The 113,627-nt window shown below is 72.8% G+C and carries 97 protein-coding genes, 4 tRNA genes and 4 pseudogenes (1 of these 105 only partly in view); 33 read left to right on the top strand and 72 right to left on the bottom strand.

From position 1 onward, the window contains the following. Positions 1-29: 29 nt before the first annotated feature. From rplK to ACTMSW_RS15785, 11 genes are all read right to left on the bottom strand, one after another. Positions 30-461, bottom strand: a complete 432-nt coding sequence (gene rplK, locus ACTMSW_RS15835; protein WP_441181361.1) for a 50S ribosomal protein L11 — start codon at positions 459-461, stop codon at positions 30-32. 191 nt (positions 462-652) lie between these two features. Continuing rightward, positions 653-1,375, bottom strand: coding sequence for a transcription termination/antitermination protein NusG (gene nusG, locus ACTMSW_RS15830; protein ID WP_357031203.1), 723 nt, complete (start codon positions 1,373-1,375; stop codon positions 653-655). A gap of 38 nt (positions 1,376-1,413) precedes the next feature. Then, positions 1,414-1,803, bottom strand: coding sequence for a preprotein translocase subunit SecE (secE, locus tag ACTMSW_RS15825; RefSeq protein ID WP_441181360.1), 390 nt, complete (start codon positions 1,801-1,803; stop codon positions 1,414-1,416). Between the two features lie 212 nt (positions 1,804-2,015). Then, positions 2,016-2,088, bottom strand: a tRNA-Trp gene (locus ACTMSW_RS15820). A gap of 128 nt (positions 2,089-2,216) precedes the next feature. Next, on the bottom strand, positions 2,217-2,609 hold the full coding sequence (locus ACTMSW_RS15815; RefSeq protein ID WP_441181359.1) for a MaoC family dehydratase: 393 nt from the start codon (positions 2,607-2,609) through the stop codon (positions 2,217-2,219). A 1-nt stretch (position 2,610) separates the two neighbouring features. Further along, a complete protein-coding gene (locus ACTMSW_RS15810) occupies positions 2,611-3,057 on the bottom strand; it encodes an FAS1-like dehydratase domain-containing protein (RefSeq protein ID WP_441181358.1) in 447 nt (148 codons plus the stop codon). Between the two features lie 127 nt (positions 3,058-3,184). Further along, positions 3,185-3,352 carry a 50S ribosomal protein L33 gene (gene rpmG / locus ACTMSW_RS15805; protein ID WP_013288652.1) on the bottom strand — a complete coding sequence of 56 codons (168 nt, stop codon included), beginning with the start codon at positions 3,350-3,352 and terminating at the stop codon, positions 3,185-3,187. A gap of 132 nt (positions 3,353-3,484) precedes the next feature. Then, positions 3,485-3,557 (bottom strand) — tRNA-Met (locus ACTMSW_RS15800). A gap of 25 nt (positions 3,558-3,582) precedes the next feature. Further along, positions 3,583-3,655 (bottom strand) — tRNA-Thr (locus ACTMSW_RS15795). 104 nt (positions 3,656-3,759) lie between these two features. After that, positions 3,760-6,219 (bottom strand): putative bifunctional diguanylate cyclase/phosphodiesterase, encoded by a 2,460-nt coding sequence (locus tag ACTMSW_RS15790; protein ID WP_441181457.1) that lies wholly within the window; start codon positions 6,217-6,219, stop codon positions 3,760-3,762. 127 nt (positions 6,220-6,346) lie between these two features. Further along, complete coding sequence (locus ACTMSW_RS15785) at positions 6,347-6,496, bottom strand: hypothetical protein (protein WP_441181357.1); 150 nt, start codon at positions 6,494-6,496, stop codon at positions 6,347-6,349. 570 nt (positions 6,497-7,066) lie between these two features. On the opposite strand from ACTMSW_RS15785, the gene ACTMSW_RS15780 reads away from it, so the two are divergent. Next, positions 7,067-7,504: a hypothetical protein gene (locus ACTMSW_RS15780; protein WP_441181356.1), complete on the top strand. Its 438-nt coding sequence runs from the start codon at positions 7,067-7,069 to the stop codon at positions 7,502-7,504. Positions 7,505-7,611: 107 nt separating this feature from the next. Here the strand turns inward: ACTMSW_RS15780 and ACTMSW_RS15775 are convergent, their stop codons facing one another. From ACTMSW_RS15775 to ACTMSW_RS15765, 3 genes are all read right to left on the bottom strand, one after another. Next, complete coding sequence (locus ACTMSW_RS15775) at positions 7,612-7,758, bottom strand: hypothetical protein (protein WP_441181355.1); 147 nt, start codon at positions 7,756-7,758, stop codon at positions 7,612-7,614. A gap of 284 nt (positions 7,759-8,042) precedes the next feature. Continuing rightward, the gene (locus tag ACTMSW_RS15770) at positions 8,043-8,210 is read right to left on the bottom strand and encodes a hypothetical protein (RefSeq protein ID WP_441181354.1); all 168 of its coding nucleotides are present in this window, start codon (positions 8,208-8,210) and stop codon (positions 8,043-8,045) included. 456 nt (positions 8,211-8,666) lie between these two features. Continuing rightward, the gene (locus ACTMSW_RS15765) at positions 8,667-10,118 is read right to left on the bottom strand and encodes a pentapeptide repeat-containing protein (protein ID WP_441181353.1); all 1,452 of its coding nucleotides are present in this window, start codon (positions 10,116-10,118) and stop codon (positions 8,667-8,669) included. Positions 10,119-10,913: 795 nt separating this feature from the next. Here ACTMSW_RS15765 and ACTMSW_RS15760 point away from each other — a divergent pair. Continuing rightward, complete coding sequence (locus tag ACTMSW_RS15760; RefSeq protein WP_441181352.1) at positions 10,914-11,522, top strand: hypothetical protein; 609 nt, start codon at positions 10,914-10,916, stop codon at positions 11,520-11,522. Between the two features lie 400 nt (positions 11,523-11,922). Here the strand turns inward: ACTMSW_RS15760 and ACTMSW_RS15755 are convergent, their stop codons facing one another. Beyond that, positions 11,923-12,543 carry a hypothetical protein gene (locus tag ACTMSW_RS15755; RefSeq protein WP_441181351.1) on the bottom strand — a complete coding sequence of 207 codons (621 nt, stop codon included), beginning with the start codon at positions 12,541-12,543 and terminating at the stop codon, positions 11,923-11,925. Positions 12,544-12,697: 154 nt separating this feature from the next. Beyond that, a tRNA-Tyr gene (locus ACTMSW_RS15750) sits at positions 12,698-12,781 on the bottom strand. Between the two features lie 148 nt (positions 12,782-12,929). On the opposite strand from ACTMSW_RS15750, the gene ACTMSW_RS15745 reads away from it, so the two are divergent. After that, positions 12,930-13,424: a YajQ family cyclic di-GMP-binding protein gene (locus ACTMSW_RS15745; protein WP_441181350.1), complete on the top strand. Its 495-nt coding sequence runs from the start codon at positions 12,930-12,932 to the stop codon at positions 13,422-13,424. A 215-nt stretch (positions 13,425-13,639) separates the two neighbouring features. Beyond that, entirely contained in the window at positions 13,640-13,990 is a 351-nt protein-coding gene (locus tag ACTMSW_RS15740) for a hypothetical protein (RefSeq protein WP_441181349.1), read from the top strand. A gap of 51 nt (positions 13,991-14,041) precedes the next feature. On the opposite strand, the gene ACTMSW_RS15735 is transcribed toward ACTMSW_RS15740, so the two are convergent. Continuing rightward, entirely contained in the window at positions 14,042-15,019 is a 978-nt protein-coding gene (locus ACTMSW_RS15735) for a helix-turn-helix transcriptional regulator (protein WP_441181348.1), read from the bottom strand. Between the two features lie 94 nt (positions 15,020-15,113). Between ACTMSW_RS15735 and ACTMSW_RS15730 the strand changes: the two genes are divergently transcribed. Then, on the top strand, positions 15,114-15,692 hold the full coding sequence (locus ACTMSW_RS15730; RefSeq protein WP_441181347.1) for a dienelactone hydrolase family protein: 579 nt from the start codon (positions 15,114-15,116) through the stop codon (positions 15,690-15,692). Positions 15,693-15,779: 87 nt separating this feature from the next. On the opposite strand, the gene ACTMSW_RS15725 is transcribed toward ACTMSW_RS15730, so the two are convergent. The 9 genes from ACTMSW_RS15725 to ACTMSW_RS15685 all read right to left on the bottom strand — a co-directional run bounded on the left by ACTMSW_RS15725 (position 15,780) and on the right by ACTMSW_RS15685 (position 25,583). Further along, positions 15,780-16,238, bottom strand: a complete 459-nt coding sequence (locus ACTMSW_RS15725; RefSeq protein ID WP_441181346.1) for a GNAT family N-acetyltransferase — start codon at positions 16,236-16,238, stop codon at positions 15,780-15,782. Positions 16,239-16,429: 191 nt separating this feature from the next. Beyond that, positions 16,430-17,689, bottom strand: a complete 1,260-nt coding sequence (locus ACTMSW_RS15720; RefSeq protein ID WP_441181345.1) for an MFS transporter — start codon at positions 17,687-17,689, stop codon at positions 16,430-16,432. 126 nt (positions 17,690-17,815) lie between these two features. Then, positions 17,816-18,691 carry a zinc metalloprotease HtpX gene (gene htpX, locus ACTMSW_RS15715; RefSeq protein ID WP_441181344.1) on the bottom strand — a complete coding sequence of 292 codons (876 nt, stop codon included), beginning with the start codon at positions 18,689-18,691 and terminating at the stop codon, positions 17,816-17,818. A 151-nt stretch (positions 18,692-18,842) separates the two neighbouring features. After that, positions 18,843-20,360, bottom strand: coding sequence for an NADH-quinone oxidoreductase subunit N (locus ACTMSW_RS15710; RefSeq protein ID WP_441181343.1), 1,518 nt, complete (start codon positions 20,358-20,360; stop codon positions 18,843-18,845). After that, positions 20,357-21,865, bottom strand: coding sequence for a complex I subunit 4 family protein (locus tag ACTMSW_RS15705; protein ID WP_441181342.1), 1,509 nt, complete (start codon positions 21,863-21,865; stop codon positions 20,357-20,359). Before ACTMSW_RS15705 ends, ACTMSW_RS15710 begins: the two co-directional genes overlap by 4 nt. Before the next feature lie 235 nt (positions 21,866-22,100). Beyond that, entirely contained in the window at positions 22,101-24,047 is a 1,947-nt protein-coding gene (locus ACTMSW_RS15700; protein ID WP_441181341.1) for an NADH-quinone oxidoreductase subunit 5 family protein, read from the bottom strand. Next, entirely contained in the window at positions 24,044-24,385 is a 342-nt protein-coding gene (gene nuoK, locus ACTMSW_RS15695) for an NADH-quinone oxidoreductase subunit NuoK (protein WP_441181340.1), read from the bottom strand. Before nuoK ends, ACTMSW_RS15700 begins: the two co-directional genes overlap by 4 nt. Then, positions 24,382-24,915 (bottom strand): NADH-quinone oxidoreductase subunit J family protein, encoded by a 534-nt coding sequence (locus ACTMSW_RS15690; protein ID WP_441181339.1) that lies wholly within the window; start codon positions 24,913-24,915, stop codon positions 24,382-24,384. The genes nuoK and ACTMSW_RS15690 overlap by 4 nt, the downstream gene beginning before the upstream one ends. Further along, on the bottom strand, positions 24,912-25,583 hold the full coding sequence (locus ACTMSW_RS15685; protein WP_441181338.1) for a NuoI/complex I 23 kDa subunit family protein: 672 nt from the start codon (positions 25,581-25,583) through the stop codon (positions 24,912-24,914). The genes ACTMSW_RS15690 and ACTMSW_RS15685 overlap by 4 nt, the downstream gene beginning before the upstream one ends. A 95-nt stretch (positions 25,584-25,678) precedes the next feature. Between ACTMSW_RS15685 and ACTMSW_RS15680 the strand changes: the two genes are divergently transcribed. Beyond that, positions 25,679-26,251 (top strand): Uma2 family endonuclease, encoded by a 573-nt coding sequence (locus ACTMSW_RS15680; RefSeq protein WP_441181337.1) that lies wholly within the window; start codon positions 25,679-25,681, stop codon positions 26,249-26,251. On the opposite strand, the gene ACTMSW_RS15675 is transcribed toward ACTMSW_RS15680, so the two are convergent. Further along, the gene (locus tag ACTMSW_RS15675) at positions 26,232-26,666 is read right to left on the bottom strand and encodes an ester cyclase (RefSeq protein ID WP_441181336.1); all 435 of its coding nucleotides are present in this window, start codon (positions 26,664-26,666) and stop codon (positions 26,232-26,234) included. The two genes, ACTMSW_RS15680 and ACTMSW_RS15675, sit on opposite strands and share 20 nt — an antisense overlap. Before the next feature lie 165 nt (positions 26,667-26,831). Between ACTMSW_RS15675 and ACTMSW_RS15670 the strand changes: the two genes are divergently transcribed. Continuing rightward, positions 26,832-27,857, top strand: coding sequence for a glutathione S-transferase family protein (locus ACTMSW_RS15670; protein WP_441181456.1), 1,026 nt, complete (start codon positions 26,832-26,834; stop codon positions 27,855-27,857). A 158-nt stretch (positions 27,858-28,015) separates the two neighbouring features. Here the strand turns inward: ACTMSW_RS15670 and nuoH are convergent, their stop codons facing one another. Together nuoH and ACTMSW_RS15660 are read right to left on the bottom strand one after the other, a co-directional pair. Then, complete coding sequence (gene nuoH / locus ACTMSW_RS15665; protein ID WP_441181335.1) at positions 28,016-28,978, bottom strand: NADH-quinone oxidoreductase subunit NuoH; 963 nt, start codon at positions 28,976-28,978, stop codon at positions 28,016-28,018. A 287-nt stretch (positions 28,979-29,265) separates the two neighbouring features. Further along, positions 29,266-29,862 (bottom strand): annotated as a pseudogene (locus ACTMSW_RS15660) (NADH-quinone oxidoreductase subunit C); the annotation flags it as partial. 107 nt (positions 29,863-29,969) lie between these two features. On the opposite strand from ACTMSW_RS15660, the gene ACTMSW_RS15655 reads away from it, so the two are divergent. Further along, entirely contained in the window at positions 29,970-31,016 is a 1,047-nt protein-coding gene (locus tag ACTMSW_RS15655) for a glucose 1-dehydrogenase (protein ID WP_441181334.1), read from the top strand. Positions 31,017-31,062: 46 nt separating this feature from the next. Here the strand turns inward: ACTMSW_RS15655 and ACTMSW_RS15650 are convergent, their stop codons facing one another. The 5 genes from ACTMSW_RS15650 to ACTMSW_RS15630 form a co-directional block, all read right to left on the bottom strand. Beyond that, on the bottom strand, positions 31,063-32,379 hold the full coding sequence (locus ACTMSW_RS15650; protein WP_441181333.1) for a DUF2252 domain-containing protein: 1,317 nt from the start codon (positions 32,377-32,379) through the stop codon (positions 31,063-31,065). Between the two features lie 102 nt (positions 32,380-32,481). Further along, the gene (locus ACTMSW_RS15645) at positions 32,482-33,057 is read right to left on the bottom strand and encodes an NADH-quinone oxidoreductase subunit B (protein ID WP_441181332.1); all 576 of its coding nucleotides are present in this window, start codon (positions 33,055-33,057) and stop codon (positions 32,482-32,484) included. 121 nt (positions 33,058-33,178) lie between these two features. After that, entirely contained in the window at positions 33,179-34,657 is a 1,479-nt protein-coding gene (locus ACTMSW_RS15640; RefSeq protein WP_441181331.1) for a pyridoxal phosphate-dependent decarboxylase family protein, read from the bottom strand. Next, complete coding sequence (locus ACTMSW_RS15635) at positions 34,654-36,072, bottom strand: MFS transporter (protein WP_441181330.1); 1,419 nt, start codon at positions 36,070-36,072, stop codon at positions 34,654-34,656. Before ACTMSW_RS15635 ends, ACTMSW_RS15640 begins: the two co-directional genes overlap by 4 nt. Before the next feature lie 32 nt (positions 36,073-36,104). Continuing rightward, positions 36,105-36,419: an MGMT family protein gene (locus tag ACTMSW_RS15630; protein WP_441181329.1), complete on the bottom strand. Its 315-nt coding sequence runs from the start codon at positions 36,417-36,419 to the stop codon at positions 36,105-36,107. 13 nt (positions 36,420-36,432) lie between these two features. Between ACTMSW_RS15630 and proB the strand changes: the two genes are divergently transcribed. Both proB and ACTMSW_RS15620 read left to right on the top strand, forming a co-directional pair. After that, complete coding sequence (gene proB, locus ACTMSW_RS15625; RefSeq protein ID WP_441181328.1) at positions 36,433-37,590, top strand: glutamate 5-kinase; 1,158 nt, start codon at positions 36,433-36,435, stop codon at positions 37,588-37,590. 67 nt (positions 37,591-37,657) lie between these two features. Next, entirely contained in the window at positions 37,658-38,902 is a 1,245-nt protein-coding gene (locus tag ACTMSW_RS15620) for a glutamate-5-semialdehyde dehydrogenase (RefSeq protein WP_441181327.1), read from the top strand. 7 nt (positions 38,903-38,909) lie between these two features. Here the strand turns inward: ACTMSW_RS15620 and ACTMSW_RS15615 are convergent, their stop codons facing one another. The 6 genes and pseudogenes from ACTMSW_RS15615 to ACTMSW_RS15590 form a co-directional block, all read right to left on the bottom strand. After that, on the bottom strand, positions 38,910-39,722 hold the full coding sequence (locus tag ACTMSW_RS15615) for a prenyltransferase/squalene oxidase repeat-containing protein (protein WP_441181455.1): 813 nt from the start codon (positions 39,720-39,722) through the stop codon (positions 38,910-38,912). A gap of 136 nt (positions 39,723-39,858) precedes the next feature. After that, the gene (gene moeZ / locus ACTMSW_RS15610) at positions 39,859-41,109 is read right to left on the bottom strand and encodes an adenylyltransferase/sulfurtransferase MoeZ (protein ID WP_441181454.1); all 1,251 of its coding nucleotides are present in this window, start codon (positions 41,107-41,109) and stop codon (positions 39,859-39,861) included. 54 nt (positions 41,110-41,163) lie between these two features. After that, positions 41,164-42,000, bottom strand: a complete 837-nt coding sequence (locus ACTMSW_RS15605; protein WP_441181326.1) for a DUF3152 domain-containing protein — start codon at positions 41,998-42,000, stop codon at positions 41,164-41,166. Positions 42,001-42,058: 58 nt separating this feature from the next. Continuing rightward, on the bottom strand, positions 42,059-43,063 hold the full coding sequence (locus ACTMSW_RS15600; protein ID WP_441181325.1) for a DUF3152 domain-containing protein: 1,005 nt from the start codon (positions 43,061-43,063) through the stop codon (positions 42,059-42,061). Between the two features lie 5 nt (positions 43,064-43,068). Next, on the bottom strand, positions 43,069-44,043 hold the full coding sequence (locus ACTMSW_RS15595; protein ID WP_441181324.1) for an alpha/beta fold hydrolase: 975 nt from the start codon (positions 44,041-44,043) through the stop codon (positions 43,069-43,071). 71 nt (positions 44,044-44,114) lie between these two features. Then, a pseudogene (locus ACTMSW_RS15590) lies at positions 44,115-45,584 on the bottom strand (hypothetical protein); the annotation flags it as partial. A 1,654-nt stretch (positions 45,585-47,238) separates the two neighbouring features. Between ACTMSW_RS15590 and ACTMSW_RS15585 the strand changes: the two are divergent. Further along, positions 47,239-47,877 (top strand): TetR/AcrR family transcriptional regulator, encoded by a 639-nt coding sequence (locus tag ACTMSW_RS15585; protein ID WP_091666336.1) that lies wholly within the window; start codon positions 47,239-47,241, stop codon positions 47,875-47,877. Positions 47,878-47,941: 64 nt separating this feature from the next. After that, positions 47,942-48,169 (top strand): DUF3107 domain-containing protein, encoded by a 228-nt coding sequence (locus tag ACTMSW_RS15580; protein WP_357039937.1) that lies wholly within the window; start codon positions 47,942-47,944, stop codon positions 48,167-48,169. A gap of 58 nt (positions 48,170-48,227) precedes the next feature. On the opposite strand, the gene ACTMSW_RS15575 is transcribed toward ACTMSW_RS15580, so the two are convergent. Beyond that, positions 48,228-48,905, bottom strand: a complete 678-nt coding sequence (locus tag ACTMSW_RS15575; RefSeq protein WP_441181323.1) for a ferritin-like fold-containing protein — start codon at positions 48,903-48,905, stop codon at positions 48,228-48,230. Positions 48,906-49,198: 293 nt separating this feature from the next. Here ACTMSW_RS15575 and ACTMSW_RS15570 point away from each other — a divergent pair, with 293 nt between their 5' ends. Together ACTMSW_RS15570 and ACTMSW_RS15565 are read left to right on the top strand one after the other, a co-directional pair. After that, entirely contained in the window at positions 49,199-50,890 is a 1,692-nt protein-coding gene (locus tag ACTMSW_RS15570) for a DEAD/DEAH box helicase (RefSeq protein ID WP_441181322.1), read from the top strand. A 180-nt stretch (positions 50,891-51,070) separates the two neighbouring features. After that, the gene (locus ACTMSW_RS15565) at positions 51,071-52,213 is read left to right on the top strand and encodes a class I SAM-dependent methyltransferase (protein ID WP_441181321.1); all 1,143 of its coding nucleotides are present in this window, start codon (positions 51,071-51,073) and stop codon (positions 52,211-52,213) included. Here the strand turns inward: ACTMSW_RS15565 and ACTMSW_RS15560 are convergent, their stop codons facing one another. After that, positions 52,214-52,624, bottom strand: a complete 411-nt coding sequence (locus ACTMSW_RS15560; RefSeq protein WP_441181320.1) for a hypothetical protein — start codon at positions 52,622-52,624, stop codon at positions 52,214-52,216. It abuts the gene before it with no gap. 163 nt (positions 52,625-52,787) lie between these two features. Between ACTMSW_RS15560 and ACTMSW_RS15555 the strand changes: the two genes are divergently transcribed. Then, positions 52,788-53,204, top strand: coding sequence for a helix-turn-helix domain-containing protein (locus tag ACTMSW_RS15555; protein ID WP_357035641.1), 417 nt, complete (start codon positions 52,788-52,790; stop codon positions 53,202-53,204). Between the two features lie 24 nt (positions 53,205-53,228). Here ACTMSW_RS15555 and ACTMSW_RS15550 read toward each other — a convergent pair whose 3' ends face one another. Both ACTMSW_RS15550 and ACTMSW_RS15545 read right to left on the bottom strand, forming a co-directional pair. Beyond that, a complete protein-coding gene (locus ACTMSW_RS15550) occupies positions 53,229-54,164 on the bottom strand; it encodes a hypothetical protein (RefSeq protein WP_441181319.1) in 936 nt (311 codons plus the stop codon). 143 nt (positions 54,165-54,307) lie between these two features. Beyond that, entirely contained in the window at positions 54,308-56,455 is a 2,148-nt protein-coding gene (locus tag ACTMSW_RS15545) for a DEAD/DEAH box helicase (protein ID WP_441181318.1), read from the bottom strand. Positions 56,456-56,652: 197 nt separating this feature from the next. Between ACTMSW_RS15545 and ACTMSW_RS15540 the strand changes: the two genes are divergently transcribed. Then, positions 56,653-57,483: a hypothetical protein gene (locus ACTMSW_RS15540; RefSeq protein WP_441181317.1), complete on the top strand. Its 831-nt coding sequence runs from the start codon at positions 56,653-56,655 to the stop codon at positions 57,481-57,483. A 78-nt stretch (positions 57,484-57,561) separates the two neighbouring features. Here the strand turns inward: ACTMSW_RS15540 and ACTMSW_RS15535 are convergent, their stop codons facing one another. The 7 genes from ACTMSW_RS15535 to ACTMSW_RS15505 form a co-directional block, all read right to left on the bottom strand. Then, on the bottom strand, positions 57,562-58,308 hold the full coding sequence (locus tag ACTMSW_RS15535; protein ID WP_441181316.1) for an SDR family NAD(P)-dependent oxidoreductase: 747 nt from the start codon (positions 58,306-58,308) through the stop codon (positions 57,562-57,564). A 98-nt stretch (positions 58,309-58,406) separates the two neighbouring features. Continuing rightward, on the bottom strand, positions 58,407-59,531 hold the full coding sequence (locus tag ACTMSW_RS15530) for a branched-chain amino acid ABC transporter permease (RefSeq protein ID WP_441181315.1): 1,125 nt from the start codon (positions 59,529-59,531) through the stop codon (positions 58,407-58,409). Then, entirely contained in the window at positions 59,528-60,418 is an 891-nt protein-coding gene (locus tag ACTMSW_RS15525) for a branched-chain amino acid ABC transporter permease (protein WP_441181314.1), read from the bottom strand. Before ACTMSW_RS15525 ends, ACTMSW_RS15530 begins: the two co-directional genes overlap by 4 nt. Next, a complete protein-coding gene (locus ACTMSW_RS15520; protein ID WP_441181313.1) occupies positions 60,419-61,147 on the bottom strand; it encodes an ABC transporter ATP-binding protein in 729 nt (242 codons plus the stop codon). Next, positions 61,144-61,887 carry an ABC transporter ATP-binding protein gene (locus ACTMSW_RS15515; protein ID WP_441181312.1) on the bottom strand — a complete coding sequence of 248 codons (744 nt, stop codon included), beginning with the start codon at positions 61,885-61,887 and terminating at the stop codon, positions 61,144-61,146. The genes ACTMSW_RS15520 and ACTMSW_RS15515 overlap by 4 nt, the downstream gene beginning before the upstream one ends. Before the next feature lie 6 nt (positions 61,888-61,893). Then, positions 61,894-63,096, bottom strand: coding sequence for a substrate-binding domain-containing protein (locus ACTMSW_RS15510; protein WP_441181311.1), 1,203 nt, complete (start codon positions 63,094-63,096; stop codon positions 61,894-61,896). Between the two features lie 388 nt (positions 63,097-63,484). Next, the gene (locus ACTMSW_RS15505) at positions 63,485-64,612 is read right to left on the bottom strand and encodes a glycerophosphodiester phosphodiesterase (RefSeq protein ID WP_441181310.1); all 1,128 of its coding nucleotides are present in this window, start codon (positions 64,610-64,612) and stop codon (positions 63,485-63,487) included. 261 nt (positions 64,613-64,873) lie between these two features. Between ACTMSW_RS15505 and ACTMSW_RS15500 the strand changes: the two genes are divergently transcribed. From ACTMSW_RS15500 to ACTMSW_RS15490, 3 genes are all read left to right on the top strand, one after another. After that, the gene (locus tag ACTMSW_RS15500; RefSeq protein ID WP_441181309.1) at positions 64,874-67,474 is read left to right on the top strand and encodes a helix-turn-helix domain-containing protein; all 2,601 of its coding nucleotides are present in this window, start codon (positions 64,874-64,876) and stop codon (positions 67,472-67,474) included. A gap of 70 nt (positions 67,475-67,544) precedes the next feature. Continuing rightward, positions 67,545-68,879 carry a TrkH family potassium uptake protein gene (locus ACTMSW_RS15495; protein WP_441181308.1) on the top strand — a complete coding sequence of 445 codons (1,335 nt, stop codon included), beginning with the start codon at positions 67,545-67,547 and terminating at the stop codon, positions 68,877-68,879. Positions 68,880-68,904: 25 nt separating this feature from the next. Further along, positions 68,905-69,537: a potassium channel family protein gene (locus tag ACTMSW_RS15490; RefSeq protein ID WP_441181453.1), complete on the top strand. Its 633-nt coding sequence runs from the start codon at positions 68,905-68,907 to the stop codon at positions 69,535-69,537. Positions 69,538-69,587: 50 nt separating this feature from the next. On the opposite strand, the gene ACTMSW_RS15485 is transcribed toward ACTMSW_RS15490, so the two are convergent. From ACTMSW_RS15485 to ACTMSW_RS15455, 7 genes are all read right to left on the bottom strand, one after another. Beyond that, the gene (locus tag ACTMSW_RS15485) at positions 69,588-71,318 is read right to left on the bottom strand and encodes a serine/threonine-protein kinase (RefSeq protein ID WP_441181306.1); all 1,731 of its coding nucleotides are present in this window, start codon (positions 71,316-71,318) and stop codon (positions 69,588-69,590) included. 71 nt (positions 71,319-71,389) lie between these two features. Beyond that, entirely contained in the window at positions 71,390-72,943 is a 1,554-nt protein-coding gene (locus tag ACTMSW_RS15480; RefSeq protein ID WP_441181305.1) for a fused MFS/spermidine synthase, read from the bottom strand. Between the two features lie 36 nt (positions 72,944-72,979). Beyond that, positions 72,980-73,990, bottom strand: coding sequence for a coiled-coil domain-containing protein (locus ACTMSW_RS15475; protein WP_441181304.1), 1,011 nt, complete (start codon positions 73,988-73,990; stop codon positions 72,980-72,982). A gap of 173 nt (positions 73,991-74,163) precedes the next feature. Next, positions 74,164-74,976 carry an inositol monophosphatase family protein gene (locus ACTMSW_RS15470; protein WP_441181303.1) on the bottom strand — a complete coding sequence of 271 codons (813 nt, stop codon included), beginning with the start codon at positions 74,974-74,976 and terminating at the stop codon, positions 74,164-74,166. Continuing rightward, positions 74,969-75,421, bottom strand: a complete 453-nt coding sequence (locus tag ACTMSW_RS15465) for a response regulator (RefSeq protein ID WP_441181302.1) — start codon at positions 75,419-75,421, stop codon at positions 74,969-74,971. Before ACTMSW_RS15465 ends, ACTMSW_RS15470 begins: the two co-directional genes overlap by 8 nt. Next, positions 75,418-77,151 (bottom strand): sensor histidine kinase, encoded by a 1,734-nt coding sequence (locus tag ACTMSW_RS15460; RefSeq protein ID WP_441181301.1) that lies wholly within the window; start codon positions 77,149-77,151, stop codon positions 75,418-75,420. The genes ACTMSW_RS15465 and ACTMSW_RS15460 overlap by 4 nt, the downstream gene beginning before the upstream one ends. Next, the gene (locus ACTMSW_RS15455; protein ID WP_441181300.1) at positions 77,148-78,356 is read right to left on the bottom strand and encodes a PP2C family protein-serine/threonine phosphatase; all 1,209 of its coding nucleotides are present in this window, start codon (positions 78,354-78,356) and stop codon (positions 77,148-77,150) included. Before ACTMSW_RS15455 ends, ACTMSW_RS15460 begins: the two co-directional genes overlap by 4 nt. Before the next feature lie 166 nt (positions 78,357-78,522). Between ACTMSW_RS15455 and ACTMSW_RS15450 the strand changes: the two genes are divergently transcribed. Beyond that, the gene (locus ACTMSW_RS15450) at positions 78,523-80,946 is read left to right on the top strand and encodes a M28 family peptidase (RefSeq protein ID WP_441181299.1); all 2,424 of its coding nucleotides are present in this window, start codon (positions 78,523-78,525) and stop codon (positions 80,944-80,946) included. 114 nt (positions 80,947-81,060) lie between these two features. Here ACTMSW_RS15450 and ACTMSW_RS15445 read toward each other — a convergent pair whose 3' ends face one another. The 4 genes from ACTMSW_RS15445 to ACTMSW_RS15430 form a co-directional block, all read right to left on the bottom strand. Then, on the bottom strand, positions 81,061-81,798 hold the full coding sequence (locus ACTMSW_RS15445; protein WP_441181298.1) for an alpha/beta fold hydrolase: 738 nt from the start codon (positions 81,796-81,798) through the stop codon (positions 81,061-81,063). 98 nt (positions 81,799-81,896) lie between these two features. Beyond that, positions 81,897-82,151 (bottom strand): Smr/MutS family protein, encoded by a 255-nt coding sequence (locus tag ACTMSW_RS15440; protein WP_007465523.1) that lies wholly within the window; start codon positions 82,149-82,151, stop codon positions 81,897-81,899. A 70-nt stretch (positions 82,152-82,221) separates the two neighbouring features. Beyond that, the gene (locus ACTMSW_RS15435; RefSeq protein WP_441181297.1) at positions 82,222-82,590 is read right to left on the bottom strand and encodes a tetratricopeptide repeat protein; all 369 of its coding nucleotides are present in this window, start codon (positions 82,588-82,590) and stop codon (positions 82,222-82,224) included. 91 nt (positions 82,591-82,681) lie between these two features. Then, a complete protein-coding gene (locus ACTMSW_RS15430; RefSeq protein ID WP_441181296.1) occupies positions 82,682-83,443 on the bottom strand; it encodes an ROK family protein in 762 nt (253 codons plus the stop codon). Between the two features lie 121 nt (positions 83,444-83,564). Here ACTMSW_RS15430 and ACTMSW_RS15425 point away from each other — a divergent pair, with 121 nt between their 5' ends. From ACTMSW_RS15425 to ACTMSW_RS15415, 3 genes and pseudogenes are all read left to right on the top strand, one after another. Beyond that, entirely contained in the window at positions 83,565-85,202 is a 1,638-nt protein-coding gene (locus ACTMSW_RS15425; protein WP_441181295.1) for an ABC-F family ATP-binding cassette domain-containing protein, read from the top strand. A 38-nt stretch (positions 85,203-85,240) separates the two neighbouring features. Then, positions 85,241-85,486 (top strand): annotated as a pseudogene (locus ACTMSW_RS15420) (hypothetical protein); the annotation flags it as partial. Positions 85,487-85,663: 177 nt separating this feature from the next. Then, entirely contained in the window at positions 85,664-86,389 is a 726-nt protein-coding gene (locus ACTMSW_RS15415) for a methyltransferase domain-containing protein (RefSeq protein ID WP_441181294.1), read from the top strand. Positions 86,390-86,584: 195 nt separating this feature from the next. Here ACTMSW_RS15415 and ACTMSW_RS15410 read toward each other — a convergent pair whose 3' ends face one another. Continuing rightward, positions 86,585-87,589 (bottom strand): LacI family DNA-binding transcriptional regulator, encoded by a 1,005-nt coding sequence (locus ACTMSW_RS15410; RefSeq protein WP_441181293.1) that lies wholly within the window; start codon positions 87,587-87,589, stop codon positions 86,585-86,587. A gap of 151 nt (positions 87,590-87,740) precedes the next feature. Here ACTMSW_RS15410 and arfA point away from each other — a divergent pair, with 151 nt between their 5' ends. From arfA to ACTMSW_RS15385, 5 genes are all read left to right on the top strand, one after another. Continuing rightward, complete coding sequence (arfA, locus tag ACTMSW_RS15405) at positions 87,741-89,255, top strand: arabinosylfuranosidase ArfA (protein WP_441181292.1); 1,515 nt, start codon at positions 87,741-87,743, stop codon at positions 89,253-89,255. 58 nt (positions 89,256-89,313) lie between these two features. Then, positions 89,314-90,639: an ABC transporter substrate-binding protein gene (locus tag ACTMSW_RS15400; RefSeq protein ID WP_441181291.1), complete on the top strand. Its 1,326-nt coding sequence runs from the start codon at positions 89,314-89,316 to the stop codon at positions 90,637-90,639. Positions 90,640-90,645: 6 nt separating this feature from the next. Beyond that, on the top strand, positions 90,646-91,611 hold the full coding sequence (locus ACTMSW_RS15395) for a carbohydrate ABC transporter permease (RefSeq protein ID WP_441181290.1): 966 nt from the start codon (positions 90,646-90,648) through the stop codon (positions 91,609-91,611). Positions 91,612-91,621: 10 nt separating this feature from the next. Continuing rightward, positions 91,622-92,515, top strand: a complete 894-nt coding sequence (locus tag ACTMSW_RS15390) for a carbohydrate ABC transporter permease (protein ID WP_441181289.1) — start codon at positions 91,622-91,624, stop codon at positions 92,513-92,515. Between the two features lie 104 nt (positions 92,516-92,619). Next, positions 92,620-93,528, top strand: a complete 909-nt coding sequence (locus tag ACTMSW_RS15385) for a glycoside hydrolase family 43 protein (RefSeq protein WP_441181288.1) — start codon at positions 92,620-92,622, stop codon at positions 93,526-93,528. Between the two features lie 114 nt (positions 93,529-93,642). On the opposite strand, the gene ACTMSW_RS15380 is transcribed toward ACTMSW_RS15385, so the two are convergent. Next, positions 93,643-95,118 (bottom strand): amino acid permease, encoded by a 1,476-nt coding sequence (locus ACTMSW_RS15380; RefSeq protein WP_441181287.1) that lies wholly within the window; start codon positions 95,116-95,118, stop codon positions 93,643-93,645. Between the two features lie 324 nt (positions 95,119-95,442). On the opposite strand from ACTMSW_RS15380, the gene ACTMSW_RS15375 reads away from it, so the two are divergent. Beyond that, positions 95,443-97,104 carry a glycoside hydrolase family 10 protein gene (locus tag ACTMSW_RS15375; protein ID WP_441181286.1) on the top strand — a complete coding sequence of 554 codons (1,662 nt, stop codon included), beginning with the start codon at positions 95,443-95,445 and terminating at the stop codon, positions 97,102-97,104. A gap of 186 nt (positions 97,105-97,290) precedes the next feature. Next, on the top strand, positions 97,291-97,830 hold the full coding sequence (locus ACTMSW_RS15370) for a phospholipase (RefSeq protein ID WP_441181285.1): 540 nt from the start codon (positions 97,291-97,293) through the stop codon (positions 97,828-97,830). Positions 97,831-97,939: 109 nt separating this feature from the next. On the opposite strand, the gene ACTMSW_RS15365 is transcribed toward ACTMSW_RS15370, so the two are convergent. Continuing rightward, positions 97,940-100,780 carry an ATP-binding protein gene (locus tag ACTMSW_RS15365; protein ID WP_441181284.1) on the bottom strand — a complete coding sequence of 947 codons (2,841 nt, stop codon included), beginning with the start codon at positions 100,778-100,780 and terminating at the stop codon, positions 97,940-97,942. 190 nt (positions 100,781-100,970) lie between these two features. Then, positions 100,971-101,195: an FmdB family zinc ribbon protein gene (locus ACTMSW_RS15360; protein ID WP_441181283.1), complete on the bottom strand. Its 225-nt coding sequence runs from the start codon at positions 101,193-101,195 to the stop codon at positions 100,971-100,973. A gap of 56 nt (positions 101,196-101,251) precedes the next feature. Between ACTMSW_RS15360 and ACTMSW_RS15355 the strand changes: the two genes are divergently transcribed. From ACTMSW_RS15355 to ACTMSW_RS15345, 3 genes and pseudogenes are all read left to right on the top strand, one after another. Next, complete coding sequence (locus ACTMSW_RS15355; RefSeq protein WP_441181452.1) at positions 101,252-102,628, top strand: lytic murein transglycosylase; 1,377 nt, start codon at positions 101,252-101,254, stop codon at positions 102,626-102,628. Between the two features lie 72 nt (positions 102,629-102,700). Continuing rightward, positions 102,701-103,717, top strand: coding sequence for a GNAT family N-acetyltransferase (locus tag ACTMSW_RS15350; protein WP_441181451.1), 1,017 nt, complete (start codon positions 102,701-102,703; stop codon positions 103,715-103,717). A 99-nt stretch (positions 103,718-103,816) separates the two neighbouring features. Beyond that, positions 103,817-107,097 (top strand): annotated as a pseudogene (locus tag ACTMSW_RS15345) (lamin tail domain-containing protein). Between the two features lie 66 nt (positions 107,098-107,163). Here the strand turns inward: ACTMSW_RS15345 and ACTMSW_RS15340 are convergent. From ACTMSW_RS15340 to ACTMSW_RS15315, 6 genes are all read right to left on the bottom strand, one after another. Continuing rightward, positions 107,164-107,763 carry a helix-turn-helix domain-containing protein gene (locus ACTMSW_RS15340; protein WP_441181282.1) on the bottom strand — a complete coding sequence of 200 codons (600 nt, stop codon included), beginning with the start codon at positions 107,761-107,763 and terminating at the stop codon, positions 107,164-107,166. Between the two features lie 524 nt (positions 107,764-108,287). After that, a complete protein-coding gene (gene hemB, locus ACTMSW_RS15335) occupies positions 108,288-109,271 on the bottom strand; it encodes a porphobilinogen synthase (RefSeq protein WP_441181281.1) in 984 nt (327 codons plus the stop codon). An 18-nt stretch (positions 109,272-109,289) separates the two neighbouring features. Next, positions 109,290-110,870, bottom strand: a complete 1,581-nt coding sequence (locus tag ACTMSW_RS15330) for a uroporphyrinogen-III synthase (RefSeq protein WP_441181280.1) — start codon at positions 110,868-110,870, stop codon at positions 109,290-109,292. After that, positions 110,867-111,835, bottom strand: coding sequence for a hydroxymethylbilane synthase (gene hemC / locus ACTMSW_RS15325; protein WP_441181279.1), 969 nt, complete (start codon positions 111,833-111,835; stop codon positions 110,867-110,869). Before hemC ends, ACTMSW_RS15330 begins: the two co-directional genes overlap by 4 nt. Further along, on the bottom strand, positions 111,832-113,235 hold the full coding sequence (locus ACTMSW_RS15320; RefSeq protein WP_441181278.1) for a glutamyl-tRNA reductase: 1,404 nt from the start codon (positions 113,233-113,235) through the stop codon (positions 111,832-111,834). The genes hemC and ACTMSW_RS15320 overlap by 4 nt, the downstream gene beginning before the upstream one ends. Further along, on the bottom strand, positions 113,232-113,627 hold the 3' portion of the coding sequence (locus ACTMSW_RS15315) for a redox-sensing transcriptional repressor Rex (RefSeq protein WP_441181277.1). It continues 375 nt past the right edge of the window; the window shows 396 of its 771 coding nt (coding positions 376-771); the start codon falls outside the window, past its right edge; it ends in the stop codon at positions 113,232-113,234. Before ACTMSW_RS15315 ends, ACTMSW_RS15320 begins: the two co-directional genes overlap by 4 nt.

Genomic DNA, 113,627 nt, shown 5'->3' with positions numbered 1-113,627 from the left:
CGAACTGATCGGGTGAGTGCTGACCGACGTCAGTCGTTGACGACGATGCCCATCGACCGGGCGGTGCCGGCGATGATCTTCGCAGCCTGGTCGATGTCGTTGGCGTTGAGGTCGACCATCTTCTTCTCGGCGATCTCACGCACCTGAGCCTGCGACACGGAGCCGACCTTGTCCTTCTGCGGGACGCCCGAGCCCTTGTCCACACCGGCGGCCTTGAGCAGCAGCCGGGCGGCGGGCGGGGTCTTCAGCACGAAGGTGAAGGACCGGTCCTCGTACACGCTGATCTCGGCGGGGACGATGTCGCCCCGCTGGGACTCGGTCTGCGCGTTGTACGTCTTGCAGAACTCCATGATGTTCACGCCGTGCTGACCGAGCGCGGGGCCGACCGGCGGCGCCGGCGTGGCCTGGCCCGCCTTCAGCTGAAGCGTGAACGTCTTGACGAGCTTCTTCTTCGGAGGCATGTCACTTCCTGGGGCTTGGAACTGGGATAGGTGCCGGCCGCGGGCGCGCACGGTCAGCGCGGTACGAGCGGCGACGTTCTAGGGTAGCGCAGTCGCGCGCCACCCCGTTCGTCGAGGTCCGTCGAGATCCGACGGCGACGGAACGGAGACGCCGGCGGCGGGCCACGGCCCACCGCCGGCGTGCCGGAGGATCAGATCTTCGCGACCTGGTTGAAGTTCAGCTCGACCGGCGTCTCCCGGCCGAAGATGGACACCAGGACCTTGAGCTTCTGCTGGTCGGCGTTGATCTCACTGATCGTCGCCGGCAGCGACGCGAAGGCACCGTCGGTCACGGTGACCGAGTCGCCGACCTCGAAGTCGAGGACCCGGACCTCGGGCTTGGCCTTCTTCTGCTCGGTCTCGACGGCCGGCGCCAGCCACTTCAGCACCTCGTCGAGGCTCAGCGGCGCCGGGCGGTCCGCCCGGTCCGTCGCGCCGACGAAGCCGGTCACGCCCGGCGTGTTGCGCACGCACGAGTAGGACTCGGCGGTCAGCTCCATCCGGACCAGGATGTAGCCCGGGAAGACCTTCGCCTGGACCTGCGACCGCTTGCCGTTCTTGACCTCGACCTCTTCCCGGGTCGGCACCTCGACCTGGTAGATGTAGTCCTCCATGTCGAGGGACGTGATCCGGGTCTCGAGGTTGGTCTTGACCTTGTTCTCGTAGCCGGCGTACGAGTGCACCACGTACCAGTCGCCCGGGGCGTAGCGCAGCTTCTGCCGCAGCTCGGCGACCGGGTCGTAGTCCTCCTCGGGCGCCGGCTCGGTGGTCGGGAATTCCGGCTCGCTGGCGGCCTCGACCGACTCGTCACCAGCCGCCGTCGCGACCGTGGACTGCTCGTCCGCGGTTCCGGCGGTCTCGTCGTACTCAGGCACGCTCGCTCACTTCCGTCACTATCGGCACAGTTGGCCGGTCAGCTGGGGTCGCCGAAGACCCACAGAACGCCCTTCGCGAACACGTAGTCGAATCCGACGACGAGGGCGGTAACCACCGTAACGAATGCGACCACCACGGCGGTGTAGGTCAGCAGCTCCTTGCGGGTCGGCCAGATGACCTTACGCAGTTCGGCGACGACCTCGCGGATGAATCGGGCGATGCGCGCGAACACCCCCACCCGGCCCGTTTCCGCTCGGGTCTTCGGTCGGTCGGCGGACTCGGCCCGGGCGCGCGACCTGGTCGCGGTGCCGCCCCGGGAGACCGGCTCGTCCGCGTCGGCGGCGTCGTCGCCGGAGGCGTCGTCGACGACCTCGTCGTCGAAACGCTCGTCGTCGGCGTCCTCGCCGCGCCGCTTGTTGTCGGCCACTTCGCCCTCCGTCGCGGGATGTCGTGTCGCACGCGGTGGGCGTGCGCGGCGCTTGGTCACGCCGGCCGGACCAACCGTCCCGGGACGGGCCGCGGCCGGCGGACCAGCCGGAGGGCCCCGATCGCCTCGGAACCACCCTGCTGATGCCACCACCACGGGCCGGACGCCGCCGGACGGCGGCGCGACCCACGGGAACGGTCAGGCCTGAGGCGCAGGGGTGACAGGACTTGAACCTGCAGCCTGCGGTTTTGGAGACCGCTGCTCTGCCAATTGAGCTACACCCCTGTGCGGCAACGCGCACCCCACACCGCCGCGAACGGCAGCGCAGGGGTCACTTGCCCCACGGCGGACCAGTGTACGGGTAGTGCCACGACTTTCCCAACCGGTCTACCCCTGGCGGGTCGAGAACCCCGTCAGCTGCGGGTACGCACCGTCGCCCGGGCCTGCGACAGCACCTTCTCCCCCAGGCAGGTCGCGGTGATGTCCAGCCTGGTCAGACCGTCCTCGGTGACCTCCCGGACCACCGCGGCGACCTCGATCTCGGTGCCCTCGTCGTCGTCCGGGACGACCACCGGCCGACTGAACCGCACCGAGTAGTCGACGACCGCGTCGGGCGACCCGGCCCACTCGGTCACCGCCCGGCCGACCAGCGCCATGGTGAACATGCCGTGGGCGATCACCCCGGGCAGACCCACCTTCGTGGCGGTGCGGTCGCTCCAGTGGATCGGGTTGAAGTCCCCCGAGGCTCCCGCGTACCGGACCAGGTCCGCACGCGTCACCCGGTACGTCCTCTTCGGCAGCTCCATCTCAGCCCTCCCCGCGTACGACGAGCTTGGACCAGACGGTGACCACCGGCTCGCCGGCGGTCGTGGTGATCTCGGTCCGGGTGGTCAGGAAGCCGTGCCCACCGCGGGTGGTGACGTCCTCGATGGCGTTGACGCACACCAGCTCGTCACCGGCGACGACCGGCCGGGTGTACGCGAAACGCTGGTCGCCGTGGACGACGCGGCTGTAGTCCACGCCCAGGTCCGGATCCTCGACGATCTGGCGGGTGGCGGCCATGGTGACCACGAACGGGAAGGTCGGCGGGGCGACCACGTCGGGGTGGCCCAGGGCGCGGGCGGCCTCCGGGTCGTGGTGGGCCGGCTCGGTGGCGCCGATCGCCGTCGCGAACTCGCGGATCTTTTCACGGCCCACCTGGTAGGGGGCGGTCGGCGGATAGGTCCGGCCGACGTAGGACGGGTCCAGGGACATGCCGCCGAACCTACACGGAAAACACGACCGCCGATCTGCCCGACCAGCGGCGGCTCAGGGCCGCGCCGGTGGAGACAGATCGGCGGTCGACGGTGTCGCGGGGCGGGCCGGCGATGCCGGCCGCAGGTCAGCGGGTCTCGCGGTGGACCGTGTGCTTACCGTCCCGGGGGCAGAACTTCTTCAGCTCGATGCGGTCCGGGTCGTTACGACGGTTCTTACGCGTGATGTAGTTGCGCTCCTTGCACTCCACACACGCCAGAGTGATCTTCGGCCGGACATCGGTCGCCTTCGCCACGGCGGAGTGCCTTCCTCGCTACGGGTAAGAACTACGGCGCACCAGCGTACGCGCTGGTTACGCGAACATGCAAAGTGGGCGCCTGTGGCGCCCATCCCACCGACCACCGGGACATGGCCCGGAGGACGAGAGTAGCGGTGGCCGGACTTGAACCGGCGACACAGCGATTATGAGCCGCTTGCTCTACCATCTGAGCTACACCGCCGTGGTGGGCCCAGCCGGACCCTCTGAGCCCCCTTACGGAATCGAACCGTAGACCTTCTCCTTACCATGGAGACGCTCTGCCGACTGAGCTAAGGGGGCCTGCGCGATCACTCCGTGTTCGCGCAGAGGTAAGAGTACACGGCCTCCTGCCGGAGGTGAAATCGGATCCCCCTCGGTGGCGTTTTCCCAGGCCAGGCGGTGGATCAGAGCACGGCACGCAGCCGCGGGAGCTCGGTGTCGGAGATCGTCTCCGGATCCACCTGCGCACCAAACCAGGCTTCCAGGCGCTCGTACGGCAGCGGCCGGCTGAACAGGAATCCTTGCCCGATCTCGCACCCGATGTCCTGGAGCAGTTCCAGGGTGAGCTCGCTCTCCACGCCCTCGGCGACCACCGCCAGCCCGAACTGCTGGGAGAGGGTGACCACCGCGTTCACGATCGCCAGATCCCCCGGGTCCGTCGCCATGCCCTGCACGAAGGACCGGTCGACCTTCACCTCGTGCACGGGCAGTCGGCGCAGGTGCGCCAGCGACGAGTCGCCGGTGCCAAAGTCGTCCACGGAGAGCCGTACGCCGAGGTCGCGCAACCGGCGCAGGGTCGGGATCGGCCGGTCGGTGCCGTCCAGCACCCCGGCCTCCTTGATCTCCAGCGTCAGCCACTGCGGCGGTACCCCGTACTCGTCCAGCAGCTCCTGGACCCGGGCCGGGAAGTGCTGGTCGGTGAGCGTACGCGCGGAGAGGTTGACCGCGACGGCGAGCGGCTGGCCGCCGTGCGTCCAGTCCCGGCTGCGCCGCAGCCCCTCCCGCAGCACGAACTCGGTGAGCCGGCCGAGCTGGCCGGTGTGCTCCGCCACCGCGACGAAGTCCTCGGGCGCGACCGTGCCGTGCGTCGGGTCCTCCCACCGGGCCAGGCACTCCACGCCGACCAGCCGGCGGTCCCGGAGGGTCATCTTCGGCTGGAAGTAGACCTCCAGGCTGCCGTCGTCGAGCGCGCGCCGCAGGTCACCGGCCAGACCGAGTCGGCGCATCGACCGGGACTCCAGTGCCGCGTTGAACAACTGGACGCTGCCCGGCACCGACTTGGCGGCCGTGGCCGCCAGGTCCACCCGTTGCAGCAGGAGGGCGGCGTCACTGCCGTGATCCGGGTACACGGCCACGCCCACCGCCGTGTCGACGTCCAGGGTGAGCGCGTCGAAGACCATCTCGTCGCGGATCTGCTCCCGCAGCTCGGCGGCCAGTTCCAGGGCCGCGTCGGCACTCTCCAACCGCAGCGTCACCAGGAACTCGTCACCGCCGGCCCGCCCGACCAGTGCCGACGACGGCGAGTGCGAGCGCAGCCGCTCCGCGACCTCCACGAGGACCTTGTCACCCGCCGAGTGCCCGAGGGACTCGTTGACCTCGCGGAGCCGGTCGACGTCGAACAGCAGCAGCGCCACGACCTCACCGGGCGCCCGGATCTTCACCGCCTCGTCCAGCGCCGCGGTGATCCGCCGACGGTTGGGCAGCTTGGTCAGCGCGTCGTGGTAGGCGTCGTGCCGCAGCCGGTCGACCAGCCGGGAGTTCTCCAGCGCCACCGCCGCGTGCGCGGCGACGGTCTCGAAGATCGGCACGTCCTCGGGCGTGAAGTGATTGGTGTCGCCGAGGCGGTTGACCACCTCCAGCGTGCCGATCACCGCCTGGCCTGAGCGCAGCGGGAGGACGATGACGTCCTTGACCGGCTGGTCCCGCAGAGCCGTACGGGTCTCGTCGTCCACAGTGAATCGCGCGCCCGCGGTCACCGCCCGCGACTCACGGCGCACGCACTCCCGCAGGGCCGCCGGTGTCATCGCCACGTCGAGTAGGCCGCGACCGTCGTCGCTAGCGGTGAGGAGCACCTCCGGGTAACGCCCCTGAGCCGGCATCCAGAGCGTCGCGTACTCCGCCTGCATGAGAGCCCGCACCCGGCCGAGCAGGGCGTCCACCAGCGTCCCGTCCTGGCCGCTCTCGGTCATCGCGCGGGTCAGCCCGTACATGTCGTTGAGGGTGCGGTGCTGCCGGAGGAACTGGGTGTACGAGCGGTACACCCAGACGAGCCCGGCGCCAAAGACCACGAAGAGCAGGACACCCCACGTGGTCGCCTCGACGGTGATGAGGATCAGGAGACCGACCGCCACGTTCACTGTCGCGGTGAGCAGGGCCGGCGGTGAGGTCCGGGCCACCTCCCAGCCCGCCTGCCAGCCCTGAACCATGGAGATCACGGCGATGACGGCGGCGAGCGTCACCAGGGTGTGCACACTGGTGGCCAGGAAAAGTGCGGCCCAGACGTCCGGCCCGATTCCCTCCAGGTCCGGAATAGCCATGAGCACCAGGCTGGCGAGGGACGTGGCCGCCGCCGCACGGAACACGTTGAACCAGAACTTGACCGGGGCAAGGCTCCGGCGCATCTGCGCGACCAGCGCGGCCAGCGTGTACGCCAGCACCACGGACAGGGGTGGCAGCAGGTAGAACGCCACGACCAACGGGATCTCGGTCAGGGTCAGGCCGAGCGCCTGCCGGCGTACCACGACGTTGATCGCCGGAAGCGCGGCAGCCACCATCACCGGCACCATGACCAGGGTGAGCGGCCACTCGTCGAGCGCGGGACGGGCGACGACGGCCAACACCGTCGTGCACACGACCGCGAGCATGGCCAGCAGGCCTGTGACCAGCCAAGCGTTCTCGGTCCGGCGGCTCAACCGGGACCGGCGTTCCGACACCCCGCCTCCTCCGATCAGCGGGCGACCGGCCGGTCACCCTTCCCAGGGGGCAGAGCGCCTACCGCACGCTCAACTGGGTGACGGCCGGCATGTGCCACTCGAAATCCTGCTGCTGGCTGTCAGCGGGAAGGCCGATGAAGGGAAGCGCGGCCAGGGTGGCAACAACGAGCAGCGAGCCGATCCGTCGGCCCAACCTTCGAGCAGACATGTGCGCTCCTGTCCGGGGGCGGGGCGGTGCACGAGGGGGGTGGAGATCCCACGATCGTGCCACAAGGCAGGTACGCAGGAAAGCCGTGCGGACACGGTCGCACCGGCCGTCGGCCATGTCCCGCCGTTCGGACCATCACCGTCGCCACAGCCGGGCCTGATCACGGGCGTACCGCTCCGCCGCCCACACCGCACGGCGCGCAATACGACCTTCTCCACAATCCACTCCGCGACGTGTAGCCGTCTCCGCCCGCGACCCACCTGAGGTCGCCCACGTCCGGTCGCACTCTGGAACATCGACCACGATACCTAAAACATGTCGATGCGCCAGCAGGCACGTGGGGCGGAGGTGCCCCGTCGGCTTCGTCGGGGCGCTTCCGGTCCGGCTACGACGAGACCCCCGGGCTGGCGTTTCCGCGGTTCGGGGCCCTGTCACCGCCGGGTGTCGCGCTTCTGTACGTTCCACGACAGAACGGCGCGCTCCACCGTTCGCACCTTCACGGTGATCCGCTGGGCCTCCTGACGGTGCCACAGGTCAGCGGAGCGGCAACCGTCGATCTAACCTCGCCGCATGAAGAAGCGCCAGTGGGTCACGCTGAGCCTCGCCGTGGCCGGCGTACTCGCCGTACCGGTCGCCGTGGTCGGGGTTCATGTCACCCATCCTCGGGACGAGGCCGGCTACCTGGCGTACCTCAAGCAGTACGGCGATCCGCAGAGCAGCCAGCCGCTACAGGTGCTGCCGCCGGCCGCGGATCTGATCGCCGAGGGTGACGCGGCATGCGACTGGATGCGTGAACAGCCGTACGCCCTGTGGCGACACGACCGGGAGTACCGCCACTCGGCGGTCTTCGACCGCCACCTCCGGCACGTCGGCGACCGCTCGCCGAGCTGGGGCGACGCCCTACCTAACTTGTTCTCGGTGACAGCGGCGGCCTGGACCTACCTCTGTCCGGCGGAGTGGGAGCTGCGGGAGCCGCGCAACCACCCCTTCGCCCCCGAGTCGGACTGAGACGACACGCCGCCCTGCCGTGCCTTCACGTGACCGATGGGCCGACAGTAGGGGCGACCGGAGGCGACGGGAGCCCGGAGACGGCGAAGGCCCTGACTCGCTCTGGCTCAACGACGAGTCTCGGCCCTGCGCCTGTCCGCATCCGCGATGGCGTGACGCACGGCCAGCCGGATCACCAGATAGAGGATCGCAAGTCCGATCGCCCAACTGACGAGCACTGCCACCAACTGCTCTGGCGAGGTATCGAGCATCATGGCTTGCAGCCTAGGCATCGCCCGCCCGCCCCGGGGTACCCTGTCGATCTCCGTGACACGCGTGTGAAACAGCCAGCCAGATCGAGCGGGCTGGAGCGGGACTCCCGAAAGAGGCCCCTGATGGCGGGATAGAGGATTCGAACCTCTGTAGCTTTCGCGACGGATTTCCAGGGCGTCCGCGCTCCCGACGATCGGGTGCGGATTGAGCTGCGGTTTCGTCTCTGCCGTCGACCCGCTGGCGCTCGACCGCCCACCCCGATTACCCACGCCTCCACAGCATCGGGTCAGTAAAAGAGCCCGCGGATCCCTAGGGTGACCACGATCCCCAGCAGGATGGCGATCCCCCAGCCGACGTTCCGGCCGGTGGCACCGAAGATCAGGTAGGCGACCTGCGCTACCAGGAAGATCGAACTCAAGACCAGGTCCACGAGGAGCAGCGCCAGCGTCAGCACCAGACGGATGTGCCGGCGAGCACCAACGTACGGGTCGCGCCGCAGGGAAGCCCTCAGAGGCAAGATCGACCTGCCCACCATCTGCCCACAACCAGTCGTGATCGGCTGGACTCAGCCGGACTCGGTTAGTTGGACGACAACGGCCCCTGATCAGCATCTCTGCTCATCAGGGGCCGCGTCTGCACCTGGTGGCGGGTAGAGGATTCGAACCTCTGTAGCTTTCGCGACGGATTTACAGAACGCCACGGTCAAGCCTTTGAGCAGCACAAGTGCTGATCAACAAGGGTGCGGCGACACAAATACGACGCAGTGGCCAGACGGAGGGGTCAGTTGGAGTGGCACCACCACGACTGAGAACCCACACACCCTCTCGCTAGATTGCTACCCCCAAGCCAGGTGAGGAAAACCGTAGCTGTGGTGAATGACCGGTCCGGCCCGTAAGCAGAGCGGACGTGATCACTCTCGCTGGCTGCCTTCCTCCGCTGGCGTGCCGCGGGGCACCTCGATGGTGTCGACGGCGGACCCTTCGCGCGTTAGTAGACCGGTCGAGGGTCCAAGTACCAGTCGCCATCCCGGCGGCCAGGCATCTTCTCGGTCATCCCGCGGGGTGACCCCCGTGTGCTCTAGGAGGGGCGGGCGCTCAAAGGTCGCCTCGTCGAACCCCGCGTCGCCGTTGAAGGTCGCCCCGTCGAACCTCGCGTCGCCGCCGAAGGTCGCCCCGTCGAACCCCGCGACGCCGCCGAAGGTCGCCCCGCAGAACCCCGCGTCGCCGCCGAAGGTCGCCCTGTAGAACCCCGCGAGGCCGCCGAAGGTCGCCCCGTCGAACCCCACGTCGCCGCCGAAGGTCGCCCCATAGAACCCTGCGAGGCCGCCGAAGGTCGCCCTGTCGAACCCTGCGAGGCCGCCGAAGGTCGCCCTGTAGAACCCCGCGAGGCCGCCGAAGGTCGCCCCGTCGAACCCCACGTCGCCGCCGAAGGTCGCCTCGCAGAACCCCGCGTCGCCGCCGAAGGTCGCCCTGTCGAACCCTGCGAGGCCGCCGATGGTCGCCCCGTCGAACCTCGCAAGGCCGCCGAAGGTCGCCCCGTCGAACCCCGCGAGGCCGCCGAAGGTCGCCCTGTAGAACCCCGCGTCGCCGCCGAAGGTCGCCCTGTCGAACCTCGCGAGGCCGAAGGTCGCCCCGTTGAACCCCGCGTCGCCGTTGAAGGTAACGCCAGCGAAGCTTACGTTGCGTATATGGCCGCGTCGTAGGCTCCAGTTGACGAGGGTAGCGCCGGTGAGATCGAGATCGATGTCAGGCCAGAAGCGCTCGTGCGGGTTAGGGGTGATCGAGGCTGCCTGCTGAGGGTCGGCCTTAGCCGGAAGGGTTAGATGGGCTGTGAGAATGCGTTGCGCGGTCAGCCTGACCTGAAGCTCTTGGTGCGGGTTCCGTTCATCAGTGGAGAGCAGCTGGCCGGAAGGTAGCGGTAAGGCAGTCAACGGCGTCGAGAGGGAGGCTGCCTCGACCTTGGGGTCCGCCGGTGGGGTGTAGGGCATCCTTAGGTAGGCGCATAGGACGTTGACGATGGTCTGCCGCTGTTTGGGATTGTTCTGTGCAACGCGTTCGAGGGCGTACAGGCCTGCGAGGCGTACTGCGGCTTCGGCATGGCCAAGCTGTTCGGCAGCCTTGGTGTAGAGATCCGTTACGCGCCGCTCGGCGGCGTCGTCCACCGTATGTTCGTGGACTTGCTCAGCGTGCCGTTGCCGCCGGACAGCGAGCAATAGGGCAGCGGCGGCGCCACCGGCGGCTATGGAGCCCAGCCCGTACTTGATAGCTTCGATCTGCAGTTTGGCGCGCTCAGCGGCGGAGCTAACGTCGGCTGCGACACCCAGCATCACCACCAGGGCGAGGATGCCGATCCCGGCCAGCACACCGGCAACGCTCAACAGGCCCCGGTCGGTCAGCAGCCACGGCCATCGCCTCCCACTGGCAGCCGATTCACCGGTGGAAACGGGCCGGTGACGGGACCGCATCACGGACCACACGAGCAACACCACGGTCGGTGGCCCGACTACCACTAGGGCCAGGTGGTCCCCAAGCGCTTGCGCGACTGACTGCGCCCACGCCCATCGCCACGCCTCTAGCTCCCACAGGGTCGCTACGGCGACCAGCCCGACGCCCGCAACTGCAGTTGTCCTGGTGCTCCGTTGGCCTGCCACATCCGCATGGTGCCTCACTCTGGCCACCACACCCTCGACCGTCGGACTGGAGTTGCAACTCAAATCTGGGCTGCGCTCTCCTAGTCGCGGTCGGACCATCGCACAGCCCTGCAGGTGCGGCATCAGCTGGACGTGTCCGTCACTAGCCCTACCGGTTTTCAAGACCATCACACGGGCGCGCCCAACCAGCGCAAACACCCGACCAGCGCGGCCGGATGCCGCTGATTTGCCGCATGCCGCTTGCTTGGAGCGCCGCCGGGTGTTCGTTGCCTCTGAGGCCGAGCCCGCGGGCCGGGCCTTGTCCGTGCCCTGCCTGGTGCCCCTGGCAGCATCGAACCTGCGCTCCCGCCTCCGGAGGGAGGTACCTCATCCGGCGGCATCTTGCCCCGGAGCTGGGCGAACCTCGGACGCGGCGGGAGAGCGAGGTCAACTTCGGCCCCTATTCGGCACCGAGCCTTTCGTCCGTCGCAGTAGCTGCCGCTTGACCGGGCTAGAGACGATGGCCGCATGTCGTCCGGAACGCCCGTGTGGGCGGTGCTCGCCGTCGCGGCGCTTGGCGTCCTCGGAACGCTGGCGGCTGCGGTCATCACACAGCTCCTAAGCGGACGGCGTGAAGCCCGGCAGTGGGAGTGGCAGCGCGACCACGAGCGGCAGCGTTGGGATCGAGAGCGCGACGAGCGGCGTGAACAGTGGGAGCGAGAAGACCACGCCAGGTGGCATCAGGAGCGGCTTCCTCTGTACACCGAACTCCTCGCGCGCATCGAGGAGTGGGACGAGGTTGTGTATCAGGTGCTGCCCCGGTCGGACCCCGGCCCAGCCACCGTCTCGGAAGAAGACCAGCACCGCCTCGGCGCGGCCCTGGCCGCAGTCGCCGTTGCCGATAAAGGGCTCAGTCTTTTCGCTTCCAAGGAAACGGACCAAGCGGCCAGTCGCTTTTTCATGGACGCGATGTTTTGCCACATGCGGATAGGCGCTGGTGGGCTACACGACCCAGAAAAGCTCAAGCAGGTGCGCTTTGAGGTGCGAGCGTTAGCAGACAGGAAAAGTGAGCTTCTGACGTCGATCCGTCGCGACCTCGGGATGCCGCCAGGACTAGAGACAAGGAAGGTCTCGTAGCGGTCGGAGCCGCCAACCGGCCAGGCTCCAAGCCGTGAGATATCGCATTGAGGTCTCGCTTTGGGTGCGCCCGACTAGGAAGGCCGCCGAGATGGCAGCTGCTAAAGCGGTCGAAGGAGGAGCGCACTCCTCAAACCCCGTGACCGGAATACCCGGTTGCGGGGTATTTGGGTTTTACTCACAGGTCGCACACCAGGACTGCTTCTACCGTCAGTGCGCCAACTGATCGTCGGCACTTCGGCGCGCTATCCTCCCCGATGGATTTACTGCTGCCTTGAATAGAGAAGAGAGATGATGCTTGCGTCCACGTCCTCATGCGGGTTTACGCCAAATACGTCTACGGCCAGGAGGAGGCCGCCCGGCTGCGGATCGAGGCGGCTTGCCAGTCGACCGACGGCTATCACCTTTGATCAGGCGCCGGCTTGAATTCGTGGTCGTTGACCTTGAGAAGCGCGTCGGTGAGCTGCGGGAGCATTTGATGGACCATGTCACGTACTTCGTCATGGGCGTTAGGAGCGACGTCGTGATGCATCGCATTCACAACCAGACGCATGACCTCGTCCACCGCAGCTTTTGAGTTCGGTCGGTCAGTCCGGTTGAGCGCGTTGACTGCTTCAACGAGGCGGGCAGCAACATGCCCCATGCTCGGTCCTGCAACCACTCTCATTTCGGCACACAGCAGCCCGAGCTCATGCCGTCCTTGCCGTAGCTCGTCTCTTGCGACGCGTATGCGTTCCTCAAGTTCGGCACGGCGGTCGCCTGTCCGACGGTCCCGCTCAAGCGCCCGCTCGGCTTGGTGCCCCTCTCGGATGATCTCGATAACGATTTCCACCTGACGCAGAAACTTTGCGTAGAGCGCCCGCTTCTCAAGCGACAACTGAAGCGTCGCCTGCATCTTCGCCTGGACCCTCAGCGCCTCAAGCTGAGACCGTTGTGCTCGGGCGCTGCTCCAAGCGGTGCCAGCGATACCTGCGACACCAACCACCGCCGTAGCCGCCGGGGCCAACCACTCCCATGCCATCCGGTCATCGTGGTGCCTCGGCGCAAGGCACGCCGGCCGCGACACGTATGCGACACAACCAATGAGATCGAGCCGGTCCCGGCGGGACTGAGCCAGACTCACCAAAGAGGCCCCTGACCGGCGTTCTCGCTGGTCAGGGGCCTCTTTCTGCACCTGGTGGCGGGTAGAGGATTCGAACCTCTGTAGCTTTCGCGACGGATTTACAGTCCGCTCCCATTGGCCGCTCGGGCAACCCGCCAGGGCACCCCACCGCGTCGCAACGCGGCGGCGGAAGCAAGGATAGCGGCTCCCCCCGGCCAGGACGCAACCGGGTACCGTCAGGGGGTCGTACCGCTGGTCAGCGGGGACGAAGGACCACAAACCGACCGCACACCAGGAGCATGCACATGGCAGCGAACCCGTCGTTCGACATCGTGAGCAAGGTCGACCGCCAGGAGGTCGACAACGCCCTCCGCCAGGCGGCGAAGGAGCTCGAGACGCGATTCGACTTCCGGGGCACCGGCGCCGAGATCTCCTGGTCGGGCGAGGAGGCGATCGCCCTCCAGGCGGAGACCGAGGAGCGGGTGCGAGCCGCGCTGGACGTCTTCAAGGAGAAGCTGGTCAAGCGGAACATCTCGCTGAAGTCGCTGGACGCCGGTGACCCCCGGTCGTCCGGCAAGGTGTTCAAGATCGACTGCAAGGTCATCCAGGGCATCGAATCGGACAAGGCCAAGGTGATCAGCAAGAAGATCCGCGACGAGGGGCCGAAGGGCGTCCAGGCGCAGATCCAGGGTGACCAGCTCCGCGTCACCGGCAAGAAGAGGGACGACCTCCAGGCCGTCATCGCCCTGCTCAAGGGCGAGGACTTCGGGGTTGCCCTCCAGTTCACCAACTACCGGTAAGGCAGCCGGCGGCTCTCTGTGTCGCCTTGCTCGGCGGTCCGCCACCTGCGCGGACGCCGTCCCCCGTGGTCGTCGTCGGTCGCGATGTCCGACCTTCGACGGCCCCGGCCGGCCAGCGCGCCGGTGATCTCGGAGCTGCGAATCGTGACGTGAGGCAACCCGCCCTTCCGTCAGGTCAGCTTGACGTCAGGGCAACCTGACGGAATGCTGGGGGCATGCCCACACCTGACGACATGGAACAGCAGTTCACCCTGCTGACGGCGGTGGCCCGCTACGACGAACTCCGCCTGCGAGACGCGTTGGCACCCCCCGCCGGGGAGCCGGCCGACGACGACGGAGACGCCCGGCCGCTGACCAGGGACGAAGCACTGGAACTGCTCGCGCTGAGCGAGGTGATCATTCGTAAGGCCAGCTACGGCCGCCAACTGGCCGTTCGCACCGCCCGGTCGGCAGGCGCCTCGTGGACGCAGGTCGGCGCCGCCCTCGCCACGAGCAAGCAGTCGGCATGGGAGACGCACATGCGTTGGCTGGAGGAGCAGGGCCTCTCGTCGACCTCGACCCGTTGACGCAGGCGACCACGGTCCGCCCAGGGGAACGCCGGGGCGGGGCGGCGGGAGTCAGTCGCCGGGCTGGTAGCGGGCGGCGGCGCGGCGGACCTCGTCGGCGACGTACCGGCGGACCTGTGGCGGCCCGACCACCTCGACGGCGCCGCCGAGGCCAAGCAGGGCCCAGCACGCCCACGACTCGCTCTCGAACGGGACCGTCACCTCGACCTCGCCGGCCGCGGTGAGGGGCCCGGAAGCCGTGACCGGCACGGACGCCTGCCCGTGCACGGGTAGCAGACGCCGCAGGCGGGGCAGCGTCTCGGGCGCCACCCGTACGGTGACCTCGACGGCGGTGCCCTCCCGCTCGAGTTCGCGACGGGACTCCGCCCAGGTGCGGGCGAGGTCGAAGTCCGCGGGCCGGCGTACGGGCGTGTCGAGCGGCTCGACCGCCGCCACCCGGGAGACCCGGTAGGTACGGCGTTCACCGTCGCGCAGGGCGACGAGGTACCAGTCTCCGGCGGCGAGCACGAGTCCCAGCGGGTCGATCTCGCGGAGGGTCTCCCGGGTTCCGCGTACGTAGCGGATGCGGGCCCGGCGGTCACGCCAGACCACTTCGGCGAGTTGGGTCAGGCACGGCACCGGCTCCGGCGTGCCGTACCAGCGGAGCGGGTCCAGGTGGAACCGCGCGGCCGTCTGCCGCGCCCGGTCGCGGGCCTCGCCGGTGAGGCCGGCCCACACCTTGATACGCGCGCCCTCCAGCAGCTCACCGAGCCCCAACTGCTGGGCGGGGCCGGCCAGTCCGAGGAACGCCAGCGCGCCCGCCTCGTCCAGACCGACACCGGTCAGCCGGGTGCGGTAGCCGCCGTCCAGGCGGTACCCACCGGCCGGCCCCCGGACCGAGCGCACCGGTACGCCGACCGAGGCCAACGCCTCGACGTCCCGTTGCACGGTGCGTTCGCTGACCTCCAGCAGGGTGGCGAGTTCCCGGCCGCTGGCCAGACCCCGTACCTGGAGGTGCAGCAGCAGGGTCATCATCCGCGAGGCACGCACCGGCCCATTTTCACGTGCGTACCGGACAGTCGCTGTCGGGTATGTGGGGCATCATCGGCCGGAGCACGGAGAGCCTGCCGAGAAGGGACATTTCATGGCCGAGGTGTTGCTGTTCCACCATGCGTACGGATTGACGCCGGGAGTCCGGGCCTTCGCCGCCCGGCTGGAAGGCGCGGGCCACACCGTGCACGTCCCCGACCTGTACGAGGGCCGCGTCTTCGACACCCTGGAGGCGGGCATCGCGAACGCGAAGGAGATCGGCTTCGGCACCGTCATGGAGCGGGGCCGGCTCGCCGCCGAGGGGCTCGCCGCCGACCTGGTCTACGCGGGGTTCTCGCTGGGCGTCCTGCCGGCCCAGATGCTCGCCCAGACCCGTCCCGGCGCCCGGGGTGCCCTGCTGTTCGACGCCTGCCTTCCGGCCGAGGAGTTCGGCGACGGCTGGCCGGCGGGCGTGCCGGTGCAGGTGCACGGCATGGACGCCGACGAGTTCTTCGCCGACTCGGGCGACCTGGACGCCGGTCGCGCGCTGGTCGCGACCACGCCGGAGGGTGAGCTGTTCCTCTATCCCGGCCGGCAGCACCTCTTCGCCGACGACAGCCTGCCCGGCCACGACAAGGAGGCGACCACGCTGCTGACCGAGCGCGTGCTCACCTTCCTCGACCGCGTCCGCTGAATACCCGCACCAGCACCAGGCACCGGCGGGATCGGGTGTTAAGAAGGGGCCCTTCCTCTACCGCAGGCGTTAAGCGGGGGCCCTTCCTTACACCTGGAGCCAGGTGTAGGGGACGGGTTGGGACTGGTTCCACTCGTCGGCCTGGTCGGCTGGAACAGGGGTGAAGCCGGCTGCCGCGTAGCAGCGCAGTGCCGGGGTGTTGTCGGGTCGTACGCGCAGGAACACCGCCGGGTGGTGGTCGCGGGCCCGCGCGACGAGCAGCGTGACCAGGCGGCGACCGGCGCCCCGCCCCCGGTGCGCCGGCGCCACGATCAGCCGGGCCAGTTCGACCTCGGCCTCGTCGTCGTCGAGCCACAGCTCGCCGTACCCGACAGGCTCGGAGTCGACGACCGCCACGTACGCGACCACGTCGGGCTCGGCGGCCCACCCGGCGACGGTTGCGGGGGTCACCTCGTCGCGGGAGCACCAACGCCGGGTCTCCTCCGCCGACGTCGCCCAGCCGGCGACGACGGTCGCGTGTGCGGGCTCGAACGCGATCAACTCCATGCACGCCTCCCACTGCTCGGCGGGCGACGTTACCGGCCGTGGCCGGCCACGGAAACCGAGTTCGGCGTCAGCGGTTGAAGATCAGCAGCAGGACCACCGTCAGGATCGCGCTGACCAGGATGGAGCCGAGGCAGCCGACGCGGTTCGAGAAGAAGAGAAACATCCCCGTGTCATACCCACGGCGGCGGGGTTCAGACAGCGACGGGTTGCTCGGCGCGTACGGCGGCGGCCTCCGCACGGGCGACGGGCCCGGTGGGCAGGCCGGCGACCACGGCTCCGACGGCGACCGCGGCCCCGGCGAAGAGGAAGGCCCACGGCACGCCACCGGCGTGGTCGACGATCAGCCCGGCCACCGCGCCACCGGCCGCGCTGGCGCCGACCGACATGGTGACCACCCAGGTGTATGCCTCGTTCAGCATGCTGGTCGGAGAGATCCGCCCGATGAGGGTGTTCTCCAGGGTGAGCGCGGGTGCGATGGTCGCGCCCCCGATGACCAGGGCGGTGCCCAGGGCCGCCGGGGTCGGCATCGCCGCGAAGACGGCGAAGGTCGCGGCCACCGCGCCGAGCAGCAGGGCGAACTGTCGGCTCATGTTCCGGGCCGGCTTGCGGACGCCGAACCACAACCCGCCGACGGCGCTGCCGATCCCCCAGACCGCCAGCAGCAGGCCGGCGAGGCTGTCCGGGTCGTCGGCGGTGTAGTCGGTGGCGAAGGCCGGCACGATGACGCCGGCCGCGCCGAAGGCGATGCCGAGGCTGGCGACGCAGACCAGCAGGGCCGGGAAACCGGCGACCCGCAGCGGACCGAGCCCCCGGGTGCGGTGCTCGCGGGAGTGCGGCTGCCAGCCGCGCATCACCCGGCCGAGGGCGACGGCCGTGGTGCCGGCGAGCGTGACCACCGCCGACCCGATCAGGGCGGCACCGGCGTCCGCGACCAGGACGAAGCCGGCGACGAGCAGCGGGCCGAGCACGAAGACGATCTCGAAGAGGGTGGTCTCCGCCGCCAGGGCGGTGTTGCGCAGGTGCCAGCGGCCGGACGCGGGCGAGGTGAGGTCGTTCCAGGCACCCCGGATCGCGGCGGTCAGCGGCGGGAACGTGGCTCCGGCCGCTCCGGCGGCCACGAAGACCAGGGCGAGGCTGCCGGCCTCGGCACGGGCGGCCCACAGCAGCCCGAGAAGGGCGAGCGGGTGCGCGACGGCGGTGCCGAGCAGCACCGGGCTGGGCCCGATCCGGTCGGCAATCCGCCCGGCGATCGGGGACAGGACGGCCCCGGCGAGGGCGTAGATGCCACCGGCGACGGCGGCGAGTGAGTACCGGCCGGTGACCTGCTCGACGACCAGCAGCAGCGCCAGCGGCGTCATGCCGATGCCCAGCCGCCCGACGATGCCGGTGACGAGCAGCATCGGTGCGCCGGGGATCCGCCAGACGCCCAGGTACTGGCGCAGACCAGCCACGGAAACCCTCCGGGGTGTAATGAGTGGAAGTCGGATCGACCCTAACGCCCACCTACGCCCGCACGAAACGGAAAATCGTCGCCCGCGCGCCCGGAGTACCGGGCGCGGGCGACGGGGGTCACACGGTCAGCGCTGGAACTGCACCGGGCCGGCGCTGGCAGCCATCTGCTCCAGGCGCGCGACCCGCTCCTCCATCTTCGGGTGGGTGGAGAAGAGCGACGCCACACCGCCACCCTTGAACGGGTTGTCGATCATCAGGTGGGCGGTGCTGGTGAGCTGACCCTGCGGCGGCAGCGGCCGGCGAAGGGTACCCATGTGGATCTTCCGCAGGGCGCTGGCCAGAGCCAGCGGGTCCCGGGTGAGCTGGGCACCGGACGCGTCGGCCTGGAACTCCCGGCTCCGGCTGATCGCCAGCTGGATGATCGACGCGGCGATCGGGCCCAGGATGATCGTGAGCAGCAGCACGGCCGGGTTCGGGGCGTCCTCGTCGTCGCCGCCACCCAACGGGATGAAGAAGGCCAGGTTGGCCAGCGCGGTGATGATGCCGGCCAGACCGGCCGCCACGCTGGAGATGAGGATGTCCCGGTTGTAGACGTGCGAAAGCTCGTGGCCGATCACGCCGCGCAGCTCGCGGTAGTCGAGGATCTCCACGATGCCCTGGGTCACGCAGACGGCCGCGTTCTGCGGGTTCCGTCCGGTGGCGAAGGCGTTGGGCTGGGCGGTCGGGCTCACGTAGAGGCGGGGCATCGGCTGGCCCGCCTCGGTGGCCAACTCGCGCACCATTCGGTACAGCTCGGGGAACTCCGCCTCGCTGACCGGTTGCGCCCGCATCGAGCGCAGCGCGAGCTTGTCCGAGTAGAAGTAGGTGATGCCGTTCATGACCAGCGACACGACGACGGCGATGATCAGGCCGCCGCTGCCACCGAACCAGTAGCCCACCGCCAGGATCAACGAGGTGAGCAGGCCGAGCAGCACGGCGGTCTTGAGACGGTTGTGGTGCACGATCACTCCTTCGGTGCACGGACCACCAGGGTCCGCTGACCGGTACAACATCCCGGTACCCGTCAACCATCCGTCGTATGGCTGAAAGTTGGCTGAGATGCCGGCATAGCGCCGGGAAGGAGGGGTAGGCGACCGGCGGGGACGCGCCGATTCAGCGCGCGGCGACGTCGAGCAGGAGCTGCGGCGCGAAGCCGATCACGACGGCCACCGCCGTCGTCGCGGCCAGCACCGCGCCGACCGTCCGGGACCGCACGACGGAACCGACGGCCGGGGAGCCGACGTCGCCGGCCCCCGCACCGACCGGGACCGCGCCGGACGGCGGAGCCCAGAGCGTGGCGGCCAGGCGCAGGTAGTACGCCAGACCGATCACCGCGTTCAGGGCGACCACCACGGCGAGCCAGCCCGCACCGCCGCCGAGCAGCGACCGGACCACGGTGATCTTGGCGAAGAGCCCGGCCAGGCCCGGCGGCAGACCGGCCAGCCCGACCAGCGCCAGCCCCAGGCCGGCCGCCCGCCACGGGTGCCGGCGGGCCACCCCGCGCAGGTCGTCGATCGTGCCGCCGTCGGCGTCGGCCGGGCGCAGCGCCACCACGCCCGCGAACGCCGCCAGCTCCAGGACCACGAAGAAGACCGCGTACGCGACGGCGGCCGCGTACGCGGCGGTGCGGGCGTCGGCCGCGCGGCCGGACGCCAGCGCCAGCGCTCCGAGCGGGGCGAGGATGTAACCCGCCTGGGCCACCGACGACCAGGCGAGCAGCCGGACGGTACGCCGCTGGCGCAGCGCCACCAGGTTGCCCACGGTCATCGTCAGCACGGCGAGTCCGGCGAGCACCGGACCGGTCACCTCGGCCGGCAGGGCCCGCTGCACGACGGCCAGCAGGGCCACCACCCCGCCCAGCTTGGAGGCGGTGGACAGGTACGCGGCCACCGGCAGCGGCGCGCCGTCGTACGTGGTCGGGGCCCAGGCGTGGAACGGGACGGCGGCCACCTTGAACGCCAGCCCGAGCACCACCAGCGCGACGGCGACGGTGGTCAGCGGCAGGTCCAGCAGGTCCGGCCGGTCGGCGAGGATCGCGCCGATCCGGTCCAGGTGCAGTCCGCCGGTCACCGCGTAGAGCAGAGCGGCGCCGAGCAGGGTCAGCGTGGTGGCGACCACGCTGACCACGAAGAAGGTCACCGCCGCCTCGGCGCTGGCCAGGCTTCCCCGGCGCAGGCCGACCAGCACGTACAGCGGCAGGGTCAGCGTCTCCACCGCCACGATCAGGGTGATCAGGTCACCGGCCGCGCCGAGCACCACGCCGCCGGTCATCGAGCAGGCCAGCAGGAAGCAGTACTCCCCCACCGGCGACCGCCCGGCCCGCAGCAGCGGCCCGGAGAGTGCCAGCACGCCCACGGTCAGCACCGCGACGACGACCGCGACCAGGGCGGCCCGCCCGCCGAAGACGTACGAGCAGTCCGCTCCGACGCAGAACGTACGCCGCTGCGCACCGGCCCCGACCAGCGCCGCGCCGGCCGCCGTGGCGACCGCGCCGAGCACCGCCGTGGCCACGGTGACCCGGGCGCGGGCCACCAGCAGGTCGGCCAGGAGCACCAGCACCGCCGTCCCGGCGGCCAGGTACGCCGGCAGCAGCGCCACGTTGTCGACGCTCTGCACCACGCTGCCGGTCATCGCAACACCTCCACCAGGGCGTCGACCGGGGCCTCCGCGACGCCGAGCACCAGGGTCGGTGCCAGGCCGACGGCCAGCGCGAGCAGCACCAGCGGCGCCCAGGCGGCCAGTTCGGCGCCGGCCAGACCGGGAGTGAGCCGGTCCACCGCCGGGCTGGGCCGCCCGTGCGTCACCTGCCGCAGCAGCCGCAGGAAGTACGCGGCGGTGAGCGCCCCGCCGATCGCCGCGAGCACCGCGAGCGTGGTCCACAGCGGTCCGCCCACCTCGACCGCGGCGACCACGGCGAACGCCTCGCCCCAGAAGCCGGCCAGGCCGGGCAGACCGAGCGAGGCGACGGCGGCGAAGCCGAGCAGGCCGGCCAGGCGGGGCGCGGTCTCCCGGAGCCCGGACAGGTCGGCCAGCTCGCCGGTGTGCGTACGGTCCTTCACCGCCCCGGCGAGGAAGAACAGCAGGCCGGTGATCACCCCGTGCGCGACGTTGCCGATCAGGGCCGCCTGGATCCCGGTGGCGGTGAGCGTGGCGACCCCGAGCAGCACGAAGCCCATGTGCCCGACGCTTGAGTACGCGATCAGCCGCTTCAGCTCCGTCTGCGCCAGGCAGACCAGCGCGCCGACGATGATCGCGGCGACGGCGAGGACACCGAGCACCGGCGCGGCCCAACGGGCCCCCTCCGGCGCGACGCCGACCGCGACCCGGATCAGCCCGTACGTGCCCATCTTCAGCAGCACACCCGCGAGCACCACACTGCCGACCGTCGGCGCCTGCGAGTGCGCGTCGGGCAGCCACGAGTGCAGCGGCCACAGCGGGCTCTTCACCGCGAACGCGAGCGCCAGCAGGGTGAACGCGACCAACTGGGTGCCTCGGGACAGCCCCGTTCCGCCGGTCAGCGCCACGATGTCGGCGGTGCCGGCGGCGGCCACGACGACGTACACCCCGACCAGCAGCAGCACCGACCCGAACAGCGTGTACAGGGCGAACTTCCGGGCCGCCCGCCGCCGGTCCGGGCCGCCCCAGCCGGCGATGACCGCGTACATCGGCAGGAGGACGACCTCGAAGAAGACGAAGAACAGCACCAGGTCGAGGGCGAGGAAGGTGCCCAGGATGCCGACCTCGACGACCAGCAGCAGCGCCACCAGGGCCCGCCCACTGCCGCCCTCGGGCACCCGCCACAGCGTGTACCCGCAGCAGAGCAGGGTGAGCAGCGCGGTCAGCACCACCAACGGCCAGGAGATGCCGTCCACTCCGAGGTGGAACCGCAGGTCCAGACCGGGCACCCAGGGCACGTCGAGCTGGTGCCAGGGCCGTACCGCCGGGGCGGTCGCGCCGTAGGAGAACCAACTGCCGTCCCGCCGGGCCACGAGCGGCAGCGTGGCGAGCAGCGTCAGCCCCGCGACGACCGTACCGACCACGCGGGCCGCCCGGTCTGGCCGGATCGCGGCCACCGCGACCGCGCCCAGCGCCGGCAGCGCCAGCACCGCGACCAGCAGGAGCTCTCCGAAATTCACAGCACCCCCTCAGTTCGCGACTGCGGGGCTCGCAACACCGGCTCACTCCTCGCGCTCACGCCGCCCCCCTCAGTTCGCGACTGCGGGGCTCGCAACACCGGCTCACTCCTCGCGCTCACGCCGCCCCCCTCAGTTCGCGACTGCGGGGCTCGCAACACCGGCTCACTCCTCGCGCTCACGCCGCCCCCCTCAGTTCGCGACTGCGGGGCTCGCAACACCGGCTCACTCCTCGCGCTCACGCCGCCACTCCGATCAGTGCGGCGGCCACGCCGATCAGCAGGGCGCCGGCCAGCACGCCGGCCGCCGCCCGGGGCAGCGCCGCCCGGTGCAGCGACGCCAGGCCGCCGCCGAGGCCGAGCGCGGCCCGGCCGCTGCCGGTCACCGTGCCGTCCACCACGACCTCGTCACCGGTACGCGCGGCGCGGGCCAGGGCGGTCGTCGGGCGTACGACCAGGGTGTGCTGGACGTCGTCGAGCCGGAACGCGCGGGCGAACAGCGGGCGCAGCGGACCCAGCGCGGTCGCCGGGTCGGCGGCCGGGTCCCGCCGCCAGCGGGCCCAGGCCAGCGCGGCCCCCGCCGCGGTGAGCGCCAGCGGCAGCAGCAGTGCCGGGTCGAGGTGGACCAGCTCCGGGGCGACCCGGCCGACGGCCGGCTCGCCCGGCCCGGGCGGCACGTCGGCCGGCAGCAGCCGGTCGGCGAACCAGCCGAGGAAGCCGGCCAGGCCGAGCAGGGCGGCCGGGACGGCGAGCAGCACCACCGGCCACCGCATGACCCCGGGCGGGTCGTGCGGGTGGACCAGCGGCAGGCGCGGCTCGCCGAAAAAGGTGCGCAGCAGCAGGCGGGTCGCGTACCAGGCGGTGAGGGCGACGCCGACCAGACCGGCCAGCCACACCAGCCAGCCCACCCAGGCCGGCGCCGGTCCGGCGCCGTGCAGGGCGGCGTCCTCGGCGGCGGCGAGCACGCCGTCCTTGCTCCAGAAGCCGGACAGCGGCGGTAGACCGGCCAGCGCGCCGAGACCGACCACCGTGCACCAGAACGTCACCGGCATGGTGTGCCGCAGCCCGCCCATCCGGGACGTCAGCGTGGTGCCCAAGGCGTGGATCACCGCGCCGGCGGCGAGGAACAGCAGCGCCTTGAACGCGGCGTGGGTGAGCAGGTGGAACAGCGCGGCCGACGGGGACCCGACGGCGAGCGCGCCGGTCATGTAGCCGATCTGGGAGACCGTCGACCAGGCCAGTACCCGCTTGAGGTCGTCCTGGGCGGTCGCCGCCAGTGCCCCCAGCAGCAGGGTGACCGACGCCATGACGCCGAGCACGGCGAGCGCGGTCGGGGCGGCCTCGAACAGCGGCCAGAGCCGGGCGACCGCGTACACGCCGGCCGCCACCATGGTCGCCGCGTGGATCAGCGCCGAGATGGGGGTCGGGCCGGCCATCGCGTCCGGCAGCCAGGTGTGCAGCGGGAACTGCGCGCTCTTGCCGGCCACCCCGGCCAGCAGCAGCAGGCACGCCGCCGTGAGCGTGCCGGTCGCGTGGTCGTACGCGAGGACGTCGGCAATCCGGAAGCTCCTCGCCGAGACGCCGAGGAGCGCGATGCCGAGCAGGAAGCCGACGTCGCCGACCCGGGTCACCAGGAACGCCTTCACCGCCGCCGCCGGCGCCTCGGGCAGCCGCCGGTCGTGGGCGATGAGCAGGTACGAGCAGAGGCCCATCACCTCCCAGCCGACCAGCAGCAGGAGCAGGTCACCGGAGACCACCACCAGCAGCATCGCGGCGGTGAAGAGGCTGATCTGCGCCGCGTACGGCGGGTAGCGGTGGTCGGTGTCGACGTCGTCGTGCGGGCCGCGCCGCAGGTAGCCGACCGAGTAGACCTGCACGGCGAGGGCCACCGTGGTCACCGCGACGGCCACCAGGGCGGCGGCACCGTCCAGCCGGACTCCGAGGGTGACCGTCAACCCGCCCAGGTCCACCCAGGTCGTGGACGATTCGGCCGGCCCGTCGAGGGTCGCCAGCAGGACGAGCGCGACCAGCAGCGCACCCGCCGCGCCGGCCACGCCGAGACCGATCGCCGCCCGCCGGGCGGACTCCCGACCGACACCCCCGTCGGGGGGCAGCAGCAGGCCGACCAGGCCGGCGGCCAGCGGTACGGCCGGCAGCAGCGCGCCGAGCAGCGTCGTCGCGCTCAAGGTGCCACCTTCGTTCGCGTTCCCGGCACCGGCCGCTCGGTCAGCGGCACCTCGTCCACCGCGACACTGGCCCGCAGCCGGTAGAGCTGGAGCACGATCGCCAGGCCCACCCCGATCTCGGCGGCGGCCAGCACGATCACGAACAGCGCGAAGACCTGCCCGCCGTGCGGAAGTTGCGCCCGCACGGTGGTGTCCGCGGTGACCAGGATCAGGTTGACCGCGTTGAGCATCAGCTCCACGGCCATCAGCACCAGCACCGCGTTGCGGCGGCGCAGCACGCCGTACACGCCGAGGCCGAACAGCAGCGCGGCCGTGACGTACGGGATGACCGGCCTCACCGGGTCGCCCCCTCGTCGTCCCGGGCGGCGTCCCGGCGACCGATGTCCGGTCGGGACAGGACGATCGCTCCGACCAGAGCGGACAGCAGCAGCACCGACAGCACCTCGAACGGCAGCACCCAGCTGCGGAAGATCTGGTCGCCCAGGCGCTCCGCGGTGCCCGCCTCCGGCAGGTCCACGGCCGTCCAGCGGTACGCGTCGGCCAGCAGCGCGGCCAGCCCCAGCCCGGTGCCGCCCCCGATCAGCGCGGCCGGCCAGCCCGGCCGGTCCAGGTCGTCGGAGGCGCCGATCGGGGCCCGGGTGAGCATCACCGCGAAGAGCAGCAGCACCACCACCGCACCGACGTAGATCAGCACCTGCACCCAGGCCACCAGCTCGGCGGTGAGCACCAGGTACATCCCGGCCAGCGCGCCCAGGCAGACCACCAGGTACAGGCCGGCCCGCACCAGGTGCCGGGTGGCCACCACCAGCACACCCGACCCGACCGCCACCGCTCCGAGCGCGAGGAGCAGCACGTCCGCACCGGTCACGGGGTAGCGCCTTCCCCGGACCCGTCACCCGGCGCGGCAGCGCCGCCGGCGGGACCGCGCTCGGGGCGTACCGGCGGGGTGGTCGGACGGGCGGCGGGGCTGGCCGGGACCGCGGCCTTGCGCGCGGCGGCGGTCTCCTCCTTCGCCGGCTCGCCGTTCGGGTCGTGCGCGGGCGGCGGCGGCACGGTGGCCATCCACTCGCCCAGGTGGTCCTTGTCGTGCAGGAGGTCCTTGATGTCGTACTCGGCGTACTCGAACTCCGGGGACCAGTAGAGCGCGTCGAACGGGCAGACCTCGACGCAGATGCCGCAGTACATGCAGAGCGAGAAGTCGATGTCGAACCGGTCGAGCACGTTGCGCTGGCGGGGGCGGGCGGCGCCGGGCACCGCCACCTCCTCCTTGTGCGAGTCGATGTAGATGCACCAGTCCGGACACTCACGCGCGCACAGCATGCAGACCGTGCAGTTCTCCTCCAGCAACGCGATCACCCCGCGCGACCGCGGCGGCAGCTCGGGAGCGACGTCCGGGTACTGCTGGGTGGTCGTGCGCTTCGTCATCGTCTTCAACGTGACGGCGAGCCCCTTCACCAGGCCCGCGCCGGGCAGGCTGCGCTCTCCGGTGCCGTCGCCCGGGTCGGTGCGCTCGCTGCGGTCGGTCATGCGGACCATCCTGCCCTGTGCCCCCCGCGCGCGCGACCACCACCCGGGCATCGCCGGGAGTACGGTGACCGTGGGGAGAACGACGCACCGGAAAGGGCTCGCGCATGACCGCCGCGCTGCACGACGACTACCCGCCGCCGGGCGAGTGGACGACGGACGATCTCGATCGCCTGCCCGACGACGGCCGCCGCCACGAACTCCTGGACGGAAACCTCATCATGTCGCCCTCCCCCACGCGACTCCACCAGTCGATCGCCGGCCGCCTCATGGCCGCACTCGAAGAGACCTGCCCCGCCGACCTCGACGTCACCCAGGGCGTCGCGGTGCGGATCTCTCGCACCCGCGCCTTCATCCCGGACCTGCTGGTGACCGAGCTCGACGCCGCCGTGCGCAACCCGTCGCACTACCGGCCCAACGAGGTGCTGCTGGTGGTCGAGATCGTCTCGGAGGGCTCCCGCAGCATCGACCGGGTGCTGAAGCCGGCGCTGTACGCCGAGGCGGACATCCCCTACTTCTGGCGGATCGAGACCGAGACCGGGATCGTCGTGCACGCCCACAAACTCGACCCGGTCAAGCAGATCTACGTCGAGACGGCCCGCATGCCCGACGGCATCCTGCTGCCCGAGCCGTGGGAGATGGACATTCCGCTGGCGCGGATCACGCCCCGGGCCCGCTGAGGCCGCCCGGCGCGGGTGGGAGCATCTCGACGCCGAGCTGCTGGAGAAGCTGGAACAGCTCGTTGCAGCTCCACACCTCCACGATCAGGCCGGCGTCGTCGAAGCGCAGGAACGTCGCCCCGGAGTAGCTCACCACCTGCCCGGTCGGCGGCACCGGGCCGAACTGCCCGACCTGGGTGCCGGCGGCCCGCCAGTGCACCGCCACCCGGTCCCCCGTCGCCACCAGGTCCACGATCTTGTAGCGCAGGTCCGGGAAGGCGGCCCGCCGTTCCCGGTGCCACGCCAGCGCCGCCTCCGGGCCGGTACCGCCGAGCCCGGGGCACTGGGGGGCGACCAGTTCGTACGCCGACTCCTCCCGCTTCGCGTTCCACACGTCGGCGATGAAGCGGCGGGCGGCGGCCTCCACGTCGGTCATCGCGGCAGCCTAACCGCGACCGCCGCGCGTCCGCCCACCACCGGGTCGACGCGCTTGACGCGCCGGGGCGCACGGGAGCGGCGATGATGTGACGAACGAGGAGACGACGCGGAGGGGGCGGGCGTGGGCGAGACGACCGGGAGCGGTACGGCCGGCGGCGATCAGGTGCAGGAAGGTACCGGCGGGAAGTACGTCGAGCCGGGCGGTGAGTTCACGCGCGACCAGCGCTACATCGCCACCCGGATCACGGCCGACGGTCGGGACGGCTGGCCGGTGGAGCCGGGGCGGTACCGGTTGGCGGTCAGCCGCGCCTGCCCGTGGGCGAACCGGCTGATCATCGTGCGCCGGCTGCTGGGCCTGGAGGACGCCATCTCGATGGCCGTGGCCGGTCCGACCCACGACAAGCGGAGCTGGACGTTCGACCTGGACCCGGACGGGCGGGACCCGGTGCTCGGCATCGAGCGGCTGGCCGACGCGTACTTCCGGCGGTTTCCCGGCTACGACCGGGGAATCACCGTGCCGGCGTTCGTGGACGTGCCGACCGGGCAGGTGGTCACCAACGACTACGCGCGGATGAGCCTGGACCTGTCGACGGAGTGGGCCGCGTACCACCGCGAGGGTGCGCCCGACCTGTATCCCGAGCGGCTGCGCGACGAGATCGACGAGGTCAACGCGGTGGTCTTCGCCGACGTGAACAACGGCGTCTACCGCTGCGGGTTCGCCGGCAGCCAGGAGGCGTACGAGAAGGCGTACCACCGGCTCTTCGACCGGCTGGACTGGTTGTCCGACCGGCTGTCCGGGCAGCGCTACCTGGTGGGCGACACGATCACCGAGGCGGACGTGCGGCTGTTCACCACGCTGGTCCGCTTCGACCCGGTCTACCACGGCCATTTCAAGTGCAACCGGCAGAAGCTGAGCGAGATGCCGGTGCTGTGGGCGTACGCGCGGGACCTCTTCACCACCCCCGGCTTCGGGGACACGATCGACTTCGACCACATCAAGCGGCACTACTACGAGGTGCACCGGGACATCAACCCGACCGGCGTGGTGCCGCTCGGCCCCGACCTGGCCACGTGGCTCACGCCGCACGGCCGGGAGGCTCTGGGCGGGCGGCCCTTCGGCGACGGCACTCCCCCGCCGCCCCCGCCACCGGCCGAGACCGTCGACCCCACCCACACCCCACCACGCTGACCACCCCACCCCACCCCACCCCCGCCCCCGCGCCGGCGCCGGCGCCCGTCGAGAGGGCGCTCTTTCACGGAAATAGTGGCTATTCCTCGCCGGATAGCCACTATTTCCGTGAAACTGCGCGCTGGGGGTGGGGTGGGGGTGGAGTGGGGGGTGGGGGGTTACAGCGCTACGCGGACGGCGGCGGTCAGGACGAGCTGGCCCAGGGCGAGGGGGACGAGGACCAGCCAGCACAGGCGCTGCAGCTGGTCCTCGCGCAGGCGGGGGTAGCTGACCCGCAGCCAGATGATCACGAAGGAGACCGCGAAGACCTTCAGCAGCGTCCACAGCCAACCGAGCTGCGCGTCGGCGAACGGACCCTGCCAGCCGCCCAGGAAGAGCACGGTGGTCAGCGCGGCGATCACCACGATGCCGACGTACTCGGCGAGCAGGAAGAACGCGAACCGCAGGCCCGTGTACTCGGTCATGTAGCCGAAGACCAGCTCCGAGTCGGCCACCGGCATGTCGAACGGTGGCCGGCGGATCTCGGCGAGCCCGGCGACGAAGAAGACGATCATCGCGGGCGCCTGCCACAGCAGCCACCACGGCTGCCACGCCTCGACGATGCCGGGAAGGCTGAGCGTGCCCGCCGCCATCGCCACCGACGCGGCGGCCAGCACCAGGGGCAGCTCGTAGCCGAGCAACTGGGCGGCGCCGCGCAGGCCGCCCAGCAGGCTGTACTTGTTGGCCGACGCCCACGCCGACATCAGCACCGCCACCACGCCGACGCCGACGACGGCGAGCACGAAGAACAGGCCGATGTCCAGCGGCTGCGCGACCAGGTCACCCGGGCCGAGCGGGATCACCAGCAGGACCAGCAGGTAGGGCACCAGCGCGACGACCGGGGCGAGCCGGAACACCGCCCGGTCCGCCTCCCGGGGCGTGATGTCCTCCTTCTGCACGAACTTCACACCGTCGGCGACGAGCTGCGCCCAGCCGTGGAAGCCGCCCGCGTACATCGGGCCCAGCCGGCCCTGCATGTGCGCCATCACCTTGTGCTCGACCTGGCCGACCACGAGCGGCAGGGTGAGGAAGGCGACCAGCACGGCACCCACCCGGAGCACCAGCTCCAACCACAGCGGCATCAGGACGTACCTCCGTCGTCGCCGGCGCGTTCGGTGGCCGCCGGGCCGTGCGGGGAGGGCCGGTCCGCGGGTGGACCGGACCGGGCCGGGCCGTCACCCGGGGCGCCGGTCGCGCCGGGCAGCGGGCCCGCGTCGGACGGCGCCTGGTCGGACGGGGCCGTCGGCGCCGGGCCGTCGGCCCCACCGGCCGGTGCGCCGGTACGCGCCGGACGGTCCCCCGGGGCCGGCCGCGCGGGCCGCTCCCGGGCCGGGCGGGCCGGCACGCCGCCGCGCGGCCCCTCCCCGACACCACCGGCGCCCGCCGGCGTCGGGGTGGTGCCCCACTCCCCCGGAGCCGGTACGCCGGGCGGCCGGATCGGGCGCCGCCCGCCCCCGGCCCCGGACTCGCCCGGTTCCTTCGCTCCCGGCCACGGCTTGGCCACCCGGGAGGCGAGTACGAACTCCTTGCGCAGCGGGTGTCCCTCGAACTCCGGCGGCAGCAGCAGGGGGCGCAGCCCGTCGTGCCCGGCGAAGTCGATGCCGAACATCTCGTGCGTCTCCCGCTCGTGCCACGCGGCGCCGGGGAACACCTCCACCACCGAGGCGACGGTGGGTGCCTCGCGGGGCACCCGGGTCCGCAGCAGGAGACCGTGCCGCCGGCTGGTGGACCAGAGGTGGACCATCACGTCGAACCCGTCGGTCAGCTCGTCGACGGCGGAGAGCCAGTCGAAGAAGTCGCAGGCCAGCTCCGCGTCGTCACGGGCGGCGCGCAGCGCGTCGGACCAGTTCGCCGCCGGTACGTCGACGGTCGCGCGGGCGTACGCCTGACCGCCGGACACCGACGGCGTCGCCTCGGCCGGTGCGAGCAGCGCGACCATCCGCTGGCCGACCTCATCCGGAGTCATGCCGCTGATCCTATGGCCGGCACCCCCGAGGTGTGTCGGGCCGCCCGCGCACCGGGCATCTGCGCGTTCCGTGGCGGACGGCGACCGGCCGGGGAAAGATGAGGATCGTGCGGGCTCTGACTGTGTCTCCTGGTGTCCCCGATTCGCTGCGTCTCGAGGAGGACTGGCCCGAGCCAGCCCCCGAGGAGGGCGCGATCCTCGTCGAGGCGCTCGCCGTGGGCATCTGCGGCACCGACGAGGAGATCGTCCAGGGGCAGTACGGCGCGGCACCGTCCGGCCAGGATCGGCTGGTCCTCGGGCACGAGTCGCTGGGCCGGGTGCTGGACGACCCCACCGGCACCTTCCGGGTCGGCGACCTGGTCTCCGGCGTGGTCCGGCACCCCGACCCGGTGCCCTGCGTGAGCTGCGCCGCCGACGAGTGGGACATGTGCCGCAACGGGCGGTACACCGAACACGGCATCAAGGAGCTGCACGGCTTCGCCCGCGAACGGTGGCGGGTGCACCCCACGTTCGCCGTCGGGCTCGACCCCGTCCTCGCCCCGGTGGGGATGCTGCTGGAACCGACCAGCGTGGTCGCCAAGGCGTGGGACCACATCGAGCGGATCAGCGCCCGCACCGCGTGGAAGCCGCAGATCGCGCTGGTCACCGGCGCCGGCCCGATCGGCCTGCTCGCCGCGCTGCTCGCCACCCAGCGCGGGCTGACCGTGCACGTGCTCGACCGGAACAAGACCGGACCCAAGCCGGAGCTGGTCCGGACGCTCGGCGCGACGTACCACACGGTGCCGGTGGGCGAGCTCGACTTCGAGCCGGACGTGGTGGTGGAGTGCACCGGCGCGCCGACGGTGGTGCTGGACGCCATGTGCAAGGTCGGGCCGACCGGCATCGTCTGCCTGACCGGCGTGTCCAGCGGAGGCCGGACCATCGACTTCGACGCCGGGGCCCTCAACCGCTCCCTCGTGCTGGAGAACAACGTGGTCTTCGGCTCGGTCAACGCCAACCGGCGGCACTGGGACCTGGCCGCCGACGCGCTCGCCCGGGCCGACCAGTCGTGGCTGGAATCGCTGATCACCCGCCGCGTGCCGATGTCCGACTTCAGCTCGGCGTACCAGCACAGCGGTACGGACATCAAGGTGATCCTCGACCTCACCGCCTGAGGCGCTCCGGCGGACCCGCATCCCACGCGGGCCCGCCGTCGACCCCTCAGATGCCCGGCAGGCGGCCGTTGCGGAAGAGGTCCACGAAGAGCTGGTGGTCGGTGCGGGCGCGGGCACCGTAGGCGTGGGCGAAGTCGACCAGATGGGCGACGAACCCCTCCTCGTCGGCGTCCACCGCCGCCACGATGGCCTCCTCGGTCGAGTAGTCGACCAGGTCGTGGCTGGACTCGTCGTCGGCGACCGAGTGCATCCGGGCGACCGCGTGGCCCAGGTGACCGACGACGCCGGTCAGCTCCTCCGGCTCGTTGACGTCGGCCCAGTCCAGGTCCGCCGCGTACGGGGAGACCTCGGCGACGAGCTGCCCGACACCGTCCAGCTCGGTGTAGCCCAGCCACGGGTCCGCGTACGCCTGGAGGGCCCGCTGCGACTCGGCGGTGCGGTGCCCCTGGTGCCGGAAGTAGCCGCGGACCGACTCGTCGGTGATGTGCCGCGCCACGGCCGGCACCTGGGCCTGCTTCATGTAGAGGACGACGTCGTTCTCCAGCGCCTGGGTGTGCCCCTCCAGCAGCAGGTTGTACGACGGCAGGCCGGCCGAGCCGATTCCCACGCCCTTGCGCAGCACGATGTCCTTGATGTGCGCGGCGACCGGACGCAGCTTGGCCGCCGACGGCGGGCGGGTGTCCAGGTACTGCTCGTACGCGGCGCAGACCGTCTCGTGGGTGTCCTTGTCGACCTCGAAGACCCCGTCGCCCAGCGAGAACCGCCGCTCGTAGTTGTCGATGGTGGTCTGCGTGGCGAGCAGGTCGACCCGCGTGTTCAGCCGGGCCTGCTGGAGCACCCGCAGCAGCACGCCGTCGGCGGTGTCCAGGGTGATCGAGCCGATGGCGTCGTCGCCGCCGGTGGCGATGGCCCGCAGCTCGGCGAGGTACGCGCGGGCGAACGTCTCGACCAGCTCCCCGATCACCGTGTCGGAGAGGGCCTTCGCGTAGCCGAGCAGGGCCACGCTGGCCGCGAAGCGTTTCAGGTCCCAGGAGAACGGCCCCACGTACGCCTCGTCGAAGTCGTTGACGTTGAACACCAGTTGCCCGGAGGCGTTCATGTACGTGCCGAAGTTCTCCGCGTGCAGGTCGCCGTGGATCCAGACCCGGCTGGTGCGCCCGTCCAGGAACGCGTCGTCGGCGAAGCCACCGCGCTGGTCGGCGTAGAAGAGGGCGGCGCTGCCCCGGTAGAAGGCGAACGGCGACGCCGCCATCTTGCGGAACTTCCGGCGGAACGCCGCCGGGTCGAGGGCCATCGACTCACCGAACTCCTCGGTGAGCACGTCGACGATGTGGGCGGAACGCCGGTCCGCGGAGTTGCTCATGCGGCGCAGGTTAACCCCCGGGCGCCACCGGCAGCCCTCGCCCGAGCGAATCGTCCGGTCCGACCTGTCGGCTCGGGGCGGCGGGCCGGTGGGCGGTGGGACTCAGGCGTTCGGCGGGCGGACCGGTGGGGCGGTCAGGGACGCCGCGCTGCGCGGGAGGGCGTCGCTCGGCGGCGCGTCGACCGGCGAGGCGAGGACGTCGGGGCGGGACACCCCACCGATGCCGGACTGCTCGGCGGCGATCTTCTCCTGCAACCGCAGGATGCCGTGCAGCAGCGCCTCCGGCCGGGGCGGGCAGCCGGGCACGTAGACGTCGACCGGGATGAGCTGGTCGACGCCCTTGGTGACCGAGTACGAGTCCCAGTACGGACCGCCGCAGTTCGAGCAGGCCCCGAACGAGATCACGTACTTCGGCTCGGGCATCTGGTCGTACAGGCGCTTGATCGCCGGTGCCATCTTGTCGGTGACGGTGCCGGAGACGACCATCAGGTCGGCCTGCCGGGGGCCGTGGGCGAACGGGATCACGCCGAGCCGGATGAAGTCGTGCCGGCCCATGCTGGTGGCGATGAACTCGATGGCGCAGCAGGCGAGCCCGAAGTTGAACACCCAGAGCGAGTAGCGGCGGCCCCAGTTCAGCACGAACCGGATCGGCTCGCCGAGCACGGCCGGTAGCTGCACCTCGGGCCTCCCTCGTGTCTCCCCCGGTCCGACAGTCAACCACAGCCTGCCGGTGTCGACCGGTGCAACCGCCTCCGGGGTCGGCACGTGTGACGGGGTTCCCGGGGCCGCACGTCGGAGGTCACCAGGCGGGGCGTTGCAGCAGGCCCACGAATTCGACGAGCATTCGTTCCCGCACCGCGGGCGGCGCGGCGTCGAGCAGCGTGTTCACCGTCGCCATCCGCTCGGGCACGCCGCTCCCGCCGGTGAGCCCCAGCCCGGCGGCCAGACCGGCGACCAGCTCGGGGGTGAGCGCCTCCGGGGTCAGGGCGGTGGCCAGGGCGAGCAGGTCCCCGGGGAGACGGACCGGGCCGGCGGACCGGGCCGCGGCCACCGCCGCGGCCAGGTCACCCGCGAACTCCGCCACCCGGGGCGCCACCGACGCGGTCACCGTCAGGTGCACGCTCGGCGGCAGGTCGGCGTACCTGAGCTGCGGTTGGGTGTGCCATCCGCGGGCGGCCAGCTCGTCGACGAGCACGAAGAGGTCCGGGCCGTCCCCGGTCGCGGTGAGGCAGACCACGGTCGACTCCGGCTCGGCCATCAGCCGCAGCCCGGCGGTCGCCCGCACGGCGTCGGCCAGCCCGGCCACCGCGTCCCGGGTCGCCGCCGCCAACCGCAGGTAGCCGTCCTCGCCGAGGTGGCGCAGGGTCGCGTACGCGGCGGCGATCGGCCCGCCGGAGCGGGTGGAGGCGATCACCGGGTTGACCATGGTGTACCCCGGCCAGTCGGCGTACGCGAAGTACTGCGGGGCGCGCAGCGCCGGATCACGGTGCAGCAGGACCGAGACGCCCTTCGGCGCGTACGCGTACTTGTGCAGGTCCACCGACATCGAGGTGACCCCGGGTACGGAGAAGTCGAACGGCGGGACCGGCTCGCCCAGCCGGCGCAGCCAGGGCAGGGCCCAGCCGCCGAAGCAGGCGTCCACGTGGCAGCGCACGCCGGCCGCGGCGGCCACCTCCGCGATCGGCGCGACGGGGTCCACGACGCCGTGCGCGTACGAGGGCGCGGAGGCGGCGACCAGCACGGTGTCCGGCCCGATCGCGGCGGCCACGTCGGCCGGGTCGGGGCGCAGCGTGTCGGCCGACACCGGCACGGTGTCCACCGCCACCCGCAGGTAGTGCCCCGCCTTGGCGAACGCCGCGTGCGCGCTGGCCGGCACGACGATCCGCGGTGCGGTGACCTCCGGGTGCGCGTCCCGGGCGGCCTTCACGGCCAGGATCAGGGATTCGGTGCCACCGCTGGTGACGCTGCCGACCACGTCCGGCGCGACGGTGCCGGGGCCGCCGCCGAGCAGCCGGGCGGCGGCGCCCACCAGCGCGTTCTCCATGGCGAGCAGGGACGGGAACGCGGTCGGGTCCAGCCCGTTGACGTGCGCGCTCTCCGCGTGCGCGGCGGCGGTGAGGTCGTCCAGCCCCGGTACCGCCGGGTCGTACACGTACGCGAACAGCCGCCCGCCGTGCGTGGGCCGGTCCCGCTCCCGCAGGGCCCGTACCTCTGCGAGCACGTCGTCGGCGGGCACCCCGTGCACGGGCAGCGCGCTCGTCTCGTCGTCGGTCGTCAAGAGGTCGTGCCCCTTCCGTGCAGGTGAGCGCCCGCCAGGCGGGCCGGGGTCAGGTCGTACGGGCGGAGCAGGAGGACCGCCGCGCCGACCAGGAGGGCGGGGAGGACGGTGAAGCCGAGGAGGATGCCGAGGCGGGCCGTTCCGGACTGGGTCGCCGCCTCGCCGGTGTCCGAGGAGACGTAGCCGGTGAGCTGGAGCATCAGCCCGAACAGACCCGGCCCGAGGGCGAGGCCGAAGGTCTCCCCCGCCGTCCAGAGGCCGGTGAAGACGCCCGCCTGCCGCCGGCCGGTGCGCGCCGTGTCGTACGCGATGCAGTCCGGCAGCATGGCCAGGGCGAAGACCTGCTGGCCGGCGTACCCGACGCCGATCAGCGCCACCAGCAGGTAGACCGCGACCGCCGGCAGGACCGGGGCGGCGACCAGGGCCAGCGCGCCCACCGCGAAGATCAGCGAGGCGGCGACCAGACCGGCGAGCTTGCCGTGGCGCCGACCGACCCGGCTCCACAACGGCATCACCAGCAGGGCCGGCGCGACGAAGCAGACGAAGAGGACGGTCGGCCCGCCGTCCGGGTTCCGGAGGATCTGGGTCGCGAAGTAGTCGACTCCGGCGAGGATGGTCGCCACCCCGGCGGACTGCACCACGAAGCACAGCAGCAGTGCCCGGAACGGCCGGTTGCGACCCGCCACCCGCAGTTGGGCGCGCAGCGTCGGCTCGCTCTCCCCCACCGTGCCGGTCGGTGCCGAGCGGGTGCCCAGGTACGCGCCGACCGCGCCGAGCACGATCAGTCCGGCCACGAAGAGTCCCATCCACCGGTGCCCCGGCACGCCCCCGCCGCCCGCGTCGCGGACCAGCGGAGCCACCGCGCCGGAGACCAGGATCGCCAGGGCCAGCACCGCGATCCGCCAGGTCATCATCCGCGTACGTTCGGCGTAGTCGCCGGTCAGCTCCGCCGGCATCGCCACGTACGGGACCTGGAAGAACGCGAACGCGGTGGCGGTGGCGAGGAAGGCCAGCGCCACGTACGCGCCGGCGGCCGGGCCGGTGCCGAACGGTGCGGCGAAGATGGCCGCGAAGAGCACGGCCAGGGCCAGGCCGGCGCCGAGCAGGTACGGCCGGCGAGCGCCCCGGCGCGACCGGGTGCGGTCGGAGATCCGTCCGGCGACCGGGTTCACCAGCACGTCCCACGCCTTGGGCAGCAGCACGAGCAGGGCGGCCACGCCGGCCGCGACGCCCAGGGTGTCGGTCAGGTACGGCAGCAGCAACAGCCCCGGCACGGTGCCGAACGCGCCGGTGGCCAGGGATCCCAGCGCGTAGCCCGCGTGGACTCCACGCGGCAGTCGGTCGGCCGTCGCACCCACCGTTGCGGGGGGCGTGCCGACGGCGGGCGAGCCGGTTCCAGCCGGCGGCGCGTCCATGGGCCCGAATGTTACTCATGTTATGGCGCCGGTCACATCCCCTCTTCGGGGAGCCAGCTCGCCCTGCGCATGTCCACCCCGGACCCGCGCAGCGGGGTGCCCTCGGCGAGCAGTCGGGCACGGGCCTCCCGCTCGTGCCCCGGCGGCAGCCGACCGGACGAGGTCACCACCCGGTGCCAGGGCACCCCGCCCCCGTGCCGCGCCATGATCGAGCCAACCAGCCGGGCGGACGCCCGCTCGGACCGGTCGGCCAGCGCGTCGGCGACCGCCCCGTACGACATCACCCGGCCCGGCGGGATCCGCTCGACCAGCTCCAGCACCGCCTCGACGTACTCCTCAGGTCCCACGACGCGCCACGATATGGGAACGCGGCCGGGCGGCGCGGTACCGACCGCGCAGAATGGGCAGGTGCGCGACATGGTCACGACGGCCCGGCGGGTCGTCGTCAAGATCGGATCCTCGTCGTTGACCACCGCCACGGGCGGGCTGGACGACGGGCGGGTCGACGCGCTCGTGGACACCCTCGGCGCGATCGCCGCCGACGGCCGGGAGGTCGTGCTGGTCTCCTCCGGCGCCATCGCCGCCGGCCTCGCCCCGCTCGGGCTCACCCGGCGCCCGCGCGACCTGGCCACTCAGCAGGCCGCCGCCAGCGTCGGGCAGGGCCTGCTGATCGGCCGGTACGCGGCCGCCTTCGCCCGGCACCGCCTCACCGTCGGGCAGGTCCTGCTCACCGTCGACGACGTGACCCGGCGGGCGCACTACCGCAACGCGTACCGGACGCTGCGCAAGCTGCTCGACCTGCGCGCGGTGCCGATCGTCAACGAGAACGACACGGTCGCCACCGAGGAGATCCGGTTCGGCGACAACGACCGGCTCGCCGCCCTGGTCGCCGCGCTGGTCGACGCCGACCTGCTGGTGCTGCTCTCCGACGTCGACGCCCTGTGGACCGGCGATCCGGCCCGGCCCGGCGCCACCCGGGTCAGCGAGGTACGCGACGCCGGCGACCTGGACGGCATCGACATCGGCGGGGCCGGGCGCGCCGGGGTCGGCACCGGCGGCATGGTGACGAAGGTGGAGGCCGCCCGGATCGCCACCGGCTTCGGCATCCCGGTGGTGCTCACCGCCGCGCCGATGGCCGCCCCGGCGCTGGCCGGCGAGCCGGTCGGCACCCTGTTCCACCCCAGCCGGCGGCGGCCGGCCGCCCGGCTCTTCTGGCTGGCCCACGCCACCTCGCCCCGGGGCCGGCTGCACCTCGACCCGGGCGCGGTCGCGGCCGTCGTGGGGCGGCGCAAGTCGCTGCTGCCGGCCGGCATCACGGCCGTGGACGGCGCGTTCACCGCCGGGGATCCGGTCGACCTGGTCGACGTCGAGGGCGCACCGGTCGCGCGTGGGCTGGTCAACTACGACGCGGTGGAGCTGCCCGGGCTGCTGGGCCGGTCCACCGGTGAACTCGCCGCGGCGCTCGGCCCGGCGTACGAGCGGGAGGTCGTCCACCGCGACGACCTGGTGTTGCTGTAAGCAAGGGCCCCTTCTTAACGCCTGGCGTTGTACAAGGGCCCCTTCCTAACACTGGAGGAGTGCGGACATGAGCGTGGGCGAGCAGGCGCGGCGGGCGCGGGTGGCGGCGGAGGCGCTGGCGGTCGCCACGCGTACGGCCAAGGACGCCGCGCTGGACGCGATGGCCGACGCGTTGGTGGCGCGTACGCCGGAGATCCTGGCCGCGAACGCGACGGACCTGGCGGCGGGCCGCGAGGCCGGGCTGAGCGCGGCCGTCCTGGACCGGCTCGCCCTCGACTCGGGGCGGGTGGCAGGCATCGCCGACGCCCTGCGGCAGATGGCCGCGCTGCCCGACCCGGTGGGCGAGGTGGTCCGGGGCTCGACGCTCCCCAACGGCCTGGAGCTTCGCCAGGTCCGGGTGCCGTTCGGCGTGGTCGGCATCATCTACGAGGCGCGGCCGAACGTGACGGTCGACGCCGCCGGCATCTGCCTGAAGTCGGGCAACGCGGCACTGCTGCGCGGCTCCTCGTCGGCCGCCCACTCCAACGCCGCGCTGGTCGCGGTGCTCCGCGACGCCGTCGCCGGCGCGGGCCTGCCGGCCGACGCCGTGCAACTCCTCGACGCCACCTCCCGCGACTCGGTGAAGGAGCTGATGCGGGCCCGGGGCCTGGTGGACGTGCTGATCCCGCGCGGCGGCGCGTCCCTGATCCGGACCGTGGTGGAGGAGTCCACCGTGCCGGTGATCGAGACCGGCGTCGGCAACTGCCACGTCTACGTCGACGCCGCCGCCGACGTGTCGAAGGCCGTCGCGATCGCGCTGAACGCCAAGACCCAGCGGCTCTCCACCTGCAACACGGCGGAGTCGCTGCTCGTGCACGCCGCGGCCGCGGACGCCTTCCTACCCCCGATGCTCGCCGCGTTCGCCGAGGCCGGGGTGACCGTGCACGGCTCGGAGGAGGTCGCCCGCTTCTCCGACGCGGTCGTGCCGGCGACCGACGAGGACTTCGCCACCGAGTACCTGTCGGCGGACATCGCGGTCGCCGTCGTGGACTCGCTGGACGCGGCGGTCGCGCACATCCGCCGGTACGGCACCGGGCACACCGAGGCGATCGTCACCGACTCGCAGGCGGCGGCGCGGGAGTTCGTGGCCCGGGTGGACGCGGCGGCCGTGATGGTGAACGCGTCGACCCGGTTCACCGACGGCGGCGAGTTCGGCTTCGGCGCGGAGATCGGCATCTCCACCCAGAAGCTGCACGCCCGGGGTCCGATGGGGCTGCCGGAACTGACCAGCACGAAGTACGTGGTCACCGGGGACGGGCACCTGCGCGGCTGAGGTGCGGTCAGCGGCAGCCGCGGATCGCCGCCAGGGTGGTGTGCACGTCGAACTGGTGCCCGTCGTCGCTCTCCCAACCGCCGTCGCTGCGCTGCGTCTCGGTGAGCCGGCGGCGGGCCCGCACCACCACCCAGTCATGCTCCTCCACCTCGACCCGGCGCAGGGTGGCGGCCAGCCAGGCCACGTCGGCCGGGGACATGTCCGCGATCCGTTCCGCCAGCGCGACCTGGATGCGGGCCGACTCCTGGAACATGTGCTGCCGGTGCAGGACCGCCGCGCTCAACCAGCCGGCGGCCAGGAACGACGGCCAACTGCCGTCCGGGTTGAGCCGGGCCACGAGGGACTGGGCGGCGGCGTGCACGACGCCCGCGTACACCCCGCCCACCCGGTGGTCCAGCGGCCCGGCGGCCCGGGCGTCGAGGCCGGCCACGGTCAGCCAGAAGCCGGCGTTGGCGGTCAGGTAGAAGCCGGCCTCCGGATCTCCCGGCCGCGCCCACTCCGGCGCGGTCTCGGCCAGCGCTTCGTCCTCGTGCCAGCCGCCGTCGGGAAGCTGCCGGGAGGCCAGCCAGTCGAGGGCCCGCCGGGCCGCGGGCCGGCTGAGGGCACCCAGGTCGTCCAGCTCCGCGAGCCGGAAACAGGTGGCGTCCACCGAGGCCACCGACCCGTCGAGGTACGCGGGCCAGCCGCCGTCCGGCGTCTGACCGCCCTCGGCCACGTCGAGCAGGTCCGGCGCGGGAGCCGTACCGCTGCGCAGTCGGGAGAGCCGGGCACGGTCCACCGCATCTCCGTGTGCCACGACGAACCCGATCGCGGCGTCCATGTCCACCACGGCGGACACGCTACCGGCGGAAACGCGATCCCGCTTCGGTGAGACGGGTAACGGACCGGCCGATGCGTCAAGAAGGGGCCCCTCCTCTACGCCAGGCGTCAAGAAGGGGCCCTTCCTTACTTACATCTCAGTACGCGGGGAGGGAGGGGTCGATCTGCTTGATCCAGGACAGCACGCCGCCCTGGACGTGCACCGCGTCCCGGAAGCCCGCGGCCTTCAGCGCGGCGAGCGCCTCGGCGGAGCGGACGCCCGACTTGCAGTGCAGCACGATCTGCTTGTCCTGCGGCAGCTTCGACAGCGCCTCGCCGGAGATGATCTCGCCCTTGGGGATCAGGGTCGAGCCGGGGATGCGGACGATCTCGTACTCGGCCGGCTCCCGCACGTCGACCAGGAAGACGTCCTTGCCGGCGTCCTGCCACTCCTTCAGCTCCAGCGCGGTGATGGTCGCGTCGACCACCGCCTCCTGGGCCTCCACCGACACCGCGCCGCAGAAGTCCTCGTAGTCCTCCAGCAGGTCGGTGACCGTCGGGTTCTCGCCGCAGAGCACGCAGTTCGGGTCCTTGCGCACCTTGATCTTGCGGTAGGACATCTCCAGGGCGTCGTAGACCATCAGCCGGCCGACCAGTGGCTCACCGATGCCGGCGAGCAGCTTGATCGCCTCGTTGACCTGGATCGAGCCGATCGAGGCGCACAGCACGCCCAGCACGCCGCCCTCGGCGCAGGACGGCACCATGCCGGGCGGCGGGGGCTCCGGGTAGAGGCAGCGGTAGCACGGGCCGTGCTCGGCCCAGAACACCGACGCCTGGCCGTCGAACCGGTAGATCGACCCCCAGACGTACGGCTTGCCGAGCAGCACCGCCGCGTCGTTCACCATGTACCGGGTGGCGAAGTTGTCGGTGCCGTCGACGATGAGGTCGTACCGGGAGAAGATGTCCCGGACGTTCTCCCGGTCCAGCGCCGTGTTGTGGATCTCCACGCTGACCAGCGGGTTGATCTCGCGGATCGAGGCGGCGGCGGACTCGGCCTTGGACCGGCCGATGTCGGAGACGCCGTGGATGATCTGGCGCTGCAGGTTGGACTCGTCGACGGTGTCGAAGTCGATGATGCCGAGGGTGCCCACCCCGGCGGCGGCGAGGTACATCAGAGCCGGCGAGCCGAGGCCGCCGGCGCCGACGCAGAGCACCCGGGCGTTCTTCAGCCGCTTCTGCCCCTCGACCCCGACATCCGGGATGATCAGGTGGCGCGAGTAGCGGCGGATCTCGTCAACGGTCAGCTCGGCGGCGGGCTCGACGAGCGGGGGCAGCGACACGGTGGACTCCCCGGGATCGGCTGATGGCGAACCGAGCCATTGTCGCTCGGTCACCACACCGGAGGCCATGAGGAGGGACACGTCGTCCGAACTCCGGGAGCGGGAATAACCCGCAGCGCGCGCCTACACGCCGTCGACCGGCTCGCCCACGTACCGGCTGCCGTCGACGAAGGGCCAGGCGTTCGCCTCGCAGCCGTCCAGGCCGTACGTCTGCTGCTGCATGACCGGCGCGGGCTCTCCCGGGCCGGGACAGGCCTCGTGACCCTGGCCGAACTCGTGCCCGACCTCGTGGTTCACCAGGTACTCCCGGTAGACCGCGAGCGGTGCCCCGTAGTCCGGTACCGCCTCCATCCACCGGTCCAGGTTGAGGACGACCCGTCCGGGAAGTCGGCAGGAGGTGTAGCCCTCGGTGCGCAACCCGCCCTCGGCGCACATCCGCTCGGAGGTGCCCGCCGTCGCGAGGTAGACGGTGAAGTCGGCGGCGTCCACGTCGGCCACGCGCCGCACCCGAAGCTCCCCGGTGGCGGTCCAGCCGCGCGGGTCGGCCAGGACGGCGTCGACGGTGGCGGCGAAGGCGCCGGCATCCTGACCGGTGCCCGCCTCCACGGCCACCCGGTAGCGCCACACCGGCCCGTCCACGCCGCGCACCGGGCCGTCCCCGGGCGCGGTGGTGAAGGTGCCGCCGCCGGCGTGCGGGTACCGGGCGGGCGCGGCGCCGTCGGCGGCCCCGCCGCCGTACCCCGTCCCATCCCGCACCTGCCCGCCGTCACCCGCCCGGGCCAGGGTGACCGCGGCGGTCGCGGCCACCGCCAGGACCAGGACGAGCCGGACCGTACGCCGGCGACGCGTGCGGTCCGCGCCCGGCGCCGGGACCACCGGGGTCCGGGACCGGGCCGGCGGACCGGCACGGGCGGGGTCGACGGACGGCTCAGGCGGGTCGCAAGGGGACGACGACGTCATGCACCCAGCGTGGCAGATCAATCGGGCATTTCCCGCTTACACCCGCAAAGTGGGTGCTTCAGAGCGGCGGACCGGCGTAGCGGCGTCCGTTCCGGTACGGCCACGGGTTGGCCAGACAGCCGTTCAGGAACAGTGTCTGCTGCATCATGACCGGTGCCGGTCGGCCCGGCCCCGGGCAGCGCTCGTGCCGGTTGCCCAACTGGTGGCCGACCTCGTGGTTCACCACGTACGTGCGGTAGACCGACAGCGGCACCTTCGCCTCGACGTAGTGCGGCACCGACCGCCGCCACCGGTCCAGGTTGATGATGACCTTGCCCGGAGCCCGGCACGACGTGTACGGCCGACCGTCGATCCGGATGTCGACACCCCCGGCCGCGCACATCCGACGCGCCGTACCGGCCGTCGCGAGGTAGACCGTGAAGTCGGCGGTCGCACCGGGCCCGACCTGCCGCAACCGCAACCGGCCGCTGTCCACCCAGCTTCCCGGCCCGGTGAGCGCCGCCGCGACGGCCGTGGCGAAACCGGCGACGTCCTCGTCCGCGCCGGCCTCGACCGCCACCCGGTACGGGCGCAGCACACCCGCCTCGCCCAGTACCGGGCCCACCCGGTCGTCGTAGGAGAACGTGCCCTTCCCCGCCGACGGCACCGGCCCGGGCATCAGCAGCACGGGCGGCGTCGACGCGGACGGGGCGGCCGTCGGTGCGGGGGCGGTCGACGGCACCACCGCCGGTGTCACCGGTGCCAGTACCGGCGCCTCCGGTCCGGACGCCGCCACCTCGGCCCCGACCTGCACACCACGCCGGTCGGCGATCACCGCGACCGCCGCACCGACGGCCAGGACCAGGACGGCCAGCTCGATGACGCGCCGTTTCCCCCGACCCGTACGCCGGTGACGTCCGCGCTCGGAACCGGCCGGCCGGCGGTCCGCCGCCGCACCGGTCGACGGGGACGTCCGTGCAGAGGGGACGAAGGGCTGCGCGCCGACCCGTCCGCTGCCGCCACCCCGACGCGCGGATCGGTGGTCGAGGGTCAGGTCGTCGGCAGGGCGGCGGTACGTGGGCATCCCGCTCAGCCTGCCATGTCAGGCCGCTTCGCGGGGTCCTCCGTTTCGGCGAGCAGGCCCAACACGGCACGGGCGACCAGGCGCGGAACCTCCAACTGGGCCACGTGGCCGACGCCGTCGAGCATCATCAGGCGGCTGTCCGGGATCACGCGGGCGGTCTGCGGCGCCACCCGGACGTCCACCAGCCGGTCGTGCCGGCCGCCCACCACGAGCGTCGGGGCCTGGATCGAGGCGGCCAGCCGCCACAGCGACCCCGAGCCGGGCAGGTACGACCGCAGGAAACTGGAGACCAGGCCCCGGAACGTCCGGACGTACGCGGCGGCGTAGTGCGCGGCCTCGTACCGCACCCGGATCTCCTCCAGCGCCTCCTGCCGGCGCTGCTCGCTGATCCGGCTGAGGTCGGCGACGCACGCCTCCATCACCTGCTGCGCCATCAGCTCCGGCTCCAGCTGGGCCAGCCGCCAGGCGGCCAACCGCTCGGCCCGGGGAATCGCCAGCAGCGGCAGCATCCGGCCCTGCAACGACCGCCGGAAGTCCAGGAACGGCAGGGCCGGCGAGACCAGGGTCAGCGTCCGGACCAGGTCCGGCCGGACGCCGGCCACGTGCACCGCGATCGACCCGCCCAGCGAGTTGCCGAACAGGTGCACCGGCCCCCGGTCGGAGTGCTCGATCCAGCGGACGACCCGCTCGGCGAAGGAGGGGATCGTGTAGCGGCGGCCCGGTTCGCTGCGGCCGAACCCCGGCAGGTCGATGGCCTGGCCGTCCAACCGGTCGGCGAGGAGGCCGGCCAGGTCGGTCCAGTTCTGCGAGGAGCCACCGAGCCCGTGCACGTAGAGCGCCGGCTCCGCGCCGGCGGCCGTGGCCGGCGTGTCCCGCACGTACGTCACCGTGCCGTCGAGACGTACCGCCCGGCCCGGCCAGGGGGGTGGGACGGAGTGCTCCGGAAGAAGGTGCTCCGGCCAGAGGGTGGCGCGCTTCATGGTTCCAGTCTGCCCAATGCGACGCGGCCCGGCAGCGCGGCGCGGGCCCCGTCCCGTGCCCGGCGCGGCCGTCAGGCCAGCAGCGCCTCCAGCCGGCGGTTGACCGCCGCGAGGGTGGCCCGCACCACGGCCTGCCGGGGGTCGCCGGCGACCAGCGCCGAGCCGACGAGCTGCTCGATCCAGCCGTCGCACACCAGCAGCACGACCACCGTGGCCACCTCGCAGTTGCCGAACGGCACCACCGCGGCGTGCTCGACGAAGCACCGGCCCCGGTCGGAGTCCGGTTCCGTTCCGCGCAGCAGCTCGTCCACGGCCGCCGCCGCGGCGACCGCGCACAGCCGCAGGACGTAACCGTCGACCGCCGGGCCGGTGGAGTGGCCGGCGGCGGTACGCCCACCGGCGATCAGGCGGATCTCCACGGTGGCGTCGAGCCCGAACGTGCTGACCTGGACGTGGTCGATCACCACCCGGGGCCCCGGGGCGCCACCGGTGTCCAGCGGGCGGGAGGGTGCGCTCTCCGTCGTGGTGACCTGCCCACCGGAGTACGACGTACCGAGCGTCACCGGGCTGCCGGGCGGCGTACCCGGAGGGGCGGTCGAGATCGAGCCCGGCTCCTCCACGCTGGCCCGGCCGCGGTGCGGGCCGGGAGCCTGGCGGCGACGACGCGGCGTCTCGGACGCGGGGACGTCCCGCTGCTCGGCCCGCGCCGGCAGGGTGTCCGGCCGACCGCCGGGCGCCCGGCTGCCCGGCACGGCGGGCGTGGCGACCTCCCGGGGCGTCGACGACCGGGCCTCGGCGGCCAGCGGGGCGGCGGAGCGTCGGCGTACCGGCGCGGTCGGCAGACCGGGCAGGTTGCGGGGCGCCGCGGCCAACCCCATCCGCTCCTGGAGCAGACGGGCGACCTGACGGCTCACCTCGGCGGGGTCCGCACCGTCGGAGAGGTCCAACCGCAGGCTGTGCGCACCGGCGGGGGTACGTCGCAGTGCCGCGTCGCGGACACCGGCCACCCCCCGTACGGCGGCGAGGATCGCGTCGACGTCGAAGCCCTCCGGGCGCTCGCGCAGCGGCGCCGGCTCGTCCTCGCGGCGCAGGTGCTTGGCGATCCGGGCGAGTTCCGGGGTTTCGGCGGGTGGCTCCACGGCTGGCGGCTCCGGCACTACGGGCACGTCCGGTTCGGCGGGGACGCGCTGCGGCAGGACCGCCGACGCAGGGTCCGGCAGGCCGTCGCCGTCGGCCGGCTCGACCGTCGGCACCGGGTCCGGGGCGGATCGGCGGGCCGCGTAGGGGGGTGCGCTCGTCGGTGCGGGCGCGAGGGGGGTGCGGTCGCGGCGACCGGCCCCGCTGGTGGCGGGTGTGGTCGTGGGACCGGTGGGGGTCGGTGGGTCGGCCGGCGGCTCGGGGGCGACGGGGGCGGGAACCTCGCTGACCGGGCGGAGCCGAAAGGGTCGGGCGGCGCCGGCCGTCGTCTCGCCCTCGGTGGGGCCGGGACCGGACGGCGGCGCCTCGGGTGTGGACTCCGCCGGTGGGGCGCTCGTCGGCCGGCCGAGGGCCCACGCGGGCCGGTCGGTCGGGAACGGTCGCTCGACGGGTGCGGCGGGCGGCTCGTACGCCGGACGGGAGGCGGGCTCCGACCGGACCGGCTCGTACGGACGGGCCGGCTCGGCGCGCAGGTCCTGGTAGGGGCGGGTCGACTCGGTGCGTACCGGCTCGTACGGCCGGCCCGGTCCGGTCGTCCACCCGGGCGTCCGCTCCTCGCGGGCGTCGCGCCCGGCGGGTGCAGCCTCCTCGCGAGCGTCACGCCCGGCGGGGCCGGGCTGGTCGCGGGCGTCACGCCCGGCGGGGCCGGGCTCGTCGCGGACGCCGCGGCCGGCCGGCTCGGGCTCGGCACGGGTGCGGCCGGGGGACTCGGGTTCGTCGCGGGCCCAGGGCGGCGCCCAGGCGTTGCCCCAGCTCGGGCGGTTCCAGTTCGGACCGGACCAGTCCGGCTCGGTCACGCCGGATCGCTCGTCGGCGGGTGGGAACGCCGGCCGGTCGGCACCGGACTCCCGGCCCGGCGTCCGACCGGGCGTGGCATCCGTGTCGTCCCGGGGCCGGCCCCGCTCGACGTTCCCCTCGGACCAGTCGCGTGCCCGCTCGACGCCGGTACCGGACCAGTCGCGTGCCCGCTGGGCGCCACCGGACCCGGCCGTCGGCTCCGGACCGGTCGCCCGATCGGCGGCACCCGGCCGGTCGAGGTCGGGCGGGAACGACCGGTCGGGAGCGAACCGGTCGGCGTAGGACCGGTCGGCACCGCCCGGGCGGTCCGTGGCCGGACGGTCGGCGGTGAAGGACTCGACGACGGGCGGGTAGGGGGCGGCGGGCGGCGGGGCGTACGGATCGGTCCACCGCCCCTCGTCACCGGCGGACGGCTCCGCGGCCAGGGACCGGTCGACCGTCGGCGCGTGGAACCCCGGCGGCACCTCGAAGCCGCTGGCGGCCGTGCCGACCGGCGGGACCTGCACCGCGGGGGGCGCGGACGTCGGCAGGCCGGGCTCGGCCCACCGGGGCCGCGACGGCCACTCGTCGGACACGTGCCGCGCCGGGCCGGGATCGGTGCCGCCACCTGCCGGGGACTGCTCGGCGTCGGGTGCGGGTCGCTGCGCCGGCACCACCAGCCGATCGCCGTCGGCGTCGCGATGCGACTCGCCGAAGGGGCCGGGTGGCGCGCTCACCGGTGCGGGCCGACCCGCCGGCACGTCGGCGCCGGGATACGAGACGCCGTTGGTGCGGTGGCCGTTGACCCGGACCGGCGACTCGGAGTCGCCCGGACCGTCGGGCAGCGGCGACGGTAGGTCACCGTGCCGTGACGAGGAGGCACCCCACCCCCCGTGCGGATCCGGCGTACGCCAGGGCGACGCCGGCTCCCGCGACGGCGGTCGGTCCCCGAGGCGGGGCCAACCGGTCGCCGGGGGCGCCCACCCGTCGCCGGAGCGGGCCAGGTCGTCCTGCGGACCCGTCCCGTCACCGTGCTCTCCCGGGGTGGCGGCTCCGGGTTGCCCTGCTTCACTCACCGCGCGCTCCTTGGTCGCCCCCGCTGAGGCTACCGTGTGGTGACAGTGGCGATAAGTTACAGCGGCGGGCCAATTCCGCGACGGGCTCCAGGCCCGACCGGTACGGGTGAAATGCCGGCTCGTACGACGAAACTCGGAGGTTCCCATGACCGCTGTGGGGAACGGTGCACAGACCGCCGGCCGGCCCACCCGCCTGCCCCGTTCCGCCCGCCGCAAGCAGTTGCTCGCAGCGGCGCAGGAGGTGTTCGTCGCGCAGGGCTACCACGCTGCCGCGATGGACGACATCGCCGAGCGGGCCGGGGTCTCCAAGCCGGTGCTCTACCAGCACTTTCCGGGCAAGATGGAGCTCTACCTGGCGCTGCTCGACACGCACTGCGACGCGATCGTGGCGAAGGTCCACGACGCGATGCGGGGGACCAACGACAACAAGGAGCGCGTCGGCGCCTCGGTGCGGGCGTACTTCGACTTCGTCGACCACGAGAGCGAGGCCTTCCGTCTCGTCTTCGAGTCCGACCTGCGCAACGACCCGGCGGTGCGGCAGCGCGTCGAGCGGGTCGAGCAGGGCTGCATCGCGGCGATAACCGACACCATCATCTCGGACACCGGCGTCAGCCGGGCGCACGCCGAGCTGCTCGCCTCCGGGCTGGTCGGCGCCGCGGAGACCGCCGCGCAGTTCTGGCTGGCCGGCGGGCGGCAAATGCCCAAGGCGGAGGCCGAGGCGCTCGTCGCGGCGCTCTCCTGGCGGGGCATCGCGAGCTTCCCGCTGCAAGGTGAGTCAGCCTGACCACCACCCCGGTGATCGGATAGCCTTCGCACGGCGGCTCATTCGCCCCAGTTGAGGAGGCACCGTGGAGGTCAAGATCGGCGTGCAGTACGCGCCGCGCGAGCTGGTCCTGGAGAGCGCGCAGTCGCCGGCCGAGATCGAGCAGGCCGTGACCGACGCCTTCGCCAACAACAGCGGGACGCTCTCCCTCACCGACGAGAAGGGTCGGCGGATCATCGTGCCGGTCGACAAGGTCGCGTACGTGGAGATCGCCGAGGCGTCCCCGCGGGCGGTCGGTTTCACCGTCCGCTGACGTTCCGCGCCCCCGGCGGCGGTCGTGGCCACAGCCACCCCCGCCGTCGGGAGCGCGGTCAGTTGTTGAGGCCGACGGCGCCCATCCGCGCGGTGTGCGCCGCGGTCAACCGTCGGAACAGCCCCGCCACGTCCGCCCGCTCGTCCCGCGCGATCAGCGCGGTGAGCGCCCCGAGGTCGGCGGAGGCCACCCGGCCGGCCTGGGACAGCGCCTCGCCGACCAGCCGCCGGGCCCACATCGAGAGCCGGTTGGCGACCCGGGGGTCCGCCTCGATGGCGATGCGGATCTCGGCGGCGGCGAAGTCGGCGTACCGGGACTCGTGCAGCACGTCGAGGACGAGCCGGCGGTCCGGTTCGGTGAGGGCTCCGGCGATCTCACGAATGAAGTCGTCGGTGATTCCGTCCCCGACGTACGCCTTGGTCACCGCCTCGGCCCAGTCCCTCGGCTCGGTCGAGTCGTGGAACGCCTGCAACGGCGCCACGTACGGCGCCATCGCGTCGTCGGGCAGCACCCCCAGCGCGCCGAGCCGGTCGGCCAGCCGTCGGTAGTTGGCGATCTCGGCGGCGGCCATCTCGCCGAGCGCGGCCCGCCGGCGCAGGTCGGGGGCGAGGCGGGCGTCGGCCGCCATCCGTTCGAAGGCCAGCAGCTCACCGAGGGCCACCAGGCCGAGCAGGTCGACGACGGCGCGTTCGGCCGGAATGTCGGCGGTGGGGTCGGACGGGACGCGGTCGGACATCTGGGCAGGTTACCGCCCGCCCCCTCGGCCCGGGCGAGTGGCCCAGATCACACCCGCCGGCCCTGGGCGCGGACCGCCGTGCGGAATCAGGACGCTGACCGGCCGGTTCAGGTAGACTGGAGCAGTTGCCGTGGCACCGACCGACGTTAGATCCGGTCGACGACACCCACGGCGCGCGTGCGGCCCGGTCCGGCTCGGCAGTCTGCCGCCCGACCGTGTGGCCCGCGCCATAGCCGAACAGCGCCCTGAGGACTCAACGGGGCGCACCCACGAGAGGGCACCCCCAAATCCACATGAGCGAACTGACTCAAGATCTCATGGACGGCCAGGAACTGGCCCCCACCGCTCCGGTACGACCGGAGGCACCTACCTTCGCCGAGCTGGGCGCGCGTCAGGAGACCGTCGACGCGCTGGCCGCGGCCGGCATCACCCGCGCCTTCGCCATCCAGGAGTACGCGCTGCCGATCGCGATGCGCGGCACCGACCTGATCGGGCAGGCGCCGACCGGCACCGGCAAGACGCTGGGCTTCGGCGTGCCGCTGTTGGAGCGCGTGTTCGCGCCCGCCGAGGGCGGCGACGGCGTCCCGCAGGCGCTCGTCGTGGTCCCGACCCGCGAGCTGGGCATCCAGGTCGCGAAGGACCTCCAGGCCGCCGGCCGCACCCGCGGCGTGCGCGTGCTGCCGATCTACGGCGGCGTGGCGTACGAGCCGCAGATCGACGCCCTGCGCAAGGGCGTGGAGATCCTGGTCGGCACCCCGGGCCGCCTGATGGACCTGCAGAAGCAGAAGCACCTGCGTCTGGACCGGGTCCGCGCGCTGGTCCTCGACGAGGCCGACCGCATGCTCGACCTGGGCTTCCTCGACGACGTCGAGAAGATCCTGGCGATGCTGCCGGAGGACCGGCAGACGATGCTCTTCTCGGCCACCATGCCGGACCCGATCGTCACGCTGTCGCGGCGCTTCCTGCGCCGTCCGGTGACCATCCACGCCGGGCACACCGCCGAGACCGGCCCGTCCCCGCAGACCGAGCAGCTCGCGTACCGCACCCACTCGATGAACAAGGTCGAGATCGTGGCGCGGATCCTCCAGGCCGAGGGTCGCGGGCTGACCATGATCTTCACCCGCACCAAGCGGGCCGCCGACCGGGTCGCCGAGGACCTCGACTTCCGCGGCTTCGCGGTCGCCGCCGTCCACGGTGACCTCGGCCAGGGCGCACGGGAGCGGGCACTGCGCGCGTTCCGGGCCGGCAAGATCGACACACTGGTCGCCACCGACGTGGCCGCCCGGGGCATCGACGTCACCGGCGTCACCCACGTCATCAACTACGACTGCCCCGAGGACCAGGACACCTACACCCACCGGATCGGTCGTACCGGCCGGGCCGGGGCGACCGGCGTCGCGGTGACCTTCGTCGACTGGGACGACATGCCCCGCTGGCGGATCATCGACAAGACGCTCGGCCTGGACATGCCGGAGCCTCCGGAGACGTACCACACGTCCGCGCACCTCTACAGCGACCTCGGCATCTCCACCGAGATCTCCGGCACCCTGCCGACCGCCGAGCGCACCCGCGCCGGCCTCGCCGCCGAGGTCGAGGAGGACCTGGGTGGACGGTCGCGGCGCGGCGAGAGCCGTGGCAGCGCCCGGCGCGGTGACGGTCGCGACGCTCGTGACGGTCGCGGCGACACCCGGGGGCGTGAGCGCCGCCGGGGCCGGGACACCGACAGCCCCGCCACCGGGCCGGACGCCGCCGAGACTCCCTCCGTCGCCGAGGGCGAGGAGGGGGCACGTACCCCGCGCCACCGCCGACGCCGTCGGGCCGGCGAGACGGTCGCCGGCGAGCCGACCGCGGTGATCACGGCCGAGGCCGGCGGCGCCCCGACCGCCGTCGAGGGCGAGGCCACGAAGCCCCGCCGCCGCCGGCGCCGTCGTGGTGGCGGTGGCTCCGCCGCCGGTACGCCGGCCGAGGCGACCACCGTCGACTGACCGACCTGTTCCGAACGTCCCCCGCCCCGGTCCCGGGGCGGGGGACGTTCGTCGCGAACGGGGCTGTCACTGAACGACCGACCGGACGAGCCGTAGCGCGTTCGGCGGGACACGTCGTCGCGCACGGACGACCACGCGGCTCGCCGTGGCGGGTGCGTGGACCAGCAGGAGGGTGGAGCGGTGCCGGAATCGTTGGAGGGTGCGCTGGCCGAGGTGCGGGCGTTGCTGCTCGATCCCGCGCTGACGCGGGCGGTGGGTGCGGGGCGACGGCGGGGACAGCGTCCCTCGGTGGTCCGGGCCGAACTGCGACCGGTCACCCTCAAGGCCGGCCCCCGGTTGCAAATTTCCACCTCCGACGGCGCCCGGCCGTACACCCGCAACGTCGCACCCGGCCCTGACGCGGGCGCCGCCGTGGACGCGCTGCTGGCCGAGCCGTTCGGCAACTGGCACGTGGAGACCGCCGACGCCACCCTCCAGCTCCGGGTCACCAAGTCCGGCGAGGCGCAGGTGCACCGCGCCGCCGTGAGCCGTCCCGCGCCGGAGCCCACCGGGCACGACCGCGCCAAGGACTGGCTGCTCGATCCCGGCGACCCGATCTTCGCCGAGATCGGCGGGTCGGCGGCGAAACGGCGGCAGGTCGACGCGTTCCTGCGCGCGCTCGCGGCCACCCTCCCCGAGGAGCTGACCGGCCCGCTACGGGTGGTGGATCTGGGCTGCGGGAACGCGTACCTGACGTTCGCCGCGTACCGGTGGCTGGCGCAGCGTGGGCTCGACGTCGAGCTGGTCGGTGTGGACGTCCGGGAGGACCAGCGGCAGCGCAACACCGAGCTGGCCGAACACCTCGGCTGGGGCGACCGGGTGCGCTTCGTGGCCGGCACGATCGCCGAGGCGGTCGTCGAGCCCGCCCCCGACCTGGTGCTGGCGCTGCACGCCTGCGACACGGCCACCGACGAGGCCCTGGCCCGGGCGGTGCGCTGGCAGGCGCGCTGGGTGCTGGCCGCACCGTGCTGCCACCACGACGTCGCGGCCCAGCTCCGGGCCCGACCGGCCCCGGCGCCGTACGAGCTGCTGACCCGGCAGGGCATCCTGCGGGAGCGCTTCGCGGACGTCCTCACCGACGCGCTGCGGGCCGGGCAGCTCCGGCTGCACGGCTACCGGGCCGAGGTGGTCGAGTTCGTCGACTCGCGGCACACGCCGCGCAACCTGCTGATCCGGGCCCGACGCACCGGCGCGGAGCCGACGCCCGCGCAGCGGTCGGAGTACGCGGACCTGGTCGACCAGTGGCACGTCAACCCGCGCCTGCAGGCGCTGCTGACCGCCTGATCAGCGGCGCCGATCGCCGTTGTTCCGGGTGCGCTCGCCGCTGAGTCCGCTCAGCGACCGCTCGGAGTCCGACGGCGCGGACGGGAACGGCACCACCTTTCCGGTGCTCTCCGCGTCACCGGCGGCGGCGAAGGCGTTCCAGGAGATGTCCACGAGCATCCGCTTGAACTCGGCGTGCCGCTCGGCCGCGTTGCGTTGCAGGGCCATCCGCGCACCGAGCACCACGGCGACGAGCGTGGTGGTGATCGCGCCGGTGGCGGCCAGCAGGTGCAGGCCGGTGGCCCCGTCGCCGCGGATCGCCAGGACCAGCAGCCAGATCCAGAAGCCCGCGGCGAAGACGCCGGCCTTCGCCACGAAGAAGAGACTCACCGCACCCGGGCGGTGCGGCATCGGACGGTCGGGGGCGGCCATGCTGCTCCTCGTCAGGGTTCCCGTACCGCTTCGCGGCATTGATCCGTTGCGCCGTCCCGCGAACGGGACGATCTGGTCGATCAGTCAATTACCCACGTGGTGCCCCGTACTACCCTCGACATGCGCACCACCGGGTGCCGGTCGGGAGGGACGACCCGCTGGAATGGCTTCGTCAGAGGTATCGCCGCAGGTGGCGTTCGCCCGCTTCGTGCGCCGCGCGATCGATGACGCCCGCGAGGAGCGCGGCTGGACGGTCACTGACCTGGCGTCCCACACCGGGGTCGGTCGCTCCACCGTGTTCCGCTGGCTCGCCGGCGACTGGCAGGACTACCCGGAACTCGCCAAGGTGCGCGGCTTCTGCGCCGCGCTGGACCTGCCGGTCGCGGCCGCGTTCCGCGCGCTCGGTCTGCCCGACGCCGGTCCTGCGCCACGTCGCCGCGCCGACGACGGCCCGGTCGAGGCCGACGTCCGGGTGATCCTGCAACGGCTCGCCGACCCGACCGTGCCCGCCGAGGAGAAGCATCACATCCGTGACCTGCTGCGCTACCTGGCCCGCCGGCCGATCCGTCGCGTGGGCTGAGCCGCCCGGTGGGGTCCGTCCCGGTCAGGGCACGTCGACGGTGAACTCGGCGGTCCGCACCACCCCACCGACCTTGAAGTCCAGGTAGAGCCGGTACCGGCCGGGGGCGGGCGTGGTCACCCAGAACGTCGGCGCACCGTCCACCAGCTCCGGCTCGGGGTGGACGTGCAGGTAACCCAGGTCCCCGTCGCGCAGCGCGACGAGGTGCCCGTACGCGCCGAGGTGCCGCTCCAGCACCGCCGCGCCGCCGTCGGGCGTGGTGAACCGGAAGGTCAGCGGCGCCGACACGCCGACCGCCGGCTCGCCCCGGCGGGCGACGGCGAACCCGTCGACCGTCGTGGAGGTGGCCGCCGCCGGGAGCGGCCGGGGCGCGTACCCGCCGGGCACGACCAGGTCCACCCCGAGGGTGGCGGCCGTCTGCCGACCGTCGTCGGCCAGGGCGGTGAAGTCCGCGTACGCCCGCCACACGCCGGCCTCCGCCAGGGTCAGCGGCACCGACCAGGTGCCGTCGGCCGCCATGGTCGGGTGCAGGTGCTGGTAGCCGGTCAGGTCGCGGCGGACCACGATGAGGTGCATCGGCTTGTCGTGCACGACGGCGAATCGGGTGACCGGCCGGCGCTGGGCGTCCCGCACCTGGAAGCGCAGCTCGCCGGGCCGCCCGGCGGCGAACTCCACGCCGGCCGGCACCAGTGTGTAACCCGCCGAGCTGGCCGAGAGTCCCTGCGTCTGGGCCGCCCCTCCCTGGTCGGCACCGTGCTCGTGAGCGCCCGTGCCGGCCGGGTGGCTGTGGTCGGCCAGGACGCTCGCGGAGCCGACGGCGTCGGACGGACCCCCGTTGATGCGGCCGAGGCCGAAGCCGAGCAGGACGGCGAGCACCAGCCCACCGACGACCAGCGCCAGACGCAGGGTGCTCCGGTCCGGCACGGCGGAGACCTGCTCAGCGGGCTGCCGGTCGGTCATGGCGTCCACGCTACCGGCGGGTTGGGGCGCTCCGGCCCGACGGCGACGCGGCGTGGCGACCGTCGCAGTCCGGCCCGGCCGGGAACTTTCCGGCCCCGCCGGACGACGGAAAGGGCCGCCCGGCCCGAACGCCGGCGTCCCACTCAGCCCGCGACCGCGAGGGCGAGCGGCAGCACGTCCGGCGCACCGGCCCGGCGCAGCTCCCGCGCGACCATCGTCATGGTCCATCCCGAGTCGACCAGGTCGTCGACGAGCAGCACCGGCCCGGCCAGCCCGCCGAGGGCCTCGGCCAGGTCGTCGGGCACGGTGAAGGCGCCGTGCAGCGCGCGTACCCGCTGGGCGCTGTTGCCCCGCGGGCCTCCGGCGCCGGGCGGGCCCACCGGGGTCACGTGGCCGAGCAGCGGCAGCCGCCCGACCGTGGCGATGCGCTCGGCGAGCGACCCGACCAGCCGGGGCCGGCGCCGCGACCCGACCGCCACCACGCCGACGGGGCGGCGCGGCCACGGGTCGTCGCCGTGCGCCCACGCCTTCAGCACCTCGACCACGGCGGCGGTCACGTCGTCGGGCACGGCCGCGTCCGCCGCGTCCGGCCCGACGAGGGTACGCAGCCGGCCACCCCAGCCGAGGTCGGACAGGCGGCCCACCGCCCGCCCGGGCAGCGCCTGCTCCGTCGGGGGGATGCGGCCCTTCAGGGGTACGCCGACCGCGTCCAACCCGGTCGGCCAGAGCTTCTTCGGTGCGACCTCGACACCCGGCCGACCCAGGAAGGTCTGCGCGGCGGTCAACGCGGCGTCGGACACCGCGGCCGGGAAGAGCGGGCCGGCGCAGCGGTCGCACCGGCCGCAGTCGGCCGCCCCGGTGTCGTCCAGGCACTCGCGCAGGTAGCGCAGCCGGCAGCCGGGCGTGGTCGCGTACTCCCGCATGGCCTGCTGCTCGGCGGCGCGCGCGGCGGCGACGCGGCGCAACCGGGCCTCGTCGTAGGCCCACGGCTCGCCGGTGGCGAGCCAACCACCGCGCACCCGACGGACCGCGCCGTCCACGTCGAGGACCTTGAGCATCAGCTCCAGCCGGGCGCGGCGCAGGTCGACGATCGGTTCGAGGGCCTGGGTGGAGAGCGGCCGGTCGGTGCGCAGGGCGGCGAGCACGGCCCGGACCTGCTCCTCCGGCGGGAAGGCCAGCGAGGCGAAGTAGCGCCAGATCGCCGCGTCCTCGACGCCCGGCAGCAGCAGCACCTCGGCGTGGGCGACGGCACGGCCGGCCCGGCCGACCTGCTGGTAGTACGCGATCGGCGACGGCGGCGCGCCCAGGTGCACCACGAAGCCGAGGTCGGGCTTGTCGAAGCCCATCCCCAGCGCGCTCGTCGCGACCAGTGCCTTGATCTTGTTGTCCAGCAGGTCCTGCTCGGCCGCCCGGCGGTCGGCGTCCTCGGCCTGCCCGGTGTACGACGCGACCGGGTAGCCGCGCGAGCGGAGGAACTCGGTGGTCTCCCCCGCCGCGGCCACGGTCAGCGTGTAGACGATCCCGGAGCCGGGCAGCTCGTCGAGGTGGTCGGCGAGCCAGGCGAGCCGGTGCGCCGGGCTCGGCAGGTCGAGCACGCCCAGCCGCAGCGACTCACGGTCCAGGCTGCCGCGCAGCACGAGGGCGTCGCCCAGTTGCTCGGCGACGTCCTGGGTGACCCGCTCGTTCGCGGTCGCCGTCGTGGCCAGCACCGGCGTGTCCTCCGGCAGGTTGCCGAGGAAGGTACGCAGCCGGCGGTAGTCCGGCCGGAAGTCGTGCCCCCAGTCGGAGACGCAGTGCGCCTCGTCGACCACCAGCAGACCGGTGGTGGCGGCCAGCTTCGGCAGCACCGTGTCCCGGAAGTCCGGGTTGTTCAGCCGCTCCGGGGAGATCAGCAGCACGTCCACCGCACCGGCGTGGATCTCCGTGGTGATCTCGTCCCACTCGTCCAGGTTGGCGGAGTTGATCGTGCGAGCGCGGATGCCCGCCCGCGCGGCCGACTCGACCTGGTTGCGCATCAGCGCCAGCAGCGGCGACACGATCACCGTGGGGCCGACCGGCCCGGTGTCGGGCGTCCGGTCGACGACGTCGCGGTCGCGCAGCAGCGCGGTGGCGACGAAGTAGACCGCGGACTTGCCCCAGCCGGTGCGCTGGACGCAGAGCACCCGGCGCCGGTCGACCACCAGCGCCTCGATCGCCCGCCACTGGTCCTCGCGGAGCCGGGCGTGCTCGCCGGCCAACCGCCGCAGCACCGCCTCGGCCCGCTCCCGTACCGCCGTCCGATCCACACCCATCCGGCATTTCTACCAGCGCCGGACGACACCGCCACTGTCGCAGCGTCCCTGATCTGCGATTCTTCCGCTCCTGGCACCCCGCTCGATGCCCACGGCGGAACACAACGGTCCGACGGCGGCACATCGGCAGTGGTCCGGCTGTCGGGTCGTGCCAGGATCGACCTCGCATCGGCCCTGTTCGAGAGAGAGATCAACGAATGACGCAGCGAATCGGCACCGTCGGACCGCTCCGGCGGGTCGCCCTCGGCGCGACCGCCGTGCTGGCGGCCACCACTCTGCTCGCCGGGTGCGGCAGCGACAGAGACGAGAAGTCGACGACCTCGTCCCCCGCCCCGTCCCCGAGTGCCGACCCGAAGCAGAAGCTGCTGGCCGCCGTGCCGGACGAGACGGACCCGGCGTTCCGGTTCAGCGGCACCGACGAGACCGGATCGGCCCTGTCCGGTCTGGTCGACCCGGCCGCCAAGGGCACCGAGCTGACCGTGACCGAGAAGGACGCGGAGGCCGGCTTCACCATGAAGTTGTCGTTCCGGATCGTCGAGGAGCGCTCCTGGATGAAGGTCGACTTCGACGGCGCCGAGGAGCTGGCGGCTCTGCTCAAGCTGCCGGAGAAGTGGATGGAACTGGACGAGAGCAAGATCAAGGATCCCGAGGGCGTGCCGGGGTACGAGGGCGCCGACCCGGGCAACACCGGCCCCATCCTGCGCAACGCCGACGCCGTGACCGAGCAGACCGACGGCTCGTACACCGGCACCGTCGACCTGACCGCCGACCCGGGCATCAAGGACGCGATGGACGTGGACCTCGCCGCCCTCGCCGACAAGGCCAGGGCGGTGCCCTTCACCGCCACCATCGGGCCGGACGGCAACCTGGCCACGCTCACCCTCACGATCCCGGCGGCCGGCAAGAAGAAGGCCGCGACGTATGCCGTGAAGTACTTCGACTTCGGCGCGGCGCCGAAGATCACCGTTCCGGCGGATGCCGACGCACAGGCGGCGCCGGCCTCGGCGTACGAGTTGTTGAACGGCTGACGCCCGACGCACAGCGACGAGCCGCGGCGCCCGGGGGACCGCGGCCACGCCGTCGTGTACGCGCGTGCCGGCGGCCGGTCAACGGCCCAGGACCGAGCCCCCGTTGACGCCGAGGACCTGGCCTGTCACGTAGCCGGCGTCCGGACCGGCCAGGTAGCGCACCGCCGCCGCGATGTCGTCCGGGGTGCCGGCCCGGCCCACCAGGGTGGCCGCGACCCGCTTGGCGTGCCCCTCCGGGGTCATCCGGTCCCCGAAGAACTCGGTGTCGGCGACGTAGCCGGGGCTGACCACGTTGACCGTGACCTGCTCCGGGCCGAGCTGCGTCGCCAGGTCGTACGCCCAGCCGTGCAGCGCCGCCTTCGCCGCCGAGTACGCGCCGCCACCTCCGCGCTGGGCCGCGATGGAGCTGACCAGGATGACCCGCCCGCCGGGCCGGCGCAGGGCCGGGCGCAACGCCTCCGTGAGGAGTACGGCGGTGAGGACGTTGGCGTCCAGGTTGGCCCTCCAGTGCGCGGCGGTGCCGGCCAGCGTCCCGGTGTCGCCGCCCAGGTAACCACCGGCGTTGTTGACCACGGCGTCCACCGGCCGGTCACCGACCGCCGCGACGACCCGCGCCACCTGATCCGGGTCCGCCAGGTCCGCGACGACGGGGCGTACGGCGTCCGCCCGCCCGCACCCGGCCGACAGCCGTGCCGCCGCCTCGGCGACCACCTCCTCCCGCCGCCCCACGACCAGCACGTCGAACCCGTCGGCGGCGAGCCCCCCGGCGACGGCCGCGCCGATCCCGGTCCCACCCCCACTGACCACAGCCAACCGCGCACCCACAGCCGCTCCCTCACACCGAACCCGCCAACCCGTCGATCAGGACGTTAGCGGGGCGACACGCCGGTGTGCCGCCCCGCCAACCCCATGATCAAAACGGTTCAGCGCTCCCGGGGACGGGCGCGGAGGGAGTTGCGCAGCAGGGCCAGGCGGGGAGCCAGGCTGGCCAGGCCGCCGGGGAAGAAGTACACGGCCAGGATGAACACCGTGCCGAGCACGAACAGCGGCTGGGACAGCGGACGACTCAGGAACGCCGGCAGGGCGTCCACCGCGTCACTGGTGCCGAAGGCGACCAGCCGGTGGTCCAGGTACATGTAGAGGATGCCTCCGATGACCGGACCCCAACGGGTGCCGGGCCCGCCGAGCACCACCATGACCAGCAGCGACAGCGTCAGCTCGCTGGACGTGACGTGCGGCGAGGCGCCGCCGACGATCAGGCAGTAGACCACCCCACCGGCCGCCGCGAGCCCACCGGCCAGGGTGAACGCCACCAGCTTGAACCGGTACGGGTCCAGCCCCAGCACCCCGATGCGCCGCTCGTCGTCCCGCAGGCCGGCGAGCACCCGCCCGGTCGGCGAGCCGGACACCCGGTGCACCACGAAGACCACCACGACCAGGTACGCCAGGGCCAACCAGTAGAGGTTGACGGTGTTGGTGACGCCGACCAGCCTCTCCGGCAGCCCGGACACGTCCAACGGCAGGCCCTCCTCGCCGCCGGTGAGCCCACCGAAGTCGCGGGCCACCAGGATCGCGCCGACCTGGGCGAAGGCGAGGGTCACCATGGCGAAGGCGATCCCGACCGTACGCAGCGCCACCGCGCCGAGCAGCGCGGCGAGGATCGTCCCGCCGGTGATGGTGAACAGCGCCGCCTGCCACAGCGGAAGCCCGGCCCGGGTGACGAGGATGTCGGTGCCGTACACCCCGGCGGCGAAATAGAGCGCGTGCCCGAAGGAGAGCATGCCGGTCCGCCCGAACAGCAGGTCGTAGCCGGCGGCCAGCCCGCCGAAGACCAGGCAGACGGCGAGCAGTTGTAGGGTGCCCGGCGAGTTCAGCGGCCCCTCGAAGATGCCCGGCAGCTCCGACGTCGAGTACGGCAGGGCCAGCGCCACCAGCAGCGGGACCACGGGCAGGAACGGGCGGAGGAGTCCCCGCCGGTCCCCGGGTGTCACCTCGGAGGGCACCGCCGCCGGGGGCGCGGGAACCTCGGGACTCCTGACCTCGGTCATGCCGTTGCCACCTTTCCGGCGATGCCCTGCGGGCGCAGCAGCAGCACCACGGCGAGCAGCCCGACTACGCAGACGTCGCCCAGCCCGGAGGTGCCGTAGTAGTTGACGAACTGTTGCAGCAGTCCGACGGCGACGGCCGCGTACGCGGAACCGACGACCGAACCCATCCCGCCGATGACCACCACGATGAAGGCGAAGATCAGCAGGGAGCCGCCCTGGCCCGGCGAGACGGTGCCGAAGTAGACGCCGCCGAGTGCGCCGGCCAGCGCCGCGGCCGCCCCGCCGATCGCGAAGACCAGGGTGAACGCCTTGCGCACGTCGATGCCGAGCGCGGTCACCATCTCCCGGTTCTCCACACCGGCGCGGATCACCAGGCCGTATCGGGTCCACCGGAGGAACGCGAGGATCGCGCCGAGCACCACCACCGCGGCGATGATGAGCAGCAGGCCGCCGTGGGGGACGTTCGCCCCGAGGACCGGGGTGACCTGGCGGGTCCACTCGGGCCGCGGGAAGGTCCGCGCGTCGGCGCCCCAGGTGGCCTGGAGCAGCGCCACGCCGGCCAGCGAGAGACCGACGGTGACCAGGACCTGCTCGATCGTGCGGGAGTACAGCGGCCGGATCAGCACCAGCTCGACGAGCACCGCGACCAGCGTGCCGGCGGCGACACCGAAGGCCACCGCGACCACGAAGCCGAACCCGTCCGACCCGGCGCCGGGCAGGTTGCCCGCCGCCCACCACGTCGCGTACGCGCCGACGCCGAGGAAGAGCCCGTGCGCGAAGTTCAGCACGTCGGCGAGGCCGAAGACCAGGGACAGGCCGGAGGCGACCAGGAAGTAGAGCGCCGCCAGGCCGAGCCCGGTCAGCGTCAGCAGAACGATCGTGTCCATCTAGGGGTGCACCTCCGCCGAACCGACACCGAGCAGGGACCTGGTCAATCCGGCCTCCCGCAGCAGTTCCTGTGCGTTCCCGGTCCAGGCCACCTGCCCGGCGGCGAGCACCACGGCGTCGCGGGCGAGCCGCCGTACCACCGCCAGGTTCTGTTCGACCAGCAGCACCGGCACGGACTCGGCGACCCGTTCCAGCACCTCGGCCACCTCGGTCACCACCTTCGGCGCCAGGCCCTTGGTCGGCTCGTCGACCAGCAGCAGCCGGTTGTCGTTCAGCAGCACCCGGCCGATCGCGAGCATCTGCTGCTGGCCACCGGAGAGCGAGCCGGCCCGTTGCCGTCCGCGCCGGTCCAGCTCCGGGAAGAGCGCGAAGACCCGGTCGTACGCGGGGGTGGTGCCCCGCCGCTCGGCCAGCCGCAGGTTCTCCGCGACGGTGAGCCCGGCGAAGACGCAACGGTCCTCGGGCACGTAGCCCAGTCCACCGCGGACCAGGCGGTGGGTGGGGCGCGCGAGGAGGCTCTGCGTGCCCATCCGGACGACCCCGCGCACCTCGCCGTTGCGCGGGGTGAGCCCGACGATCGCCCGCAGCGTGGTCGTCTTGCCGACGCCGTTGCGGCCGAGCAGCACGGTGACGCCGGTCGGCGCGACCGTGAAGGACACCCCCTGGAGGATGTGCAGCCCGGCGATGCGGACCGACAGGTCCTCCACACCGAGTACCGGCTCGGTCATAGCGATTCCCCCAGGTAGGCCTCTTGCACCGTCGGGTTGGCCATCACGGTCTCCGGGGTGTCGCAGGCCAGCAGGGCGCCGTGGTGCATCACGGCGATCCGGTCGGCCAGTTCGAGGATCACGTCCATGTGGTGCTCGACCATCAGCACCGACCGGCCACTGTCACCGGTCAGCGAACGGATCACCTGCACCAGTTCGGGCACGTCCTCGGCGCTGACCCCGGCCATCGGCTCGTCGAGCAGCATGACCCGGGGTTCGCCGGCGAGCAGCAGGGCGATCTCCAGCTTGCGCTTCTCGCCGTGGGCGAGGGTGCCGGCGAGCGCCGTACCCCGGTGGGCGAGGCCGACCCGGTCGAGCGCCGCCTCGGCGGCGGCGACGACCTCCCGGTCGGCCGCCGCCCGCCGCCACAGCTTCATCGAACCCCCGCGGTACGCCTGCACGGCGAGCCGGACGTTCTCCCGCACGCTGAGCGAGCCGAAGACCGAGGACGCCTGGAAGGTACGGCCGAGCCCGAGGCGGGCCCGCCGGTGCGGCGGGAGGGCGCTGATGTCCCGCCCGTCGAGGGTGATCCGACCTTCCGTGGCCCGGCGCAGGCCGGTGATCAGGTTGAACAGTGAGGTCTTGCCGGCGCCGTTGGGCCCGATCACGCCGAGGAACTCCCCGGGCGCCAGGTCGAGGTGGACGCTGTCGACGACGGCGACCTCACCGATCCGCCAGGTCAGACCGCGGGTGGTGAGCATGACGCGTCAGCCCTTCATCGCCACGGCCGGAGGCGCGGTCTCGTCGCTGGTCAGGCTCTTCTGCGCGCTGGCCGTGAAGGCCTGTCCGCTTCCGGTGAGCGTGGCCTGGAACATCGGCTGGAGCAGGGCGTGGTCCTCCTTGCGGATGGTCATCCTGCCCTTGACACCGTCGAAGCTCCAGCCCTCCAGGGCGGTGATCATCTTGTCCACGTCGTCGCCGCCCTCCTCGGCCGCGCGGACGACCATCTGGGCCGCGGCGAAGCCGTCCGGGTGGAACAGGTCGAGGGTCCCGCCGGGGATCCTGCTCTTGGCGGCCTTGGCGGCCTCGGTGTCGCTGGCTCCGTCGAAGTAGTGCGACAGGAAGGAGATCTTGCTGCCGGCGGCGCCGAAGGTGGGCCACGAGGCACGGATGTCCAGGCCGGTGACGACCGTGGTGGACGTCAGCACGCCCTGCTGGTCGAGGGTCTGCCACATCGCCGGGGCGGTGGTGCCGGCCCACGCCACGAAGAGCAGGTCCGGCTTGGCGGCCTTGATCTGGCTGGCGAACGGGGTGAACTCGGTGGCACTGGCCGGAGCCCGGACGCTGGCGACGGTCGCGCCGGCACCGCCGATGACGTTCTTGACGGCCGCCTCGTTGGCGTCGCCGAAGGCACCGTCCTGGGCGAACACCACGACCTTCTTGCCGGCCGGGTCCCCGATGAACGACTTCGCGGTGACCACGTCCTGGTACGACTGCCGGCCGGAGCGGAACGTGTACCTGTTGGCACCGGTCACGCCGTCGGTGGCGGCCGGTCCGGAAATGAAGAGCACCTTGTTCTGGGCGGCGATCGGGGCGACCTGGAGAGCCACGCCGGAGGCCGTCGAGCCGGCGATGATCCGGTGCCCCTTGCCGATGAGGTCCTTGGCCGCGGAGACCGCCTTGGCCGGGTCACCGGCGTCGTCGACCTCGGTCAGCTCGATGGTCCGCTCGCCCACCTTGGTGGTGCCCCTGGTGGCGAAGTCGAGACCGGCCCTGAACCCTTCGATGTACTGCTTGCCGTAGCTGGCCAGCGCTCCCGACTGGGAGTACACCAGGCCAACCTTGACCGGTGCGGCGTCGTCGCCGCCGGAGGCGGTTTCCTGCGGGCTGCCACAGGCCGTGGCGGCGACCGCCGCGGCCATCATCGTGGCGGCGGAGAGGAACACCCGCCGCGTCGTCCGGACCGTCATTGCGACTCCACGTGAGGACTCGGAGGAAGGGGAAACTCATGTGTCGGCTCACGCTAGAAGTGACGTCACCCACGGGCTATGTGGCGGAAACACACAAGTAACGGGAGTCGGGTGGCTCACCGTTACAGCGGCTCGTGCGGGGCAGTGACGGCGTACGGGGGCGATGGCCGGCGTCGCCACTGGCCACCTCAACCGTGTGTCGCCCCGAACCACCCCCCGACCGCCCCGAAAGGTGCCAAGCCCGTGGTGGGTGGAACACCATGGGTGTCTCGGACCCCCGTGGACACCCATGGTGTTCCACCGACGGCGATGCGGGACGACGCGCGGCGGGAACGGCATCGGCCCGCCACCCCGGGACCGGGGTGGCGGGCCGATCAGGCGCAAGGTGTCAGCGGCGGGGCAGGCCCGCGCGGGCGGCGACGGCGGTGTCCGGGTGGTCGGTGAAGACACCGTCCAGGCCGAGGCCGTAGAACAGTTCGTACTCGGCCTGGATGTCACCGCGCGCGACCGGATCGGTGCCGATCCGGAAGTCGGCCGGCAGGAACTGGTTCTCCGCCCGGAAGGTCCAGGCGTGGACGATCAGGTGCTCGGCGTGCGCGTCCCGGACGAGAGTGGTCGGGGCGAGCAGCCGGCCGGTGGCGTCCCGGGGCACGATCAGGTTCTTGTTCGCCCCGATGCCGTCGGCGTACGTGGCGATCCAGGCCAAACCGGCCGGCTTCGCCAGGTCGGCGTAGGTACGGGTATCACCGGTGACGGCGAAGTCGTACGGGCGGCCGGCCGCGTCGAGCAGCTGGGCCAGCTTGACGTCGATGACGCGGTTCAGTGCACGCAGGTTCGCCGTCTCGAAGGACTGGATGATCACCGGCGAGTGGCGGTGGGTCAGCCTGTTGCGCCGCAGCACCTCGACCAGGGGCTTCTCCAGGGGCAGGCCGATGGAGGCGAAGTACGTCGGGTGCTTGGTCTCCGGGTAGACACCGATCACCCGTCCGCGCGCCCGACCCTCGGACCGGGTCAGGTCGATGACCTCCTGCAGGGTGGGCACCTCGAACCGGCCGTCGAACGCGGTGTTGGCGACCCGCACCTGCGGCAGCCGCTCCTTGGCGCGCAGCGTCTTCAGCTCGGCGAGGGTGAAGTCCTCGGTGAACCAGCCGGTGACGGACACCCCGTCGATGGTCTTCGTGGTCCTCCGGGCGGCGAACTCGGACCGGGCGGCGACGTCGGTCGTACCGCTGATCTCGTTCTCGTGCCGGGCGACCAGGACGCCGTCACGGGTGGCGACCAGGTCGGGCTCGATGTAGTCGGCGCCCTGGCGGATCGCCAGCCGGTACGCCTCCAGCGTGTGCTCCGGCCGGTACCCGCTGGCACCACGGTGACCGATGACGATCGGGCGGTGGGTGGCGCGGTCGCGGTCGGCGCCGTTGGCCCGGTCGTCGCGGGCCGCCGCCGCGGTCGGCACGGCGACCGCCGCCGCCAGCAGCGCGCCGGCCACGCCGAGCGCGGAAAGGGTACGTCGCAAGGCCGTCTCCTGTCGTCGAGGGGATCGACAACAGCAGACCCTCGTTCCCTGTCCGGCAGTTGGTCGAGGGCTGGCGACCGGGTGAACACTTGCGGGTGCCGGCGGACCCGTCCCGATGACCATCCCCCGTACGACGTTCATCGCGAGGATCCGCCGGCGTGTCCTCAAGGGACCGATACAGGAGTATCCCGATACGCGGCCGGAAACCAGGACGTTGAACCGGACGTTCCACCGGACGTGCGATAGCCTGACTCGACGGTCATGACGGATCACCAGAGCGACACCTTCGGTACGCTGCTCCGACGTCACCGGCTCCGGCTCCGGCTCACCCAGGAGGCGCTCGCCGAACGGGCGGGCATCAGCGCACGGTCGGTCGGCGAGATGGAGCGCGACCGCAGCCGCAGTCCCCGCCCCCGCTCGGTGGACCGTCTCGCCGACGCCCTGGAGCTGACCGGCGAGGTCCGGGAGACGTTCGTCCAGACCGGGCGCACCCTCTTCTGGGCCAGCCGGGCGCGCCGCGTCGGCCGCACCGAGCTGGCCGGGCCCGGCCGACCCCCGGAGGGAGACGGGACACCGCCGTCGTCCGCGACCCCGGTCGAGGGCAGGCACCGGCCCCTGCGGCACCTCCCGGCGGACCTGCCGGACTTCGTGGACCGCACCACCGAGCTGGCCGCGATCGACGCCGCGCTCGACCCCACGCTGGGCGGGGGGCGCCTGGTGGCCGTCTCCGGACCGCCCGGGATCGGGAAGACGGCCCTGGCCGTGCACGCGGCGCACCGCTTCGCCGACCGGTTCCCGGACGGCCAGCTCTTCATCCGGCTCGGCGACGTGGGCGGGGAGAGCCCCGGCCCGGCCGAGGCGATGGCGCGCCTGCTGCGGGCGTTCGGGGTCGACGGCTCCGCCCTCCCCGCCGACCTCGACGAACGCGCGGCACTGCTCCGTACGCGGCTCGACGGCCAGCGGATCCTGCTGGTCGTCGACGACGTCGGCGGCCACCAGGACGTGGCGTCGTTCCTGCCGCACGACGGCGTGGGAATGGTGGTGGCCAGCCGCCTGCCGCTGACCGGGTTGCCGGGCGTGCACGCCGTCGACCTGAAACCGCTACCCGCCGCGGCGGGGGTTGAGCTGATGAGCCGGGTGGCCGGCGTGGACCGGGTCGGTCTGGATCCGGTGGCCGCCGAGCGGGTGGTGGCTCTGTGCGGCGGGCTGCCGCTGGCCGTCCGCATCGCCGCCGCGCGGCTCGCCGCCCGCCCGCACTGGACGGTCGCCACCCTGGCCGGGAGGCTCGCCGACGAGCAGGTACGCCTGGACGAGCTGCGCCACGGCGACCTGGCCGTACGACCGCAGCTGCGCCTCGCCCACCAGGGGCTCAGCCCGTCCGCCGCGCGGGTCTTCGCGCTCCTCGGCGAACTCCGCACGGCCACCTTCCCCGAGTGGACGGTCGCGGCGTTGCTGGACGGCGGACCGACCACCGGCGCGTTGGAGGAACTGCTCGACGCCCGGCTGCTCGAATCGGCCGGACCGGATCAGGCCGGCCAACCACGCTTCCGGTTCCACGAGATCACCCGGCTGTACGCCCGGGAGTGCCGGATCGAGCAGATCACCGACGACCAGTGGCGGGCGGCGCTGTCCCGGGTGGCCACCGGATGGCTCGCGCTCGCGCGGGAGGCGGCGGCGGGTCTGCGCTGCGAGCGGTTCCACCTCGACGATCCCGCCCACCCGGCGACCCTGGGCGATCGCCGCGCGGTCGCCGCGGCCACCGACCGTCCCGTCGACTGGTTCGAGGCGGAGCGGGAGTCCCTCACCGCGCTGGTGCTGTCCTGCGCCGAGGAGGGGCTCGCCGCCACGGCACGCTGCCTGGCCGGCTGCGCGGTCGACTTCTACGAGCTGCGCGCGTACTACGAGGACTGGCGGAGGGTGACCACGGCCGCGCTGGACGCCTGCCGCAGGGAGGGCGACCGGGCGGGCGAGGCGGCGATGCTGCGCGGCCTGGGCGGCTGCCAGTTGGAGGTGGACGCGCCGGAGACGGCCATCGCGACGCTGCGGGCCGCGCGGGTCCTCGCCGAGGAGACCGGCGACCCCGCCGGGGCGGCGCAGGCCCGCAAGGACACCGGATTCCTGCTCAGCCTCAGCGGTCGACTGGACGAGGCCGAGCGGGAACTCCGTGCCGCGACGGTGGAACTGGACGCCACCGGGCGGCAGACCACGCGGGCGATGGCCCTGTCCAACCTGGGTTTCCTGCTGCGCCAGCGGGGGGACACCGCGGGCGCGGTGCGGACCGTCCGTGCCGCCCTGGAGGTCGCCCGCTCCTGCGGCGACACGTTCACCGAGGCGTACGCCTGGCGGGGCCTGGCCGGCGCGTTGCTCGCCCACGGGCAGGCGGCCGAGGCGCGGCGGGCCGCCCGCCGGGCCGCGAGCCTGTTCTTCACGGTCGGCGACGCGGTCGGCGCGGCACAGAGCCTGCGGACGCTCGGCGAGGCGCTGGCGCCGGATCCCGGACGGGCGGGCGAGGCGGAGGAGGCCCTGGCCACGGCGGCGGAGGTGTTCCGGGAGCGCGGGCACGAGTGGGGGTACGCCCTCACCGAGCTGAGCCTCGGCGAGATCGAGGTGGCCCGGGACCGGCCCGGGGCGGTGGACCGGTTGCGGCGCGCGCTGCGGTACTGGACGAAGGAGTCGGTGCCCGCGCTGCGGGCGCGGACGCTCGTCGCGCTGGCGAACGCGGCGGAGCGCGCCGCGGACGGGGCGGCGGCGCGCGAGGCGCTGACCGAGGCGCTGACCATCTACCAGGCGATGGGCTCCCCGCTCGCCGCCGGGATCGCGGACCGGATCGGGCGGTCCGACGGCGGGGCACGACCCGGCTGAGGCCGGCGGTGGCACCCGGCGTCGTCGCCGTTTCCGCACCCGGTTCGGAGCGAAAACGGAAGATTGTCTGGTGCGCCGGCTCCTTCGTCACCCAGTACGGCTGGTGCCGCTCGCCTTCCTGGTGCTGATCCTGGTCGGCACCGGGCTGCTGATGCTGCGTCCGGCGACCGTCGTCCACGAGCGAACACCGTTCGCCACCGCGCTGTTCACCGCCACGTCGGCGGTCTCGGTCACGGGCATGACCGTCAACGACACCCCGAACTACTGGTCCGGTCCCGGGCTGGTGCTGATCGCCATCCTCACGCAGATCGGCGGCCTGGGAATCCTCACCGGCGCCGCGCTGATCGTCCTCGCGGTGTCCCGCCGGCTCGGACTGCGCAACCGGCTGCTGGTGCAGGCCGAGACCGCCGAGTACGAGGTCGGCGACATACGCGGGCTGCTGCTGCGCATCGTGATGACCGTCCTGGCGTGCGAGGCGGTGATGACGGCGACCGTCGCGGGCCGCCTGTGGCTGGCCTACGACTACCCGGTGTGGCGGGCGCTGTGGTCCGGCGGCTTCCACTCCGTGCAGGCTTTCAACAACGGCGGCTTCACCCTCTACACCGACGGTCTGCTGGCCTTCTCCCGGGATCCCTGGTTCTCGCTGCCGCTGGCCGCCGGGGCCGTCGTCGGCGGCCTCGGCTTCCCCGCCCTGTTCGAGGCGGTGCGGGAGTGGCGGCAGCCCCGCCGCTGGACCGTGGCCACGAAGTTGACCGTCTGGGGCAGCGTCGCGCTGCTCGTGATCGGCTTCACCGCGCTGCTCGCCAGCGAGTGGACCAACGTCAGGACCATCGGCCAGTACGACGTCCGGGGCAAGATCCTGGCGTCGTTCACCCAGATCGCGCTCACCCGTACCGGCGGGTTCGCGGTGCTGCCCGCCGCATCGCTCAGCGAGGAGAGCGTCCCGCTGCTCATCGGCCTGATGTTCATCGGTGGTGGCAGCGCCAGCACCGCCGGCGGAATCAAGGTGTCCACGTTCTTCCTGCTCGCCTTCGTCCTCTGGGCGGAGCTGCGCGGTGAGCCGGACGTGCGGATCGGGAACCGCCGGGTGGCCACCGCGAGTCAGCGGCAGGCGATCACCGTCGCCCTGCTGAGCGTCGCGTTCGTGGCCGGCGGCACCATCGCCCTGATCGTGCTCACCGAGGGCGTCCTGTTCGACCGGGCGCTGTTCGAGGCGACCTCGGCGTTCAGCACCACCGGCCTATCCGTCGGGGTCGCCCAGTCGCTCTCCGACGGCGGCCAGTACCTGCTCACCGCCCTGATGTACATCGGCCGGATCGGACCGCTGACCCTCGGCTCCGCGATCGCGTTGAACACCCGACGGCCGCTGTACCGATACCCGGAGGAGCAACCCATTGTCGGCTAGAGGAACGGACTCCGGCGGTGTCCTGGTGGTGGGCCTGGGACGGTTCGGCAACCACTTGGCCAACTCGCTGGCCCAGCAGGGTCACGAGGTGCTGGCCGTCGACCGCAGCGCGGAGCGGGTGCAGAAGTGGGCGGACCGGCTGGACCGGGTGGTGCAGGCCGACGCGACCGAGGAGGGGGTCCTGCGCCAGATCGGTGTGGCGGACCTCCAACGGGCGGTGGTGGCCATCGGCGCCTCGGTCGAGGCGAGCGTGCTGAGCGTCCTCGCCCTGGTCGAGTTGGGGGTGCCGCAGATCTGGGCCCGGGCCACCTCGGCGAAGCACGCGAAGATCCTCGCGTCGGTCGGCGCGCACAACGTGATCTTCCCGGAGGCCGAGACCGGTGAGCGGGTGGCTCACCTGATCGTCAGCCGCATGCTGGACTTCATCGAGTTCGGCGACGACTTCGCCATCGCGAAGGTGCTCACACCGAAGGGCCTGACCGGGCGCGCGCTCGGTGAGCTGGCACCGGTCGACCGCTACGGCGTGCGGGTGGTGGGCGTGCAGGATCCCGGGGAACGCTTCCGGTACGCCACCGACGACCGAATTCTCGTGCCGGGCAGCGTGCTCATCGTCGAGGGGAGCATCGACCAGGTGCAGCGCTTCGCCGCCCTGACCTGACCCGCTTCACTTCTTCTTGCCCCCGCCTCCCCGGCCACCCTTGCCGGGCTTCACGCTTTTCCCTTACCACCACCCTTGCCCTTGCCGGCGTTCTCCGACTTGCCGCCCTTCGCCGTCGTACCGTCGCGGGAGCCGCCCCCGGCATTGCTGGACGACCCGGTCGCGGCACCGCCGGACGACCCGGACGAGGCACCGCCGGACGACCCGGACGAGGCACCGCCGGACGACCCGGACGAGGCACCGCCGGACGACCCGGACGAGGTCGTCGTCTTCCTCGGCGGCGCCTTCTTCACCGCGGGCTTCGGCGCCGGCGCGGTGCTGGGGACCGATCCGGCGACCCCCGAGACCTGCACCGCGCACACCTCGTCGCCGAGGCGGAACTCCACCGGCAGTGGATTGGCCCCGGTGTACCGGCCGGCGAGGGTGACCTTCTCGGTGGCTCCCGGCGCCAGCGCGGACCGCTGCGGCGCGGGCTCCACCTGCACCGTCGAGCCCTGCTGGCGTACGCTCGCCGGCTCGGCGCTCGTCACCGTCTGCTGCCCGGGGAAGGTGAAGCTCATCCGCCAGTCGCGCAGCTCGGTCCCGCCGGTGTTGGTCAGGGCCACCTCGGCGGCGAAGTCCTTCCCGGAGTCGGCGCGCAGGGCGTACGCGACCTGGCAGGAGACCTTCTTCTCGGGCCCCATCCGCGCCTCGGTGGGCTGGTCGACGCCGCCGCTGGCCGAGCTGCCCGAGGTCACTCCCCACATCGCCGCGGTCACCGCCACGAGGCCACCGGCGGCCACGAGCGCCTCGGCCCGCCGCCGCCGACCGGCCGACCGGCGGTTCCGGGCGACGGAGAAGGGAAGCGCATCGGTGCCCACCGACCAGGGCAGGATCGTCGTGCCGGCGTTCGCCAGCTCTGCCGGATGGCCCCCGACCGGAGCCGGCGACACCGGCACGGCGGGGATCATGCCGGCCGCCTCGGCGAGCGTGCGGGCCACCTCCGCCGTGGTCGGCCGGTCCGCCGGCCGCTTCGCCAGACACCGGTACGTCAGGTCGCGCACCTCGTCCGGGAGTCCGGCCACCGGTGGCATCGGCTCGGGTTCGGTGTACATGTGTGCGCGCAGCATCTGCGTGGTCGTCTCGGCCTGCCACGGCAGCCGGCCGGTGAGCATCCGGTAGAGCAGCAGGCCCACGGCGTACACGTCGGTGGCCGGCGAGACGTCGCCGTTGTCGAGCCGCTCCGGGGCGAGGTACGCGGGCGTGCCCAGCAGTGTGCCGTCCGGGCCCTTCTCCTTCTCCCCGACCAGCGCCGAGATGCCGAAGTCGACCACCTTCACCCCGGTGGCCGTGATCATGACGTTGCCCGGGGTCACGTCGCGGTGCACGACGCCGCGCGCGTGCGCGGTGGCCAGTGCCGAGGCGACCTCCGCGCCGATGGACACCGCCTCCCGCCAGGGCAGCTTGCCGCGGCGCAGCCGGCCGGTCAGCGACTCGCCGTCGACCAGCTCCATCACGACGTACGGCACGGTCAGCCCGGCCTGCACCGACTCGCCGTAGTCGTACACGTTGGTGATGTTGGGGTGGCAGAGCCGGGCCGCGGCCTGGGCCTCCACCCGGATCCGGTGCCGGAACGCCCGGTCGCTGGCCAGCCGGGACGCGAGCACCTTGACCGCCACCTGGCGGCCGAGCACCTCGTCGTAGCCGCGCCACACCACGGACATGCCGCCGGCACCGAGCTGCTCGATCAGCCGGTACCGCTCCCCGAGCAACTGCGCGCCGTCACGGACTCCTCCACCCATGGGAGTCGTTGTTGCCCGGGACGGTCCCGGCTACACCTGGAAGGTCGTAATCGGTCAGCGAAGTCACCCGATCAGGCGGTGGCGAGCAGCTGGTCCACCGGGGCGTAGTCGTCGGTCAGCACCAGCGCCTCGCCGACGAAGCTGTCCAGAGCCGCCCCGGACAGCAGGGCCGCCGTCGGGTCGGCCTGGTTCAGGCGGGCCTGGATCGCCGGCAGCGGCAACGGGGCGTCGGAGGCGACGATGAGGAAGTTCGAGCCGTCCTCCCCGGCCAGCGCGGACGGCGGGGCGATCAGCGCGAGGTGCCCGAACTCGGCGGCGACGGTGGCCAGCTCGCTGCGGATGAAGCGCAGCGGCGGGTAGTCGATGACGTTCTGCACGTAGACGCCGCCCGGGCGGGTCACCCGGCGGATCTCCGCCGCCATCTCCCGGGTGGCGAGGTGCCAGGGCACCACCAGGTGCCCGAACGCGTCACCCACCACGAGGTCACGGCTGTCCGTGCCCTCCCCCGCGACCAGCATCCGGGCGTCACCCACCACCGCCCGCAGGTCGGGCCCCTGGCGTACGCCGAGCTTCCGCTCCCCCAGCTCGACGAGCCCGCCGTCGATCTCGAACACCACGTTGTCGGTGCCGGGCCGGGTCGCGGTCAGGTACCGGGGCACGGTGAACCCGCCACCGCCCAGGTGCAGCGCGTCCAGCCGTCGGCCGGCCGGGCTCGCCACGTCCGCCACCGCACCGATCCACTTCGTGTACGCGTACTCCAGGTACGTCGGGTCGGCCAGGTCCACGTACGAGTGCTGCGCCGAGTTGAGCAGCAGGGTGCGCCCGCTGCTCCGGTCCGGGTCCGTGGTGACCCGGGCGCAGTGGTAGGCCGTCTCCACGTCGCACGGCGTCGGGGCGACGGTGGTGAGGCCGGCGCCGACCAGACCGAGCACCGCCAGGGCGGCCTTGGCGCGGGCCGGTCCGGGCAGGTCGGCGTGGTCCTGCCGGCGCAGCCACACCCCGAGGGCGATCCCGCTGACCCCGAGGGACACCGCCAGACCGAGCAGGATCACCGTGCTGGGCAGCGCCGCGACCAGGACGAACCCGGTGACCAGGGTGGCCGTGACCGCGCCGAGCGTGCCGATCGAGGAGAGCCGACCGACGACCTGGCCGGTGCGGCGCAGGTCGGCGAGCTGGAGCTTGACCACCAGCGGGGTGACCGCCGCCAGCAGCATCGCCGGCACGAACACGGCCAGCGCGACGAGCAGCAGGATGGCGCTGGCCGCGCCACCGCGCAGCACCTCACCCGCGTACCGCACGACCGGCAGGGTCACCGCGGTGGCGATGCCGGCCAGCACCAGGGCCGGAGCGATGAGGGTGCGCGGATCCCGGCGGTCGGCCAGCCAGCCGCCCGACCAGGCGCCGTACGCGATGGCGGCCAGCGCGATGCCGATGACCGAACTGGTCACCTGGAGGGTCACCCCGACGTACGGGCCGACCAGCCGCAGCGCGGCGGTCTCCAGCACCAGGACGGCGCCACTGGCGAAGAAGACCAGGAACGCGGCGAGGCCGTTGGGCAGCGCCCGGGAGGTGACCGGAAGGTGTCCCGCCGGCGGGACCGTGACGTCGGAGGTTGGGGAGCTCACCCGCGCGATGGTACGCAGTGAACCTGCGGTCGCGGGTCAGTACATCGAGAGATGAACATGGTTCGTGTGGTCGGCAGCCGGGCTGCCGCTGCCGCCGTACGACCGCCAGCCGGTGCCGGGATGCCAGATCTGCCGGTACCAGATCACGTACAACACACCCAGCCGGCCGGCGTTGCGCACGTGCCAGGCGGCCAGGGCGTCACCGTACGCCTTGTCCCCGCCGGTGGCGGTCTCGTTCTCGAACCCACCGGTGGCGGCCGAGAAGTCGCAGGCCCGGCCCTTGGGGTGCTCGCCGGAGCCTCCGCTGCGGTAGCAGGAGACGTGGCGCTTGTAGCCGGCGGCCTGGGTCTGCTGAAGGGCGTTCAGGGTGCGCGGCGTGATGCAGCCGGAGGTGGTCGGATCGTTCACCGAGCAGGACTCCGACGGCCACGACCCGTCGGAGTTGCGCGGCGCCGGCCTCGCCGAGGTGGAACTGCCCCCGCTGAAGCCGCGGCTGCCGCCGGAGCTGACCGCGGCGAGCGCCGCCTCGGCCTCCCTCTTCCGCTTCGCCATCACCTGGACCTGCTTCTGCTGCTCGCGGATCTCGGTGTCGATGGCGATCTTCGCCGTGCGGGCCTCCTCACGGGTGTCGGTCAGCTCCCGGATCTTCTTGCCGTCCCGCTGCGCCATCGTGTCCAGGCTCGCGGCCCGCTCCAGGAACGCCTCCGGCGACGTGCTCTCCAGCAGCATCGCCGCCGTGGTCAGCCGCCCCAACCGGTACGACTGCGCGGCCACCTCGCCCACCTGCTCGGTCAGGCCGACCAGCCGGACCTCGACCGCGGCCAGTTGGCTGGTCAGCTCCTTCTGCCGGCGCTGGGAGTTCGCCAGCTTCGCCTGGGCCTCGATGTGCGCCTTGGCGGTGGCCTCCAGCGTGTCCCGCAGCTTCTTCGAGCCACCCTCGTTCGGCTCCGCGTACGCGGGCACGGCCCCGACGCCGAGGACCATCGCGACGGCGGCGAGGACAGCGATCAGCTTGCCGCGACGCCCGGAGGGCATGGTCGTACGCACGAGAGCATCCTTCCGTCGACCGCCGACCCCGATGACCCTGCGGCGGCGGCCCCGTCGGGGCCGGTCGACGACCGGCCGGTGGAGACCGCGGGTCAGGATACCGGAACCACCGCCTGTGACCAGGCCCGCGACCCCCTGCGGCATCGAACGTCGACGCTGTGTCGCACCGGCGCTCACGCTCCGCCGAGCAACGCCTCCCGGACGTCGGCCCAGACCCGCTCGTTCGCGGCGACGAGCAGGCCGCGACCGTCGTCCGCCGGGTGGTAGTCGGTGCCGTCGAAGCGGCGCGCCACCCCGCCGGCCGCCCGCACCAGCGCCGTGCCGGGTGCGTGGTCCCACGGGAGGGTCCGCCAGAAGAGCACGAACTGCTGGTCGCCCGTGAGGATGTCCAGGTACTCCCGGCCGGCGCAGTGCTGGCCCGGGAGCAGCTCGCCCAGCCGCTCCCCGCCCGCCTCGACGCGGGCGCGCTCGCGCGGCGGCAGGAAACGCGTCATCGCCGCGCCCCGCAGCCCACCGACCGCGGGCGCGGTGTCCGCCGCCGTCACCGGTCGGCCGTCGACGTACGTCCCCTCGCCCACCCGCCCCACGGCCAGCGTGTCGGCGAGGGGGTCGAACACCCACCCGGCCGTCGGTACGCCGTCGGTCAGCAGGGCCACCATCAACGCGAACGGCCGGCGCCCGGCGGCGAAGTTGGACGTGCCGTCGATCGGGTCGACCAGCCAGACCTCGCCGGCGTCCCGCAGGTGGCCCAGCAGCCCCGGATCCTCCGCGACCGCCTCCTCGCCGACCACCACCGAGCCGGGGCGTATCCGCCGCAGCGTGGCGGAGATCAGCTCCTCGGCCTGCCGGTCGGCGACGGTGACGACCTCGCCCGGCGCCTTCTCCTCGACGTCGGCGTCGTCCAGCTTGCGGAACAGCGGGACCACGACGCGGTCGGCGGTCTCGCGCAGCAGCCCGGCGACGTCGTCGAGCAGGGTGTCAGCCACGCGGCGGCAGCTTGACCACGCTGACGAAGAACTCGTCGATCTGCCGGACCACCGAGATGAACCGCTCGAAGTCCACCGGCTTCGTGACGTACGCGTTGGCGTGCAGCTGGTAGCTGCGGAGGATGTCCTCGTCGGCCTGCGACGTCGTCAGCACGACCACCGGGATCCGGCAGAGGTGCTCGTCCTTCTTGATCTCCTCCAGCACCTCCCGCCCGTCCCGGCGGGGCAGGTTGAGATCGAGCAGGATCAGGTCCGGTGCCACCGCGTCCGTGTACGGCTCCTCGCGCCGCAGGTAGGCCAGCGCCTCGGCGCCGTCGGAGACGACGGTCAGCCGGTTGCGGAGCTTGTGCTCCTCGAAGGCCTCCTGGGTCATCAACACGTCACCCGGGTCGTCCTCGACCAGCAGGACCTCGATCGGGCTCTTGCCGTCCGCCGGCGCGGTCATCCCACCGTCTCCCTCATGCCACCCGTTCTACCGCCTTCCGACACCACGTCGGTGCGTTCCGCGCTCCCGGGGGCCGTCGCGGCGTCCGCGTCCGCCGTCTGCCCGTCGGTGCCCGTGGGCTCGCCGGTGGCCGGCGTACCGTCCTGCGCCGTCGCCTCGGTCTCGCGGGCGGCGGCCTCGACGTCCTCGGGCAGCGCGGGGAGGGTGAAGCGGATCGCGGTCCCCTCCTCGGTGCCGGTGTCCACCCAGACATGGCCACCGTGGTACTCCGCGATCTTCTTCACGATGGCCAGGCCGATCCCGGTGCCCGGGTACGCGTCCTTGGCGTGCAGCCGCTGGAAGATGACGAAGATCTTGTCGGCGAACTCCGGCTCGATACCGATGCCGTTGTCCTGGCAGCTGATCTCCCACTCGTCGCCCACCAGCCGCGCCGAGACGTGCACCTTCGGCGGGACGTCCGGGCGGCGGAACTTGATCGAGTTGCTGACGAGGTTGGCGAGCAGGTTGGTCAGCAGCGGCTCCTCGCCACGGATGACCGGCAGCTCTCCCCAGGTCAGCTCCGCGTCGGCGTACTGCCGGGCGGCCTCGGTCTGCCCGGCCACGTCACCCATCACCTTGTTCAGGTCGACCTCGGTGAAGCCGGTCGTGAGACGACCGATCCGGGAGAACGCCAACAGGTCGTTGATCAGGCGCTGCATCCGCTGGGCGCCGTCCACCGCGAACGCGATGTACTGGTCGGCCCGCTCGTCGAGCTGGCCGGCGTACCGGCGCTGGAGCAGCTGGCAGAAGCTCGCCACCTTGCGCAGCGGCTCCTGGAGGTCGTGCGAGGCGACGTACGCGAACTGCTCCAGGTCACGGTTGGACCGGGTCAGCTCCTCGGCCTGCTTCTGGAGCTGGCTGTTGACCCACTCGATCCGCTCCCGCGCCTCGCGTACCTCGTCGAGGTCCTTGGCGATCTTGCGGCGCATGGCGTCGACGTCGTCGCTGAGGTGGACGAACTCGGGCGGACCCGACCCGGCGATCCGGTGCTGGTAGTCGCCCTCGGCCACCTCCCGGACCTGGGTGGCCAGGTCGGTGAGCGGCCGGATCACCATGCGGTCCAGGGACAGCACCAGCGCGAGGCCGGCGATCGCGACCACCGCCGCGGCGACGACCAGGAGGACGGCCAGTTCGTTGCTGCTGCGCCGCACCTCGACCGCGTTCCGCTCGCGGGCGGCCAGGATCTCCCGCTGCAGGCCGTCGGCCGCGCCGCGGACCTGGTCGAACTGCTGACGGGCCTCGTCGGTGACGAGGGCCTGCCCGGCGTCCGGACCGCCCTCGTTCGTCGCGGCGATCACCGGAACGGCGACGGTCTCCCGCCACTGCGCCGCCCGGGCCTCCACCCGGTCGAGTTCATCGGCGATGGCCCGATCGCCGTCCAGGAGCGCCCGCATCGAGGCGATCCGCTCACGCTCCTGCTTCAGGCCGTCGTCGTACGAGGCCAGGTCGCCCCGGTCCCCGCTGCCCGCATAGCCACGGACCGCGGTCTCCTGCTCCAGCAGTGCGCTCAGCAGCTCCTGCCCCTGCACGCGCAGCGGCCCGGTCTTGTTGAGGATCGCGTCGATCTGGTTGCGGTTCTGCGCGGCGACGGCCGCAGCCGTACCGGCCAGGCCGACCAGGATCAGCGTGACCAGGGCGAGCAGCAGCGCCACCCGGCGCCGCAGCGTCCAGTCGTGGATGCCGAACCTCACCGGCCACCACCCCGGCTGACCAGCAGCATGGCGACGTCGTCGGCGAGTGGGCCGCCGTTGATCTGCTCCGCCCGACCCACCAGCCAGGCCGGCAGCTCCGCCAGCGACACCGCGAGGCTGGCCGGCTCGGCGAGCAGGCCGGACAGGCCGGGAACGTCCAGGCGCTCGTCGCCCTCGCCCACCCGCCCCTCGATCAGGCCGTCGGTGTACATCAACAGGGACCAGTCATCGGTGTCGAACTCCAGGTCGTATGCCACAGGTCGGCGGGGCCGGACGCCGAGCAGCAGGCCGCCCCGCGCCGGTACGGGCACCACCTTGCCGCCGGCGAGCAGCAGAGGTGGCGGATGCCCGGCGAGCCGGACGGTGGCCCGGTTCACGTCGAGGTCCAGTCGGGCGGTGGCCACCGTGGCGAAGATCTCCTGGAGCCGGCGCTCGCTCATCAGCACCTGCTCCAACGCCGGCAGCACCTCGTCGTCGGGGACTCCGGCCAGGATCAGCGCCCGCCAGGCCACCCGCAACTCGACACCGAGCGCCGCCTCGTCCACGCCATGTCCGCAGACGTCACCGACGATCAGGTCGACCCGGTCCGGACGGGTCTGCACCACGTCGTAGAAGTCCCCGCCGATGAGGGCGGCGTGCCGGCCGGGCCGGTAGAAGGTGTGCACCGCGACCTGGTCGGTCGACATCAGCGGCTGCGGCAGCAGGCCCCGCTCGAGGCGGGCGGACTCGGCCTGGCGCAGCTCGACCTCGCGCAGCCGGCGGGCGTTCTCGTCAGCGCGTTTGCGCTCCACCGCGTACCTCAGTGCCCGGGTCAGCAGCACGCCGTCGACCTGGCCCTTGACCAGGTAGTCCTGGGCGCCCTCGGCGACCGCCACGATGCCCAGGTGCTCGTCGGAGCGCCCGGTGAGGACGCAGACAGCGGCCCCGCTGGCCATCTCCAGGACCTGCCGCAACCCGTCGAGGCCCTGCGCGTCGGGCAGGCCGAGGTCGAGCAGGACGCAGTCCACGCCCATCACGCGCTGCCGGGCCTCGCTGAGGCTGGTCGCCACCAGCAGGTCGATCATCGAGTTCGTCTCGGCGAGCAGCTCGCCGACCAGGAACGCGTCGCCCTCGTCGTCCTCCACCAGCAGCACCCGCAGCCGCTCGCCCGGAGGCAGGTTGGGGTGGCGCCCGAGACCGGCGTGCGGAACCGCCCGGGGCACCACGGAGGGACCGGCATGGCCGGGCCCCCGGTGCGGCCGGGTCACCGCCGCGAGACGCGGGAGATCGCTGGTGATGTGGGGCTCCTTCCGAGTGCCCTGCTGATCCTGTATTAGACAACGGTCGCACACAACACGACGGCTACCCCCGCCCCCACCCCGAGGAGTCCCTGTGGGCGCACCTCCCATCCCGTCCGACCGCGCGCCGGTCGACCCGACACCCCGCGTACCGGCCCGGGACCGTGCCCTCGCCCGGCCCCGCCGCCGGCTCGCCGCCGCGGCGGCCGCGCTCGTCGCGCTCGTCGCCGTCGGTGCCGGCAGCGTTCTCGACCTGCGCAGTCCCGCACCGCGGCCAGCCGACGCGCCGCCGGGCGAGTTCAGCGCGGCCCGGGCGTACGAGCACGTCAAGGTCATCGCGGCCCGTCCGCACGTCGCCGGCAGCCCCGCCAACGACCAGGTACGCGAGCACCTCGTCACCGTCCTGCGCGGCCTCGGCCTGTCCCCCGAGGTGCAGGACACGGTGGCACCGGAGGCCGGGCAGCTCAGCGGCGCGGCCGGCGGGGCGACGCTGGCCCGGGTCCGCAACGTGGTGGCCACGGTGCCCGGGACCGATCCCACCGGGAAGGTGTTCCTGGTGGCGCACTACGACTCGGTGCAGTCCGGGCCGGGCGGCAACGACGACGCCGCCGGGACGTCGGCGATCCTGGAGGTGGCCCGCGCGCTGACCGCCGGTCCGCGGCCCCGCAACGACGTCGTCCTGGTGCTCACCGACGCCGAGGAGGCGTGCCTGTGCGGAGCGTCGGCGTTCGCGTCGAGCCACCCGCTCGCCGCCGACGGCGGCGTGGTGCTCAACCTGGAGGCGCGCGGCTCCACCGGACCGGTGATCATGTTCGAGACGTCCCGGGACAACGCCGCCCTGGTGGCCGCCTTCGGTCGGGCCGCGCCGCACCCGGTGGGCACCTCGTTCGCGGTGGAGATCTACCGGGCCCTGCCAAACGACACCGACTTCACGGCGTTCCTCGACGCCGACGGCTTCGTCGGGCTGAACTCGGCCTACATCGACGGCGGAGCCATCTACCACACCCCGCTGGACACGCCGGCCGCGATGGACCGGGCCAGCCTCCAGCACCACGGCGACAACGCGCTCGGCCTGGCCCGGGAGTTCGGCCGCCTCGACCTGACCGCGCTGGAATCCGGACACGACTCGACGTACTTCCCGGTCCCCGGCGGCCTGGTCCGCTACCCGGGCTGGCTCACCCTGCCGTTGGCCCTGCTGGCGCTGGCCGGCGTGGTCGCCCTCGGCTGGTTCGCCCGCCGCCGCGGCCGGACCACCACCGGGCGCCTGGTCGCCGGCTTCGGTCTGGGGCTGGTGCCCGTGCTCGCCGCCCCCCTCGGCGCGTACCTGCTCTGGGCGGGCATCACCGCACTCCGGCCCGGATACGCGGAACTGCTCGACCCGTACCGGCCGACCTGGTACCGGCTGGCCGTGGTGGCGCTCGCCGCCGCCGTGCTGTTCACCTGGTACGCGCTCACCCGCCGCCGGATCGGCCCGGCCGCCCTGGCCGTCGGCGGTCTGGCCTGGCTGGCCCTGTTCGGGGTGCTGCTCGCGGTGCTGGTGCCCGGCGGAGCGTACCTCGCGACCCTCCCGGCCCTGGCCGGCGCGGCGGCCGGGCTGATCGCGCTGGCCACCCGGGTCGACGGCCCATGGCCGGTGGTCGCGACGACCCTGGCCGGCGCGGTCGCCGTGGTGATCCTGCTGCCGACGGTCGTACTGCTCTTCCCCGCGCTCGGTATGGCGATGGGCGGGGTGGCGGCGCTGTTCGCGGTGCTGCTCGGCCTGGCCGCGCTGCCCGTGGTCGATCTCCTGCACCCGCAGGCCGGCGGTCAACGCGGCCTGGTCGCCCTCCGGGCCCGCCGGCTCGGCGCGCTGCCGGCCGCCGCGGCGGCGCTCGCGGCGGCGGTGTTCGCCGGGGTCGGGCTGACCGTCGACCGCTTCGACGCCACGCACCCCGCGCCCACCCACCTGATGTACGCCCTCGACGCCGGCACCGGCCAGGCCCGCTGGCTCAGTCACGAGGCGTCACCGCAGCCCTGGACCGACGCCTACGTCGACTCCCGGGTCTCCGTCGCCGACGAGTTCCCCGGCATCGGCGACGAGGACCTGCTCGCCGGACCCGCCCCGGTCGCCTCCCTGCCCGCACCGAAGCTGGACGTGCTGGCCGACACGACCACGGGTGGCGAACGCACCCTGCGGCTCCGGGTCGCCCCGCAGCGCCCCGGGGTGCGGCTGGCGACCCTGCACGTGGACACCGGCACCGCGACCGTGCTGCGCGCCGAGGTGGCCGGCCGGTCCGTGCCGGTGGAGCCCCGCGAGGGCCGCTGGGGCTTCGGGGTGGTGTTCCACGCCCCGCCCGGCGAGGGCATCGAGGTGACGCTCACGCTCACGCCGAAGGCGGGTCAGGTGGGCATCCGGGTGATGGACGCCAGCGACGGCCTCGACGCGCTGCCCGGCTTCCGCCCCCGCCCGCCCGACGTCGGCGTGGTCGGCTCCCACAGCTCGGAAATGCTCGCCGTAGCCCGCACCTATCCCCTGTAGTCCCCCGCCCCGCCCCGCGGGGTCCCCCGCGATCTTGCACTTTGTGCCTCGACAAAGGGTTCAAGGGCGCGAATCAGCGACCGAAAGTGCAAGATCGCGGGGAGGGGTCGGTCGTTACGCGCCGCTGGTGCGTGTTGCCTCGACGGTGCTCAGGATCAGCCTGGTCACGACCTCGGGCTGCGACACCATGGATGCGTGTGACGCCGCCACTTCCTCGACGGTCGCTCCGGCGCGCTCGGCCATGAAACGCTGCCCGTCCGGCGGGATCGCCCGGTCCTCCGTGCTGAGCAGGTACCACGACGGGATCGACCTCCACGCCGGTGGACCCGAGGGCGTCGCGGCGGCGGCGCCACCCCAGGGGCGCTGCGCCGCCGCCATCACCGTGGCCGTCCCGGCATCCACGTCCGCGCAGAACACGTCGCGGAAGGCGTCGCGGTCCAGGTACAGGTCCACACCGTCGCTGCCGTCCGGGTTCTCGAACGGCATCGGTCGCAGGGCCGGTCCCACGTGACTGCTCTCGAAGGGCTTCGACTCGATGAGCTGCTGGATGCTCTCGCCCTCGTCGGGCATCCATCCACTGAGGAAGACCAGCGCCTTGACGTGGTCGTTGCCGGTGGCGGCGTTGCCGATGACCGCACCGCCGTACGAGTGACCGACCAGCACCACGTCGCCGGAAATGCCCCCCAGTAGTTGCGCCAGGTACGCGGCGTCGTTCCGGAGGTGCCGGAGCGGATTGGCGGCTGCGATCACGGCGAATCCACGATCACGGAGAGCACGGATCACGTCGCCGAAGCCGGAGGCGTCGGCCCATGCTCCGTGCACCAACACGATCGTCGGGTGCTCAGCGGACATGGTCTCAGCGCTCCTCGGCCGTGGAGGGTCCTGAGATCGACTCTAGGCGCGCCCTCGTCGCCGCAGCGGGGGAATCGATGCCGACGAGCGGGTGGGCGCTACTTCCAGCGGAAATGGACGAAGAGGCGGCCGAAGTTCTTCGAGTCCTTCTCGACGCGGTGGTAGAGCTGCTTGACGTCCTTCTGGTCGAGGAACCGCAGCACCCGCTTCTTCAGCTGGCCGGATCCCTTGCCGGGGATGATCTCGACGAGGGTGGCCTTCTTCGCCACCGCCTCGTCCATGATCCCGCGCAGCGCACGGTCGATGTCCTGACCCTTGTTGAAGATCTCGTGCAGGTCGAGCTTGAGCTTCACGCCGTACCCACCTCCGGCCCCATCGTACGAAGGGGCGGGGACCCCTCACGCGTCCCCGCCCCTGCCCCGGTCAGCGACCCGCGCCGACCCGGCCCTCCACCCGGCGTAGCGCCGTGGTGTAGTCGTCGTTGTGGCTGTGCATGGCCGCCGCGATGCGCAGGTGGCGCAGCGCGTCGGCGTGCCGGTTCAGCCGCTCCAGCGTCCGGCCCAGCACGTGGTGGGCGTAGTGGTCGCTGGGGTCCCGGTCGACCAGCTCGCGGAGCTGCTCCTCGGCCCGGTTGAGCTGGGCCGACTGGAAGTACGCGCGGGCCAGCAGCTGCCGCACCGACGCGTTGCCCGGCTCGGCCTCGACGATCGGCTCGAGCAGCCGGGCGGCCCCGGTCGGGTCACCGGCCTCGAAGAACATGGTCGCCCGCCGGTAGTCGGCCAGAAGATCCATTCGACCCACCCCCTCGTGTCACGCCGTCATTCCCCCGACGCTGGCACAACACCGGCGGTACCGCGACTGTTCCCCGGGTCGGGGTTGCCCCTCAGACGGGCCGGGCGGCGGCCAGGTCCCAGGCGCGTACGCCGCCGACGATCCCGGCCGTGTTCGGGACCACGACCACGTCGTCGCCCATCCGGGCCAGTTGCTCGGGCCGGATCAGCCGGGAGTTGCCCCCACCCAGGTAGAGCCGGTCCCAGCGGAACACCGGGCGCAGCCCCTCCACCACCTGCCGGATCCGGCGGGACCAGAACGCGTCGCCGAGGCGGCGCCGCTCGGGCTCACCGACGTACGTGTCGTAGGTGGTGCCCCACCGGACCGGGGCGTGCGACAGCTCCAGGTGCGGGGCGAGGACTCCGCCGTCGAAGAGGGCGCTGCCCAGCCCCGTGCCGAGGGTCAGGACCAGCTCGCAGCCCGTACCGGCGACCACCCCGGCGCCGTGCACCTCGGCGTCGTTGAGCACCAGCGCCGGGACACCGAACGCGTCCGCGAGGGCCGTGCGCGCGTCGAACCCGGACCACTGGGCCACCAGATCGGCGTCGACCTTCGTCCGGGGGCCGGAACGGGTGACGTAGTGCGGGGTGGCCACCACCACACCGTGCCGGATCATGCCGGGCATGCCGACCGTCAGGCGGTCCGCCGCCGGGAGCCGGCCACCGAGGTCCAGCAGCGTCTTGACGAAGAGGTCGGGCGGGAGCGGGTACGGCGTGGGCACCCGCAACGGGCGCGCGCGCATCGTCCCCGCGGCGTCGAGGACGGACGCCTTGATCCCACCGCCCCCGCAGTCGATCGCCAGAGTGGTCACCACCAGAGTGAGTCTGCCTCGTGTCCGCGCCGGGGGCCCGCCGGACCCCGGTGTTAGGAAGGGGCCCTTCTACACACCAGGCGTTAACGGGGGGCCCTTCCTTCGCCGGATAGGGTCGGCGGCGATGAGTGGGACTTTGGTGGTCAAGGGGCTTGCCGCCGGGCACGGGGAACGCGCGCTGTTCAGCGGGCTGGACCTCGTGGTCGCGCCGGGGGACGTGGTCGGGCTGGTCGGGCCGAACGGGGCGGGGAAGTCGACGCTGCTGCGCACGCTCGCCGGGTTGGCTCCGGTCGAGGCCGGCGGTGTCACGCTGAGCCCGCCCACCGCGAGCGTCGGGCACCTGCCGCAGGAGCCGGAACGGCGGCCGGGCGAGACGGTGCGCGCGTTCCTGGCCCGGCGGACCGGGGTGACCGGCGCGCAGGCGGCGATGGACGCGGCGGCCGAGGCGCTGGGCGCGGGGGTCGCCGGCGCCGACGACACCTACGCCGAGGCGCTGGAGCGCTGGCTCGCCCTCGGCGGGGCCGACCTCGACGAGCGGGCCGAGCAGGTCGCCGCCGAGCTGGGCCTCGCCGTCGACCTGGGCCAGGAGATGACCGGGCTGTCCGGCGGCCAGGCCGCCCGCGCCGGGCTCGCGTCGCTGCTGCTCAGCCGGTACGACGTCTTCCTGCTCGACGAGCCCACCAACGACCTGGACCTGGCCGGCCTGGAACGGCTGGAGGAGTTCGTCACCGGACTGCGCGCCGGCACGGTGCTGGTCAGCCACGACCGGGAGTTCCTGACCCGCACGGTCACCCGGGTGCTGGAGCTGGACCTGCACCAAGGGCAGGTCAACCACTACGGCGGTGGCTACGCGGCGTACCTGGAGGAGCGCGAGGTCGCCCGCCGGCACGCCCGCGCCGACTACGACGAGTACGCCGACACCCGCGCCGGCCTGGAGGCGCGGGGCCGCATGCAGCGCGCCTGGATGGACAAGGGTGTCCGCAACGCCCGGCGCAAGGCCGGCGACAACGACAAGCTCGCGAAGAACCTCCGGGGCCAGACCTCGGAGAAGCAGGCGGCGAAGGCCCGGCAGACCGACCGGATGATCGAGCGGCTGGAGGTGGTCGAGGAGCCGCGCAAGGAGTGGGAGCTGCGCATGGAGATCGCCGCCGCGCCCCGCGCCGGCGCCGTCGTGGCCACCCTCCGCGACGCCGTCGTACGCCGGGGAGCGTTCGCCCTCGGCCCGGTGACCCTCCAGGTCGACTGGGCGGACCGGATCGCGGTGACCGGGGCGAACGGGTCGGGCAAGTCGACCCTGCTGGCCGCCCTGCTCGGCCGGCTGCCGCTGGACGCCGGGCAGGCCGCGTTGGGTCCCGGGGTCGTGGTCGGCGAGGTGGACCAGGCCCGGGGGCTGTTCCTCTCCGACACGCCTCTGATCGACGCGTTCACCGCCGCCGCGCCGGATCTCCCGCCGGCGGACGCGCGCACGCTGCTGGCGAAGTTCGGCCTGCGCGCGGCGCACGTCACGCGGCCGGCGTCGACCCTCTCCCCGGGTGAGCGGACCCGCGCCGCGCTGGCCCTGCTCCAGGCACGCGGGGTCAACCTGCTGGTCCTCGACGAGCCGACCAACCACCTCGACCTGCCCGCGATCGAGCAGTTGGAGTCGGCTCTGGCCGGCTACCCGGGCACGCTCCTGCTGGTCACCCACGACCGGCGGATGCTGGACGCGGTGGCGACCACCCGACGCCTGCGGGTGGACGGCGGACGGATCGCCGAGGATTGATCCGTGCCGACGCGGCGGCGCGGGGTGAGAATGAGTCCATGCTCAAGTGGGAGTACGCGCTGCTGGTCCGCCGTCGTCAAGCGGCCACCAACGACACCGGCTGGGAGATCGTCTTCGTCTGGTACGGGCCGGACGGCTCGATGGTGGACGTGACGGCGTACGGCGACACGGCGCTGGCCCACCTGAACCGGGCCGGTGACCAGGGCTGGGAGCTGGTCGCCATGAGCGAGGACCCGTCCCTGCCCGGCAACAACGAGTTGCACCGCTACCACCTCAAGCGGCCCAGGACCGCCACGCCCCAGCCGCGCCAGCGGATGCGCGCCGCCGGTCGTCCCCGCCGGACGATCTCCGGCTGACCGACCGCTCGCCGGCTTTGCGCGGCACCCGCGTCCGGCCCCGGCCCGGGACGACCGACGCATGACGGGCGCGGATGCGGGTAACGGGCGGCCGGAGGTGGGCTGATGGTCGCGCTGGCACAGACCCCGCCCTCGGCCGAGCGGCTGCGGGCGGTCGACGGGTTCCTCGCCGAGGCGTGGCTCGACCAGGCCCGACACGACGACCGGCTGCGGGACCTCGCCGTCGAGGTCCGCTTCGACCGCGGGGTGGCGCACCTGAGCGGGGAGGTCGCCGACCCGGCAGAGCTGCGGCTGGTGCGGGACCGGGTGGGTCGACTCGCCGGGGTGCTCGCGGTCTGGTGCCGGGTACGCGTCGGGGGCCGGGACCCGGTGGTGGTCGACCTGGGCTGCGGCGGAACCAAGCAGTGGCCGGGCAACCTGGGGTTGGACATCTTCCCGGCGCCCGGCGTGGACGCCGTGGCCGACCTGTCCGGGTCGCTGCCACTGGCCGACGACTCGGTCGACGTGTTCTTCGCGGTGCACATCCTGGAGCACCTGATCGACTTCCTGCCGCTGGTCGACGAGGCGCACCGGGTGCTCCGGCCCGGCGGCGTGCTGCACGTGATGAGCCCCTGGTGGGGTCACGTCAACGCGGTGGCCGACCCGACCCACGTCCGGCTGCTGGACGTGCAGACGTTCAAGGGCATCTGCCTCCAGCGCCCACCGGGAACCCCCCGCTGGTACCCCCTGCACGCCGGCTGCGACGGCGCCTCCATCTTCGCCGACCTCACTCCCCTGCCCCCGGACGCCGACGGCCCCACCCCCACCCACCTCGCCCGCTTCTTCGACTGACCCGGCCCCTGGCGCCCGTCCCCCCTCGCCGCTTCGCGGGTCGAGGTCCGTCTCGCGCGTCCACCATGTGGTCGTTCCGTCCGCGCTCCAGGACGAGGCCTAGATCCACTCGATGTCATCGACATCGGGGCGTCCGGACGCCTCCAACACCCCGATGTCAATGACACCGAGGCGTTGATCGAGGAGAGAGGTGGCTCAGCCTTCGGTGCTTTCGCGTAGTTCCAGGTGGTAGGGGGCGGGGAGTTCGCGGGGCGGGGCCGTACGGTCGCCGTCGATGCGGTTGGCGAGGAGTTCCACCGCGAGGCGGGCGATGCGCTCCTTGTCCGGCGCGACGGTGCTCAGGGTGGGCACCGAGAAGCGGCCGTCCTCGATGTCGTCGAAGCCGGCCACGGCGACGTCGTCGGGCGCCCGCAGGCCCGCCTCGTGCAACGCGCGCAGGGCACCCAGGGCCAGGGTGTCGTTGAAGCAGAAGACGGCGTCGGGGCGTACCGGGAGGGACAACAGGGACCGCATCGCGGCCGCACCCTCCGCGCGGTGCCAGGCCGGCGCGGGCGCCACCAGGGTCTCGTCGAAGTCGAGGCCCAGGTCGGCGAGCGCGGCGGCGTAGCCCGCGAGCCGGAGCCGGGCGCTGGCGCCCTCCGGGGTGCGCTGCGAGCCGATGGCCGCGATCCGGCGGCGGCCCAGCCCGGCCAGGTGGGCGGTGATCTCCCGGGCGGCGGCCACGTTGTCGATGCCGACGTGGTCGGCCGGGCCGTGGTCGACCCGCTCGCCGAGCAGCACCATGGGCGTACCGTCCAGGCCGGCGAGGTCCTCCGCGGTGAGCGCCAGCGGACTGAAGATCAGGCCGTCGATGAGGTGCTCGGTGATGCCGCTGGCCACCACCCGCTCCTGCTCCCGGGCGCCGCCGGTCTGGTCGATCAGCACCGTCCAGCCGAGTTCCGCGGCGGCCGTCACGACGTGCCGGGCCAGCTCGGCGAAGTACGGGATGTCCAGCTCGGGGACGGCCAGGGCGATCACTCCGGTGCGCCCCTTGCGCAGGTTGCGCGCCGACAGGTTCGGCCGGTAGTTCAGCTCGGCGATGGCCTCCTCGACCCGCGCCCGGGTGTCCGGACGGACGTGCACGTAACCGTTGACCACGTTCGAGACGGTCTTCACCGACACGCCGGCCCGCTCCGCCACGTCCTTGAGCCTGTGCCGCACTTGACGCCTCCCCCCGATCCAACTGGACCGCACCTTACCGTGTCACGACCCGATCACGACCCCTTTACAACGTTGCTTACAACGTTGTAGAAATCAAGGCAGAAGGGTGACTCCGGTCACCCGGACCGGCAACAGGAAAGGTGGCACCCCCTTGCGGACCGCGCAGCTCACCATCGACCCCGCCTTCGCGATCGGCCCGGTCGACCGGCGCCTCTTCGGCTCGTTCGTCGAACACATGGGCCGCTGCGTCTACGGCGGGGTCTACGAGCCGGGCCACCCCACGGCGGACTCCCGCGGGCTGCGCGGCGACGTGCTGGAGCTGACCCGGGAGCTGGGCGTGTCCGTGGTCCGCTACCCCGGCGGCAACTTCGTTTCCGGCTACCGCTGGGAGGACGGGATCGGCCCGGTCGGCGACCGGCCGCGCCGGCTGGACCTGGCCTGGAAGACCATCGAGACCAACGCCTTCGGGCTGGACGAGTTCATGACCTGGGCGGCCGAGGCCGGCGTCGAGCCGATGATGGCGGTCAACCTCGGCACCCGGGGCGTGCAGGAGGCCTGCGACCTGCTGGAGTACACCAACCACCCGGGCGGGACCCAGCTCTCCGACCTGCGGCGCAAGAACGGCGCCGAGGACCCGTACGGGGTGCGGCTCTGGTGCCTCGGCAACGAGCTGGACGGCCCCTGGCAGGTCGGCCACAAGACCGCCGACGAGTACGGCCGGCTCGCCGCCGAGACCGCACGCGCGATGAAGATGATCGACCCCACGATCAGCCTGGTCGCCTGCGGCAGCTCCAACCGGCGGATGCCCACCTTCGCCTCCTGGGAGGCGACGGTGCTGGAGCACACGTACGAGCACGTCGACTACATCTCCGCGCACACCTACTACGACCCCTCCGACGGGGACCGGGCCAGCATCCTGGCCTCCGCCGTCGACATGGACAGCTTCATCACCGACGTGATCGCCACCGCGGACCACGTGGCGGCGAAGCAGCGGCACCGGCGCAAGCTGAAGATCTCCTTCGACGAGTGGAACGTCTGGTACGAGTCCCGCCTCAAGGCGGACCTGGACCGGCGCGGCTGGGTCGAGGCGCCGGCGCTGATCGAGGACGACTTCACCGCGGTCGACGCGGTGGTCGTCGGCGACCTGCTGATCACCCTGCTCCGGCACGCCGACCGGGTGGGCGTGGCCTGCCAGGCGCAGCTCGCCAACGTGATCGCCCCGATCCGCACCCGCACCGGTGGCCCCGCCTGGCGGCAGAGCATCTTCCACCCGTTCGCGCTGACCGCTCGGTACGCGCGCGGCACCGTGCTGCGGACCGAGCCGGTCGGCCCGACGTACTCCACGAAGCGGCACGGCGAGGTTCCGGTCCTGGACACCGTCGCCGTGCAGGACGAGGAGTCGGGCGAGCTGACCGTCTTCGCGGTCAACCGCGGCGAGACCGACCTGCCGCTGGACCTCGACCTGCGCGGGCTGCCGGCCCTGCGCGCGCTCGAGCACCTGAGCCTCGCCGCCGGGGACGACCCGTCGGCGACGAACACCGAGGCCGACCCCGACCGGGTGACGCCCCGGGAGATGAGAACCCCCACCACCGACAGCGGCCGGTGCTCCGTGCTCCTGCCGGCCGCCTCCTGGAACGTGCTGCGTTTCGCCCCCGCCAACGGCTGATGTCGTACCGGCTCCGACCAGGCACAATTCATCCCGTCCCCCCAAGGAGTGAAAAGGCATGATCCACAACGAAATGAGCCGGCGGCGTCTGCTCGGCCTCGGTCTGGGCCTGGGCGCCGCGGCCTCGCTGACCCTCGCGGGCTGCGGTGGCGACGACGACGCCGGTCCCGCGGCCGGCAACGGCGGCAAGAACTACACCGGCCCGAAGGTGGACCTGAAGCTCTGGAACGGCTTCACCGGCGGTGACGGCGACATCTTCAAGGCGCTCGTGAACCAGTTCAACTCCGAGCACCAGAACATCGCGGTCAGCGTCGCCACCTACCAGTGGGAGGACTACTACAACAAGCTCCCCGGCGCCGCCTCCAGCGGCAACGGTCCGGACATCGCGGTCATGCACATGGACCAGCTCGCCACCTTCGCCGCCCGCGGGGTGATCACCGAGCTGGACGACGTGGCGAAGAACCTGGAGCTCTCCGAGGGCGACTTCGCCCCCACCGTCTGGAAGGGCGGCCTCTACAACGAGAAGCGGTACGGCATTCCGCTGGACATGCACCCGCTGGGCTTCTACTACAACAAGGCCGTCATGCAGAAGGCCGGCCTGGACCCGAACAAGCCGCCGACGACCCGCGACGAGTACACCGCCGCGCTGACCGAGCTGAAGAAGTCGGGCGTGCAGGGCTTCTGGGTCAGCCCGTTCCAGTTCACCGGCGGCCTGACGTTCTACAGCCTGCTGCACCAGTGGGGCGGCAGCGTCTTCGACGCCGAGGCCAGGACGGCGACCTTCAACTCCGACCAGGCGGTCGAGGCGTGCACCTGGCTGACCGACATGGTCAAGCAGGGGTTCTCCCCGGCCAACGTCGGTCAGGACGCGGACTACCTCGCCTTCAAGAGCGGCAAGAACGCGTTCAACTGGAACGGCATCTGGCAGATCAACGACCTGAAGAAGAGCCCCGAGATCCAGTGGGGCGTGGCCGAGCTGCCGCAGATCGGCTCCCAGAAGGCGGCCTGGGCCAACTCGCACAACTTCACCATCGTCAAGGGCCGGGCCAACGACGCCAACAAGGTCTCCGCGTCGAAGGTCTTCATCAACTGGCTCAGCGAGCGCTCCCTCGACTGGGCCAAGGGCGGCCAGGTGCCGGCCCGCAAGACGGTCCGCGAGGACGCCGGCTTCAAGGCCCTCGCCGAGGTCAACGCCCTCGCCCCCGAGCTGGAGTACGCGGCCTTCCCGCCGGCGGCCCCCGGCCTGGGCGAGGTCATGACCACCTTCTACAACTCCTTCAACGAGGCGGCCCTGGGCAAGAAGTCGCCGAAGCAGGCGCTCGACGACGGCGTGGCCAAGGCCAACAAGCAGCTGGAGGACAACCGCAAGAAGTACGGGAGCTGAGTCCCCGTGGCGGACGTGATCGAGGTCGGGGCGGCGCGTGGTGACGCGCCGCCCCCGGCGGCCGACCCGGCAGGGCGGGGCACCCCGGCGAAGCGCAAAGGGCGGGCGACGCCGTACCTGTTCCTCGCCCCGTACCTGGTTCTCTTCGGGGTGTTCGGCCTGCTGCCGATCGTCCTCGGCCTCTGGCTCAGCGTGCACCAGTGGGACTTCCAGCTGCCCAACCGGCCCTTCGTCGGACTCGACAACTACAAGGACCTGTTCTCCAGCGACTCGGCGATCTACGGCGACTGGTGGCAGAGCGTACGGGCCACGGGGATCTTCACCCTCTTCTCGGTGCCCCTGCTCGTGGTGCTTCCGCTGGGGCTGGCGCTGCTGCTGAACCGCTCGTTCCCGGGCCGCACCTTCTTCCGCGCGGTGTACTTCGCCCCGTACGTCCTGGGTGTCGCGGTCATCGGCCTGCTCTGGCGGTTCCTGCTCGACGCCAACCTGGGCCTGGTCAACCGGCTCGCGGCGCTCGTCGGGCTGCCGGCGGACACGCCGTGGGTGACCAGCACGCCGTGGGCCTGGGTCTCCCTGGTCGGCGTGACCGTCTGGTGGACCTCCGGCTTCAACGCGGTGATCTACCTGGCCGGCCTGCAGGACATCCCGCAGGAGCTGTACGAGGCGGCGAAGGTCGACGGCGCGACCGCCTGGGAACGGTTCCGCCACGTCACGCTCCCCGGCCTGCGGCCGGTCATGCTCTTCGTGATCACCACGACCGTGCTCGCCTCGGCGAACGTGTTCGGCCAGTCGTTCCTCATCACCCAGGGCGCGCCGGGCACCGAGACCCGCACGGTGGTCTGGTTCATCGTCGAGGAGGGGCTGCGGGACAACGACGCCGGTCGGGCCGCCGCGATGAGCATCGTGTTCGCCCTGATGCTGGCGGTCGTGAGCCTCGCCAACTTCCGCCTCTTCCGCTACCGGGAAGACTGAGGGGACCGCCATGACGACGCCCACGACCGACACCCGCCCCGCGGCACCGGTCCGTGACACGCCCACCGGGCGGGCTTCCGGCACCGGCCTACGCCGCGCCGGTCTCTACGCGGTGCTGATCACCCTGGCCCTGGTCTTCCTGGCTCCGCTGGTCTGGATGGTCATCACCTCGCTGAAGACCTACACCGCCGCCCAGCAGATCCCGCCGACCTGGGTGCCCGACCCGCTCTCCGGGTACGGCTACGAGCAGATCCTGAACAACACCGCGAACCCGGTGCTGCGCTGGTTCCTCAACAGCATGATGGCCGCCACGCTGCACGCGATCCTGGTGCTGGTGACCGCCTCGATGGCCGCGTACGCCCTGGCGCGGTTGGAGTTCCGCGGCCGCAAGGTGATGTTCGCGCTGATCGTCGGCACGCTCTTCATCCCGCCGACGTCGTTGATCATCCCGAACTTCCTGATCGCCGACTCGCTGAACTGGATCGACACCCTCACCGTGGTGATCGTGCCCGGTGCGGCGAGCGCGTTCGGGGTGTTCTTCCTGCGGCAGTTCTTCGTCTCCCTGCCCCGGGAGCTGGAGGAGGCCGCGACCCTGGACGGGGCCACCCAGTGGCAGATCTTCTACCGGGTCGTGCTGCCGCTGTCGAAGCCGGCCCTGTCGACCCTCGCGGTGCTGTCGTTCCTCACCAACTGGAACGACTTCCTCTGGCCGATCTTCGTGCTGTTCAGCCCGGAGACGCTCACTCTGCCGCCGGGCCTGGGCCTGCTCCAGGGCTCCTACGTCACCGACTACCCGGTGATCATGGCCGGTGCGGTGCTGGCTAGTGTGCCGGTGCTGATCCTCTTCGTCCTCGCGCAGCGGCACATCATCCAGGGTGTCTCCCGCAGCGGCCTGAAGGGATGAGGGCGGGAACCTTCCGGCGACGTGGCGCGGCGGCGGTCGTCGCCGCCGCGCTGCTCGTCGCCGGCTGCGGACAGAACCCCACAAGCACGAGTACGGGAGAAAGCGTGTCCACGTTCACCAACCCGGTCGTCCGGAGCGACAACCCGGACCCGCAGGCGATCCGGGTGGGCGACACCTGGTACCTCTTCTCGACCAACGCCGGTGGGCGTAACGTCCCGGTGCTCACCTCGCCGGACCTGGTGGAGTGGTCCCCGGCCGGGGACGCGCTGCCGGACCTGCCGGCCTGGGCGCTGACCGGGAAGACGTGGGCGCCGGAGGTGATCGAGCTGGCACCGGACCGGTTCGTCCTCTACTACACGGTGGCCGACAAGGAATCCGGCCGGCAGTGCGTCGGGCGGGCGGTGGCGAGCGCGCCGCAGGGGCCGTACCGGGACGACTCCACCGGGCCGCTGATCTGCCAGGCGGGGACGGGCGGGTCCATCGACGCCAGCCCGTTCCGGGACACCGACGGCAGCCTCTGGTTGCTGTGGAAGAACGACGGCAACGCGATCGGCGTGGACACCTGGCTGTGGTCGCAGCGCCTCGCCGACGACGGCCTGACGCTGGTGGGCGAGCCGACGAAGCTGCTCAAGCAGACCGAGCCGTGGGAGGGCACTCTCATCGAGGGGCCGTTCCTGCACCGGCAGGACGGCAAGCTGTACCTCTTCTTCGCCGCCAACGCGTACGACCGGGCGGAGTACGCCCAGGGCTACGCGGTGTGCGAGTCGCCGGCTGGCCCGTGTGTGAAGGCGCCGGAGAACCCGATCCTGAAGAGCAACGACGTCGCCTCCGGCCCGGGTCACGCGAGCATGGTGGTCAAGGACGGCCGCACGTGGCTGCTCTACCACGCCTGGCCGCCCGGCCAGGAGGGCACGGTCGACCCGGGCCGCCAGGTCTGGCTGGACGAGGTCGTCTGGGAGAACGGCAAACCCGTCGTGAAGGGCCCCACCGGCACCCCCCAACCCCGCCCCTGACCCACGCGCCACGTCCTCGGCTTCGCCCGCAGTTTCACGGAAAGAGTGGCCATTCCACGTGGAATGGCCACTCTTTCCGTGAAACAGGCCCCTCGCGGAGGGGGGTGACGGGCGTCAGCCGGCGGCGTGGTGTTCGCGTTCCGCCAGGCGGTTGCGGCGGTAGCCGTAGCCGAAGTAGATGACCGCGCCGAGCAGCATCCACGCGCCGAACCGCATCCAGGTCTCCACCGACAGGTTCAGCATCAGGTAGAGGCAGGCGAGGGCCGACACGATCGGCAGCACCGGGTTGAACGGCACCGTGAACGGCCGGTCCAGGTCGGGCCGCTTGCGGCGCAGGATCGGCACCGCCACCGACACCAGGACGAACGCGCAGAGCGCGCCGATGCTGACCAGGTCGGCCAGGGCCGACAGCGGCAGGAAGCCGGCGAGCAGCGCGACCACCACCGTCATGACCGCGGAGATCCGGTACGGGGTGCCCCAGCGCGGGTGCACCTTGGCGACCGAGGGCGGGATGAGACCGTCCCGGGAGATGGCGAAGCCGATCCGACCCATCGCCACCAGGTCGACCAGGATGACGCTGGTCAGACCGGCGACCGCGGCGATGGAGACGAGGATTCCGGCCCAGTTGGCGCCGACCGCCTCGAAGGCGGCGGCGATCGGGGCGCCGCGGTCGATCTGGTCGTACGGGACCATGCCGACCAGCACCAGCGCGACGCCGATGTAGAGCACGGTGGAGATCAGCAGGGTGCCGAGCAGGCCGAGGGTCAGGTCGCGGCGCGGACGCCGGGTCTCCTCACCGAGGTTCGCCACGGCCTCGAAGCCGGTGTACGCGAAGAACACCACCGCGGCGGCGCTGAGCACACCGACGAAGCCGAAGACCGAGGGCTCCAGCCCGAAGAGGGCCTGGGTGACGGGCTGCTTGATGCCGTCCTCGCCGGCGTCGGCGGGCTGCGCCGGGGGGACGAACGGGGTCAGGTTGGACGCCTTCACGAAGAACGCGCCGGCGATCACGATGAACACGCAGATCGCGACCTTCACCAGGACGAGCACGTTGGTCACCCGGGCGGACTCGCGGACTCCGATGATCGCCACGATGCCGAGCAGCAGGACGATGCCGATCGCGCCGAGGTTGACGACGCTGCCCTCCTCGCCGAACCAGGCGACGGGCAGGTCGAACAACTCGGCGAGGTAGCCGGACCAGCCTCGGGCGACCACCGCCGCGCCGAGCGCGAACTCCAGGAGCAGGTCCCAGCCGATGATCCACGCGACGATCTCGCCCATCGTGGCGTACGCGTAGGTGTAGGCGCTGCCGGCGGCCGGCACGCTGGACGCCAGTTCGGCGTAGCAGAGCGCGGCCAGCAGAGCGACGACCCCGGCGATGGCGAACGAGATCACCACGCCCGGCCCGGCGCTGTCACGGGCCTCGATGCCGGTGAGCGTGAAGATGCCGGTGCCGATCACGATGCCGATGCCGAAGCCGGTGAGGTCACGCGCGCCGAGCCGTCTCTTGAGCCCGGGGCGGCCGTCCTCGCCGTCCGCCTCGCTCTGCGCCAAGACGTCCTTGATCGGTTTGGTACGCAGCACGGACACCGCGTTTCTCCCCTCCCCCTGACCACCCCCGCGGTGGCCGGTGCCGGGCGATGCTACCCAGGTGGGACCCTCCCCAACCGCCACGGATCCACCCAATGAAGGCATCACCACAGGTGTGGAACCGGTCACGGACGGCAGGGTGGCGACGGCCACAGGGGCGACGGCGAACCCGACGAACGGATCGATCGGCGCAGACCTCTTGCGCGACGCCCACCCGGTGTGAAAATTTTCTACCAGCGGCAGTTAATCAGCGGCGAATTGTGCCGATGACACCCGTGCCGCGACGCACCCCTGCCACGGGAGCCCAACGAAGGGACAGGCCCCATGAAGGCACCTCGGCTCGGAGCAGCCGGGCTGGCCGCAGCCCTGCTCGGCGCGCTCGTCGCCGTCACTCCTGCGAGCGCGGCGCCGGACGCGCCCACCGCCGACTCCACCACCACCTGCGTCACCGACCCGGCCACGCCGAAGCGGCAGTTCCGGGCCATGTGGATCTCCTCGGTCGTCAACATCGACTGGCCCAGCAAGGCGTCCCAGACCGCGCCCGACCAGGTCGCCGCCCAGCAGGCCGAGTACCGGAGCCTGCTCGACCTGGCCGAGCGACTCAACCACAACGCCGTCGTCGTCCAGGTCCGCCCGACCGCCGACGCGTTCTGGCCGTCACCGCACGAGCCCTGGTCGGAGTTCCTGACCGGGGTCCGGGGCCAGGACCCGGGCTGGGACCCGCTGGCGTTCCTGGTCGCCGAGGCACACGCGCGCAACCTGGAGTTCCACGCCTGGTTCAACCCGTACCGCGTCTCCATGCCGGCGCCCAGCGGCGCCGGGGCCGACGTCACCAAGCTCGCGCCCGGCCACCCGGCGCGGGAGCACCCCGAGTGGACCTTCGCGTACCCGCCGGCCGGCGTCGCCGGCAGCCGGCTCTACTACAACCCCGGCATCCCGGAGGTCCGCGAGTTCGTCCAGACCGCGATGATGGACGCGGTGCGGCGGTACGACGTCGACGGCGTCCACTTCGACGACTACTTCTACCCCTACCCGAGCGGCACGTACCAGGTGCCCGACGACGCGACGTTCGCGGAGTTCAACCGGGGCTTCACCGACAAGGCCGACTGGCGGCGGGACAACATCAACCTGCTGGTCCGGGAGATGGGCGAGAAGGTCAAGGCTGCCAAGCCGTGGGTGAAGTTCGGCGTCAGCCCGTTCGGCATCTGGCGCAACAAGACCGTCGACCCGCTCGGCTCGGACACCACCGGCAGCCAGTCGTACGACATCATCTCCGCCGACACCCGTAAGTGGATCAAGGAGGAGTGGATCGACTACGTGGTGCCGCAGCTCTACTGGTACATCGGTCAGTACCCGGCCGCCGACTACGCGCGCCTGGTGCCGTGGTGGGCCGAGCAGGTGCGGGGCACCCGCGTGCAGCTCTACATCGGGCAGGCCGACTACAAGAGCGGCGATCCGGCGTACGGGCCGTTCTGGCAGAACCCGCGGGAGCTCTCCGACCACCTGACGCTCAACCGGTCGTACCCGGAGGTCCTGGGCAACGTCCACTTCTCGGCCGTCCAGGTCCGGGCCAACCGGCTCGGCGCCACGGACATCTACGCCGCCGAGCACTACTCGCGGCCGGCGCTGGTGCCGGCGATGCCGCACCTGCCGCGCAAGCCGCTGCTCATGCCGGTGGTCACCGGGACGCAGCGCCAGGACGACGGGGTCCGGCTGAGCTGGCGGCAGCCGGCAAACGGGGTGGCCCCGCTGGGCACCGCCACGTCGTACGCGATCTACCGGCTGGACGGGATCGACCTGGCCGACCGCTGTGACCTGGCGGACGCGGCGCACCTGGTCGACACCGTCCGCGCCCAGCCCGGTGCCGCCACCCAGACCTGGGTGGACACGACGGCCGAGCCGGGTCAGCGCTACACGTACGTGGTGACGGCCCTGGACCGGCTGTCGAACGAGGGTCCGGCCAGCCCGCCGGCCTTCGTACGCTGACCGGTCGGCCGGTCTGACCGATGCCCCGGGCGCTTCCCGCGCCCGGGGCATTCGTCTGTTTCCACATCCGTCACGAATCCTTGACCCTCCGCACAGGTCCCGGCCGGTCGTGTCATCGAAACTTGTCAACATCTGGTTACCCGCCGGTGAACGACCGCCCACCCGCACACCCCCGCGGAGGTACCCGTGCCCAGACGTCTCACCACCGGAATCGCCTCGGTCGCACTCGCCCTGCTCGGCGTGCTGGGGGTGGCCTCCCCCGCCGCCGCCGTCACCACCGCCGAGAAGGTCGCCGTCCTGTCCAGCTGGACCCAGACCAGCGCCACCAGCTACAACGCCTGGAACTCCGCACGGCTCGACAAGGCCCCCTGGTCGGCGTACGCCTTCGACTGGTCCACCGACTACTGCTCGTCGAGCCCGGACAACCCCCTCGGGTTCACATTCGACCGCTCCTGCCAACGGCACGACTTCGGCTACCGCAACTACAAGGCGGTCGGCCTGTTCTCCGCCAACAAGGCCCGAGTGGACAGCGCCTTCTACGCGGACCTCAAGCGCTCCTGCGCCACGTACAGCACGGTCGTCCGGCCCGCCTGCTACAGCCTCGCCTGGACCTACTACCAGGCGGTCAGCATCTTCGGCTCGACGGCCGCCGTCCAGCAGTCCGACATCGACCGCGCCGCCCGCATGAAGGCCGACGCCGAACGCCACACCACCACCCACCCCTAACCCCGCTCCCGCCCCCGCCCACCCCTGTTGATCAAGAGGTTTGCGTCAGATCCCGCTCGGATCCTGACGCAAACCTCTTGATCAACTCGCGGAAAGGGGGGGGTGGGGGTTAGGCGTGTTCGGTGTGGCGGTCGGGGGCGCCGGAGGGTTGGCGTGGAGGGGTCGGCCGGGGCGGGCTCGCGCGGGTGTGGAAGCGCGTCGAGCCGGCTGCCAGGTCCGGGTGCTCGACCCCCAGGGCCACCGTGGCGGCCTCCTCCAGACCCAGGTCGACCCCTTCGCCGTACGCGGCGTCGAAGGTCGCGTCACCCATCCGCAGGCGCAGCTCGGCCTGCTGCTCGGCCCAGTACGCCCCGTGGATGCCGGCGGTGGACCGCAGGCTCGCCCGGGTCGCCCGCGCCGCGCCGAACAACCGCGCGGCGGTCGCCAGGTCACCACCGAGCGCGCACCGCACCGCCATCGCGTGCAGTGTGTCGCAGGCACGACCGTGGAAGCCGTGCGCCATCCGGGACCGCAACGCCACCACCAGGTGCTCGTGCGCGGCGATCAGGTCGTTCCGGGCCAGGGCGACCATGCCGAGCAGCATGTCGACCGAACGCCGACCACGGTCGAGCGGGCGGGCCGCCTCCACCGGGCGTGCCGCGCCGAGCAGCTCCGCCGCCTCGTCCAGGGCACCGCGCCGCCACAGCAGCTCGGCCAGGGCGTACACCGCGAGGAGCGCGTCGCCCACCACGTCCTGCCGGTGGGCCCAGTCGATGACCTCCCGGCAGACCCGCTCGGCCTCGGCGAACTGTCCCATGTCGACAAGCGGAGCGGCCCGCCCGGCGAGCACCCGGGCCAGCAGGCCGGCGTCGCCGGCCTGCCGCGCCGCCGCCTCCGCCCGCTGGGAGAAGCGCAGCTCCTCGACGAACTCACCGTCCGCGCCGGCGTGCAGCGAGTGCATGTGGTACACCGCCGCCAGCTCCGCCTCGGGGACCCGCTCCCCCGTCTCGGCCAGCCGCCCGTACAACCGGGACAGCCACAATCGCCCCTCGCGGGCCAGGCCGCGCTCCCGCCACCACTGGTCGAGGCCACCGGCCAGGCGCAGCCCCGCCCGGGCGCTGCCCCCGACGGCGCACCAACGCAGCGCGGCACGCAGCTCACCGGCGAGCGGGTCCAGGGCGTACAGGGAGAGGGTGACCGGCCGGCCGTCCGGGTCCAGGTGCGCCCGCTCCAGCGCGTGCGCCGACCAGGCCACGTGGCGGTTGCGGGCGGCCTCCTCCTCACCCGCCTCCGCCAGCCGCCGGGCCGCGTACGCCCGGATCGGGTCCAGCATCCGGTACGTGCTGCCCGACGCGTGCGGCTCGGCCAGCACCATCGACTTGTCCACCAGCACCGAGAGCGGATCCAGCGGGTCGTCCGTGAGCAGCCACTCCACCGTGGAGAGGTCCACCGGCCCGGCGAAGACCGACAGCCACCGCAGCAGGCGCGCGGCGCGCGGGCCGAGCGTCCGGTACGACCACGTCACCGTGGCCTGCATCGTCAGGTGCCGCTCGGTGGCCGACCGCTGCACTGCCCGGGTGGCCGGGGACGGCGGTGACAGGCCGACGGCCGCCGCCACCAGGTCCACGGTGTCCTGCTGGTTGCCCGTCCACGCCCGCTCCGCCGGCGGCGCCTCGGGAACGTCCCGCCCGGCGTCCAGGGTGCCGAGCACGTCGTCGAGGCGCTCCGCGAGCTGCCCGACCGACAGCACCCGCAACCGGGCGGCGGCCAGCTCGATCGCCAGCGGCAGGCCGTCCAGGCGCTGTACCACCCGGCGCAGGTCGGCCGACTCGGCCGGGTCCGGTTGCCGGCCGCCCCGGGCCGCCGCCGTCCGGTCCAGCAGCAGCGCCACCGCGTCGCTCTCCGTGCCGTCGGTCGGCGGGTCCACCGACAACGGCGGGATCCGCCACACCACCTCGCCGAGCAGGCCGAACGGCTCCCGGCTCGTGGCGAGCACCCGGACACCCGTACCGCCGGCCAGCAGCCGGGAGATCACGTCGGCGGAGGCGGCCGGTTGGGCGTCGCAGGTGTCGAGCACGATCAGCATGCGTCGGCCGGCCGCGTGCTCCACCAGGGTGTCCACCACCGGGCGGCCCGGCTCGGGACGCAGCCCGAGGACGGCGGCCACCGCGAACGCCACCAGGCCCGGATCGGTGACCGTGGCGATGTCGACGAACCAGACCCCGTCCGGATGGGAGTCCACCAGGTCGGCGGCGAGCTCCACGGCCAGCCGGGTCTTGCCCGTCCCGCCCGCGCCGAGCACCGTCACCAGCCGGTGGGCCTCCACCAGCCGCCGCAGCTCCGCCCGCTCCGCCTGCCGGCCCACGAACGAGGTGACCTGGGTGGGCAGGTTGTGCGCGACCGCGTCGGCGGTACGCGGCCGCGGGAACTGCCGTTCCAGACCCGGGGCCACGAGCTGGAAGAGCCGTTCCCGGTCGTCGAAGCCCCGCAACCGGTGCAGGCCGAGGTCGAGCAGGGAGGCGCCGGGCGGCAACGGGGCCGCGTGGCGTGCCGCCGACGCCGAGCAGAGCACCTGCCCGCCGTGCGCCGCGGCGGCGACCCGGGCGGCCCGGTGCACCTCGGGGCTCGCGTACTCGCCGTCGCGCGGCTCGGCCCAACCCGTGTGCAGACCCATCCGGACCCGGGGAGCGGACTCCGGCGTCGGCCAGTCGTGGTTGGCCAGCGCCCGCTGGGCGGTCAGGCAGGCGGTCAGCGCGGCGGACGCGTCGGCGAAGACCAGGAAGAACGAGTCGCCCTCGGTCAGCAGCTCCGCGCCCTCGGTCGCGGCGATCGTGCGGCGCAGCAGGCGCCGGTGCTCGCGGAGCACCGGCCGGTAGTCGGGGCCGAGCAGCTGGGCCAGCCGCGTGGAGCCCTCGATGTCGGTGAACACGAAGGTCACCCACCCGGTCGGGAGGTGGATCCGTGTCGACATGCGAGGAACCTCCGCCCGTGACGTCGGGTTCATGCTGCCCGAACTCGCGTCGTCACGCATCGTGAGAACGGTCGGCCCGGTTCGGCCCCAACGTGCCAACTCGAACCGCCTGGCGACCGGAACGAGGGACCGTCGGCACGCACCGCGCCGGCGACGACCACGCCTCCCCCGCCGGGCGGGAACACCCAGCTCAGCAGCCGCAGCCACCGCCGCAACAGCCGCCACCGGCGGCCGGCGCGGAAGGACCGACGGCCGCCCCGGCACCACCGCGGCCGGTGACCGCCACCGTCGAGAGCAGCTTCACGGTGTCGGTGTGTTCCTGCGGGCAGGACGCCGGTTCACCGGACTGCGCCATCGGGCGGTTGACCTCGAAGGTGTCGCCGCAGGCGCGGCAGCGGAACTCGTACCGGGGCATGGCAACAGGGTACGACCGGTCCTGACGTACGGGCGAGCATGGGTGATACTCAACTGGTGGTGGACGGCGAGGACAGATCGGCCCTGCGACCCCTGCGCCCGGCCGCGCCGCTCGACGGGCCGCTCGCGTCTTCCGGCGCCGCGCCGGACGAGGCGACCGGTGTGGTGCCCCGGCCGCGCCGTCCCTGGCTGAGGACACAGGCCCCGCCCTCCGGCACGCCGGACGCGACCGGGGCCGACGAGCCCGAGGCCAGCGCACCGAAGGTCGACCAGCCGGACGCCACCGCCGACCGGCCGAAGGCCGACGAGCCGCAGACGGCCACGGCCAAGGCCGACGAGCCGGAGAACGTCACCACCGAGGCCGACGAGCCGGGGGCTGTTGGGGCCGCGGCCGACCCGCCGAAGACCGGTGACACGAAGGCCGGCGAGGCCCCACCCGCGGCCGGCGGCTCCGGGACGCCGTCGGCCGACGCGGTCGCCCCCGCCGGTCCACCGGCAGCCCGGCGGCGCCGGGTGCCCTTCGCCCACGCCGTACGCACTCCACCCGGTCGTGTCGCGCTGACCGCCGCGCGGGCGACGCGCGACTGGTCGCGGCGCCCCAGCGGTCGGCTCACCGTGCCCGGCGTCTTCCTGCTGGCCCTGGTCGCGGCGACCGCCGCGGCCGGCGCGCTGCTGGTGCCGGCGGCGGTCCGCGCTCCCCGCCCGGTGGCCGTCGACGCGACGGCGCCGACGGGCCTGCCGGACGGTGCCTTCCCCGCCGGGTCGCCGCCGCCCCCGGCCACCCCGCTGCCGAGCGGGTCGGCGCCGATCGGGGCGCCGACCGTCGGCGTGCCGACCGGGGGTCCGGTCGTCGGCACCGGTCGCCCCGCGGACGCCCTCGCCGCCTGGGCCGCGCAGATCAGCCCGAAGGTCACCATTCCGGCGGTCGCCCTCCAGGCGTACGGGTACGCCGAGCTGGTGCTCTCCCAGACCAACCGCAGCTGCGCCCTGAGCTGGACCACCCTCGCCGCGATCGGTCACGTCGAGTCCGGGCACGGCAGTGCGAACGGCGCTCGGCTGGGCACGAACGGCAAGGCGCTACCGAAGATCATCGGCCTGCCGCTGGACGGCCAGGGCGGCCGGATGCGGATCGCGGACACGGACCGGGGCCTGCTGGACGGGGACGCCGCTCTCGACCGGGCGATCGGGCCGATGCAGTTCATCCCGACCACCTGGCAGGAGATCGGCGCCGACGCCGACAACGACGGGATCCGCGACCCGCACGACATCGACGACGCCGCCCTCGCGGCCGGCAACTACCTGTGCAAGGGCGGCCGGAACCTCACCATCCCCGGCGACTGGTGGAACGCGATCCTGTCGTACAACGACGTCCGGCGGTACGCCCAGGACGTGTACGACACCGCCAACCGCTACGGACAGGCCAGCCGTACGTGACGTGATCGTCCGCGCACATTGGAGAACTGGACACTTCCCCCCGGCAGCCGTTAGCGGCAAGCTAGACGGGTGATGGTGCGCGAGTGGGACCCCAGGACCGCGTCGTCCGCCGAGATCGCGTCGCTGCTGGACACGTTGAACGCGATCCTGGCGTCCGACCTGCCGCAGGATCCGCCGTGGCGGGAGAACTCCCTGCGGGAGTACCTCACCGAGGTGATGCCCGGCGAACGGCGGATCTCCTGGGTGGCGCAGGCCGAGCCGGCCGCCGACGGCACCCCGGGCGCGATCCTGGGCCAGGTGCACGTGCTGCTGCTCGGTGACATCGGCGTGCTGGAGGTGCTGGTGCACCCCGACGTCCGGCGCACCAGCCTGGGCAGCAGGCTGGTCCTGGTGGCGGCCAAGCGGGTCTACCAGGAGGGTTTCCGCTCGATCGGTGTCGAGGTGGTCGGCGACACGCCCGCCGTCGGTTTCTACGAGTCGCTCGGGTTCGCCCGCGAGTACGTGGAGACCCGCAGCGTCCTCGACCTGACCGCGGTCGACTGGACCGAGCTGACCGAGATGGCCTCCGGCATCGGCGCGGGCTACCACCTGGAATTCTGGCCCGGCGGCCCGCCGGACGAGCTGATCGAGGCGTACGCCCGGGCCAAGGCCGAGGTGCGTGACGTCGAGGACGGCGAGCTGCGCCCCAGCTCGTACGACCCGCAGCGGCTGCGGGACAGCCTCGACTGCCTGCACCGGCGGGGGATGAAGCCCTACATCGTGCTCGCCCTGCACGAGCAGAGCGGCGAGGTGGCCGGTCTGACCGAGGTGGTGGTGCCGGCCCAGCACCCCACCCGCGCCGACCAGTACGACACGATCGTCGCCCAGGACCATCGCGGCTACGGCATCGACCGCGCGATCAAGGCGCGGATGCTGCTGGAGCTGCGCTCGGCGGAGCCCGAGCTGACCGAGGTGCAGACCTGGAACGCGCAGGCCAACGAGGCGATGCTCAAGGTCAATGCCGAGCTGGGCTACCGTCCGGACCGGGAGTGGTGCGAGTACAGCGTGGACGTCGCGGAGCTGGTCCACCGGATGGACACCGGCCGCTGATCGGGCAGAAGTTCACGAAACCGTCCGATGGGGGATGGACGCCGGTCAACCACGCGCCTTAACGTGCGTTAGATCCCGTCCACCCATCGTGGAGGCCCTATGCGCCCGCGCCGCACACTTGCCGCGCTCGCGACCGCCACCGCAGCCGTGACAGTCACGGCCGTCGGCGTCGCACCCACCGCGGCAAGCGCCGCGCCCACCGACCTGTTCATCTCGGAGTACGTCGAGGGCTCGTCGAACAACAAGGCGATCGAGCTGTTCAACGGCACCGCGGCGGCCATCGACCTGACTGCCGGCGGATACCAGCTCCAGCTGTACTTCAACGGTGCCATCACCCCGTCGACCAGCCTGGCGCTGACCGGCACGGTCGCCGCCGGGGACGCCTTCGTGCTCGCCAGCTCCTCGGCCAACGCGGCGATCCTCGCCCAGGCCGACCAGACCACCGGCGCGAGCCTCTTCAACGGCGACGACGCGATCGTGCTGCGGCGGGGCGCCACGGTGCTCGACTCGATCGGCCAGGTCGGCGTCGACCCGGGCACCGAGTGGGGCAGCGGCGTCACCAGCACCGCCGACAACACGCTGCGCCGGCTCGGTGCCGTGACGGCCGGCGACACCGACCCGTCGAACGCCTTCGACCCGGCCACCCAGTGGGCCGGCTTCGCCATCGACACGGTCGACGGGCTCGGCGCGCACAGCGTCGACGGCGGCGGCCCGGTCGACGTGCCCGGCTCGGTCACCTGCGGCGGAGCACTGGTCACCGCCGCCGGCACCGCCGGGACCCGGGAGGTCACCGCCACCGACGCCGACGACCGCGTCGTCGACGTGGCCGTCACCTCGGTCACCCCGACCCCGGCGGCCGGCTCGATCAGCCGTACCGACCTGATCCCGGCCGACGCGGTCGCCGGCACCGCCCGCGCCACCGTCACGACGAGCACCGACCTGCCCGGCGGCATCTACGCCGTCCAGGTCACCGCCACCGACGCCGACGGCGGCACCGCCACCTGCACGCTCAGCGTGCAGGTCGTCGAGGAGGTCACCGTCGGGCGGGTGCAGGGCCCGACCCGCGACGACGAGTCCGGTCCGACCGACCGGTCACCGCTCGCGCCGACCACCGGTGGCGGCAGCAGCGACCGTCTGTGGGACGTCCGGGGGGTGGTCACGCAGCTCACGCTGGCCCGCGCCAGCAACGGCAGCGACCAGCGGGGCTTCTTCCTGCAGAGCCGCGCCGACGCCACCGACGGCGATCCGACCAGCTCGGACGGCGTCTTCGTCTTCATGGGCGCGTTCACCTCGCTGATCGGCGGCTACGTGCCGACCGTGGGCGACGAGGTGGTCGTACGTGCCCGGGTCGCCGAGTACTTCAACATGACCCAGCTCTCCAGCGCCTCCCTGGTGCGCAAGGTCGCCTCCGGCGTCGACGTGGACACGGCGGTCGAGGTCACGGACGCGGTGCCGCCGGCCGACCTGGCCGACGCGGAGCGCTTCTGGGAGCGGCACGAGGGGCCCGGCTGCGGGTCCGGGCCGGCAGCGCCGCGGTGAGCGGCCGGAACGTCTTCAGCTCCACGGCCGACGCGGAGACCTACGTCATCGACCGGGACGACCCGCTGCTCGACCGCGCCGACCCGTACGCCCGTCGGGTGTTCCGGGACTCGCACCCGTTGGACAACGACCCGACGCGCCGTTTCGACGACGGCAACGGCCAGCGCATCCTGCTCGGCAGCATGGGCGTCAAGGGCACCACCGGCGACGTCACGGCGTTGCTGCCGCCGGCGCACACCTTCGACACGCTGACCGCCGACGCGGTGGGCGGCCTCTACTACTCGTTCGAGAAGTACGGCGTCCAGGTCGAGTCGGCGCAGTTCACCGGCGGGGCCGACCCGTCGGCGAACAACCCGCCGCAGCCGGCCGACCGGTCCCGCGAGGTCGCGGTCGCGACCTACAACGTCGAGAACCTGTACGACTTCCGCGACGACCCGTTCGACGGCTGCGACTTCACCGGCAACCCCGGCTGCACGGGCGTACGGCCCCCGTTCGACTACGTGCCCGGCAGTGAGCAGGAGTACCGGGAGCAGCTCGCCGCGCTGGCCGACCAGATCACCACCGACCTGCACTCCCCCGACCTGATCCTGGTGCAGGAGGCCGAGGACCAGGACATCTGCACCGTCTCCGGCACCGAGCTGGCCTGCGGCACCACGAACGACGCCGACGGCGCTCCGGACACCCTCCAGGAGCTGGCGCTGACCGTCGCGGCGAACGGCGGGCCGGCCTATGCGGCCGCGTACGACCGGACCGGCGCCGACGCGCGCGGCATCACCGCCGCGTTCCTGTACCGGACCGATCGGCTGTCGCTGGCCGAGGCGACCGCGGGTGACCCGCTGCTCGGCTCCGCGCCGACGGTGCAGTACCGGGGTGCCGCGCTGGCGAGCAACGCCGACGTGCAGAACCCGAAGGCGCTCAACGCCGTCCTCCCCGCCGACGTCGACGTCAGCACCGGCCGGGACGGCAGCAACGTCTTCACCCGTGCCCCGCAGCTCGGCAAGTTCACCGTCGCGGCCGCGCCCGGCTCGTCGGAGCGGTTCACCCTGTGGGCGGCGAGCAACCACTACTCGTCCGGCCCGGACAGCCGGGTAGGGCAGCGCCGGGAGCAGGCCGCGTACGGGGCGGCGATCGTCACCGCGATCGAGGCGTCGGACGGAGACGCCCGCGTCGTCTACGGCGGCGACCTGAACGTCTTCCCGCGCCCCGACGACCCGATCGCCACGGCGGCGAACCCCACCCCGTCGGACCAGTTGGCACCGCTGTACGACGCCGGGATGCGGAACCTCTGGGAGGACCTGCTGGCCGACGCGCCGTCGTCCGCCTACTCGTACAGTTTCGAGGGGCAGGCGCAGACGCTGGACCACCTGTTCGTCAACGAGGCGCTGCACGGTGACCTGGTGCAGATGCGGGCCGCGCACATCAACGCGGACTGGCCGGCCGAGTACGCCGGGGACGGCTCGCGGGGCTCCAGCGACCACGATCCGCAGGTCGCCCGGTTCCGCTCCCGCGCCACGCTGAGCGTCGGGGACGCGTCGGTGGTCGAGGGCGACCGGGGCACCAGCACGCTCACCTTCCCGGTGAGCGTCTCCCGGCCCCTCTCGCAGCCGGTCGTGGTCTGCGCCGCCACCTACGGCGGCACGGCGCACGCCGGCTCCGACTACGACCCGTACGTCGGCTGCCGCACCCTGGCCGCCGGCCAGACGACGCTCACCTTCGCGGTGACCGTCAACGGTGACCGGAAGCGGGAGTCGGACGAGAAGCTGACGCTCCTGGTGGCCGGCGTGCCCGGTCTGCTGCTCGGGGACCCGGTCGGCACCGGCACCATCACCAACGACGACTGACCTCGTTCCGCACGTACGCCGGCGGCCCGCCGGCCCGGGTCACCCACCTGGGCCGGCGGGCCGTCGTCACTCGCGCCGGATGCGGTCGGGGTCGAGCATCGCCCGGTACCGTGCGCTGCGGAACACGTCCGGCGGCGGCGGTACGTTCCGGTACTTCGCCACCCGCACCTCCCACTGGCTTCGCCGCCGCAGGGCGTCGCGGACCAGACGGTTGCGGTAGAACGTCTCCGGCGGACGCGCGAGGCCGTACCTGTCGGCCCACCACTCGCCCGGCTCCGGATCGAGGATCGTGTCCAGGTGGGACGGGTACCGACGGTCGGCGCCATCGCGGATGTCGTCGCGGTCGCGCATCGGACGCAGTACGCGGCCCCGGTCGTCGACGACCGCCAGCCGGAACCCGGCCGCTCCGAGAACGCGCCGGAGCAGATCCAGGCTGGGCGTCAGCCGGCCCGCCTCGATGCGGCCGATGGTGGCGTGGTGCACGCCGACGTGTCTGGCCAGTTCCCGCTGGCTCCAGTCGGCCCGACGCCGGGCAGCCCGGACCAGCCCGACGACCGGCCACGACTCGATGTGCTCGACGAACCCGACGGACCCGACGGACCCGACGGGCTCGACCGGCTCGACCGGCTCCGCCTGCTCCCGCTCCGACCGCTCCTGCGACGACATGCCCATCACGGTGCCGGACGCCAGACCTCGGTTCCACCCCGTCCACCCCGCCTGTGGACAACCGCCGACCCTGTGGACAACCACCCGCGGCCAGCGGATCGGCCGAGGCCCCGGCCCCACGTCGTCAGCCGCCTCGAACACGCTCGGTAGCGACACCCGATCCGGGGCCGGCATCACTCTCCGTGATGGCACCGATCGAGGGGTCGGCCGGCGCCGATCCGGCGCTCACATCTCTGACCAGGCACAACGCCGGCCGGGCCGGCTACCGCCGACAACCGTTCCGCCTCACTTTGCTCTGCACCCCTATACGCGCCAGGCACTCAACGTCACTGGCGCGTATAGGGGTGCAGAGCAAAGTGGGCGGAGGCGTGTGGTGGTCGCCGGCCCGGCTGTTACGGACAGTCATCTCTTGTGCGTCCGGCGATCGGGGCGGAAGGAGGCGCCGAGCAACCACGCGACCGAGCAAGCAGCAGGCAGGCACGCAGGCGCGCAGCCCGGCAGGACGAGCGCCGACGGCCCGGCCGTCAGTAGCGCTGGCGGAGGAGCTGGGCGGCCTCGACGGCCCAGTACGTCAGAATGATCTGCGCGCCGGCCCGACGGATCGAGGTGAGCGTCTCCAGGATCATCCGCTCGCGGTCCACCCAGCCGTTCGCGGCAGCCGCCTCGACCATCGCGTACTCACCGGAGACCTGGTACGCGGCGACCGGCACGTCCACCGCCGCGCGGACCGCCGACACCACGTCGAGGTACGGCAACGCGGGCTTGACCATCACCATGTCGGCGCCCTCGGCCACGTCCAGCTCCACCTCGCGCAGCGACTCGCGGAGGTTCGCCGGGTCCTGCTGGTAGGCGCGGCGGTCGCCCTCCAGCGCCGACTCCACCGCGTCCCGGAACGGGCCGAAGAACGCGGAGGCGTACTTCACGGCGTACGCCAGCACCGCCACGTCCTGGTGACCGGCGGCGTCGAGCGCCCGGCGTACGACGCCGACCTGGCCATCCATCATCCCGGACGGCCCGACCACGTCGACCCCGGCGGCGGCCTGGGCCACCGCCATCTCGGCGTACGCGACGAGGGTGGCGTCGTTGTCGACGTCACCCTCGGGGGTGAGGAGGCCGCAGTGCCCGTGCGAGGTGAACTCGTCCAGGCACAGGTCGCTCATCACCACGGTGGCGTCGCCCACCTCGGAGACGACGTCCCGGATGGCGACGTTGAGGATGCCGTTCGGGTCGATGCCACCGGAGCCGGTGGCGTCCCGGGACGCCGGCACCCCGAAGAGCATGATGCCCCCCACACCGGCCTGGACCGCCTCGACCGCCGCCTTGCGCAGCGAGTCCCGGGAGTGCTGGAGCACCCCCGGGAGCGACGCGACGGCCCGCGGCTCGGTCAGCCCCTCCTTGACGAACATCGGCACGACCAGCTCGGCCGGGTCGACGCGGGTCTCGGACACCAGCCGCCGGACCGCCGCGTTGCGGCGCAGCCGACGGGGCCGGATCTCGGGGTACGGCATGGGGGCCTCCTGCTAGGACTACCGGAACCTCAGGGCGGTCGGCCCCTGCACCTTCGAACCACGACGCTGCTTCGCCGGCATGGCGGCAAGCTTCTCGCGCAGCTCGACGGCGTAGGCGGCGAGCGCCTCCACCAGATCGGGGACCGAGGCGTGCGGCGGCTGGACGTCGACCCGCAGGCCGAACTCCGTCGCGGTCTCCGCCGTCTTGGGCCCGATGACCGCAACAACGGTACGCGCATGCGGCTTCCCGGCGATGCCGACCAGGTTCCGGACGGTGGAGGACGAGGTGAAGAGCACCGCGTCGAAACCGCCGGACTTGATCGCGTCCCGGATCTCGGCGGGCGGCGGGGCGGCCCGGACGGTCCGGTACGCGGTCACGTCGTCGACCTCCCAGCCGCGCTCGGTGAGCCCGGCGGCGAGCGTCTCGGTGGCGATGTCGGCGCGGGGCAGCAGCACCCGGCCCACCGGGTCGAGGACCTCGTCGTGCGGGGAGAACTCGGCCAGCAGCCCCTCGGAGGACTGCTCCCCGGACGGGACCAGCTCCGGCTGGATGCCGAAGGCGCGGACCGCTTCGGCGGTCGCCTCACCGATGCAGGCGATCTTGACGCCGCCGAAGTGGCGGGCGTCGAGGCCGTGCTCGGCGAACTTCTCCCAGACCGCCCGGACCGCGTTCACCGAGGTGAAGATCACCCAGGCGTACCGGCCGTCGACCAGGCCCTTGACCGCCCGCTCCATCTGGGCGGGCGTACGCGGCGGCTCGACGGCGATGGTCGGCACCTCGCACGGGATGGCCCCGTACGCGCGCAGCCGCGCGCTCATCGCGCCGGCCTGCTCCTTGGTGCGGGGCACCAGCACCTTCCAGCCGTACAGCGGCCGGTTCTCCCACCAGCTCAGCTTGTCCCGCTGGCCGACGCCCTCACCGACGGTGAGCACGACCCGGCCGGTGAAGCCGAGTGCCGCCGCGACGAAGGAGTCCACGGTCGACGTGGTCGTGTACTGCGTCTCACCGGTGCCGTCGCCGGTCACCCCGACGCCGGTCGTGCCGTCCACCCCGGCGGCCAGCAGGCCGTCCCGGATCGCGGCGAGATCGCCGGCGTCCACCGCCAGAGCGAGCGAACCCCGCCCGACGGCCGCCGCCAGCGCCTCGAAGTCCAGGGTGTTGACGTCCTCGACGTCCGCCGCGGTCCGTACGCCCGGCAGCGGCACACCCGCGTACGTGGCCACACCCTCGGCCTGTCCGACACCGGGGACCACCTCGAAGTGCGCGGCGGTACGGGCCACCGCCTGCACCTCCTTGACCACCGAGTCGTGGCCGAAGGGGTCACCGGCGACCAGGTGCACCGCGTTCAGCCCGGAACGGGCCGCCGAGATCAGCACCTTCGCCACGTCACCCGGAGCGCCCTCGGCCGGGGTGAACTGCGCGTCTTCCTTCGCCTCGGCACGGACGGCGTCGAGCAGCGACTCGGGGACTCCCCGGTCGTACACGACCTGGTCGGCGTCGACGAGGGCGTCGTGCGCCCGGCGGGTCAGCAGGCCCGGGTCGCCGGGACCGGCCCCGACGAACGCGATGCGGCCTACGGGCTTACGGGTGCGGGTCATTCTGTGCTCCCAAATTGCTGGGTCCCCGGGCCGGTGTGTCCTTCCTGGCCGAGGATCGAGTCGGCGCCGAGGTCGAGGAGTTCGGCGGCGAGTGCCTTGCCGATCTCCGCCGCGTCGGCGGGCGTACCGGTGTGGGACAGCCGGAGGTCTCGCGAACCGTCCGGGCTGATCACCGCACCGCGCAGGTAGATCTCATCGCCGGTCTCGCCCTCGGCGAGTTCGGCGTAGGCGGCGACGGGAGCGGAGCACCCGGCCTCCAGGGTGGCCAGCAGCGCCCGTTCCGCGGTGACCGCGGCGCGGGACGGTGCGTGGTCGAGCACGGCGAGCAGCTCGACCAGGTCCGGGTCGTCGATCCGGCACTCCACCGCCAGGGCGCCCTGGGCGGGCGCGGGCAGCATCAGCATCGGGTCGAGCGTCTCGGTGATCACGTCGGTACGGCCCAGCCGGGCCAGCCCGGCCCGAGCCAGGACCACGGCGTCCAGGTCGGCGTCCGGGCCGAGCACCCGCGCGAGCCGGGTGTCGACGTTGCCCCGGATGGGGGTGACCTCCAGTTGCAGCCCGAGCGCGTGCAACTGGGCGATGCGGCGCAGCGCGCCGGTGCCCACCACCGCGCCGGGCGGCAGCTCGGCGAGCGTACGTCCGTCCGTGGCGATCAGGGCGTCCCGCGGGTCCTCTCGGGGCGGTACGGCCGCGATGTGCAGACCGGGGGCCGCCGCGGTCGGCAGGTCCTTGTAGGAGTGCACCGCGAGGTCGATCGTTCCGGCGACCAGCGCGTCCCGCAGCGCGGAGACGAACACACCGACGCCGAGCCGGTGCACCGGCGCGGACGAACGGTCACCGGCGGTCACCACCTCGACCAGTTCGACGGTGCGACCGGTGGCGGCGGTCAGGGCGTCGGCGATCTGGCCGGACTGGGCCATCGCGAGCTTGCTGCCCCGGGTACCGAGACGCAGGGGGCTGTTCATCGCTCACCTCCGGTGGGCGGGATGTCGGCGACGGTGCCGCCGAACGGCGGGACGTCGCTGTCGGTGCCCCCGAACCGGGGGACGTCGGCGGTGTCGACGATGTCGGGGACCGTGTCGACCGGGGAGGTCTGCGGCACCTGGAGGTCGAACAGCTCGCGCAGCAGGGCCGCGTACTGGTCGCCGCCGGGCTCGGCCGCGAGCTGGCGGACCCGCACGGTGGGCTGGTGCAGCAGCCGCTGGACCACGCGGTGCACCGTCCGGGCCACCTCGGCGCGCTGGTCGTCGCTGAGGTCGGGGCGGCGCTGGGCCAGCCGGCGCAGCTCGGCGGTCACCACGTCGTCGGCCCGGCCGCGCAGCGCGGCCACGGTCGGGGCGACGTCGGCGCCACGCAGCCAGGTGAGGAACCCGTCGACCTCGCCGACCACGATCCGCTCCACCGCCGCGGCATCGGCGGCGGCCGGACCGTCCGCGATCATCGCGGCCATCCGGTCGATGTCGATCACCTCGACGCCGGGCAGGTCGGCGACACCGGGCTCCACGTCCCGGGGCACGGCCAGGTCGAGCAGGACCAGCGGGCCCCGCTCCGGGTCCCGGTCGGCGAGCGCCCGGCCGACCACGTCACGGGTGAGGACCGCCTCGGTGGAGGCGGTGGCCGCGACGACGATGTCCACGGTGGAGAGGGCCGAGGTCAGCTCCGCGATCGGTACGGCGGCGGCCCCGTACGACTCGGCGAGCCGGACCGCCCGGTCGGCGCCCCGGTTGGTCACGGTGAGCGGGCCGGCGCCCAGCCGGGCGAGCGTCGCCACGCCCAGCGACCCCATCGCGCCCGCGCCGACCACGAGGGCCGGGCGTCCGTTCAGGTCGCCGTCGAGCAGCTCGGCGGCCAGGTCGAGCGCGGCGGTGACCACGCTCTGGCCGGCGCGGTCGATGCCGGTCTCGGCGTGGGCCCGCTTGCCCACCCGCAGCGCCTGCTGCATCAGCTCGTGCAGGAGGCGGCCGGCGGTGTCGGTGCCGGTCGCCCAGTGGTACGCGTCACGGAGCTGGCCGAGGATCTGCGCCTCGCCGACGACCATCGAGTCCAGTCCGGCGGCGACCCGGAAGACGTGGTCGACGGCGGCGGCGTCGAAGTGCACGTACAGGTTGTTGGCGAGCGCCGCCGGCTGGCAGCCGGCCTGCTCGGCCAGGACCGCGCAGATGTCGCCCAGCCCGCCGTGGAAACCGGACACGGCGGCGTAGACCTCCACCCGGTTGCAGGTGGAGACCAGCACCGCCTCGGTCACGTACGGCTGCGCGACCAGGCGGTCCAGCATGCGGGTGAGGTCGGCGGGTGCGACCGCGAGCTGCTCCAGCGTGGCGACCGGAGCCGTGCGGTAGGACGCGCCGACGACGAGGAGTTTCACGTGCCGATCGCCTCCTGCGTGTCGGTGACCGCGAGACCGCCCGGCAGGGCGGTGAGGGCGGACCCGCCGGTGGCGGGGAGCGCGGTCAGAGACGCCTTGCGGTGCTCGTGGAAGGACAGGATCTGCAGCTCGATGGCGAGGTCGACCTTGCGCACGTCGACCCCCTCCGGAACCGAGAGTACGCAGGGCGCGAAGTTCAGGATGCTCGTCACACCGACGGCGACGAGCTGGTCGGCGACGGCCTGCGCGGCGGCGGCGGGAGTGGCGATCACGCCGATGGCGAGGGCCTCCTCGGCGGCGATCCGGGGCAGCTCGTCGATGTGCCGCACGACCAGGCCGTTGATCTCCTCGCCGACCCGGGAGGGGTCGGCGTCGAGGAGCGCGGCGATGCG

This window comes from Micromonospora sp. BQ11 (assembly GCF_052068135.1).
Classification (GTDB): domain Bacteria; phylum Actinomycetota; class Actinomycetes; order Mycobacteriales; family Micromonosporaceae; genus Micromonospora.
This window is presented reverse-complemented; position numbering and strand designations above follow the sequence as displayed.

What these genes read in the sequence shown, in the direction of transcription:
- rplK (WP_441181361.1), bottom strand. Translation starts at nt 461, where the DNA reads ATGCCTCCGAAGAAGAAGCTCGTCAAGACGTTCACGCTTCAGCTGAAG.
- ACTMSW_RS15815 (WP_441181359.1), bottom strand. Translation starts at nt 2,609, where the DNA reads ATGGAGCTGCCGAAGAGGACGTACCGGGTGACGCGTGCGGACCTGGTC.
- ACTMSW_RS15810 (WP_441181358.1), bottom strand. Translation starts at nt 3,057, where the DNA reads ATGTCCCTGGACCCGTCCTACGTCGGCCGGACCTATCCGCCGACCGCC.
- ACTMSW_RS15790 (WP_441181457.1), bottom strand. Translation starts at nt 6,219, where the DNA reads ATGCTCGCGGTCGTGTGCACGACGGTGTTGGCCGTCGTCGCCCGTCCC.
- ACTMSW_RS15785 (WP_441181357.1), bottom strand. Translation starts at nt 6,496, where the DNA reads ATGTCTGCTCGAAGGTTGGGCCGACGGATCGGCTCGCTGCTCGTTGTT.
- ACTMSW_RS15780 (WP_441181356.1), top strand. Translation starts at nt 7,067, where the DNA reads ATGAAGAAGCGCCAGTGGGTCACGCTGAGCCTCGCCGTGGCCGGCGTA.
- ACTMSW_RS15775 (WP_441181355.1), bottom strand. Translation starts at nt 7,758, where the DNA reads ATGATGCTCGATACCTCGCCAGAGCAGTTGGTGGCAGTGCTCGTCAGT.
- ACTMSW_RS15760 (WP_441181352.1), top strand. Translation starts at nt 10,914, where the DNA reads ATGTCGTCCGGAACGCCCGTGTGGGCGGTGCTCGCCGTCGCGGCGCTT.
- ACTMSW_RS15755 (WP_441181351.1), bottom strand. Translation starts at nt 12,543, where the DNA reads ATGGCATGGGAGTGGTTGGCCCCGGCGGCTACGGCGGTGGTTGGTGTC.
- ACTMSW_RS15745 (WP_441181350.1), top strand. Translation starts at nt 12,930, where the DNA reads ATGGCAGCGAACCCGTCGTTCGACATCGTGAGCAAGGTCGACCGCCAG.
- ACTMSW_RS15740 (WP_441181349.1), top strand. Translation starts at nt 13,640, where the DNA reads ATGCCCACACCTGACGACATGGAACAGCAGTTCACCCTGCTGACGGCG.
- ACTMSW_RS15730 (WP_441181347.1), top strand. Translation starts at nt 15,114, where the DNA reads ATGGCCGAGGTGTTGCTGTTCCACCATGCGTACGGATTGACGCCGGGA.
- ACTMSW_RS15725 (WP_441181346.1), bottom strand. Translation starts at nt 16,238, where the DNA reads ATGGAGTTGATCGCGTTCGAGCCCGCACACGCGACCGTCGTCGCCGGC.
- ACTMSW_RS15710 (WP_441181343.1), bottom strand. Translation starts at nt 20,360, where the DNA reads ATGACCGGCAGCGTGGTGCAGAGCGTCGACAACGTGGCGCTGCTGCCG.
- ACTMSW_RS15685 (WP_441181338.1), bottom strand. Translation starts at nt 25,583, where the DNA reads ATGGTCCGCATGACCGACCGCAGCGAGCGCACCGACCCGGGCGACGGC.
- ACTMSW_RS15680 (WP_441181337.1), top strand. Translation starts at nt 25,679, where the DNA reads ATGACCGCCGCGCTGCACGACGACTACCCGCCGCCGGGCGAGTGGACG.
- ACTMSW_RS15675 (WP_441181336.1), bottom strand. Translation starts at nt 26,666, where the DNA reads ATGACCGACGTGGAGGCCGCCGCCCGCCGCTTCATCGCCGACGTGTGG.
- nuoH (WP_441181335.1), bottom strand. Translation starts at nt 28,978, where the DNA reads ATGCCGCTGTGGTTGGAGCTGGTGCTCCGGGTGGGTGCCGTGCTGGTC.
- ACTMSW_RS15650 (WP_441181333.1), bottom strand. Translation starts at nt 32,379, where the DNA reads ATGAGCAACTCCGCGGACCGGCGTTCCGCCCACATCGTCGACGTGCTC.
- ACTMSW_RS15635 (WP_441181330.1), bottom strand. Translation starts at nt 36,072, where the DNA reads ATGGACGCGCCGCCGGCTGGAACCGGCTCGCCCGCCGTCGGCACGCCC.
- proB (WP_441181328.1), top strand. Translation starts at nt 36,433, where the DNA reads ATGGGAACGCGGCCGGGCGGCGCGGTACCGACCGCGCAGAATGGGCAG.
- ACTMSW_RS15620 (WP_441181327.1), top strand. Translation starts at nt 37,658, where the DNA reads ATGAGCGTGGGCGAGCAGGCGCGGCGGGCGCGGGTGGCGGCGGAGGCG.
- ACTMSW_RS15615 (WP_441181455.1), bottom strand. Translation starts at nt 39,722, where the DNA reads ATGGACGCCGCGATCGGGTTCGTCGTGGCACACGGAGATGCGGTGGAC.
- moeZ (WP_441181454.1), bottom strand. Translation starts at nt 41,109, where the DNA reads ATGGCCTCCGGTGTGGTGACCGAGCGACAATGGCTCGGTTCGCCATCA.
- ACTMSW_RS15605 (WP_441181326.1), bottom strand. Translation starts at nt 42,000, where the DNA reads ATGACGTCGTCGTCCCCTTGCGACCCGCCTGAGCCGTCCGTCGACCCC.
- ACTMSW_RS15600 (WP_441181325.1), bottom strand. Translation starts at nt 43,063, where the DNA reads ATGCCCACGTACCGCCGCCCTGCCGACGACCTGACCCTCGACCACCGA.
- ACTMSW_RS15595 (WP_441181324.1), bottom strand. Translation starts at nt 44,043, where the DNA reads ATGAAGCGCGCCACCCTCTGGCCGGAGCACCTTCTTCCGGAGCACTCC.
- ACTMSW_RS15585 (WP_091666336.1), top strand. Translation starts at nt 47,239, where the DNA reads ATGACCGCTGTGGGGAACGGTGCACAGACCGCCGGCCGGCCCACCCGC.
- ACTMSW_RS15575 (WP_441181323.1), bottom strand. Translation starts at nt 48,905, where the DNA reads ATGTCCGACCGCGTCCCGTCCGACCCCACCGCCGACATTCCGGCCGAA.
- ACTMSW_RS15570 (WP_441181322.1), top strand. Translation starts at nt 49,199, where the DNA reads ATGAGCGAACTGACTCAAGATCTCATGGACGGCCAGGAACTGGCCCCC.
- ACTMSW_RS15560 (WP_441181320.1), bottom strand. Translation starts at nt 52,624, where the DNA reads ATGGCCGCCCCCGACCGTCCGATGCCGCACCGCCCGGGTGCGGTGAGT.
- ACTMSW_RS15555 (WP_357035641.1), top strand. Translation starts at nt 52,788, where the DNA reads ATGGCTTCGTCAGAGGTATCGCCGCAGGTGGCGTTCGCCCGCTTCGTG.
- ACTMSW_RS15550 (WP_441181319.1), bottom strand. Translation starts at nt 54,164, where the DNA reads ATGACCGACCGGCAGCCCGCTGAGCAGGTCTCCGCCGTGCCGGACCGG.
- ACTMSW_RS15545 (WP_441181318.1), bottom strand. Translation starts at nt 56,455, where the DNA reads ATGGGTGTGGATCGGACGGCGGTACGGGAGCGGGCCGAGGCGGTGCTG.
- ACTMSW_RS15540 (WP_441181317.1), top strand. Translation starts at nt 56,653, where the DNA reads ATGACGCAGCGAATCGGCACCGTCGGACCGCTCCGGCGGGTCGCCCTC.
- ACTMSW_RS15530 (WP_441181315.1), bottom strand. Translation starts at nt 59,531, where the DNA reads ATGACCGAGGTCAGGAGTCCCGAGGTTCCCGCGCCCCCGGCGGCGGTG.
- ACTMSW_RS15525 (WP_441181314.1), bottom strand. Translation starts at nt 60,418, where the DNA reads ATGGACACGATCGTTCTGCTGACGCTGACCGGGCTCGGCCTGGCGGCG.
- ACTMSW_RS15520 (WP_441181313.1), bottom strand. Translation starts at nt 61,147, where the DNA reads ATGACCGAGCCGGTACTCGGTGTGGAGGACCTGTCGGTCCGCATCGCC.
- ACTMSW_RS15515 (WP_441181312.1), bottom strand. Translation starts at nt 61,887, where the DNA reads ATGCTCACCACCCGCGGTCTGACCTGGCGGATCGGTGAGGTCGCCGTC.
- ACTMSW_RS15510 (WP_441181311.1), bottom strand. Translation starts at nt 63,096, where the DNA reads ATGACGGTCCGGACGACGCGGCGGGTGTTCCTCTCCGCCGCCACGATG.
- ACTMSW_RS15500 (WP_441181309.1), top strand. Translation starts at nt 64,874, where the DNA reads ATGACGGATCACCAGAGCGACACCTTCGGTACGCTGCTCCGACGTCAC.
- ACTMSW_RS15485 (WP_441181306.1), bottom strand. Translation starts at nt 71,318, where the DNA reads ATGGGTGGAGGAGTCCGTGACGGCGCGCAGTTGCTCGGGGAGCGGTAC.
- ACTMSW_RS15465 (WP_441181302.1), bottom strand. Translation starts at nt 75,421, where the DNA reads ATGACCGCGCCGGCGGACGGCAAGAGCCCGATCGAGGTCCTGCTGGTC.
- ACTMSW_RS15445 (WP_441181298.1), bottom strand. Translation starts at nt 81,798, where the DNA reads ATGTCCGCTGAGCACCCGACGATCGTGTTGGTGCACGGAGCATGGGCC.
- ACTMSW_RS15435 (WP_441181297.1), bottom strand. Translation starts at nt 82,590, where the DNA reads ATGGATCTTCTGGCCGACTACCGGCGGGCGACCATGTTCTTCGAGGCC.
- ACTMSW_RS15425 (WP_441181295.1), top strand. Translation starts at nt 83,565, where the DNA reads ATGAGTGGGACTTTGGTGGTCAAGGGGCTTGCCGCCGGGCACGGGGAA.
- ACTMSW_RS15415 (WP_441181294.1), top strand. Translation starts at nt 85,664, where the DNA reads ATGGTCGCGCTGGCACAGACCCCGCCCTCGGCCGAGCGGCTGCGGGCG.
- ACTMSW_RS15400 (WP_441181291.1), top strand. Translation starts at nt 89,314, where the DNA reads ATGATCCACAACGAAATGAGCCGGCGGCGTCTGCTCGGCCTCGGTCTG.
- ACTMSW_RS15390 (WP_441181289.1), top strand. Translation starts at nt 91,622, where the DNA reads ATGACGACGCCCACGACCGACACCCGCCCCGCGGCACCGGTCCGTGAC.
- ACTMSW_RS15375 (WP_441181286.1), top strand. Translation starts at nt 95,443, where the DNA reads ATGAAGGCACCTCGGCTCGGAGCAGCCGGGCTGGCCGCAGCCCTGCTC.
- ACTMSW_RS15365 (WP_441181284.1), bottom strand. Translation starts at nt 100,780, where the DNA reads ATGTCGACACGGATCCACCTCCCGACCGGGTGGGTGACCTTCGTGTTC.
- ACTMSW_RS15360 (WP_441181283.1), bottom strand. Translation starts at nt 101,195, where the DNA reads ATGCCCCGGTACGAGTTCCGCTGCCGCGCCTGCGGCGACACCTTCGAG.
- ACTMSW_RS15350 (WP_441181451.1), top strand. Translation starts at nt 102,701, where the DNA reads ATGGTGCGCGAGTGGGACCCCAGGACCGCGTCGTCCGCCGAGATCGCG.
- ACTMSW_RS15340 (WP_441181282.1), bottom strand. Translation starts at nt 107,763, where the DNA reads ATGTCGTCGCAGGAGCGGTCGGAGCGGGAGCAGGCGGAGCCGGTCGAG.
- hemB (WP_441181281.1), bottom strand. Translation starts at nt 109,271, where the DNA reads ATGCCGTACCCCGAGATCCGGCCCCGTCGGCTGCGCCGCAACGCGGCG.
- ACTMSW_RS15330 (WP_441181280.1), bottom strand. Translation starts at nt 110,870, where the DNA reads ATGACCCGCACCCGTAAGCCCGTAGGCCGCATCGCGTTCGTCGGGGCC.
- hemC (WP_441181279.1), bottom strand. Translation starts at nt 111,835, where the DNA reads ATGAACAGCCCCCTGCGTCTCGGTACCCGGGGCAGCAAGCTCGCGATG.